General features: G+C 70.1%; 108 protein-coding genes, 4 tRNA genes, 2 pseudogenes and 1 riboswitch (2 of these 115 cut by a window edge). Of the genes and pseudogenes, 50 read left to right on the top strand and 64 right to left on the bottom strand.

Features of this window, described 5'->3' with window-relative positions:
• Both ACFY9S_RS01090 and ACFY9S_RS01085 read left to right on the top strand, forming a co-directional pair.
• Positions 1-102, top strand: the 3' end of a protein-coding gene (locus ACFY9S_RS01090) for a carbohydrate ABC transporter permease (protein WP_102912406.1). 807 nt of this gene lie to the left of the window's left edge; only the last 102 of its 909 coding nucleotides appear in the window; the start codon falls outside the window, past its left edge; the stop codon is at positions 100-102.
• A gap of 97 nt (positions 103-199) precedes the next feature.
• The gene (locus ACFY9S_RS01085) at positions 200-1636 is read left to right on the top strand and encodes a GH1 family beta-glucosidase (RefSeq protein ID WP_102913769.1); all 1437 of its coding nucleotides are present in this window, start codon (positions 200-202) and stop codon (positions 1634-1636) included.
• Between the two features lie 260 nt (positions 1637-1896).
• Here ACFY9S_RS01085 and ACFY9S_RS01080 read toward each other — a convergent pair whose 3' ends face one another.
• From ACFY9S_RS01080 to ACFY9S_RS01060, 5 genes are all read right to left on the bottom strand, one after another.
• Positions 1897-2838, bottom strand: a complete 942-nt coding sequence (locus tag ACFY9S_RS01080; RefSeq protein ID WP_391121112.1) for an ABC transporter permease subunit — start codon at positions 2836-2838, stop codon at positions 1897-1899.
• A complete protein-coding gene (locus ACFY9S_RS01075; protein ID WP_391121109.1) occupies positions 2835-3818 on the bottom strand; it encodes an ABC transporter permease subunit in 984 nt (327 codons plus the stop codon). The genes ACFY9S_RS01080 and ACFY9S_RS01075 overlap by 4 nt, the downstream gene beginning before the upstream one ends.
• Before the next feature lie 41 nt (positions 3819-3859).
• Positions 3860-5173, bottom strand: a complete 1314-nt coding sequence (locus ACFY9S_RS01070; RefSeq protein WP_391121106.1) for an extracellular solute-binding protein — start codon at positions 5171-5173, stop codon at positions 3860-3862.
• Positions 5174-5359: 186 nt separating this feature from the next.
• Positions 5360-6757, bottom strand: a complete 1398-nt coding sequence (locus ACFY9S_RS01065; protein WP_391121103.1) for an ATP-binding protein — start codon at positions 6755-6757, stop codon at positions 5360-5362.
• Positions 6754-7458: a response regulator gene (locus tag ACFY9S_RS01060; RefSeq protein ID WP_391121100.1), complete on the bottom strand. Its 705-nt coding sequence runs from the start codon at positions 7456-7458 to the stop codon at positions 6754-6756. Before ACFY9S_RS01060 ends, ACFY9S_RS01065 begins: the two co-directional genes overlap by 4 nt.
• Positions 7459-7588: 130 nt before the next feature.
• On the opposite strand from ACFY9S_RS01060, the gene ACFY9S_RS01055 reads away from it, so the two are divergent.
• Positions 7589-8107 (top strand): hypothetical protein, encoded by a 519-nt coding sequence (locus ACFY9S_RS01055; protein WP_391121097.1) that lies wholly within the window; start codon positions 7589-7591, stop codon positions 8105-8107.
• A gap of 43 nt (positions 8108-8150) precedes the next feature.
• On the opposite strand, the gene ACFY9S_RS01050 is transcribed toward ACFY9S_RS01055, so the two are convergent.
• Both ACFY9S_RS01050 and ACFY9S_RS01045 read right to left on the bottom strand, forming a co-directional pair.
• Positions 8151-9020: a fused MFS/spermidine synthase gene (locus tag ACFY9S_RS01050; protein ID WP_391121094.1), complete on the bottom strand. Its 870-nt coding sequence runs from the start codon at positions 9018-9020 to the stop codon at positions 8151-8153.
• Positions 9021-9087: 67 nt separating this feature from the next.
• Positions 9088-9483 carry a hypothetical protein gene (locus ACFY9S_RS01045; protein ID WP_391121091.1) on the bottom strand — a complete coding sequence of 132 codons (396 nt, stop codon included), beginning with the start codon at positions 9481-9483 and terminating at the stop codon, positions 9088-9090.
• A gap of 296 nt (positions 9484-9779) precedes the next feature.
• On the opposite strand from ACFY9S_RS01045, the gene ACFY9S_RS01040 reads away from it, so the two are divergent.
• Positions 9780-11231 carry a hypothetical protein gene (locus ACFY9S_RS01040; RefSeq protein WP_391121088.1) on the top strand — a complete coding sequence of 484 codons (1452 nt, stop codon included), beginning with the start codon at positions 9780-9782 and terminating at the stop codon, positions 11229-11231.
• A 16-nt stretch (positions 11232-11247) separates the two neighbouring features.
• Here the strand turns inward: ACFY9S_RS01040 and ACFY9S_RS01035 are convergent, their stop codons facing one another.
• Positions 11248-11868: a histidine phosphatase family protein gene (locus ACFY9S_RS01035; protein ID WP_391121085.1), complete on the bottom strand. Its 621-nt coding sequence runs from the start codon at positions 11866-11868 to the stop codon at positions 11248-11250.
• Between the two features lie 201 nt (positions 11869-12069).
• Between ACFY9S_RS01035 and ACFY9S_RS01030 the strand changes: the two genes are divergently transcribed.
• The 7 genes from ACFY9S_RS01030 (at position 12070) to ACFY9S_RS01000 (ending at position 18704) form a co-directional block, all read left to right on the top strand.
• Complete coding sequence (locus ACFY9S_RS01030; protein WP_391121082.1) at positions 12070-13023, top strand: phosphatase PAP2 family protein; 954 nt, start codon at positions 12070-12072, stop codon at positions 13021-13023.
• Entirely contained in the window at positions 12974-14113 is a 1140-nt protein-coding gene (locus tag ACFY9S_RS01025) for a hypothetical protein (protein ID WP_391121079.1), read from the top strand. Before ACFY9S_RS01030 ends, ACFY9S_RS01025 begins: the two co-directional genes overlap by 50 nt.
• Positions 14104-15696 carry a hypothetical protein gene (locus ACFY9S_RS01020; RefSeq protein WP_391121076.1) on the top strand — a complete coding sequence of 531 codons (1593 nt, stop codon included), beginning with the start codon at positions 14104-14106 and terminating at the stop codon, positions 15694-15696. The genes ACFY9S_RS01025 and ACFY9S_RS01020 overlap by 10 nt, the downstream gene beginning before the upstream one ends.
• Positions 15693-17027 carry an AAA domain-containing protein gene (locus ACFY9S_RS01015; protein ID WP_391121073.1) on the top strand — a complete coding sequence of 445 codons (1335 nt, stop codon included), beginning with the start codon at positions 15693-15695 and terminating at the stop codon, positions 17025-17027. Before ACFY9S_RS01020 ends, ACFY9S_RS01015 begins: the two co-directional genes overlap by 4 nt.
• A 511-nt stretch (positions 17028-17538) precedes the next feature.
• A complete protein-coding gene (locus tag ACFY9S_RS01010) occupies positions 17539-17907 on the top strand; it encodes a hypothetical protein (RefSeq protein ID WP_191845940.1) in 369 nt (122 codons plus the stop codon).
• A 136-nt stretch (positions 17908-18043) separates the two neighbouring features.
• On the top strand, positions 18044-18640 hold the full coding sequence (locus ACFY9S_RS01005; protein ID WP_391121069.1) for a bifunctional DNA primase/polymerase: 597 nt from the start codon (positions 18044-18046) through the stop codon (positions 18638-18640).
• Positions 18631-18704: transfer RNA gene (locus tag ACFY9S_RS01000), tRNA-Lys, on the top strand. The genes ACFY9S_RS01005 and ACFY9S_RS01000 overlap by 10 nt, the downstream gene beginning before the upstream one ends.
• A gap of 134 nt (positions 18705-18838) precedes the next feature.
• Here ACFY9S_RS01000 and ACFY9S_RS00995 read toward each other — a convergent pair.
• Complete coding sequence (locus ACFY9S_RS00995) at positions 18839-20134, bottom strand: M6 family metalloprotease domain-containing protein (RefSeq protein ID WP_391121066.1); 1296 nt, start codon at positions 20132-20134, stop codon at positions 18839-18841.
• Between the two features lie 277 nt (positions 20135-20411).
• Here ACFY9S_RS00995 and ACFY9S_RS00990 point away from each other — a divergent pair, with 277 nt between their 5' ends.
• Positions 20412-22277 (top strand): EAL domain-containing protein, encoded by a 1866-nt coding sequence (locus ACFY9S_RS00990; protein ID WP_391121064.1) that lies wholly within the window; start codon positions 20412-20414, stop codon positions 22275-22277.
• Here the strand turns inward: ACFY9S_RS00990 and ACFY9S_RS00985 are convergent.
• The 4 genes from ACFY9S_RS00985 to ACFY9S_RS00970 all read right to left on the bottom strand — a co-directional run bounded on the left by ACFY9S_RS00985 (position 22247) and on the right by ACFY9S_RS00970 (position 25695).
• Positions 22247-23365: an MsnO8 family LLM class oxidoreductase gene (locus ACFY9S_RS00985; protein ID WP_391121061.1), complete on the bottom strand. Its 1119-nt coding sequence runs from the start codon at positions 23363-23365 to the stop codon at positions 22247-22249. The genes ACFY9S_RS00990 and ACFY9S_RS00985 overlap by 31 nt on opposite strands.
• 117 nt (positions 23366-23482) lie before the next feature.
• Complete coding sequence (locus ACFY9S_RS00980; RefSeq protein ID WP_391121058.1) at positions 23483-23752, bottom strand: hypothetical protein; 270 nt, start codon at positions 23750-23752, stop codon at positions 23483-23485.
• Positions 23753-24148: 396 nt separating this feature from the next.
• Complete coding sequence (locus ACFY9S_RS00975) at positions 24149-24880, bottom strand: aspartate/glutamate racemase family protein (RefSeq protein ID WP_391121055.1); 732 nt, start codon at positions 24878-24880, stop codon at positions 24149-24151.
• Positions 24877-25695, bottom strand: coding sequence for an aspartate/glutamate racemase family protein (locus ACFY9S_RS00970; protein ID WP_102912611.1), 819 nt, complete (start codon positions 25693-25695; stop codon positions 24877-24879). Before ACFY9S_RS00970 ends, ACFY9S_RS00975 begins: the two co-directional genes overlap by 4 nt.
• A 198-nt stretch (positions 25696-25893) precedes the next feature.
• On the opposite strand from ACFY9S_RS00970, the gene ACFY9S_RS00965 reads away from it, so the two are divergent.
• A complete protein-coding gene (locus ACFY9S_RS00965) occupies positions 25894-26841 on the top strand; it encodes an NAD(P)-dependent oxidoreductase (RefSeq protein WP_391121052.1) in 948 nt (315 codons plus the stop codon).
• 17 nt (positions 26842-26858) lie between these two features.
• Entirely contained in the window at positions 26859-28271 is a 1413-nt protein-coding gene (locus ACFY9S_RS00960; RefSeq protein ID WP_391121049.1) for an amidase, read from the top strand.
• Here ACFY9S_RS00960 and ACFY9S_RS00955 read toward each other — a convergent pair.
• Positions 28252-28746 (bottom strand): DUF3830 family protein, encoded by a 495-nt coding sequence (locus tag ACFY9S_RS00955; protein ID WP_180989809.1) that lies wholly within the window; start codon positions 28744-28746, stop codon positions 28252-28254. The two genes, ACFY9S_RS00960 and ACFY9S_RS00955, sit on opposite strands and share 20 nt — an antisense overlap.
• A gap of 106 nt (positions 28747-28852) precedes the next feature.
• Between ACFY9S_RS00955 and ehuB the strand changes: the two genes are divergently transcribed.
• From ehuB to ACFY9S_RS00925, 6 genes are all read left to right on the top strand, one after another.
• Positions 28853-29776: an ectoine/hydroxyectoine ABC transporter substrate-binding protein EhuB gene (ehuB, locus tag ACFY9S_RS00950; RefSeq protein WP_391121046.1), complete on the top strand. Its 924-nt coding sequence runs from the start codon at positions 28853-28855 to the stop codon at positions 29774-29776.
• On the top strand, positions 29773-30483 hold the full coding sequence (ehuC, locus tag ACFY9S_RS00945; RefSeq protein ID WP_062927051.1) for an ectoine/hydroxyectoine ABC transporter permease subunit EhuC: 711 nt from the start codon (positions 29773-29775) through the stop codon (positions 30481-30483). The genes ehuB and ehuC overlap by 4 nt, the downstream gene beginning before the upstream one ends.
• Entirely contained in the window at positions 30480-31130 is a 651-nt protein-coding gene (ehuD, locus tag ACFY9S_RS00940; protein WP_391121042.1) for an ectoine/hydroxyectoine ABC transporter permease subunit EhuD, read from the top strand. Before ehuC ends, ehuD begins: the two co-directional genes overlap by 4 nt.
• On the top strand, positions 31120-31905 hold the full coding sequence (gene ehuA / locus ACFY9S_RS00935) for an ectoine/hydroxyectoine ABC transporter ATP-binding protein EhuA (RefSeq protein ID WP_391121039.1): 786 nt from the start codon (positions 31120-31122) through the stop codon (positions 31903-31905). Before ehuD ends, ehuA begins: the two co-directional genes overlap by 11 nt.
• Before the next feature lie 208 nt (positions 31906-32113).
• The gene (locus ACFY9S_RS00930; RefSeq protein ID WP_391121036.1) at positions 32114-32872 is read left to right on the top strand and encodes an IclR family transcriptional regulator C-terminal domain-containing protein; all 759 of its coding nucleotides are present in this window, start codon (positions 32114-32116) and stop codon (positions 32870-32872) included.
• Between the two features lie 143 nt (positions 32873-33015).
• A tRNA-Lys gene (locus tag ACFY9S_RS00925) sits at positions 33016-33089 on the top strand.
• Between the two features lie 105 nt (positions 33090-33194).
• Here ACFY9S_RS00925 and ACFY9S_RS00920 read toward each other — a convergent pair.
• The 3 genes from ACFY9S_RS00920 to ACFY9S_RS00910 all read right to left on the bottom strand — a co-directional run bounded on the left by ACFY9S_RS00920 (position 33195) and on the right by ACFY9S_RS00910 (position 36457).
• Positions 33195-33800, bottom strand: a complete 606-nt coding sequence (locus ACFY9S_RS00920; RefSeq protein ID WP_391121032.1) for a lytic polysaccharide monooxygenase — start codon at positions 33798-33800, stop codon at positions 33195-33197.
• Positions 33801-33901: 101 nt separating this feature from the next.
• Complete coding sequence (locus ACFY9S_RS00915) at positions 33902-35059, bottom strand: SPFH domain-containing protein (RefSeq protein ID WP_391121028.1); 1158 nt, start codon at positions 35057-35059, stop codon at positions 33902-33904.
• 84 nt (positions 35060-35143) lie between these two features.
• Positions 35144-36457: a peptidoglycan-binding protein gene (locus ACFY9S_RS00910; RefSeq protein ID WP_391121025.1), complete on the bottom strand. Its 1314-nt coding sequence runs from the start codon at positions 36455-36457 to the stop codon at positions 35144-35146.
• Positions 36458-36657: 200 nt separating this feature from the next.
• Here ACFY9S_RS00910 and ACFY9S_RS00905 point away from each other — a divergent pair.
• From ACFY9S_RS00905 to ACFY9S_RS00890, 4 genes are all read left to right on the top strand, one after another.
• Positions 36658-36731, top strand: a tRNA-Lys gene (locus ACFY9S_RS00905).
• A gap of 113 nt (positions 36732-36844) precedes the next feature.
• A complete protein-coding gene (locus tag ACFY9S_RS00900) occupies positions 36845-36979 on the top strand; it encodes a hypothetical protein (protein ID WP_391121022.1) in 135 nt (44 codons plus the stop codon).
• Positions 36980-37508: 529 nt separating this feature from the next.
• Positions 37509-39509, top strand: a complete 2001-nt coding sequence (locus tag ACFY9S_RS00895; RefSeq protein ID WP_391121019.1) for a glycosyltransferase family 2 protein — start codon at positions 37509-37511, stop codon at positions 39507-39509.
• Complete coding sequence (locus tag ACFY9S_RS00890) at positions 39506-41446, top strand: galactose oxidase-like domain-containing protein (protein ID WP_391121016.1); 1941 nt, start codon at positions 39506-39508, stop codon at positions 41444-41446. The genes ACFY9S_RS00895 and ACFY9S_RS00890 overlap by 4 nt, the downstream gene beginning before the upstream one ends.
• Before the next feature lie 64 nt (positions 41447-41510).
• Here the strand turns inward: ACFY9S_RS00890 and ACFY9S_RS00885 are convergent, their stop codons facing one another.
• The 6 genes from ACFY9S_RS00885 to ACFY9S_RS00860 form a co-directional block, all read right to left on the bottom strand.
• Positions 41511-42548, bottom strand: coding sequence for a glycoside hydrolase family 6 protein (locus tag ACFY9S_RS00885; RefSeq protein ID WP_391121013.1), 1038 nt, complete (start codon positions 42546-42548; stop codon positions 41511-41513).
• Positions 42549-42918: 370 nt separating this feature from the next.
• Positions 42919-43596: a class F sortase gene (locus ACFY9S_RS00880; RefSeq protein ID WP_391121010.1), complete on the bottom strand. Its 678-nt coding sequence runs from the start codon at positions 43594-43596 to the stop codon at positions 42919-42921.
• A 2-nt stretch (positions 43597-43598) separates the two neighbouring features.
• On the bottom strand, positions 43599-44252 hold the full coding sequence (locus tag ACFY9S_RS00875; protein ID WP_391121007.1) for a hypothetical protein: 654 nt from the start codon (positions 44250-44252) through the stop codon (positions 43599-43601).
• 121 nt (positions 44253-44373) lie between these two features.
• Complete coding sequence (locus ACFY9S_RS00870; RefSeq protein WP_391121004.1) at positions 44374-45153, bottom strand: HAD-IIA family hydrolase; 780 nt, start codon at positions 45151-45153, stop codon at positions 44374-44376.
• 108 nt (positions 45154-45261) lie between these two features.
• Complete coding sequence (locus ACFY9S_RS00865; protein WP_391121001.1) at positions 45262-46065, bottom strand: LPXTG cell wall anchor domain-containing protein; 804 nt, start codon at positions 46063-46065, stop codon at positions 45262-45264.
• Positions 46066-46161: 96 nt separating this feature from the next.
• Entirely contained in the window at positions 46162-46377 is a 216-nt protein-coding gene (locus ACFY9S_RS00860) for a hypothetical protein (protein WP_391120998.1), read from the bottom strand.
• A gap of 119 nt (positions 46378-46496) precedes the next feature.
• Here ACFY9S_RS00860 and ACFY9S_RS00855 point away from each other — a divergent pair, with 119 nt between their 5' ends.
• Positions 46497-47339, top strand: coding sequence for a TetR family transcriptional regulator C-terminal domain-containing protein (locus ACFY9S_RS00855; protein WP_391120996.1), 843 nt, complete (start codon positions 46497-46499; stop codon positions 47337-47339).
• A 172-nt stretch (positions 47340-47511) separates the two neighbouring features.
• Complete coding sequence (locus ACFY9S_RS00850; RefSeq protein WP_391120993.1) at positions 47512-47652, top strand: hypothetical protein; 141 nt, start codon at positions 47512-47514, stop codon at positions 47650-47652.
• 119 nt (positions 47653-47771) lie between these two features.
• Here ACFY9S_RS00850 and ACFY9S_RS00845 read toward each other — a convergent pair whose 3' ends face one another.
• A complete protein-coding gene (locus tag ACFY9S_RS00845) occupies positions 47772-48569 on the bottom strand; it encodes an RHS repeat-associated core domain-containing protein (RefSeq protein ID WP_391120990.1) in 798 nt (265 codons plus the stop codon).
• A gap of 1012 nt (positions 48570-49581) precedes the next feature.
• The gene (locus tag ACFY9S_RS00840) at positions 49582-50736 is read right to left on the bottom strand and encodes an ROK family protein (protein WP_391122879.1); all 1155 of its coding nucleotides are present in this window, start codon (positions 50734-50736) and stop codon (positions 49582-49584) included.
• A gap of 95 nt (positions 50737-50831) precedes the next feature.
• Between ACFY9S_RS00840 and ACFY9S_RS00835 the strand changes: the two genes are divergently transcribed.
• From ACFY9S_RS00835 to ACFY9S_RS00825, 3 genes are all read left to right on the top strand, one after another.
• Positions 50832-51923, top strand: a complete 1092-nt coding sequence (locus ACFY9S_RS00835) for a Gfo/Idh/MocA family oxidoreductase (RefSeq protein ID WP_391120987.1) — start codon at positions 50832-50834, stop codon at positions 51921-51923.
• Entirely contained in the window at positions 51920-52441 is a 522-nt protein-coding gene (locus ACFY9S_RS00830; protein WP_391120984.1) for a heme-degrading domain-containing protein, read from the top strand. Before ACFY9S_RS00835 ends, ACFY9S_RS00830 begins: the two co-directional genes overlap by 4 nt.
• Positions 52442-52553: 112 nt before the next feature.
• Entirely contained in the window at positions 52554-53420 is an 867-nt protein-coding gene (locus ACFY9S_RS00825; protein WP_391120981.1) for a TIGR03620 family F420-dependent LLM class oxidoreductase, read from the top strand.
• Between the two features lie 36 nt (positions 53421-53456).
• On the opposite strand, the gene ACFY9S_RS00820 is transcribed toward ACFY9S_RS00825, so the two are convergent.
• The 7 genes from ACFY9S_RS00820 to ACFY9S_RS00790 all read right to left on the bottom strand — a co-directional run bounded on the left by ACFY9S_RS00820 (position 53457) and on the right by ACFY9S_RS00790 (position 60158).
• On the bottom strand, positions 53457-54725 hold the full coding sequence (locus ACFY9S_RS00820) for a hypothetical protein (RefSeq protein ID WP_391120978.1): 1269 nt from the start codon (positions 54723-54725) through the stop codon (positions 53457-53459).
• On the bottom strand, positions 54722-55252 hold the full coding sequence (locus tag ACFY9S_RS00815; protein WP_391120975.1) for a hypothetical protein: 531 nt from the start codon (positions 55250-55252) through the stop codon (positions 54722-54724). The genes ACFY9S_RS00820 and ACFY9S_RS00815 overlap by 4 nt, the downstream gene beginning before the upstream one ends.
• A 1-nt stretch (position 55253) precedes the next feature.
• Positions 55254-55847: a hypothetical protein gene (locus ACFY9S_RS00810; RefSeq protein WP_391120972.1), complete on the bottom strand. Its 594-nt coding sequence runs from the start codon at positions 55845-55847 to the stop codon at positions 55254-55256.
• Between the two features lie 63 nt (positions 55848-55910).
• Complete coding sequence (locus tag ACFY9S_RS00805) at positions 55911-57722, bottom strand: protein kinase (protein ID WP_391120969.1); 1812 nt, start codon at positions 57720-57722, stop codon at positions 55911-55913.
• 320 nt (positions 57723-58042) lie between these two features.
• A complete protein-coding gene (locus ACFY9S_RS00800; RefSeq protein WP_391120966.1) occupies positions 58043-58900 on the bottom strand; it encodes a fumarylacetoacetate hydrolase family protein in 858 nt (285 codons plus the stop codon).
• 143 nt (positions 58901-59043) lie between these two features.
• A complete protein-coding gene (locus ACFY9S_RS00795) occupies positions 59044-59754 on the bottom strand; it encodes a membrane protein insertase YidC (protein ID WP_391120963.1) in 711 nt (236 codons plus the stop codon).
• A gap of 92 nt (positions 59755-59846) precedes the next feature.
• The gene (locus ACFY9S_RS00790) at positions 59847-60158 is read right to left on the bottom strand and encodes a DUF6412 domain-containing protein (RefSeq protein ID WP_391120960.1); all 312 of its coding nucleotides are present in this window, start codon (positions 60156-60158) and stop codon (positions 59847-59849) included.
• Between the two features lie 223 nt (positions 60159-60381).
• On the opposite strand from ACFY9S_RS00790, the gene ACFY9S_RS00785 reads away from it, so the two are divergent.
• The 6 genes from ACFY9S_RS00785 (at position 60382) to ACFY9S_RS00760 (ending at position 69352) form a co-directional block, all read left to right on the top strand.
• Positions 60382-61857: a beta-1,6-galactanase gene (locus ACFY9S_RS00785; RefSeq protein WP_391120957.1), complete on the top strand. Its 1476-nt coding sequence runs from the start codon at positions 60382-60384 to the stop codon at positions 61855-61857.
• Positions 61858-61985: 128 nt separating this feature from the next.
• Positions 61986-63002 carry an SEC-C metal-binding domain-containing protein gene (locus ACFY9S_RS00780; RefSeq protein ID WP_391120954.1) on the top strand — a complete coding sequence of 339 codons (1017 nt, stop codon included), beginning with the start codon at positions 61986-61988 and terminating at the stop codon, positions 63000-63002.
• 399 nt (positions 63003-63401) lie between these two features.
• The gene (locus tag ACFY9S_RS00775) at positions 63402-66542 is read left to right on the top strand and encodes a DUF3427 domain-containing protein (RefSeq protein ID WP_391120951.1); all 3141 of its coding nucleotides are present in this window, start codon (positions 63402-63404) and stop codon (positions 66540-66542) included.
• 77 nt (positions 66543-66619) lie between these two features.
• Positions 66620-67267, top strand: a complete 648-nt coding sequence (locus tag ACFY9S_RS00770) for an NUDIX domain-containing protein (protein WP_391120948.1) — start codon at positions 66620-66622, stop codon at positions 67265-67267.
• A 90-nt stretch (positions 67268-67357) separates the two neighbouring features.
• A complete protein-coding gene (locus ACFY9S_RS00765; protein WP_391120945.1) occupies positions 67358-68341 on the top strand; it encodes a hypothetical protein in 984 nt (327 codons plus the stop codon).
• 27 nt (positions 68342-68368) lie between these two features.
• Positions 68369-69352 carry a hypothetical protein gene (locus ACFY9S_RS00760; protein WP_391120942.1) on the top strand — a complete coding sequence of 328 codons (984 nt, stop codon included), beginning with the start codon at positions 68369-68371 and terminating at the stop codon, positions 69350-69352.
• Positions 69353-69448: 96 nt separating this feature from the next.
• Here the strand turns inward: ACFY9S_RS00760 and ACFY9S_RS00755 are convergent, their stop codons facing one another.
• Positions 69449-69910 (bottom strand): hypothetical protein, encoded by a 462-nt coding sequence (locus tag ACFY9S_RS00755; RefSeq protein WP_391120939.1) that lies wholly within the window; start codon positions 69908-69910, stop codon positions 69449-69451.
• 675 nt (positions 69911-70585) lie between these two features.
• On the opposite strand from ACFY9S_RS00755, the gene ACFY9S_RS00750 reads away from it, so the two are divergent.
• From ACFY9S_RS00750 to ACFY9S_RS00740, 3 genes and pseudogenes are all read left to right on the top strand, one after another.
• Positions 70586-71149, top strand: a complete 564-nt coding sequence (locus tag ACFY9S_RS00750) for a DUF5919 domain-containing protein (protein WP_391120936.1) — start codon at positions 70586-70588, stop codon at positions 71147-71149.
• Positions 71142-71609: an NUDIX domain-containing protein gene (locus ACFY9S_RS00745; protein WP_391120933.1), complete on the top strand. Its 468-nt coding sequence runs from the start codon at positions 71142-71144 to the stop codon at positions 71607-71609. Before ACFY9S_RS00750 ends, ACFY9S_RS00745 begins: the two co-directional genes overlap by 8 nt.
• A gap of 11 nt (positions 71610-71620) precedes the next feature.
• A pseudogene (locus ACFY9S_RS00740) lies at positions 71621-72042 on the top strand (hypothetical protein); the annotation flags it as partial.
• Between the two features lie 96 nt (positions 72043-72138).
• Here the strand turns inward: ACFY9S_RS00740 and ACFY9S_RS00735 are convergent.
• The 10 genes from ACFY9S_RS00735 to ACFY9S_RS00690 all read right to left on the bottom strand — a co-directional run bounded on the left by ACFY9S_RS00735 (position 72139) and on the right by ACFY9S_RS00690 (position 83125).
• The gene (locus ACFY9S_RS00735; protein ID WP_391120930.1) at positions 72139-73374 is read right to left on the bottom strand and encodes a Bcr/CflA family efflux MFS transporter; all 1236 of its coding nucleotides are present in this window, start codon (positions 73372-73374) and stop codon (positions 72139-72141) included.
• Entirely contained in the window at positions 73371-73895 is a 525-nt protein-coding gene (locus ACFY9S_RS00730) for a MarR family transcriptional regulator (RefSeq protein ID WP_391120927.1), read from the bottom strand. The genes ACFY9S_RS00735 and ACFY9S_RS00730 overlap by 4 nt, the downstream gene beginning before the upstream one ends.
• 555 nt (positions 73896-74450) lie before the next feature.
• A complete protein-coding gene (locus ACFY9S_RS00725) occupies positions 74451-74816 on the bottom strand; it encodes a VOC family protein (protein WP_391122876.1) in 366 nt (121 codons plus the stop codon).
• A 117-nt stretch (positions 74817-74933) separates the two neighbouring features.
• Positions 74934-77645 carry a beta-galactosidase gene (locus tag ACFY9S_RS00720; RefSeq protein ID WP_391120924.1) on the bottom strand — a complete coding sequence of 904 codons (2712 nt, stop codon included), beginning with the start codon at positions 77643-77645 and terminating at the stop codon, positions 74934-74936.
• Positions 77642-78559 (bottom strand): ABC transporter permease subunit, encoded by a 918-nt coding sequence (locus tag ACFY9S_RS00715; protein WP_391120921.1) that lies wholly within the window; start codon positions 78557-78559, stop codon positions 77642-77644. The genes ACFY9S_RS00720 and ACFY9S_RS00715 overlap by 4 nt, the downstream gene beginning before the upstream one ends.
• Entirely contained in the window at positions 78559-79536 is a 978-nt protein-coding gene (locus ACFY9S_RS00710; protein WP_391120918.1) for an ABC transporter permease subunit, read from the bottom strand. The genes ACFY9S_RS00715 and ACFY9S_RS00710 overlap by 1 nt, the downstream gene beginning before the upstream one ends.
• A 6-nt stretch (positions 79537-79542) precedes the next feature.
• The gene (locus tag ACFY9S_RS00705) at positions 79543-80709 is read right to left on the bottom strand and encodes an extracellular solute-binding protein (protein ID WP_391120915.1); all 1167 of its coding nucleotides are present in this window, start codon (positions 80707-80709) and stop codon (positions 79543-79545) included.
• Positions 80710-81110: 401 nt separating this feature from the next.
• Entirely contained in the window at positions 81111-81914 is an 804-nt protein-coding gene (locus tag ACFY9S_RS00700; RefSeq protein WP_391120912.1) for an alpha/beta fold hydrolase, read from the bottom strand.
• A gap of 87 nt (positions 81915-82001) precedes the next feature.
• Complete coding sequence (locus ACFY9S_RS00695; protein WP_391120909.1) at positions 82002-82460, bottom strand: DUF2267 domain-containing protein; 459 nt, start codon at positions 82458-82460, stop codon at positions 82002-82004.
• 239 nt (positions 82461-82699) lie between these two features.
• Positions 82700-83125 carry an Hsp20 family protein gene (locus ACFY9S_RS00690; protein WP_391120906.1) on the bottom strand — a complete coding sequence of 142 codons (426 nt, stop codon included), beginning with the start codon at positions 83123-83125 and terminating at the stop codon, positions 82700-82702.
• A 170-nt stretch (positions 83126-83295) separates the two neighbouring features.
• Here ACFY9S_RS00690 and ACFY9S_RS00685 point away from each other — a divergent pair, with 170 nt between their 5' ends.
• The gene (locus ACFY9S_RS00685) at positions 83296-83607 is read left to right on the top strand and encodes a hypothetical protein (RefSeq protein WP_386494969.1); all 312 of its coding nucleotides are present in this window, start codon (positions 83296-83298) and stop codon (positions 83605-83607) included.
• A gap of 253 nt (positions 83608-83860) precedes the next feature.
• The gene (locus ACFY9S_RS00680) at positions 83861-85318 is read left to right on the top strand and encodes an alginate lyase family protein (protein ID WP_391120903.1); all 1458 of its coding nucleotides are present in this window, start codon (positions 83861-83863) and stop codon (positions 85316-85318) included.
• Between the two features lie 247 nt (positions 85319-85565).
• Here the strand turns inward: ACFY9S_RS00680 and ACFY9S_RS00675 are convergent, their stop codons facing one another.
• Complete coding sequence (locus ACFY9S_RS00675) at positions 85566-87098, bottom strand: MFS transporter (RefSeq protein ID WP_391120900.1); 1533 nt, start codon at positions 87096-87098, stop codon at positions 85566-85568.
• Between the two features lie 63 nt (positions 87099-87161).
• Positions 87162-88505 carry a DUF445 family protein gene (locus tag ACFY9S_RS00670; protein WP_391120897.1) on the bottom strand — a complete coding sequence of 448 codons (1344 nt, stop codon included), beginning with the start codon at positions 88503-88505 and terminating at the stop codon, positions 87162-87164.
• Positions 88506-88699: 194 nt separating this feature from the next.
• On the opposite strand from ACFY9S_RS00670, the gene ACFY9S_RS00665 reads away from it, so the two are divergent.
• On the top strand, positions 88700-90031 hold the full coding sequence (locus tag ACFY9S_RS00665; protein WP_391120894.1) for a GDSL-type esterase/lipase family protein: 1332 nt from the start codon (positions 88700-88702) through the stop codon (positions 90029-90031).
• A 192-nt stretch (positions 90032-90223) separates the two neighbouring features.
• Here ACFY9S_RS00665 and ACFY9S_RS00660 read toward each other — a convergent pair whose 3' ends face one another.
• The 4 genes from ACFY9S_RS00660 to ACFY9S_RS00645 all read right to left on the bottom strand — a co-directional run bounded on the left by ACFY9S_RS00660 (position 90224) and on the right by ACFY9S_RS00645 (position 93645).
• Complete coding sequence (locus tag ACFY9S_RS00660) at positions 90224-90925, bottom strand: DUF1707 domain-containing protein (RefSeq protein ID WP_102912786.1); 702 nt, start codon at positions 90923-90925, stop codon at positions 90224-90226.
• Between the two features lie 33 nt (positions 90926-90958).
• Complete coding sequence (locus ACFY9S_RS00655) at positions 90959-91963, bottom strand: ATP-binding cassette domain-containing protein (protein WP_391122873.1); 1005 nt, start codon at positions 91961-91963, stop codon at positions 90959-90961.
• Positions 91964-92030: 67 nt separating this feature from the next.
• The gene (locus ACFY9S_RS00650) at positions 92031-92852 is read right to left on the bottom strand and encodes an ABC transporter permease (RefSeq protein ID WP_102912787.1); all 822 of its coding nucleotides are present in this window, start codon (positions 92850-92852) and stop codon (positions 92031-92033) included.
• On the bottom strand, positions 92845-93645 hold the full coding sequence (locus tag ACFY9S_RS00645) for an ABC-2 family transporter protein (RefSeq protein ID WP_391122870.1): 801 nt from the start codon (positions 93643-93645) through the stop codon (positions 92845-92847). Before ACFY9S_RS00645 ends, ACFY9S_RS00650 begins: the two co-directional genes overlap by 8 nt.
• 478 nt (positions 93646-94123) lie before the next feature.
• Between ACFY9S_RS00645 and ACFY9S_RS00640 the strand changes: the two genes are divergently transcribed.
• Complete coding sequence (locus ACFY9S_RS00640) at positions 94124-96541, top strand: transglycosylase domain-containing protein (RefSeq protein ID WP_391120890.1); 2418 nt, start codon at positions 94124-94126, stop codon at positions 96539-96541.
• Between the two features lie 12 nt (positions 96542-96553).
• Here the strand turns inward: ACFY9S_RS00640 and ACFY9S_RS00635 are convergent, their stop codons facing one another.
• The 3 genes from ACFY9S_RS00635 to ACFY9S_RS00625 form a co-directional block, all read right to left on the bottom strand.
• Positions 96554-96874: an SMR family transporter gene (locus tag ACFY9S_RS00635; protein ID WP_391120887.1), complete on the bottom strand. Its 321-nt coding sequence runs from the start codon at positions 96872-96874 to the stop codon at positions 96554-96556.
• Between the two features lie 34 nt (positions 96875-96908).
• Positions 96909-96978: riboswitch (guanidine-III (ykkC-III) riboswitch) on the bottom strand.
• Between the two features lie 64 nt (positions 96979-97042).
• Complete coding sequence (locus tag ACFY9S_RS00630; RefSeq protein ID WP_031140106.1) at positions 97043-97399, bottom strand: co-chaperone GroES; 357 nt, start codon at positions 97397-97399, stop codon at positions 97043-97045.
• A gap of 44 nt (positions 97400-97443) precedes the next feature.
• The gene (locus ACFY9S_RS00625; protein WP_102909800.1) at positions 97444-97773 is read right to left on the bottom strand and encodes a DUF3618 domain-containing protein; all 330 of its coding nucleotides are present in this window, start codon (positions 97771-97773) and stop codon (positions 97444-97446) included.
• Between the two features lie 95 nt (positions 97774-97868).
• Between ACFY9S_RS00625 and bcp the strand changes: the two genes are divergently transcribed.
• From bcp to ACFY9S_RS00605, 4 genes are all read left to right on the top strand, one after another.
• Positions 97869-98336 (top strand): thioredoxin-dependent thiol peroxidase, encoded by a 468-nt coding sequence (gene bcp, locus ACFY9S_RS00620; protein WP_391120882.1) that lies wholly within the window; start codon positions 97869-97871, stop codon positions 98334-98336.
• A gap of 157 nt (positions 98337-98493) precedes the next feature.
• Positions 98494-99114 carry an HNH endonuclease gene (locus ACFY9S_RS00615; RefSeq protein WP_391120879.1) on the top strand — a complete coding sequence of 207 codons (621 nt, stop codon included), beginning with the start codon at positions 98494-98496 and terminating at the stop codon, positions 99112-99114.
• 58 nt (positions 99115-99172) lie between these two features.
• Positions 99173-99979, top strand: a complete 807-nt coding sequence (locus ACFY9S_RS00610) for an HNH endonuclease (RefSeq protein WP_391120876.1) — start codon at positions 99173-99175, stop codon at positions 99977-99979.
• 9 nt (positions 99980-99988) lie between these two features.
• Positions 99989-100064: transfer RNA gene (locus ACFY9S_RS00605), tRNA-Leu, on the top strand.
• Between the two features lie 61 nt (positions 100065-100125).
• On the opposite strand, the gene rdgB is transcribed toward ACFY9S_RS00605, so the two are convergent.
• The 4 genes from rdgB to ACFY9S_RS00585 form a co-directional block, all read right to left on the bottom strand.
• Positions 100126-100728 (bottom strand): RdgB/HAM1 family non-canonical purine NTP pyrophosphatase, encoded by a 603-nt coding sequence (gene rdgB, locus ACFY9S_RS00600; RefSeq protein ID WP_391120873.1) that lies wholly within the window; start codon positions 100726-100728, stop codon positions 100126-100128.
• Positions 100729-100854: 126 nt separating this feature from the next.
• On the bottom strand, positions 100855-101253 hold the full coding sequence (locus tag ACFY9S_RS00595; protein ID WP_391120870.1) for a hypothetical protein: 399 nt from the start codon (positions 101251-101253) through the stop codon (positions 100855-100857).
• 144 nt (positions 101254-101397) lie between these two features.
• Positions 101398-102135 carry a ribonuclease PH gene (gene rph, locus ACFY9S_RS00590; protein ID WP_391120867.1) on the bottom strand — a complete coding sequence of 246 codons (738 nt, stop codon included), beginning with the start codon at positions 102133-102135 and terminating at the stop codon, positions 101398-101400.
• Positions 102136-102241: 106 nt separating this feature from the next.
• Positions 102242-102475, bottom strand: coding sequence for a glucose PTS transporter subunit EIIB (locus ACFY9S_RS00585; RefSeq protein WP_391120864.1), 234 nt, complete (start codon positions 102473-102475; stop codon positions 102242-102244).
• Positions 102476-102683: 208 nt separating this feature from the next.
• On the opposite strand from ACFY9S_RS00585, the pseudogene ACFY9S_RS00580 reads away from it, so the two are divergent.
• Positions 102684-103783, top strand: a pseudogene (locus ACFY9S_RS00580) (PTS transporter subunit EIIC).
• Positions 103784-103959: 176 nt separating this feature from the next.
• Positions 103960-105222: a PTS transporter subunit EIIC gene (locus ACFY9S_RS00575; RefSeq protein ID WP_391120861.1), complete on the top strand. Its 1263-nt coding sequence runs from the start codon at positions 103960-103962 to the stop codon at positions 105220-105222.
• A 58-nt stretch (positions 105223-105280) separates the two neighbouring features.
• On the opposite strand, the gene ACFY9S_RS00570 is transcribed toward ACFY9S_RS00575, so the two are convergent.
• Positions 105281-106033: an MBL fold metallo-hydrolase gene (locus ACFY9S_RS00570; RefSeq protein ID WP_391120858.1), complete on the bottom strand. Its 753-nt coding sequence runs from the start codon at positions 106031-106033 to the stop codon at positions 105281-105283.
• Positions 106034-106246: 213 nt separating this feature from the next.
• On the opposite strand from ACFY9S_RS00570, the gene ACFY9S_RS00565 reads away from it, so the two are divergent.
• The gene (locus tag ACFY9S_RS00565) at positions 106247-106696 is read left to right on the top strand and encodes a type II toxin-antitoxin system PemK/MazF family toxin (RefSeq protein ID WP_391120855.1); all 450 of its coding nucleotides are present in this window, start codon (positions 106247-106249) and stop codon (positions 106694-106696) included.
• A 107-nt stretch (positions 106697-106803) separates the two neighbouring features.
• Here the strand turns inward: ACFY9S_RS00565 and ACFY9S_RS00560 are convergent, their stop codons facing one another.
• The 7 genes from ACFY9S_RS00560 to clpS form a co-directional block, all read right to left on the bottom strand.
• Entirely contained in the window at positions 106804-107754 is a 951-nt protein-coding gene (locus ACFY9S_RS00560; protein ID WP_391120852.1) for a cysteine synthase, read from the bottom strand.
• A 6-nt stretch (positions 107755-107760) separates the two neighbouring features.
• A complete protein-coding gene (locus ACFY9S_RS00555) occupies positions 107761-108039 on the bottom strand; it encodes a MoaD family protein (RefSeq protein ID WP_391120846.1) in 279 nt (92 codons plus the stop codon).
• A 116-nt stretch (positions 108040-108155) separates the two neighbouring features.
• Positions 108156-108251, bottom strand: coding sequence for a putative leader peptide (locus tag ACFY9S_RS00550; protein ID WP_311688247.1), 96 nt, complete (start codon positions 108249-108251; stop codon positions 108156-108158).
• Between the two features lie 99 nt (positions 108252-108350).
• A complete protein-coding gene (locus tag ACFY9S_RS00545) occupies positions 108351-108773 on the bottom strand; it encodes a Mov34/MPN/PAD-1 family protein (RefSeq protein WP_102909811.1) in 423 nt (140 codons plus the stop codon).
• A 267-nt stretch (positions 108774-109040) separates the two neighbouring features.
• Positions 109041-110468, bottom strand: a complete 1428-nt coding sequence (locus tag ACFY9S_RS00540) for an amino acid permease (RefSeq protein ID WP_391120843.1) — start codon at positions 110466-110468, stop codon at positions 109041-109043.
• A 366-nt stretch (positions 110469-110834) separates the two neighbouring features.
• Entirely contained in the window at positions 110835-111443 is a 609-nt protein-coding gene (locus tag ACFY9S_RS00535) for a DUF2017 family protein (protein ID WP_391120840.1), read from the bottom strand.
• A 32-nt stretch (positions 111444-111475) separates the two neighbouring features.
• Complete coding sequence (gene clpS, locus ACFY9S_RS00530; protein ID WP_030837810.1) at positions 111476-111793, bottom strand: ATP-dependent Clp protease adapter ClpS; 318 nt, start codon at positions 111791-111793, stop codon at positions 111476-111478.
• Between the two features lie 107 nt (positions 111794-111900).
• Between clpS and ACFY9S_RS00525 the strand changes: the two genes are divergently transcribed.
• Positions 111901-112043: the start of a nicotinate phosphoribosyltransferase gene (locus tag ACFY9S_RS00525; protein ID WP_391120837.1), read on the top strand. It continues 1204 nt past the right edge of the window; the window shows 143 of its 1347 coding nt (coding positions 1-143); the start codon lies at positions 111901-111903; its stop codon lies off the right edge, out of view.

Below are 112043 nucleotides of genomic sequence, written 5' to 3'. Positions count from 1 at the left end.
ATGGCCGGCGCCCTGCTGGGCACCCTGCCGCTCCTGATCGTCTTCGCGATCTTCGGCAAGCAGATCGTCGGCGGCATCATGCAGGGCGCCGTCAAGGGCTGAGTCCTGCTTTCCCAAGGGGCCGAGCCACAGCCGCCTCGGCCCCTTTCCCCCTCCCCCTCCACTCGTCGGTCCATACGACCCCCTTGGGAGCGCTTCCATGCCTGACTCCGAGAACCCGGCCACCGCGGTGACCTTCCCGCCCGCCTTCCTGTGGGGCGCGGCGACGTCCGCGTACCAGATCGAGGGCGCGGTGCGGGAGGACGGCCGTACGCCGTCGATCTGGGACACCTTCAGCCATACGCCGGGCAAGACGGCCGGTGGTGAGACCGGTGACATCGCTGTCGACCACTATCACCGCTACCGCGACGACGTGGCGCTGATGGCGGAGCTGGGTCTGGGCGCCTACCGCTTCTCCATCTCGTGGTCGCGGGTGCAGCCGACCGGCCGGGGCCCGGCCGTGCAGAAGGGCCTGGACTTCTACCGGCGGCTGGTGGACGAGCTGCTGGCCAAGAACATCAAGCCGGCCGTCACCCTGTACCACTGGGACCTGCCGCAGGAGCTTGAGGACGCGGGCGGCTGGCCCGAGCGCGACACGGCGTACCGGTTCGCGGAGTACGCGCAGATCGTCGGCGAGGCGCTGGGCGACCGGGTGGAGCAGTGGATCACGCTCAACGAGCCGTGGTGCAGCGCGTTCCTGGGTTATGCCTCCGGGGTGCACGCTCCGGGCCGTACGGACCCGGCGGCCTCGCTGCGTGCCGCGCACCACCTGAACCTGGCGCACGGGCTGGGCGCGTCCGCGCTGCGGTCGGTGATGCCGGCCCGCAACATGGTCGCGGTCAGCCTCAACTCCTCGGTGGTGCGGCCGCTTTCGCAGGACCCTGCGGACCTGGCGGCGGCCCGGCGGATCGACGACCTGGCCAACGGCGTGTTCCACGGGCCGATGCTGCACGGCGCCTACCCGGAGTCGCTGTACGTGGCGACGGCGGGCCTCACGGACTGGGACTACGTCCTCGACGGCGACCTGGAGCTGATCAACCAGCCGCTGGACGCGCTGGGCCTCAACTACTACACGCCCGCCCTGGTCTCGGCGGCGGACGCGTCGGCGAAGGCACCGCGCGCCGACGGTCACGGGGCGAGCGACCACTCGCCGTGGCCGGCCGCGGACGACGTCGCCTTCCACCAGACTCCCGGCGACCGCACCGAGATGGGCTGGACGATCGACCCGACCGGCCTGCACGAGCTGATCATGCGCTACACCCAGGAGGCACCGGGCCTGCCGCTGTACATCACGGAGAACGGCGCGGCCTACGACGACAAGATCGACTCCGACGGCCGGGTGCACGACCCGGAGCGGGTGGCCTACCTCCACGGCCATCTGTCGGCGGTCCGCCGGGCGATCGACGACGGCGCGGACGTCCGCGGCTACTACCTGTGGTCCCTGATGGACAACTTCGAGTGGTCGTACGGCTACGGCAAGCGCTTCGGCGCGGTGTACGTGGACTACGCGACGCTGGAACGCACGCCGAAGACCAGCGCCCGGTGGTACGGCCGGGCGGCGCGGACCGGGGCGCTGCCCGAGGTCGAGGCGGTCTGACCGACGGGGGAACGGGGCGCGGCACGATTAGGGGAGTGCCGCGCCCCACTCCGTCCCGGTGGCGGATGTCCGGCAGGAGGCGGCGGGGCGCCCGACCGACGGGGGGATGCGGGGAGGCGTCGCGCCGAGGGCGTAGGCGCCGCTGGGGCTCCAGGACTGCCGGCCCTCCTCGTGGACGAGTGCCCTGCGCCGGTTGACCGGCACGGAGGCGACCGGGGTGAAGGCGTGGTGCGCGGGGGGTTTCTTTCGGGGAGCGGGCGTCAGCCCTTGTTGGCGCCCAGGGTGAGGCCGCTGACGAACTGGCGCTGGAGGGCGAAGTACACGATCAGGGTGGGGATCGCGGTGAGCAGGGCGCCGGCGGCGACCAGGTTGGGGTCGGTGAAGTACTGGCCGGAGAGGTTGTTCAGCGCCGAGGTGATCGGCATGTTCTCGCCGGTGGAGATCAGGACGATGGCCCAGAAGAAGTCGTTGTAGATCCAGATGGACAGCAGGGTCGCGAGCGCGGCCATCGCGGGCTTGCACAGCGGCAGCACGATCTGCCAGTACAGCCGCCAGACCGAGGCGCCGTCGACCAGGGCGGCCTCGGTGAGCTCGTGCGGCAGTGAGCGCATGTAGTTGCTGAGCACGAAGGCGCAGAAGCCGGACTGGAACGCCACGTGGATGAGCACCAGGCCGAGCGCGGAGTCGTACAGCTTGCCGCTCATGGTGATGCCGGGCAGGTCGATCAGCAGGTACAGCCGGTACAGCGGGGTGATGATGACCTGCTGGGGCAGCAGGTTGCCGGCCGTGAACACCAGCAGCAGGAACAGGTTGACGCGGAAGTCGAAGCGGCTGACGTAGAAGGCGACCATCGAGGACAGCAGCAGCGTCAGCAGCACGGCCGGCACGGCGACGATCAGCGTGGTGCCGAAGTAGTGCAGCATGTCCGACTGCGTGAAGGCGTTGGTGAAGTTGTCGAAGGTCAGCTTGTCGGGCCAGGAGACATAGCCCTTGTCGCTGGTCTCGGCGTAGGGCCGCATCGCCGCGAGCAGGGCCCACAGCAGGGGGGCGAGCCATGCCAGCGAGGTGATGACGAGGAAGGTGTGCAGCAGGACCCGGGCGGGGCGGATCGGGGTGCGCTGCTTGCGCGGGGCGCCAGAGTTCAAAGGGGCGGCGCGAAGCGCCACGTTCAGGGTGGTGGTGGGCGACGGGTGGGAGCTCATGCGCGCCGCTCCTTCCGGAAGGTGGCGATCAGGTACGGGATGATCACCGCGAGCGAGATCACCAGCAGGACGACGGCGATGGCGGAGCCGTATCCGATGCGGCTGGACTCGCCGATGATGTTGTTGGTCACCAGGATCGACAACAGCTCGGTGCCCTGGGCGCCCTTGTTGAAGACGAAGACCAGGTCGAAGGCGCGCAGCGCCTCGATGATCGTGACCACCAGGACGACGGTGTTGGTCGGGCGCAGGGTCGGGAAGATGACGTTCTTGAACGTCTGCCACTCACCCGCGCCGTCCAGCGCGGACGCCTCCCGCAGCGAGGGGTCGACGCCCTTCAGGCCGGCCAGGTAGAGGATCATCATGTAGCCGGCGTGCCGCCAGGACGCGGCGATGAGCACGGCCCACAGGTTGAGGTCGGGGTCGCCGATCCAGTCGATGTAGTGACCGGGCTTGTTGGCGCCGATGATGCTGTTGATCAGACCCGTGTCGGGGTTGTAGATCAGCTGCCAGACGAAGCCGATGACCGCCAGCGACATCACGACCGGCAGGAAGAACGCCGTCTGGTAGACGCGGCTGAAGCGGATCTTCTTGTCCAGCTGCACGGCGAGGAACAGGCCGAAGGGCGTGGGCAGCACGATGAGCACCACGAACCAGATCACGTTGTGCTGGACGGCGGGCCAGAACTGCGGGTTGCTGGTGAACAGCTCCCTGAAGTTCTGCAGTCCGACCCACTGGATGGAGTCGAAGCCGATGCCGTCCCAGGTGGTGAAGGCCAGCGCGATCGAGGCCAGGGCCGTCAGCCACACCAGGGTGACGTGCAGGATCGTGGGCACGCCCGCCATCAGGCCGAGCGTGAGGCGGTCGCGGCGGGTGAGCAGACGCCGGTGACCGTGGGGTGCCTTGGCGGGCGGGGGCGTGGAGGCGGGCCCCGGGGCCGGCGGGGCGGCCGGCTCCGGAGCCTTCGCGGGGGTGGCGGTCATGTGGGGATCCGAGTCGTCGAGTCTCCGTTTCCGGTGGGCGGTCAGGAGGAGGCGAAGATCGTCTTCTTCTGGCGTTCGATCGACGAGAGGATGCTGTCGACGTTCTTCGGGTTGCGGACGAAGTTCTGCAGCGCGGGCTGCATCACCGTGGACGTGAAGTCCGGGCGGGAGTCGCGGTCCATGAACTGCGTGAGGCTCTTCGCGCCGGAGATCATCTCGAAGGACTTCTTCTGCAGCGCGGTGTAGGAGGAGGTGTCGGCCTTGGTGGAGGCGGCCACCACGCTGGAGTCGGCCTTGAGGTAGATCTGCTCGGCCTCGGGGGTGCCCAGGTACTCCAGGAGCTTGGCGGCGCCGTCGCGGTTCTTCGGGGCCTTGGAGAGCATGAAGCCGTCGGTCGGCGCCTCGACGGTGTCCTGACCGAACTGCGGGTCGATCTCCGGGAAGGCGAAGAAGTCGAGGTCGTCCAGGTCGGCCTTGTCCGTGAACTGCTGACCGACGAAGGTGCCCAGGAGGTACATGCCGGCCTTCTTGGCCACCAGCGTCTGCGCCGCGTCCTGCCAGGTGCGGCCCACCGCGCCCTCCTGGTGGTAGGGCAGGATCTCCGTCCAGTGGTCGAAGACCTTGCGCACCTTGGCGTCGGTCCAGGAGGCCTTGCCCGCCATCAGCTCGACGTGGAAGTCGTAGCCGTTGGTGCGGAAGTTGATCTGGTCGAAGGTGCCCATCGCGGGCCAGGCGTCCTTGTCGCCGAAGGCGATCGGGACCAGCCCGTCCTTCTGCATCCGCTTGCACAGGGCGACGAAGTCGTCCCAGGTGGTGGGGACCTCGTAGCCGTGCTGGGCGAAGACGCTCTTGCGGTAGAACACCGCCCACGGGTACGTGTACAGCGGCACGAAGTAGTACTTGCCGTCCTCGCCCTTGCTGAGCTTGTGCATCGCCTCGGGGAAGTCGCCGCCGATCTTCTGCCACACGTCGTCGATCGGCGTGGCCAGCTTCTTCGAGGCGAAGAACTGCATGCGGTAGCCGGCGAACCAGGTGAACACGTCGTCGGGCGTGCCCTGCAGATAGGAGTTGATCTGCTCCTGGAACGTGTTGTGGTCCTTGGTGTTCACATCGACCTTGATGCCGGACTTCTTGGTGAAGGCGGCGTAGATCTCCGCGAACGCCTTCTTCGGCACGGCGTCGGACGAGTTGGAGCCGAGACCGACCGTCTTCGGGTCGGCGGACGAGCCGCTGCCGCCGCAGGCGCTCAGCAGGGGTATGCCCGCGCCGAGCAGGGCCGCACCGCCCACTCCGCGCAGCAGGGTGCGACGGCTGGGAGCGGGGAGGGAGACACCGGAGGAAGAGAGGTCGTGCATGGACGGCTCCTGAGGGCAGGGTTCGGCCACGAGGGTGTGGCGTGAAATCCAGTCGCAATCGACCAGAAATCAACTTGACCGAACACGGTGGCGCAATGACAGCCGCATGTCCGGTCATACGTCAAGAGCCGGTCCCTTCATTTGTCGAAACGTGACCGACCCGTGAAGGCGGCGTCGCGGGAGCGCTCAGTGGGACCGGGAACGGCTGTACACGGCAGCGAACCGGCCGGGGCGGCGGCGTCGCAGCTGCCGCTGCCCTCCGCTCGCGGGGGCGCGGCCGTCCAGCTGGATCCAGACGCGCACCTCCGTGCCGCCGAGCACCGAGGAGCCGATCCGTACGTCCCCGCCGGTGGACTCCGCCAGCCGGCGCACGATGTCCAGGCCGAGCCCGGTCGAGCCGTCGCTCCCGGAGCCGCGGCCCCGCGCCATCGCGGCCTCGGGGTCGGGTATGCCGGGGCCAGCGTCGGAGACGAGGACGATCACCGCGTCCTCGCCGTTGTGCACGTCGACGGCGAAGGCGGTGCCCTCCGCGGTGTGCCGGAACACGTTCCCGAGCAGCGCGTCCAGCGCGGCGGCCAGGTCGGGGCGGGCCACGGGTATGCGCACGGGCCGGTCGGCCCCGGCCACCCGCCACTTGCGGCCCTCGTCCTCGGCGAGCGCCGACCAGAACGCCATCCGCTCCCGGACCACCTCGGCCGCGTCGCACCCGGCGCCCGGACCGGCCGCGGCCGTCTGCGGCTTGGCCTCCCGGGCCGTACGGATGATGGTGTCGACCTCGCGCTCCAGCTGCTCGACCGCGGTGCGGGTCTGGTCGGCGGCCGGCCCCTCGCCGAGCGAGGCGGTGTTGAGCCGCAGCACGGTCAGGGGCGTCCGCAGCCGGTGGGACAGGTCCGCCGCCAGCTCCCGCTCGTTCGCCAGGAGCTGGACGACCTGGTCGGCCATGGAGTTGAACGCGACCGCCGCGAGCCGCAGCTCGCTCGGGCCCTCCTCGGGGACGCGGGCCCCCAGCCGGCCCTCCCCCAGGTCGTGCGCCCCCTCGACCAGGCGCTGGGCGGGCCGGACCATGCGGACGCCCAGCCGGTCGGCGACCGCGACCGAGCCGAGGATCAGCGCCACCCCGACCGCGGCGAGCACCGCCCAGGCCGTGCCCACGCCGTTGGTGACGTCGGACTCCGGCACGTACACCTCGACGACCGCGATCTTGCCGGTGCTGAGGGCGACCGGCTGGAGCAGCGTCGAGCCGCCGGGGACACCCGTGGTGGAGGCGCGGCCCAGCTTCCGCACGGCGGCGATGTCGGCTTCGGCGGCGCGCCGGCGCCCGAGTTCGAGGGCTTCCTGGCCGTCGCCCGCCGGGAGGTGCACGGCCATCCCGGCGTCGGAACCGGCGGAGGCGACGACCCGCTCCAGCTGGTCGCGGTCGGTGGTGATGGACAGGGCGGGGGCGACCGCCGCGGCCTCCCGCTCGGCGCTCGAGAAGGCACGGTCGCGGGCCAGCTCGCGGATGACGAGCCCGAGCGGCACCGCGAAGGCGACGACGACCATGGTGGTCACCGCCAGCGACACCTTGACCAGGGCCCACCTCATCGGGGAGCACCCGCTCCCGGTGGTTCGAGCTTCACTCCGACGCCCCGGAGGGTGTGCAGATAGCGCGGGCTGGCCGCCGTCTCGCCCAGCTTCCTGCGCAGCCAGGACAGATGGACGTCGATGGTCTGGTCGTCGCCGTAGGACTGCTGCCACACCTCGGCCAGCAGCTCCTTGCGGGGGACGACGACGCCGGGCCTGCGGGCCAGGAAGGCGAGCAGGTCGAACTCGCGGCGGGTGAGGTCGAGCCGGGCGCCGTCCAGCTCGGCCCGGCGGCGCAGCGGGTCGACGGTCAGGCCGCCGACCCGGATCACGGGGGACGGCTCCCCTTCCGCGGAGCCGGAGCGGGCGCGGCGCAGCACGGCCGCCATGCGGGCCGAGAGGTGCTCGACCGAGAAGGGCTTGGTCAGGTAGTCGTCCGCCCCGGCGTTCAGCAGCCGGACGATCTCCGTCTCGTCGTCCCGGGCTGTGGCGACGATCACGGGTACGTCGGTGATCCCGCGCAGCATCTTCAGTGCCTCGGACCCGTCGAGATCGGGCAGTCCGAGGTCCAGGATCACCACGTCGAAACGGAGATGGGCGACCTCGCGCAGCGCCTCCAGTGCCGTCCCGACGCTGCGCACGGTGTGCGAGGCGTCGGTCAGGTGCCGGATCAGCGCCGAGCGTACGAACTGGTCGTCCTCGACCACGAGCACACGTGCCATGCGCGGCAACCTACGCCATCTCGAACAGCCGGGTGCGGGCCTGTGGACAACTCCCCGGCTGGGGACAACGGACCACCGCACGACCCTGTTTCGGGCCACGCGTGGGACGCGTGAGGCAGTATGGCCCGCGATGCGCAGAGGACTCGTACACGTACTGGCCTGGCTGCTCGCCACGGGCGCGGCGGTCACGCTGTCGTGGTGGGGCGTCCACACCGTGATGGCGGGGACGGCCTACGACCCGCCGCGTGCTCTGCCCGTCAAGGCCGCCGAAGCGCCCACGCGGGAGCCGAAGGCGCCGGCCACGCCGCGGGAGCGCACGCCTCCGCCCGAGCGGCGGGAACCGGGCACGCCCCCGGCGTCCACGGCCGGGCGACCGAGCCCCGCCCCCACGCCGGTGTCCTCGCCCGGCACCGCCCCCGCAGCCTCGGGCCGGGTGAGGAGCTATGACACCGACGGCGGCCGGGCGGTCTTCGATCTCGGGAAGACCTCCGCCTCGCTCGTCTCGGCGACGCCCGGCGCGGGCTGGTCGATGCAGGTGTGGAAGACGGAGTCGTGGATCCGCGTGGAGTTCTCCTCGGGCGCGGACCGGGTGTCGGTGTTCTGCACGTGGCACGACGGGCCGCCGCGGGTGGAGATCGGGACCTACTGAGGGCCGCGGGCGGCCACCGGCGCCTGTAGAGCACCGGAGCCGGTCATCTGAACACCGACGCCGGTGGCGCCGGCGACGCCACCGCCGCGAGGTCCGTGACGGGTGCGGCCCCGCCGGTGAAGTCCGTGAGGGTCCTGCCGTGCTCGACCCGGGCGGGATGCGGGTCGGAGGCGGCGAGGCGGGTCAGTTCGGCTGTCGGCAGTGGCTGGTCGGAGGCGACCAGGACGGCGTTCCCGAAGCGCTTGCCGCGCAGCACCGCCGGATCCGCGACCAGCGCGAGCTGCCCGAAGCGGGCGGCGGCGGTGGCGATCTGGCCGCGCAGGTGGGTGAGCGGAGGCCCGTCGGCGAGGTTGGCGGCGTAGACACCGCCGGGCTTGAGGGCCCTGCGCACGTCGTCGAGGAACTCGGTCGAGGTCAGGTGGGCCGGTGTCCGCGCCCCGCTGAACACGTCGGTGATGACGAGGTCGGCCCAGCCGTCCGGCACTTTGGCGAGGCCTTCGCGGGCGTCGGTGGAGCGCACCCTGATGCGCGCGTTCGGATCCAACGGCAGTTCCCGGCGGACCAGTTGGACGAGGGTGCCGTCCCGTTCGACGACCTGCTGGGTGGAGCGGGGCCGGGTGGCGGCGACGTAGCGGGCGAGGGTGAGGGCGCCGCCGCCGAGGTGCACGGCGTGCAGGGGCCGGCCGGGCGGCGCGACGAGGTCGATCACGTGCCCGAGGCGGCGCTGGTACTCGAATGAGAGGTACGCCGGGTCGTCCAGGTCGACGTGCGACTGCGGGGCCCCGTCGATCACCAAGGTCCAGCCCCGGGCCCGCTCGCGGTCGGGGATCAGCTCGGCGAGCCCGCCGTCGACGCTCTCGACGACGGCCTCCGCACCGGCCTGTCTGCGTCGGCCGCCCCTGGACTTTCCCATGGGGTCATTATCGGGGTGGCCTGCTAAGCAGGATGTACGCTCCCGCCGCCCGGTGTCCGAGGGCGTCTCAGCGGCAGCTGTCCGCCGCCTTGATCATCCGGGCGGCCTCCCCCAGGGCCTCGCGCAGCACAGCGGGGTCGGTCGCGAGGTCGGCCTCACCGGGCGGCAGCAGCCAGTCCGGGCCCGCGCCGGGAGGTTCGGGCGCCAGGGGCAGTCCGCGTCCGTCGGTCTCCGTGCAGGTGCTCCCCGGCACGTCCCACGCGGCGGCCGTCCCCGGCGGCACCAGGAAGCCGAGGGTGTCGCCGCCGTCGTCGTGCAGCACGGGCCCCACGGCGTCCCCCGGTCCGCGCCGCAGGATGTCGACCGCCTCCAGTCCCTGCCGTGCCGGCACCGTCACCACATCGCAGCCGGCCGCCGGTGTGCCCGACGGCGTACGAGAATCGTTGATCCGGCTGGTCTCCATCCGGCCTCCACCACGAAAACCCCTGCTTGGACGAGCGGTCGGGAGTCGGGGGCCTCCCGGTCCGCACAGTTCAACGCGGCAACCCGTCAAGGGCTACGGCGGAAGTCGGCCGCAAAGGATGGCACTTCATGGCAGATCACGGATGAGATATCCGGTTTGTAGCCAAACCCAGCGTGGTGGCTCCATCACAGCAGGTACGTTCTTGCTCGCCGGACACGGGGCAGACGATGCGGCATATCGCAACAAGTCGTCCTGCATCCGGCATGGTTCGACGGTTCGCACGGGAGGACCCGGCCATGGCGTCGTCATCGTTGACCTCGTCTCAACCCCACCTGCCGCCACGGCCGAACCTCGTCTTCCGGCGACTGCGCGGACAGCGCTCGCCGGCCGAGTTCGCCGCGGCGATCCGCCGGGCCGGGCTGGAGATCGGCGAGCGGGTCAGCTGTGACGCGCGGTACATCGGCCGGGTCGAGGCGGGCGAGATCCGCTGCCCCAACTACGCGTACGAACGGGTGTTCTTGCACATGTTCCCAGGCCGCACGCTCACAGACCTGGGGTTCGCGCCCCGCTCATCGGTACGCGGACGCCGGGCGCGCGACACCGAGGACGCGCTCCCGGCGCGCACCGCGAACCCGGCGAACGCCACGAGTGAGACCAGCGGGGCGGGCGAGCCGTATGAAACGCAGAACCCGTACGACCCGCACCACCCGCACGACACCTACGAGGAGAGCGACGTGCTACGTCGCGCGTTCATGACCGGCGGAGGCGCCACGGTGGCCGCCGCCTCACTGGGGCCCGTCGGCCTCGCCCTCGACGCCGGGGCCGCGCAGCGCCCCGTGCACCGCGCCGGGGCGAGCGAGGCGGGCGCCCTGGAAGAAGCCGTCCGCCGGATCCGGCTGCTGGACGACCGGCACGGCGCCGACGGCCTCTACCGTCGCGCGGCCGCCCCGCTGCGTGCCGCCTACGCCCTGCTGGACGCCGGCACGACCCGGCAGACGACGGCGGACCGGCTCTACTCGGGCGCCGGTGAACTGGCCATCTCCGTGGGCTGGCTGGCCCACGACTCGGGGCGCTTCGACGACGCCCGCTCGCACTACGCGGAGGCCCTCGCCACCGCCCGGATGACCGGTGACCCGGGCCTGGAGGCGCACGCCTTCTGCAACACGGCGTTCCTGGCGCGCGATGCGGGCCGGCCGCGCGAGGCGGTCCGGGCGGCACAGGCCGCGCAACGCGTCGCCCGGCCGGTGGGCTCGGCCCGGCTGATGTCGCTGCTCGCGCTGCGCGAGGCGGGCGGCTGGGCGGGGCTCGCGGACCGCGTCGGCTGCGAACAGGCACTGGCCCGGGCGCAGGCCTTCTTCGAACGGGGCCCCTCGGACGCCGACCCCGAGTGGATGAGCTTCTACGGCGAGGCCGAACTGGAGGGCCTGGAGGCGCAGTGCTGGTCCACGCTCGGCGACTGGCCCCGGGCGGCTCGGCACGCGCGCCGGGCCGCCGAACTGCAGGATCCGCACTTCACCCGGAACATCGCCCTCTACACGGCGGAGCTGGCGGACGACCTCGCGCGCGGGGGCCGGCCCGACGAGGCGGCGGTGGCGGGGATGCGGGTGCTGGATCTGCTGGAGGAGGTCCAGTCGTCCCGGGTGCAGACGATGCTGGCGGCGACGGCGCGGGTGCTGCTGCCGCACCGCAGGGCCTCCGGGGTGTCGGCGTTCCTGGAGAGGCACGCCTCGTCGCCGCGCATGCCCTGAGGGGCTGTGGCGAACGTCACGCCTGCCGCGCGACGCCCGGCACGCCCGCCAGGTGTCCCAGGTCGTTCCAGCTCTCGATCGCCGGTTCCCCGTAGGCCCAGCCCAGCACCGACAGCGAGGTGGGGTTCAGCCGGATCCGGGCCGCGAAGTCGATCGGGAGGCCCAGCCACCGCGCCCCGATGGAGCGCAGGATGTGCCCGTGGGCGAAGACCAGGACGTCGCGGTCCTCGGAGCGGGCCCAGGAGACCACGTCGTCGGCCCGGGCCGTGACCTCGGCGAGCGACTCCCCGCCCGGGACGCCGTCGCGCCAGATCAGCCAGCCGGGCCGGACGGCCTGGATGTCCGCGGGGGTCATGCCCTCGTACGTCCCGTAGTCCCACTCCAGCAACGCGTCCCAGGTGCGCGCGCGGTCGCCGAAGCCGGCCAGTTCGCAGGTCTCACGCGCGCGTGCCAGCGGGCTGGTGCGGATCTCGACGCCGGCCAGGCCGTCGTACGGCGCCCGGTGCAGTCGCTCGCCGAGCTGCTCCGCGCCACGCCGGCCTTCCTCCAGGAGCGGCACATCCGTTCGGCCCGTGTGCTTGCCGGACAGGGACCACTCGGTCTGTCCGTGGCGGGCCAGCAGGATGCGCGCGGCCATGGGGCACCTTTCCGGAAGAACAACGCGAGAAGAACGACCTATGGGGAACTCCTCCATCATCGCGCACGCCCCCCGCGGGCAACCCGGGGGGCGATCTACGCGTCTTTGAGGGCCGGAGGCGCCCCCCGGGGCGCGAGCCCACGCCGTAAAGTGGCACGGCCGACCGGGCTACGCGTGATGACGAAGGGGGAGGACGATCGGATGCAGCACACCGAGACACCGGGCACCGAGGCGGCCCCCGCGCCCAGGCTGCGCTGGTGGACCGAGCTGCCGCTGATCCTTCTGGTGTACGCGTTCTACTCGGCCGGCCGGCTCCTCGCCCGCGAGAACGTCTCCGGCGCCGTCGACCACGGCCTGGGGATCCTGCGCTTCGAGAAGGCGCTGTATCTGAACTTCGAGCACCCGCTCAACCGCCTCTTCACGCGCGAGGCCTGGATAGGCATACCCGCCGACTTCTGGTACGCGTCGTTGCACTACCTGGTCACACCGGCGGTTCTGGTGTGGCTCTTCCGCTCCCGGGCCGTGCGCTACCGCGCCGCGCGCACCTGGCTCATGACGTCCACCCTCATCGGCCTGATCGGCTTCACCCTGCTGCCGACCTGCCCGCCCCGGCTCCTCGACGCGAGCCACGGCTTCGTGGACACGATGGCGCAGTACAGCTCGTACGGCTGGTGGGGCGGCGCCGCGAGCGCACCGCGCGGCATGGGGGACATGACCAACCAGTACGCGGCCATGCCGAGTCTGCACGTGGGCTGGGCCCTGTGGTGCGGCGTGATGCTGTGGCGCTTCGGCGGTACGCGCATGACGAGGACGGCCGCCGTCGCCTACCCCCTGATCACGACGATCGTGGTCATGGGCACCGCCAACCACTACTTCCTCGACGCGGTCGCGGGCGCGGCCGTCATGGGCGTCGGGCTGCTGCTGACCCCCGCCGTGCTGCGGACCGCGGACCGGGTCAGGGCACGGTTCGTGCCGCGCGTCGCACCGGTCGCCGCGGACTCCTCCGCCGCGGGTTCCTCGATTGTCAGTGCCGGATGCCAGACTTCCGCGGGTGAGCGAATTCCACGGCAGCGCGAGTCGCGGCACGGAGCGGGAGCCGAGCCGGGTGCCTCCCCCAAGGACGCGGGGGACGGCGCTCCGGCGGCAGCTCGCTGAACTGCGCGGCCCCGACGTACCCGCGAAGGCACTGGACGCGCGTGCCTTGGCGGCGCTGGCCGCCAACCCCGGTTGTGCGCGGCGCGCGATCCTCGACGGCGCCGGGGTGGACAAGACGGCCCTGGCGAGCGCACTGGGAGCGCCCGCGGCGTTCGGGCAGTCGCAGTTCGCGCTCACCAGAGGCAACGCCTTCGAGGCGAAGGTCAAGGCCGACGGCGGCGCGGAGCTGCTGCGGCTGGTGCACGAGAAGCTCGACCGGTCCGCCGAACCGCCCGCCGACGCGCGCGTGCCCGACCTGACGGCGACCGGCCCGCGGGGGCGCACGGCCCGTACGGAGCTGGAGCTGCGGGAGGCCACCGCGCATCCGGGCGTGTGGACGCTGCTCGACCATCCGATGCTCGCGCTGGACGTCGCGGGCTCCCCCGCGTTCCTGGAGCCTGACGCGGTGGTGGTGCATCCGGACGGCGGCTGGACGGTCGTGGAGATCAAGTCCTTCCCCCTGCTGGACGGTTCGGCGGACCCGGCGAAGGTCGGGGCGGCGGCCCGGCAGGCGGCGGTGTACGTGCTGGCCCTGGAGGAGTTCGCGGCCCGTCTCGGCGCGGAACCGGACGCGGCCCCGGCCCCGTACGTACGCCACCGGGTCCTGCTGGTCTGCCCCCGGGACTTCTCCAACCTGCCGACAGCGTCGGCCGTGGACATCCGCAAGCAGCGGGCGGTCACGGCCCGTCAGCTGGCCCGGCTGACCCGCATCGAGGACATCGCCGACGCGCTCCCCGAGGGCATCTGCTTCTCGCCGGAGCGGCCCGCCGAGGAGCTGACGGCGGCCGTGGAGTCGGTCCCGGCGGCGTACGCACCCGAGTGCCTGTCCGCGTGCGAGCTGGCCTTCCACTGCCGGGCCCGGTCCCGCCAGGAGGGCGCGGTGACCACGCTCGGACGTCCGGTCCGGGCGGAGCTGGGCGGTCTGACGACCGTGGAGGAGGTCCTCGCGGCCGCGCGCGGCGAGGCGGGCGATCCCGGCGACCCGGCCGTGGCGGCCCTGCGGCGGGCGGCCGCCCTGCGCTCCGAGGCACTGGAGGCGGCGTGTCGCTGATCTCCACCCTGGCCCGCCTCGAAGCCGTCAGCACGGGCCGTGCCCAGCCCGCCGCCACCGTCCGGCACCGTCATCTCGGTGACCGCCCGCTGGTTTTGGTGCCGCTGATCACCGCCGGTGAGGCCGGCGCCCCGCTCGGCGCGCTGGTGGGCACCGACCGGGACGCGCCGCGTCTGCTGGCCGTCCCGCAGCCTCGCGACCGCGACCTGAGGTTCGCGTTCCTGGCCGAACTGGCCGGCATCGTGCTGCCGTACGTCGACGCGTACGCCGGGACGGTGGAGGCAGCGGAGCGCACCGAGACCGATCCGGAGACCGGCAAGCGCGTCAAGGTCGAGGTCGAGCTGTGCTCGGACGCGCCGCAGCTGATCGTGCCGAGCCGCGCGGGCATCGACCTGGTGCGGCTGCTCGGGCGCTCGACGCGGTTCCGGCGTACGGCGGAACAGGATCCGGAGGCTCCCTATCCGGCGCCGCCCCGGGTGCCGCTGCTCGGGCGGTGGCTGACGCACTTCGGGGAGCGGGCCCGGGTGCCCGGCTCCTCCCTGCTGCTGGCGATGACCGATCTCCTCGGCCGGCACTGGGTGACCGGGCAGTCCACCCTGGAGGACCAGCACCTGGGGGCGCTGCTCGCCTGGATCGACCCGCCGGGGGGCGTCACCGGCGCCGAGGCCGCGCTGCGCGCCGAGCTGGAGCGGGACGAGCAGGGCCAGCTGACGTGCCCGCCGGCCGGTCCGGCCACCGACCCGGCGTTCGACAACAAGCTGCTCGCCCCGGCCATCGAGCGCTACGACCGGGCCCGCACCGCCCTCGCCGCCGCGCAGGACGGCCTGGAGGCGGACGACCGGCTCGGTGCGCTGTCCGCCGCCGAGCGGGAGATCCGTGACCTGGTGCTCAGCCGCGCCCGGCCCACCTGGGACGCGGTCTGGCGGGGCCTGGACCTGCTGCGGGAGCTGCCCGAGGGAGCGCGGGTCGAGGAGCGGTGGACCCGCGACCGCTGGTCGTTCACCGGCCACCGTGACCGGGTACTGGCCGGGGAGCCCCCGCAGCCGCGCCGCGACGACGCGGTCACCGCGGCGAACAAGCTCGCCACGCGCGAGCGCGAGCAGGCCCGGCTGGAGGCGCAGGAGGCCCTGGACGACCCGCTGGTGATGGCGGGCCGGCGGCTGTCCGGGGAGGCGTTCGCGGGTGAGGTCACCGACGTCGTGATGACGTACAGCGACGGCAAGCGGCCCAGCCCCCGCCCGCTGGTCACGGTCCGCACGGACGACCGGCCGCAGCTCGGCGAGCGGACGAAGGTGTACCGGTCGCTGGGCGGGAAGCCGCAGTCGGCGGAGTTCGTGGCGGACGAGGAGGACGGCGCGTACGTCGTGCTGCGGGTCCTCGACAAGATGGGCCGCGGCAAGGAGCCCGAACCGGGTTCGGTGCCGGAGAAGGGCGACCGGGTCTGCTTCACGCTCTTCGAGCACGAGCAGCGGGGTGGCGCGAAGCTGCCCGACCCGGAGGAGACACCGTGGACACACGGCGGCCCGCCCGGTGAGCCGGCCCTGGAGGCAGCCGACCCGGTGACCGAGGAGGATGTGCTGTGACCACGGTGTTCGACCCCTCGGCCGCCGCGGCGCAGGCCACCGACGCGATTCTGAGCGACACCCTGAACGGCACGGCGCGCGGGGTCGTCGTGGACTCCCCGCCGGGCGCGGGCAAGTCCACGCTGGTGGTGCGCGCGGCTCTGGAGCTGGCGGCGGCGGGCCATTCGCTGATGGTGGTCGCGCAGACCAACGCCCAGGTCGACGATCTGGTCCTGCGGCTCGCCGAGAAGAACCCGGAGCTGCCGGTGGGCCGGCTGCACAGCAGCGACTCCGACCCGTACGACAAGGCGCTCGACGACCTGGCGAACGTACGCAAATCGGCCAAGGCGGCCGACCTCGCCGGACTGGCCGTGGTGATCTCGACGGCGGCGAAGTGGGCGCACGTCAAGGTCGACGAGCCGTGGCGGCACGCCATCGTCGACGAGGCCTACCAGATGCGGTCCGACGCGCTGCTCGCGGTGGCCGGGCTGTTCGAGCGGGCGCTGTTCGTGGGCGACCCGGGGCAGCTGGATCCGTTCGCGATCGTGGGCAGCGAGCAGTGGGCGGGCCTGACGTACGACCCGTCGGCCTCGGCGGTGACGACGCTGCTCGCGCACAACCCGGATCTGCCCCAGCACCGCCTGCCGGTCTCCTGGCGGCTTCCGGCCTCGGCGGCGCCCCTGGTCTCGGACGCGTTCTACCCGTACACGCCGTTCCGCAGCGGCACCGGCCCTGGCGACCGGACCCTGGCCTTCGGCGTGCCGTCGGACGGCTCGGGCCCCGACCGGGTGATCGACGAGGCGGCCGCGTCGGGCTGGGGCCTGCTGGAGCTGCCCGCCCGGCACACTCCGCGCACGGACCCGGAGGCGGTCCGGGCGGTGGCCACCGTCGTACGGCGCCTGCTGGACCGGGCGGGCGCGGCGACCTCGGAACGCTCCTCTGCTCCCTCCCCCCTCACCGCCGACCGGATCGCCGTGGGCACGGCCCACCGGGACCAGGCGGCCGCGGTCCGCGCGGCCCTGGCCGGCCTCGGCGTCACCGACGTGGTCGTGGACACGGCCAACCGGCTGCAGGGCCGGGAGTACGACGTCACGGTGGTCCTCCACCCGCTCTCCGGCCGCCCCGACGCCACGGCCTTCCACCTGGAAACGGGCCGCCTCTGCGTCCTGGCCTCCCGCCACCGGCACGCCTGCGTCGTGGTCTGCCGAGCGGGGGTGAGCGACCTGCTGGACGACTACCCGTCGACGGAGCCGGTGCAGCTGGGGACGGTGGTGAAGTTCCCGGACGGCTGGGAGGCCAACCACGCGGTACTGGCGCACCTGGCGGAACACCGGGTGACCTGGCGACCCTGACCGGCACGCCGACTACGGGCCCCGTCCGCTCGACACACCGCCGGCCGGAGGCCGCCGCGCCGCCGACGAATACAGCCCGGACGGCTGGGAGACCAACCACGCGGTGCCGGCGCACCCGGCGGAACACCGGGTGACCTGGCGACCCTGACCGGCACGCCGACTACGGGCCCCGTCCGCTCGACACACCGCCGGCCGGAGGCCGCCGCGCCGCCGACGAATACAGCCCGGACGGCTGGGAGACCAACCACGCGGTGCCGGCGCACCCGGCGGAACACCGGGTGACCTGGCGACCCTGACCGGCACGCCGACTACGCCCCCGCCCGCTCCACCGTGATCTGGCCGGAACACGGCGCCTCACGGAAGCCGTCACGAACACCGGGTGGTGGGGCGGCCGTACCCACTACCGCGATGCCCACTTGCGCGCCCGCGAGACAATGGACGGTGGCCCACTCCACCTGGGAGTCCCCCGCCCACGGGGGAGGGCCAGCGCGACGTACGAGGAGGAGAAGACATGGCGGAGCCCACGCCGCGTCGTAACGAACCGCGGCTACGCCCCGCGCCCCTGCTCTTCGAGCCCGCGGAGGCGGCCTCCGACCCTGAGCACTTCTTCGACCTCGAGTCGATCGACGACCCCCGGGCCCTGCTGGCCCGGGCCACGGAGCTGACGCTGGCGTTCCGGGCCGCGGCGGACCGGGCGGTGGAGTTCCAGGCGATGGCGGCGGCGCAGCTGGCCGATCCGCGCAGGTTCGACCGGCTGACGACGGCGGACATCGCCGAGCGGGCCGAGTGGACCGAGGACTACGCCAAGAAGATGGTCGAGTTCGGGCGGGATCTGATGCGGGGCGGGGCCGAGGGCCGAGGGCCCGGCGAGACCGCGTAGAACAAGCCCTTCCCGATGCCCTTCCCGATCATCTGGCATATGCCAGGCGGGCAAGATACTCCCTCCCACCCCCTCCTGTCCCGGTTTCCCGCAACCCTCGGGAACCGGGCGCTCACGCCGGGTAGACCTGGATGCCATGAGCAGCGCATGGAACGCCTCCGATGTCACCCCGGACGGGGCCGCCTGGCTCGCCTCGGCAGGAACGTATCCGCGAAGCACGCTCGCCCTCTGGGAGGAGCGGCCGGACGCACCGGTCGTGCTGCCCTGCGGGGCGGTCTTCGACGTCGTCAGCGCGCCCTCGACGTTCGGCCGGCGGATGCTCGACCGGCTGTGGGGCGACGGCCCGGGCTCGGGCCCGGTCGCGGAGTTCCGGGGGCGGATCCTGCTGTTCGCCGCCCCGGGGACGGCTCAGCGGCTCCCCGCCCTGCTGGAGTGGGAGGAGTGGGGCGCGCGGGACAGCCGGGGCACCACCCGGACGGACGCGGTGCCGCCGCTGCTCTGCCATGGCACCGGCGACGCCGTGACCGTCCCTGCTCCGTCGGAGAGCACCGCCCCCACCCGCCGCTCCGCGTCCCGCTGGCTCGTCGCCCCCGACACCCGTCAGCCGTGGCTCCCCGGCCCCGAGGTACTGCTCTGGGCGACCGTCCGGGCGGCCCGCTCAGCGGTGCGGATTTCGATTTTTCCTCCCGCCGACCAGGGTGCTAAGGTCTACGACGTCAGCAGGCGCCGCTAGCTCAGTTGGTTAGAGCAGCTGACTCTTAATCAGCGGGTCCGGGGTTCGAGTCCCTGGCGGCGCACGATGCCGGTGGCGGCTTGTGTTCGCAGACAATGCGAACACAAGCCGCCATCGTCGTTTCTGCGCGGCTTCGCCGCGCGCCGTGGGGGCCGCGCCACCCACACCCTCGCCACTCGGCGTTGCACCGCCGCCCTCTCACCGCCCCACCGCGATCTTCACCGTCCACGCCCCCGAGACCGTGCGTCCCTCCACCTTCACCCGGACGTCCTCCCCCGGCACCGTGAAGCTCTCCCCGATACCGATAGGCGCGTCCGCCAGGGGCGGGTAGACGGAGTCCTCCCAGCACGCGTCCGTGCGCGGATGGGCGTCGATCACCTCGATGGGCCCGTTCCCGGACTGCTCCCCGCCCCGCACCCGGTACACGAGCACGCCCTGCCGGCACGCTGCCACGTCGTTGCCCACCGGCCCGCGCGCCTCGAAGGCGAGCGCGCTGTCGGGCCCGGTCCGCACCACGGCCAGCTTGGCGCCCCGCCCGAGACCGAAGGCCGGCGCCCCCGCGGTCCCCGTCGTCGGCACCCCCGGCCCCGCCGCCAGCGGCTCCAGGGTCAGCCGGGTGGGCCCGGCGTCCCGCACGCACCGCACCTGCTGCGGATCCAGCCAGCCCAGCTTCCACTTGTGCCAGGCGAAGAGGTCCGGGGCGAGCCCGAACTGGCTGCCCATCAGGTCCCAGTCGCCGACGTGCGTGTCCCAGTCGCCCTTGCCGTCCACGGGCCGGTGGTACAGGTCGGGCAGGTCGAAGACGTGCCCGGTCTCGTGGGCGAGGACGAGCCGGTCCGGCGGGTGCTGCTCGAACACCGTGACGATCCGGCGCAGGTCGGTGCCGTCGGCCCGCAGCGGGCTCGTCAGGTTCACCACCTTGGTCGCGTCGGAGTCCACACCGGGCGCGTCCGGGTCGGCGACGAAGTACACGACGTCGTAGCGCGAGAAGTCCACCTGGGGGTCGGCCACGGAGAGGGCGTCGCGCAGGTAGGCGGCCCGGCGCCCGGGACTCCAGTCACGCTGTATGTCGTACGCGGTGGACGGCTGCGGCATCTGGATCCAGTGCCGCAGCGAGTGCGGGCGCAGGGTGAAACGGCCGTAGGAAGCACGTTCGAAGAAGCGGGTGGTGGCCGGGAAGTGGTCGGCGGTCAGCTCCTGTGGCGTGGTCAGCGGGTGGGAGTCCGGGAAGGACAGGAAGACCATCACCGCGTCCAGGGACCGGGCCGGGCGCGGATAGGCGGTGTTCCAGGTGTCCAGGCCCTCCGAGTGGTGGGCGTCGGTCCGGGTCAGGGCGCAGGGCGCGGCCGAGTCGGTCTCGGCGGCCGAGGGGCCGGTGCCGAGGGAGGTGGCGGCGAGCGCCGACATGGTGGTGAACACGGCCGCGGTGCTGCGCAGTCGGGCGCGCGGAAGCGGACGCGGCACGGGTACCTCCGGGTACGGATCGCGGGACACCGCACCCAGCCTGTGATGATTTGTCGTACCGCGCCCTGTTTGCCTGCACCGGTCGGGTGAAGGGGGCGAAAAATCGCGGAAGCCGACACCCCCGAAGCACTCACAGAACGTCACAACTGGTCGGCGGCCTGAAGAAGCCGTCCAGGCGCGTGCAGAAACGATCTGGCAGAAGGGCCGGTTGGCCGGGAAGACTGGACACCGGCTGGAAGGCCCCCGGGCCAGCCTCTATGATCGGCACACTTTCCTGACCTTTCCTGCACGGACAGAGATCGAATACATGCGGGAGCGAGCGGTGAGCGGAACCTCCGAAGGGCCGGCGCCCGCGGCAGACCTGGACCGGCCGGTCGTCACAGAGAGTGAGATCGACACGTCTCCCCGTACCGAGCCTCCGTCCCGGCTGCCCTACCGGTCCGTCTTCACGGCCGCCCCGCTCGCCATGGCCGTCGTGGACCGCGAGGGCATGGTCGTCAGCGCCAACGACTCGCTCGCCGCGCTGCTCGGCGGCAGCGCGGACGGGCTGGCCGGGTCGGTAGCCGCCGATCTGGTCGACCTCACCTCCGACGCCCGCAGCTGGCACGCCTACCGCGAGGTGCTGCGCGGACGGCAGTCCCGGCTGCGCTGCACGCGCCGGCTCAAGCACCCCGACGGGCGCTCACTGTGGGTGCAGGTGACGGTCACACCGCTGCCGTCCGACGACAGCGGTGTGCTGCTGTCCGTCGCCGACATCAGTGCCCGCCGGGAACTCCAGGCCCGGCTGCGCCACTTGCAGATGCACGACCCGGTGACCCGGCTGCCCAACCGCACGCTGTTCTTCGAGCGGCTGTCGGCCGCGCTGGAAGCGGAGTCGTACGAACAGAGCGGCACGGGCCGGATCGGGCTGTGCTACCTGGACCTGGACGGCTTCAAGGCCATCAACGACACTCTCGGCCACCGCGTCGGCGACCGGCTGCTGGCCGCCGTCGCCGAGCGCCTCACGCGCTGCGCGGACGAGGCCGGACACTCACGCACCAGCATTCCGCTGGTGGCCCGGCTCGGCGGCGACGAGTTCGCGCTGCTCGTCGAGGACTCCACCGGCACCGAACAGCTGGCCGAGCTGGCCGAGTCGGCGCTGCGGGCGATCCAGGACCCGTTCGACATCTCCGGCCAGCGGCTGTCGGTCTCGGCGTCGATCGGCGTCGTGGAGCGGCACGCGGCCGGCACGACTCCCACCGCGCTGATGCAGGCGGCGGATACCACGCTGTACTGGGCGAAGACCGACGGCAAGGCCCGCTGGACCCTGTTCGACCCGGAGCGCAACGCGCACCGCATGACCCGCCAGGCGCTCGCCTCCACGCTCCGGCCGGCCATCGAGCGGGGCGAGTTCCGGCTGGAGTACCAGCCGCTGGTCGGCATGGAGGACGACCGGCTGCACGGCGTCGAGGCGCTCATCCGCTGGAACCACCCGCAGTTCGGCGTACTGACGCCGAATCGGTTCATCGGACTCGCGGAGGAGGACGGTTCGATCGTCCCGCTGGGCCGCTGGGTGCTGCGCACGGCCTGTGAGCAGGCCCGCCGCTGGCAGCTGGACCACCCCGACGAGCCGCCGATCTTCGTCAGCGTGAACGTGGCGGTACGTCAGGTCTGGGACTCCGACCTGGTGGCGGACGTCGCGGAGACCCTGGCCGGGACGGGCCTCGCTCCGCATCTGCTCCAGCTGGAACTGACCGAGTCGGCGGTGATGGGCTCGGCGGGCCGCCCGTTGCAGACCCTGAAGGCCCTCAGCGACATGGGTGTCCGTATCGCCATCGACGACTTCGGCACCGGCTACTCGAACCTCGCCTACCTGAGCCGGCTGCCGGTGTCGGTGCTGAAGCTGGACGGATCGTTCGTGCGCGGCTTCCAGTACGACGACCGGGAGGCGGCCGCTCGCGCCAACCCGGCCGACGAGGTGGTCGTCGAGGCGATGATCCAGCTCGCGCACCGGCTCGGGCTGACCGTCACGGCCGAGTGTGTGGAGACCTCGGCCCAGGCGACCCGGCTGCGCAGCATCGGCTGCGACACCGGACAGGGCTGGCTCTACTCCCGTCCGGTGCCGCCGGACCGTATCTCCGAACTGCTGGGCACGCCGGACGTTCAGGCGGAGGCGGGCGTCGGCAAGCCGTAGGCGTCGGCGATGAGCTCGTAGGAACGCAGACGGACGTCTCCGCCGTGCGCGTTGGCCGTGATCATCAGCTCGTCGGCGCCGGTGCGCTTGGCGAGGTCGTCCAGGCCGGAGCGGACCTCGTCGGGTGTGCCGTGGACGACGTTGGCGTTCCAGGAGTCGACGAAGTCGCGCTCCATCGGGCTGAACTCGTAGGCCTCCGCCTCCTCCGGGCTGGGCACGAGGCCGGGGCGTCCGGTGCGCAGCCGGACCATGCTGAGGGCCGCGGCCAGCACCTGCCGGCGGGCCTCCTTCTCCTCGTCGGCGGCGAGCGCGGAGACGCCGATGAGGGCGTACGGCTCGTCGAGCACGGCGGACGGCCGGAAGGACTCCCGGTACAGGTCCAGGGCCGGGACGGTGTTCTGCGCGGAGAAGTGGTGGGCGAAGGCGAAGGGCAGCCCGAGGGTGCCGGCGAGGCGGGCGCTGAATCCGGAGGAGCCGAGCAGCCAGACCGGCGGGCGGTGCGGGGACTGGACGCCACCGGGGGACGTGGCCTGGACGGGGCCCGGTACGGCGTGGATGCGGCGGTAGGGGTGCCCGTCGGGGAAGTCGTCGTCGAGGAAGCGGATCAGCTCGGCGAGCTGCTGCGGGAAGTCGTCGGCGCCTTCGTTCAGCCGGTCCGCGCGGCGCAGGGCGGCGGCCGTGGCGCCGTCCGTGCCGGGGGCGCGGCCGAGGCCGAGGTCGATCCGGCCCGGGGCCATGGCCTCCAGCGTCCCGAACTGCTCGGCGATCACGAGCGGGGCGTGGTTGGGCAGCATCACACCGCCCGAGCCGAGCCGGATGCGGTCGGTGTGGGCGGCGAGGTGGGCGAGGATCACGGCCGGGGACGAGGAGGCGACACCCGGCATGGAGTGGTGCTCGGCGACCCAGTAGCGGTGGAAGCCGCGCCTCTCCGCGAGGCGGGCAAGGTCGACGCTGGTGCGCAGGGCGCCGGAGGCGGTGCGGCCGGACCCCACGGTGACCAAATCCAGTACGGAGAGGGGGACGGGGGCGCTGCCCCGGGCCGCGCCGCGTATCTCGTCTGCCGCGCCGCGTGTCTCGTCTGCCGCCACGGTGGGGTGCCTCCTGCTGTGGGCCGGGTGCTGTCGTTCCGGCTGTGGGCCGTGTGCTGTCGTTCCGGCCTTAACAGGGGACTGTCTCCGCTTATTCCTGACGAGGCGGCGGGGTGGTCAGGCGGCCCGTTCCCAGTCGCTGCGCACGCTGTCCTGCGGAGGCGGGCGGTCGGCCTTCTCGCGCGCCCGCAGGACGGACCACGCGAGGACGGCCGCGCAGGCGAGCCACCAGGGCAGCGGCCACATGGTGCCCCACCAGCGGGCCTGGGGGGCGAGGACGGCGTCCACGGCGGCGGAGGCCATGCCTGCGGCCAGGCACCAGCACAGCAGGCGCCCGGACAGCTGGACAGCGCTTGCGGGGAATCTGAACGGGCCCGGTTCGGCCATCGGGGAGTCCTTCACGGCACGACTGGCTGCGGACGTGGCCAGTGTGCACGGGATGGACAGCTGGAGGGGAACGCGCTTTCGGTCAACCCAAGGGCCGCTTGATACCGCGGAGTTGAGCATTCCTCAGCTTTAAGTGGAGTATTGCAGCCGATTTGCACCAGTCTGCCCCGAAGAAGGGGTGGGACCGATTCCGGCCCGCATGGAGGGTGTGCTCGAGGGCACGGCACCCTTTCTCAACCGCTCCGAGGCACTCGGACCGCATGACGACTGGTGCGTACCGGGTGGCGCGAGCGGCCGGTGTCTCAAGGAGAGGGCGTCAACCGCGGGGCGACTCGGGCCGATACCTGCTCGTCCCCTGCGGCAGCTGCCGCAGGGGACGAGGACAGGCCTTCCGCCTCACGCCTGGACGAGCGGCTCCCTCGTGAACAGCGCCCCCAGCTCCGGCGCGTTCACCCGCCGGTCGGCCAGGCGCAGACCCTCCCAGACCGTGACCTGGTTGGCGGTGAGGACCGGCTTGCCGAGTTCCTTCTCCAGGGCCGGGATGTGGGCCGCCGTGTGGAGGGCCGTGTCGGGGAGGAGGAGCGCGTCGGCATCGGGGTGGTCGGAGTTCCTGGCCAGGGCGAGGAGTTCGCTCTCGCCCCACGTGCCGACCTCTGCGGCCGTGATGATGCCGGAACTGCTGACCGACACGACCTCCACACCGGCCGCGCGGAGGAACTCCGCGAACAGCTGCGCCACGTCCTGCGGGTACGTCGCACCGATCGCGACCCTGCGCGCCCCCAGCTCCCGCACCGCGTGCGCGAACGCGAAGGACGTGGACGACGCCGGCATGCCGGCCGTCTGCGCCAGGGAGCGCACCTGCTCCTGCGCGCCGTCCCAGCCGTAGACGAAGCTGCCGCTCGTGCAGGCCCACACCACGGCGTCCGCGCCGGCGTGCCGCAGCTCCTGGACTCCCGCCGCGAGCCGGCCGGCGGAGCCCATCTCCAGCAGCGCGTCCACCCGGTGCGCGTCCTCACCGATGTCGGTGTGCACCAGGTCCACCCGGATGTCGCTGCCCAGCAACTGCTCGATGCGCGGATAGTCGTCCTCGGCGGAGTGGCCCGGGTAGAGAAATCCCAGCGCTGTCATGTCCAGCCTTCCTGCTGCTGCTGCTCTTCTTCCGGCAGTACGGGACCGGGGTGCGCCCCCGGCACTGCGGGACCGGAACGCGCCGCCGGATTGATCAGCGCTTGGTACGGCCCCACCGCACGGGTACCCAGTCGGCGCAGTGCCGCCCACATCGTCACTTGGTTGGCCGAGATCACCGGGATGCGCAGCTCGGCCTCCAGCTGGGGGATCACGTCGTAGGTGGGCAGGTTGGTGCAGCTGATGAACAGCGCGTCGGCGTCGTCGCGGACGGCCTGCCGCGCCATGTCCACCACCTCCCGGTAGGGGACCTTCCAGATGTGCCGGGTCAGCCCCATGAAGGCGCAGCCGGAGATCGTGACACCGGCCTGGGCGACGTAGGCCTCCAGGGACCGCGTCACCGAGACCGTGTACGGCGTCACCAGCGCCACCCGGCGTACGTCCAGCTCGACCAGGGCCTCCAGCAGCGCGCCGGAGGTGGTGATCGCCGGTACGGCACCGGCCCGGCTCATCGCCTCGCACATCGCCCGCTCGCCCATCATGCCGCCGACGAAGCTGCCCGACGTGCAGGCGTAGGCCACGACCTCGGGGGCGATCGCGTTGAGCGTGCGGACCGCCTCGCTGAGCGTCTCGTGCTCGCTGACCAGGCGTGCCAGGTCGAGACTCACCTCGACCGGCACGAACGGTGTGCGGGTCATATGGAGGGAGACCTCGTCCGGCACCCAGCGCCACAGCTCGCGGTCGAGTGCGAAGTCGAAGGGGGCGACGACGCCGACCCCGCGCTGCGGGCTGGGCCCGCCGAGAAATGAGACGTCCATGGCAGGCACCGGCCTCACGCTGGGCAACTAGTGTGCAACGGATCGTGGGAACGCCCGTGTTGACGACGGTAGGTTCGGGTGCGAGCGTGGTCAATCCGCCCGGATCACTCCTTGGTCAACACCGGGTTGAATCGTCGTCACCGGCGGCCGCACGAAGGCCGGCCGGCCCCCGCCGCACGGCTGGAGAAACGGCTGCTCATGCCCACTCCCACCCTTCTCGTCCTGGACGCCGAGCCCCTCCCCCGCCTCGGTGGCCTCACCGGTCGCGCCCGTATCGAACACACCGACGCGGCGGGACTCGCCACGCGCCTCCCGCGCGCGGATGTACTGCTGGTGTGGGACTTCACCTCGCACGCCGTGCGGGACGCCTGGCCGGGCGAGGGCCCGCGGCCGCGCTGGGTGCATACGGCCAGCGCCGGGGTGGACCATCTGATGTGTCCGGAACTCGCCGCTTCGGACACGGTGGTGACGAACGCGCGCGGCGTCTTCGACCAGCCGATCGCCGAGTACGTCGCCGCGCTCGTGCTGGCGATGGCCAAGGATCTGCCGCGGACGCTGGAGCTCCAGCGGGAACGGACCTGGCGGCACCGCGAGTCGCACAAGATCGCCGGAACCCGGGCCGTGGTGGTCGGCTCCGGGCCGATCGGCCGGGCGATCGCGCACACGCTGGGGGCGCTGGGCATCACGACGGCGCTCGTGGGCCGCGCCGCGCGCTCCGGCGTGCACGGCCCGGAGGATCTGGACCGGCTGCTCGCCCGGGCCGACTGGGTGATCGCGGCGGCGCCGCTCACGGACCGGACGCAGGGGATGTTCGACGCCCGCCGCTTCGCCCTCATGCAGCCGTCGGCCCGGTTCGTCAACATCGGCCGCGGCCGGCTGGTCGTCGAGGACGCGCTCGCCGAGGCCCTGGCCAAGCGCTGGATCGCGGGTGCCGCCCTGGACGTCTTCGAGGACGAGCCCCTGCCCGCCGAGAGCCCCTTGTGGCAGGCGCCGGACCTGATCGTGTCCCCGCACATGAGCGGCGACACCATCGGCTGGCGGGACGAGCTCGGCGCCCAGTTCGTGGAGTTGTACGAACGGTGGGCGGCCGGGGAGCCACTGACGAACGTGGTCGACAAGCAGCGTGGGTATGTACCCGGTCACTGACGTTCCCTGGAGGGTGGATGACCGAGCTCACCGAGCTGACCGCCGTACGGCTCCTCGACGGGTACCGCAAGGGCGAGTGGAGTCCCGTGGAGGCGACCCGGGCGGCGCTGGAGCGGGCCGAGGCGATCCAGCCGGAGGTGAACGCCTTCGTCCGGCTGACCGCCGAGGACGCGCTGGAGCGGGCCCGGGAGTCGGAGGAGCGCTGGCGGCGCGGTGAGCCACGCGGGCTGCTCGACGGGGTGCCGGTCACCGTCAAGGACATCCTGCTGCAGCGCGGGGCGCCGACCCTGCGCGGCTCGAAGTCCGTGGACCCGGCGGCCGGGCGCTGGGACGAGGACGCGCCGTCCGTGGCCCGGCTGCGGGAACACGGGGCGGTCTTCCTGGGCAAGACGACGACCCCCGAGTACGGCTGGAAGGGCGTCACGGACTCGCCGCTCAGCGGTGTGACGCGCAACCCGTGGGACCCCTCGCGCACGGCGGGCGGCTCCAGCGGCGGCAGCGCGGCTGCCGTGGCGCTCGGCGCCGGACCGCTGTCGCTGGGCACGGACGGCGGCGGCAGCGTCCGCATCCCGGCGTCGTTCTGCGGGATCTTCGCGCTGAAGCCGACCTACGGGCGGGTGCCGCTCTACCCGGCGAGCGCGTTCGGCACGCTGGCGCACGTGGGTCCGATGACCCGGGACGCGGCGGACGCGGCGCTGCTGATGGACGTCATCGGCCACCCGGACTCGCGCGACTGGTCGGCGCTCGCGGCCCCGGCCGGTCCGTACACGGACGGTCTGGCGGGCGGGGTGCGCGGGCTGCGGGTGGCGTACTCGCCCTCGCTGGGCGGGCAGGTGGCGGTGCGGCCGGCGGTCGCGAGGGCGGTGCGGCGGGCGGTGGAGCGGCTGGCGGAGCTCGGCGCGTACGTCACGGAGACCGACCCGGACCTGACGGACCCGGTGGAGGCCTTCCACACCCTGTGGTTCAGCGGGGCGGCCCGGGTGACCCAGCATCTCGGACCGAAGCAGCGGGAGCTGTTGGACCCCGGCCTGCGCGAGATCTGCGCACGAGGCGCCCGCTACTCGGCGCTGGACTATCTGGCCGCGGTGGACGTCCGGATGGACCTGGGCCGCCGGATGGGCCGCTTCCACGACACCTACGACCTGCTCGTCACGCCGACCCTGCCGCTCACGGCGTTCGAGGCGGGCGCCGAGGTACCGAAAGGATCCGGCCACCGGCGCTGGACGGGCTGGACCCCGTTCACCTACCCGTTCAACATGACGCAGCAGCCCGCGGCGAGCGTGCCGGTCGGCGCCGACGCGGACGGCCTGCCGATCGGTCTGCAGCTCGTGGCCGCCCGGCACCGGGACGATCTGGTGCTGCGGGCGGCCCACGCGCTGTACGAGGCGGGGGCGGGGTCCGCCGGCCGGCCTACGCCCTCCGGAAGCTGAGCGACTCCCCCGCCGCTCCCGACCTCCACAGGTCGTTGCACGCCTCGGCCATGGTCTCCAGGCCGTCGACGACCTGGCCCCAGACGATGCCGGGGACCCAGCCGACGTCGCCGTTCAGCAGCAGGTTGTTGCGTTCGTAGAACAGGGCCAGGTCGACGAGCGTGGTCCCGGCGCGGACCTCGCGGTCGTAGCCGTACGCCTTGGTGCCCAACTCCGCTCCCGCGAAGGTGAAATAGCACAGGTCGCCGGGAATCGGAGTGATGGTCGGGTTTTCCAGGGGTGGTTCGGCTTGGGCGAAAGGCGGGAAGAGGGCGTAGATCTCGTTGCGTGCGTACTTCGCGTGGTAGACGTCACCGGCCAGCGGAAGGGAATCCCAGACGGCCGCGCAGGTGATCGGCGCGCGGTCGTCCAGCAGCCTGGCCGTGCAGGTCACGTCGCGCTTGACCAGCGAGACTTCGATGTAGCGATCAGCCATGCCCTCCATGGGAGTGCCCACGGCCGCCATGGTCAAGGGCGCATCGGCGCGTATCGGTCCTAAAAAGATCGGCATAACTCGAAATGCTTCGGGTAGCCGCGCGCCCATGGCCTCACCACCAGACAGAATTCCGCCCATAGTCAGGCGTGACCGCACATCAGGGCCCACCCGCCGGTCGCTGCTCGCGGGGGTCGCGGCGCTCGGCGCGCTGGGGGCGTCCGGATGCTCGCGCGTGGCCACCGCCTCCGACACGGAGGGGGGTGAGCTCCTGGAGCGGCTCCGCGCTCAGGGCGTGGCGCGGCTCGGCATCGCCGGGGAGATCCCCTTCGGGTACATCGACAAGAACGGCGAACTGACCGGCGAGGCGCCGGAGCTGGCGAAGGTCATCTTCAAGCGGCTCGGGGTCGACCGGGTGCAGGCGGTCCCCACCGAGTTCGGCTCCCTCATCCCCGGCCTGAACTCGCAGCAGTTCGACATCGTGGCCGCCGGCATGTACATCAACCCGGAACGCTGCGAGCAGGTCATCTTCTCCGACCCCGACTACCAGATGCTCGACTCGTTCATCGTGCGCAAGGGAAACCCCCTGGGCCTGAGCGACTACAAGGACGTCGTCGAGAAGAAGGCGAAGTTCGCCACCGGAGCCGGCTACGCGGAGATCGGTTACGCCGTGGAGGCCGGTTACAAGCGGGGAGACATCCTCATCGTTCCGGACCAGGTGGCCGGCCTCAACGCGGTCGAGACCGGGCGCGTCGATGTCTTCGCCGGTACGGCGCTGACCACCCGGGAAGTGGTCAAGAAGTCCGCCAAGGCGGAGGTGACCGAGCCGTTCAAGCCGATCGTCCAGGGTGAACCGCACGTCGACGGCGGCGGCTTCGCGTTCCGACCGAGCGAGACCAACCTGCGGGACGCCTTCAACCGCGAGCTGCACAAGCTCAAGGACAGCGGCGAACTGCTCCGGATTCTCAAGCCGTTCGGGTTCACCGAGAACGAGATGACGGACATGACCGCGAAGGAGCTCTGCGGCGGATGACATCCGGACTCTGGGAACTCGTCGTCAGAGGCATCTGGACGACGGTCCAACTCCTCGTCCTCAGTGCCCTGCTGGGCGCGGCGGTCTCGTTCGTCGTCGGTATCGCCCGCACGCACCGGTCGCGGACGGTCAGGTTCCTCGCGGGCCTGTACACCACGGTGTTCCGCGGGACCTCCGCGCTGATCATGATCTTCTGGATCTACTTCGTCCTGCCGCTGAGCTTCGGCTGGCAGCTCGTGCCCATGTGGGCCGGGACGCTCGCGCTCGGGCTCACGTACGGGGCGTACGGATCGGAGATCGTGCGCGGCGCGATCGCCGCCGTCGATCCGGCCCAGCGGGAGGGTGCCATCGCCCTCAGCTTCACCCCCTGGCAGCGGATACGGCTGGTCCTTCTGCCGCAGGCGGTGCCCGAGATGATCCCACCGTTCTCCAACCTGCTGGTCGAACTGCTCAAGGGCACCGCGCTGGTGTCCCTCATGGGCATGGGCGACCTGGCGTTCAGCGGCAACCTGGTGCGCCTGGCGCTCCAGGAGAGCGCGGAGATCTACACGTACATCCTGTTGATCTACTTCGTCATCGCCTTCCTGCTCACCCGGCTGATGCGGGGCCTGGAGAAGAAGCTGAAGGCAGGCGTGGGGAAGGAGCCTCGGGCCGGTGTCGAAGCCACGCGGCAGCCTGAGGCCACCGGTGTGGGAGGTGTCTCGTGAAGTGGGACTGGAACGCGGTTGCGGACTTCATGCCGCACTTCTGGGACGGCCTGCTGGTCACCCTGCAGATCCTGGTCATCGGGTCGGTGATCTCCTTCGTGCTCGGCCTGGTGTGGGCGCTGCTCATGCGGGTGCCCGCGCGCTGGGTCACCTGGCCGGTCGGCGCGATCACCGAGTTCATCCGGAACACACCGCTGCTGGTGCAGCTCTTCTTCCTGTTCTACGTGATGCCCGAGTGGGGCCTGACCTTCTCCGCCCTGACCACCGGTGTCGTGGGTATCGGCCTGCACTACTCGACCTACACGATGCAGGTGTACCGGGCCGGCATCGAGGCTGTGCCGGTGGGCCAGTGGGAGGCCGCCACGGCGCTGAACCTGCCCCTGCGCCGGACGTGGTCCGCGGTGATCCTTCCGCAGGCGATCCGCCGTGTCGTCCCGGCGCTCGGCAACTACGTCATCGCCATGCTGAAGGACACTCCGATCCTGATGGCGATCACCGTGCTGGAGATGCTGGGCGAGGCGCAACTCTTCGCCCGTGAGCAGTTCCAGTTCACCGAGCCGCTGACGGTGATCGGCGTGGCCTTCATCGTCATTTCCTACCTGGCCTCCCTTGCCCTGCGAGCCCTGGAGCGACGCCTTGCCCACTGACACTCTCCCCAACCCCGAGAAGAACCCCGCCCAGAGCGCCGGCGAGCTGATCCGGCTGGACCAGGTCACCAAGCGGTTCGGCCATAACACGGTCCTCGACCACCTGGACTTCACGGTGGACGCCGGGAAGCACGTCACCCTGATCGGTCCCTCCGGTTCCGGAAAGACCACGATCCTGCGGCTGCTGATGACCCTGCTCAAGCCCGACGAGGGCACGATCACGGTCGACGGACAGCAGCTGTTCCCGGCCTCCGACAAGCAGGTCCGCGAGGTCCGCAAGAAGATCGGGATGGTCTTCCAGCAGTTCAACCTGTTCCCGAACATGACGGTGCTGCGGAACATCACCGAGGCGCCGGTCACCGTCCTCGGCATGTCGAAGGACGAGGCGGTGGAACGGGCCAAGGGCCTGCTGGACCTGGTGGGTCTGGCCGACAAGTGCGACGCGCACCCGGCCCAGCTCTCCGGCGGCCAGCAGCAGCGGGTGGCGATCGCCCGGGCCCTGGCCATGCGGCCGCAGGTGCTGCTCCTGGACGAGGTGACGTCCGCGCTCGACCCGGAGCTGGTCGCGGGCGTGCTCGACGTCCTCAGGGACATCGCCCGCTCCACGGACATCACGATGCTCTGCGTGACCCACGAGATGAACTTCGCCCGGGACATCTCCGACCAGGTGCTGATGTTCGACTCGGGCCGGATCATCGAGTCGGGCCCGCCGGAGAAGATCTTCAGCGACCCGGAGCTCGACCGGACACGGGAGTTCCTCAGCGCAGTGCTCTGACTGCGACCGGTGAACAGGCGGAACGCCCGGCCCCTCGGCCGGTGCCCGGCTGGGGCGTGCTTCTGGCATATGCCAGAGTGTCATTGCCCCAGTCCGGGGCCCCGGGAATCTTGTCAACCCCCGCTCCCCGCAGGCCCATTGCCGGTTAACCTGGAAGAGGTTCACTGACCGGATCACGGCCCAACAGCAAGCGCAGGGGGAGACCACCGTGGCGCTGAAGCACGAGCCGACCACCCCGTACCACTCGGCCCAGGAAGCCCTGCGCGTCCTGGAGACGGTGGCGCGCGGTTCCAGCGGTGTCACCGACGCCGAGATAGCCCGCCACACCGGCATCGCCCCGGAGCGACTGACCGCGCTCCTGCGCATGCTGCGCCGCGAGGGGTACGTCGAGCAGATCGCCGACGGGGCGTACGTCACGGGCGAGACCCTGTCCCGACTCGGCTCCGCCCAGCACCGCGAGCAGACCCTGCGCGACAAGCTCCAGCGCACCCTCGACCGGCTGCGCGACTCGGTCGGCGCCGCCGTCTACATGAGCCGGTACGTCGACGGCGAGATCAGCATCACCCAGTACGCCGACAGCCCGGCCGCGCCCGCGGTCAACGAGTGGGTCGACTTCCGCTCCTCGGCCCACGCCACCGCCATCGGCAAGAGCCTGCTCACCCAGCTCGACCACGCCGGCCGCCGCGACCACCTCGCCCGGCACAAGATGGCCCGCCTCACCTCGCGCACCATCACCAGTGACCGGCTCCTGCTCTCCCGCCTGGAGGCCCAGCCGCCGACCGCGCCCGTCCTGGACCTGCAGGAGTACGCGGTCGGCACGGTCTGCGCGGCCGTCCCGATCACGGCCGGCTCCTCCGTCGGCTGCCTGGCCCTGTCCCTCCCGGTCGAGCACGCCCACCGCCTGCGCCAGGCCGCGGACGCCCTCAACCGCAACGCGGCACCGGTGCTGCTCTCCATGGCGATCTAGACCGGTCGCGGGTGCCCGGACCACCCGGCGTGGGCGGTCGTCCGGGCACCCGGCGCGGGTGGTCCGGAGCACCCCCCGACATTGGGTAGTATTTTCTCCGTCGCCCGCCGCGGAACACACTTCCGGCGGCAGGCGAGAGTCATGCGCCGCTAGCTCAGTTGGTTAGAGCAGCTGACTCTTAATCAGCGGGTCCGGGGTTCGAGTCCCTGGCGGCGCACGGATGAGGGGCCTCTCGTGGGAGCGAGGGGCCCCTCTTCGTCGTAGGCCGGGCGTCAGGGGGAAGAACGGGGCGAGACCCAGGAAACCCCAAGGGTCCTGAGGTTCAGAAGGCGACGTCCGAGCAGGCGTAGAACGCGTTGGCCGTGTCGGCGATCGTCCACACGGCCACGATGACGTGCCGGCCGCTCAGCCCCGACGGCAGCCTGCCGCTGTGGGAGAGCGTGGACGGTGGTCGCTGCCCGTTGTACGGCACCGTGAAGAACGGGGTGAGGTTGAGGTCGGACCGGGCCAGGTTGTGGTTCTGGTTCCAGCCCGGCCTGGTGATGTAGTACTTGAAGTCGGTCGTGGCGTGCATCGCGGTGAACTGCCAGCGGAACGTGTAGTTCTGGCCGCCCGTCACCCTGGTGGCGGGCCAGGCTCCGCCGGACGGTGTGCGCGGTGCGCTGAGTTGGCCGAAGTGGCCGAGGCCGGCGTTGCATATCTGCCCGTCGGCCGGGCCGGAGGCCGGGAAGCCCTTCGGGCCCTCGACACTCTGCGGCTCCCACTGGATCGAGCCGCAGTTGGTCACGGTGCCGTTCTGGCAGAGCTTCTGCCGGCTGATGGGGAGGTCGGTGTAGCCGTGGCCGCTGGCGCCGCCGGAGGAGAGTACGAGGGCTCCGGTCGTGGCCAGTCCCACCGCGGCTGCGGACAACTTGGTCCTTGTGCGCATGCTGCCGCTCCTGGAGAACGTGGGGGAGGTTCAGTGAGCCGTGCATGTAGGTCTAGACCAAGTTCGAGATTATGGCGGCTGGTTGAACATGTCCATACCAATCACGGAGGTGTTTCCCCCCGGCCGGCGCAGAACGCCACCGTCAGGTCCTTCACCAGCGCCTTCCGCTCGTAGTCGTCGAGGTCGACCAGCCCCCGCACGGTCAGCCGGGTCACCGTGTCCTCCACCGAGTCCACGACCGAGGTGAGCACGCTCGCCCGGTGCTGGGCGTCCAGCGCGGCGATCCGGCGGCGGTGCATCGCGGCGGCGACCTCGGGGGCGTACTCCACACGGACCGGCTGCACGGAGAACACCTCCAGACCGACGGGGGCCGCGTCCGTCGCCACCAGCCGGCTCAGCGTCTCGGCCACCGCGTCCCCGGCCCCCCTCGGCCCGCCCGGCATCTCCACCGGCACCCGGGCCAGAGCCGCCTCGACGCACTCGCGCAGATACGCCTCGTGGTCGTCGACGCCGAGCGTGGCCCGGGCGGTGTCCCGCACCCGCCACACCACCAGGACGACCACCCGCAGCGCGACCCCGCCCGCGTCGGCCGCGGGAACGGGTTCGCTGCGCCAGTGCCGCAGCCGTACGTCCACCCGGCGGCGCAGCAGCAGCGGGTTGACCCACAGCAGCCCGGAGCGCCGGACGGTCCCCCGGTAGCGGCCGAACAGGTCCAGCACCCAGGCCCGCCCGGTACGGCCCCGGGCCAGCCCGCCGAGCCCGAACAGCCCGAGCGCCCCGGCCCCCGCGTACGCCGCCCACTGCGCGGGGCCGAGCCCGGCCCCGGCGATCACGGGCAGCCGCAGTGCCTCCACCGCGAGCGGCGGCAGCACCCCGGCCCACCAGGAGGTGGCCACACAGCCCGCCGCACCGCAGGCCCCGGCCAGTACACCGGCCGCGCCGGGCAGCACCCGCGCGGACCGCTCCACCAGGTCGGGATCGACCTGCGGCACCGGGCGTTTCGGGGCGATGGCCGGGCGCCTCAGGCGCGGCTGCTCCCCCGTGCCCTGCCTGCGGCCGACGACCGCCGGTTTCAGCGGCACCGTCGCCGGGGCGGGGTCGTCGCGGAACAGCAGGTGGACGGGGATCTCGGTGGTGGCCTCGTTCTGGATCAGCCGGGCGGGCCGGACCGGTCCGTCGGCAGGTTTGCCGGCCGGTCCGTCGGCAAGTCCGTCGGCCGGTCCGTCGGGCTCGGACGTGTGGGAAGTGGTCGTACTCATGCGTGCCTCCAGCCTCCGCGCCAGATGCGTCACAACAGTGGTCGGATGAGGGACCGCCCGGACAGGCCGAGGGCGGACCGAGGCCTACGAGAAGAGGCGCCGCCAGGTCTCCGGCCCCGGGTAGCCGTCCGCCGCGCCGCCCCGCCAGCCCTGGGTGCGCTGGAAGGCCTCGACGGCACGCCGGTCCGCCTCGGTCCAGCGCGGTCCCGGCCCGACCCGGTAGAACCTGCCGAACCCCTTGCGCACGAGCTGCCTGCCCAGCTGGGTGACGTAGGCGTTGTTCGCGCCCGGGCGGAACAGCGCCCGACCCGGGTAGCCGGGGACGCCGTGCGAGGCGGGCGGCGGGCCGACCGCCCCGCCCTTCACGTCCTTGCCCTCGCCGGTGACCAGCAGCTCCCAGGTGCGCGGGCCGGGCAGCCCGTCGGCGTCCGCGCCCGTCCAGCCCTGCGTCTGCTGGAAGGCCCGGGTCGCCCGGCGGTCGGCGTCGGTCCAGCGCGGCCCCGGGCCCGACGCGTACGAGCCGCCGGCCCCGCGCGTGACGAGCATCCGGCCGAGCAGCGTGACGTACTTGTTGTTCGCGCCGGGGCCGAAATAAGCCGCTCCCGGATACGGCGTGACGGCCGGGGCGCCCGGCTGGCCGCCGTCCTTCCCGGGGACCGACTCCGCCGGGGTGACGCCCTTGTAGCGGTAGGGCACGTACCGGTCGGAGTCGTTCCAGTAGGCGTACGGGGTGGACTGGCGGCGGGTGTGCGGGCGGGTCTGCTCGTAGGCGGTGTAGTGGGTGAGCGAGGCGTCCGTCCAGCCGCCGAAAATGGTGACGTGCGAGCCATTCGCGGGGTCGGACGCATTGTGGAACAGCAGAATGTCGCCCGGCTGGAGTTCTTCCTTGGAAATCCGCTCCCCGTACTGGGCGAGACTGCCCGTCCATTCGTTTCCGGGGAGCTGCCAGGCCATCGAGACATAGCCGGAGCAGTCCTGCCGGTAACCGTCGGACCAGTAGGCGTTCATGCTGTACGGCACCTTCGCGGTGACCCAGGTCCTGGCCCGGTTGATGATCTCCGTGCGGGTGATGGCGGTGGGCTTGGGGGCGACGGACGGCTTCGCCGGACGGCCGCCGGGGCCGTGCAGCGGGGCCGAGCCACCCTGGGGGGTGTCGGGCTCGTCACCTGCGGAGACGCCCGGCCGGTGGGGTGCGTGCGGGGCGGCCGCGGCCGGTACGGCGTGACCGGCGCCGAGTGCGGCGGAGGCCACGGCCGCCAGGGCGAGGGCCCGGTGGGCGGCCGGGTGGGCGCTGGTCCGGCCGGACCAGGAATGCGGCAGGGCGCGACGCCAGTGGACGCATCCGGGGCAGTCGCAGTCGCTCGCGGGGTCGATTTCCTCGAATACCGGAGACTCCATGCGATTCCCCTCACACTTGCGCCGGAAAGTGCGGCGCCCGTGCACCAGAGGGCGCGCGTCGTCAGTTTCGCAACTGTCTTCGGCACGCGCATGCTGACGGTCCGAATGATGTACGCGGGCGCCTGACCGGCCCCCTCCCCGCCCCGGGCCGGGTGGTCCGGAGCACTTCCGCACGTCCTGTAGAGTTACGACGTCAGCAGGCGCCGCTAGCTCAGTTGGTTAGAGCAGCTGACTCTTAATCAGCGGGTCCGGGGTTCGAGTCCCTGGCGGCGCACCGACCGGAAGGCCCTTCGCGGAAGCGAGGGGCCTTTTGCGTGCCTGCGCACAGCCTGCCGCCCGCTGGGCCTGCCCCCAGCCTGCCGCCTTCTGGCCGGATACCCTCTCGCCATGGCAGCGCGCGACCTGCGGGAGCGGATCAAGAGGCTCGCCATCGGCCGCCGGCCGGCCTCCGGGGTCCCGCTGCCGACCGAACCCGAGCAGAGGGAGCCGGCCGGATGCCGGAAGCGGACCTCGTTGAACTGAACACGCTCGTCGACCGTACGGAAGGGCAGGCCGCTCAGGGGGCCGGCCTCGCCGAGACCGGCCGGGCCTTCCACGCCCCCTCTACCGGAGGCTGGAGAACGTGCTGCTGCGCGAGGCGTAAGAGAACACTTCGGCAACAACCGCGCCCGCCTGTCCACAACGGCTCCACAGGGCCCCCACACCCGTCACAATGAACGCGTTTGACCGGTAACCACCGTGTTTCGCATCTTGCGATCATGATGAACGCCGTAGAACTCTGGTCTTCTGCTTTTACAAGATGCTGCGGGTTCGCGGCAGTTGGGGGGCTTTAGGGCCGGTTGCAGGTGGAGCGGGGGTAGGGGCCCGCGTTCATGAACCGATGCCGAGGGGGGCATCATGCAACCGGAAGGTCGCGTTGCCGTGTCTATAGGGTGTGGATGACGTGGTGACTGCGATCCACCACTGATACGTCTGTGAAGGTCGAGGGGGACCTGGAGCAGACGGTAAGAAGCTACGAAACACGCGCTGTCCGCGTGTGGGGGGATGACTCATGACGTCGAGGCCGACGGGTGCCCGGCAGGACCACGACCCGTCCCAGACCACCCAGCTCAGGGTGCCCGGACACCGGATGAGCACGACGGGGACGTTCCGGCGGATCAAGAAGACCCTGCCGAGGTACGACTACGAGCACTACAGCCGGCTCGCGGGTCCCCTCACCCAGCCGGATCCGGGCAAGCCGTACAAGGTGCAGTACCGCTCGCTCATCTCGCAGGAGCCACACCGTATCCGCGTCGCCCTCATGCTGGCCGCGGCGCCGGTGCTGTCCCTGGTGCTGCTGTTCTGGCTGCTCCAGCCCGAGCACTGGACCGAGCGCGACTACCCGGCCTTCGACTGGCTGCCCGCGCTCGACATGGTGATGCTCGTCTCGATCGGCCTGATCGAGTTCTTCCGCTGCATGAACGTGCTGTCGAACGCGCACGCCACCCTGGTGGCCCGCGACCCGATCCCGGTGGTGCCGGAGACCGGCACCAGAGTGGCCTTCCTCACTTCCTTCGTGCCCGGCAAGGAGCCGCTGGAGATGGTGACGAAGACCCTGGAGGCGGCCGTGAAGATCCGCCACCGGGGCCTGATGCACGTCTGGCTGCTCGACGAGGGCGACGACCCCGAGGTGAAGGCGGTCTGCGAGCGCCTCGGCGTGCACCACTTCTCCCGCAAGGGCGTCGCGAAGTGGAACCAGGCCAAGGGCCCGCACCGCGCCAAGACCAAGCACGGCAACTACAACGCCTGGCTGGAAGCGCACGGCGACAACTACGACTTCTTCGCCTCGGTCGACACCGACCACGTGCCGCTGCCCAACTACCTGGAGCGGATGCTCGGCTTCTTCCGCGACCCGGACGTCGGCTTCGTCATCGGCCCGCAGGTCTACGGCAACTACGACAACCCCATCACCAAGGCCGCGGAGTCGCAGCAGTTCCTCTTCCACGCGCTGATCCAGCGCGCCGGCAACCGCTACGGCTCCCCGATGTTCGTCGGCACCTCCAACGCCGTGCGCATCAAGGCGCTCAAGCAGATCGGCGGCCTGTACGACTCGATCACCGAGGACATGGCGACCGGCTTCGAGATGCACCGCCACAAGAACCCGGCGACGGGGAAGAAGTGGCGTTCGGTGTACACGCCGGACGTGCTCGCGGTCGGTGAGGGCCCCAGCGCCTGGACGGACTTCTTCACCCAGCAGATGCGCTGGTCGCGAGGGACGTACGAGACGATCATCGGGCAGTACTGGAAGGGCTGGTACTCGCTGCCGCCGAGCAAGCTCTTCAACTACACGATGATGATCATCTTCTACCCGATGTCGGCCCTCAACTGGATCCTGGCGGCGCTGAGCTGCTGCCTGTTCCTGGGCCTGGGCGCCTCGGGTGTGAACATCGACCCGGCGGTCTGGCTGATGCTCTACGGCAACGCCTCCGCGCTGCAGATCGGCCTGTACGTCTGGAACCGCCGGCACAACGTCTCGCCGCACGAGCCGGAGGGCTCCGGTGGTGTGGCCGGCATGGTGATGTCCGCGCTGTCGGCGCCGCTGTACGCGAAGGCCCTGATCGATTCCGTGCTGCGGCGCAAGAGCAAGTTCGTGGTCACGCCCAAGGGCGACTCGGCGAGCCCGGACCGCTGGTTCGGCACGTTCCGCTACCACTGGTACTTCGTCGCGATCTTCGGTGGCTCGATCGCCGCCGGGTTCGTCTTCGGGCACTCCCACCCCGCGATGATCATCTGGGCGACGTTCGCGCTGCTGATCACCGCCTCGCCGGTGTTCGCCTGGCGCTGGCAGCTGCGGCAGGACGCGAAGAAGCCTCCCGCCCATGCCGCGGGACAGCCGCAGGACCCTGCGGGGCCGAACCGGACGCAGCCGCTGCCCATCCCGCAGCAGCCGTCGGGGCACGTCCCGCAGCAGAAGCCCACGTGGGCCGCCACCCCGGGCGCACACGGGGAGGTCGGGGGAACCGACCAGACCATGCAGATCGCCCTTGGTGGACTTGGGGGACGTAAGGAATGAACGACCGTGCAGGCCGCCGCCGGGCCCGTCGACTCGCGATAGGCACGGCGGTGGTACTCGCGCTGGCCGGGATGAACGGGCCGTGGCTCTACCGCTTCAGCACCGAGAAATACCACCAGTACACAATCAACAAGCCGGAGTACAAGGCCGCGAACGGCAAGTGGGAGATCGTCGATTTCCCCGAGGAGTACCGGCAGAACACCATCCACGCGGCGCTGCTGCGCACCGGCAAGGTGCTGCTCGTCGCGGGCTCGGGCAACAACCAGGACAACTTCGACGCGAAGAGGTTCGACACCCGGATCTGGGACCCGGTCAAGGGCACCATCAAGAAGGTGCCCACACCGGCCGACCTGTTCTGCACCGGCCACACCCAGCTCGCCAACGGCAACCTGCTGATCGCGGGCGGTACCAAGCGCTACGAGAAGCTCAAGGGTGACGTCACCAAGGCCGGCGGCCTGATGATCGTCCACAACGAGAACCCGGACAAGCCGATCACGCTGCCCGCCGGCACGAAGTTCACGGGCAAGGAGAACGGCAAGACCTTCGTCTCGAAGGATCCGGTGCTCGTGCCGCGCGCGAAGAAGGTCTTCGACAAGGCGACCGGCAAGTTCCTGCGCAACGACCCCGGCCTCGGCCGGATCTACGTCGAGGCGCAGAAGCGGGGCAAGAAGCACGAGACGGGCACGCAGGACAACTACCGCGTGCACGGCCTGAAGGGCGCCGACGCCAAGAACACCTACGGCATCGCGCAGAAGCTCGCCCTCGACAAGAAGGACTTCCAGGGCATCCGGGACGCCTTCGAGTTCGATCCCGTAGCCGAGAAGTACATCAAGGTCGACCCGATGAAGGAGGCCCGCTGGTACCCGACGCTCACCACCCTGAGCGACGGGAAGATCCTCAGCGTCTCCGGCCTCGACGACATCGGCCAGCTGGTCCCGGGCAAGAACGAGGTCTTCGACCCGAAGACCAAGAAGTGGACCTACACCGACAAGGTCCGGCAGTTCCCGACCTACCCGGCGCTGTTCCTCATGCAGAACGGCAAGGTCTTCTACTCGGGGTCCAACGCGGGCTACGGACCCGACGACGTGGGCCGCGAGCCGGGCGTGTGGGACGTGGACACCAACAAGTTCACGAAGATCCCGGGCCTGAGCGACCCCACCCTGATGGAGACGTCGGGCACGGTGCTGCTGCCGCCGGCGCAGGACGAGAAGTACATGGTGGTCGGTGGCGGTGGCGTCGGCGAGTCCGAGGAGTCCAGCGAGAAGACCCGGATCGTCGACCTGAAGAAGGCGGACCCGAGGTTCGTGGACGGCCCGTCCCTGGACAAGGGCACCCGCTACCCGAACGCCTCGGTCCTGCCCGACGACAGCGTGCTCATCTCCGGCGGTTCGGAGGACTACCGGGGCCGCGGTGACTCCAACATCTTCGAGGCGCGGCTCTACGACACGGAGAAGAACGAGCTCAAGCGTGTCGCCGACCCGCTCGTGGGCCGCAACTACCACTCCGGGTCGATCCTGCTGCCCGACGGCCGCGTGATGTTCTTCGGCTCCGACTCGCTCTACGCCGACAAGGCCAACACCAAGCCGGGCAAGTTCGAGCAGCGCATCGAGATCTACACGCCGCCCTACCTCTACGGTGACGGCGACCGGCCGTCCCTGTCGGGCGGGCCGCAGACCATCGAACGCGGCGGGACGGGGACGTTCACCTCGTCGGACGCGGCGAAGGTCAAGAACGTCCGGCTGATCCGGCCGAGCGCCGCCACGCACGTCACCGACGTCGACCAGCGGTCGATCGCCCTGGACTTCAAGGCGTCCGGCGACAAGCTGACCGTGACCGTGCCGAAGAACCGGAACCTGGTCCAGGCGGGCTGGTACATGATCTTCGTGACGGACGCCGACGGGACCCCGAGCAAGGCGCAGTGGGTCAAGGTGCCCTGACAGACAACCGGAAAGGGGCGCTCTCCCGCGGGAAGGGCGCCCCCTTTCGCATCTGGGCGGTGCGTCAGCCGGTGGCCTTCGCCAGCTTCAGGGCGTAGTCCGCCCACCACTGGCCCGCCTTGGGTCCGCCCTTGCACTCGCCGTCCGACTCGCCCGGCCGCTTCACCCACAGGTACGCGTCGACCAGCGGGTCCGCCGTCTTCGTCGTCGGGGTCTCGCCCAGGGAGCGGCCCGGCGGGTTGCACCAGCGCTCGTCGGGGTTGCCGCCGGTGTAGGGGCCCTTGCCGTTGCGGCTGGTGTCGATGACGAAGTGCTTGCCTCCGACCTTGGCGGAGAGCTTCTTGCCGTAGGCGATGGAGTCTTCGGTGGAGTAGAAGTTGGAGACGTTGACCGAGAAGCCGTCGGCCTCAGCGATGCCCGCGCGGTTCAGCGGCTCGAAGATCTGGTCGGGGTTCTGCCAGCCGGCGTTGCCCGCGTCGAGGTAGACCTTCGTGTTCTTCAGGGACTTGAGCTTGGTGACGGCGCCCTTGAGGAGGTCGTAGCGCTCCTCGTGGAACTGCTGGGGCGTGCAGCCGTCGACGAGGTGAAGCAGCGCGTCCGGTTCCAGGACGATGGTGGCGGGCCGGTCCCCGATGCCCGAGGCCACGCCGTCGACCCAGTCGCGGTAGGCGTCGCCGTCGGCGGCGCCGCCCTGCGAGTACTGGCCGCAGTCGCGGTGCGGGATGTTGTAGAGGACCAGCAGGGCGGTGCGGCCGGCCTTCTCGGCGGCTTCGGTGAGGCCGCGGGTCTGCTGCTGCGGGTCGTCCGGGCCGACCCACTCGGCGACCGGCTGCTCGGCGATCTTGCGGATCTGTTCGGCTTCCTGCTCCTTGCCCGACTTCTCCAGGTCGGCGACCTGCTGGGCCGCGGTCCCGTCCGGATTGACCCAGAACGGGGCCTTTTCCTTGGGCTGTTGGGTGATCCCCGCGCCCGCGTCGCCGGGATCGTCCGATCCGTCTCCTCCGTCGGAGGAGGAACACCCCGTGATCAGCAGTGCCGCCCCCAGCACCACTGCGGACATCCGCCTCCCGGCGAACACCCCGACCCCCCTGCTGCCGTACATCCAACTCCCCCTTGGGTGCAGCGTCACAAGTCTCAATCCTGACATACGTCTCGCGACACCCACGAGGCGAACCCCACCTGCCCGGATGACGCAGCGCCACCGTGCCGGGACTTGGCGTTATCCGGCCTCTAGGCCGGGGTGGCCCTTTGGTTCTAAAGTCTTCTCAGCACGCACCCGGCCTTCGGCCAGAGATTCACCCACCGTGGCTCCCGTGGCCTCCCGCGCAGCTCGCCGGGTTACTCCCGCGGCCCGTGCGCGCGGTCGAGGACCGGCCCGGTCGGCGGCTTCAGGGGGAGCGGGCCGTCGACCGGGTTGGGTGGCCGCCCCCGGACCCGCCGGGACCTGCCTGCAGAGGCCGGTTCCCGCCGGATCAGAGGCCGGTTCCCGTCAGATACGCCGAGACGACCACGTTCGCCGTGTAGCTGCGGGTCGTACGGTCGAAGCTGCCGCCGCAGGTGACCAGCCGCAGTTCGGCCCGCCCCGACTCGCGGGGCCCGTAGGCCTGGTGGGCGTCGAAGCGGTCCCGCGTGAGGACCTGGACCGACTCGACGGTGAACTCGGCGACCTTGGCGTCGGCCCGCAGCACCCGGATCGTCTGGCCGGGCCGCATGGCACTGACCTTGTAGAAGACGGCGGGCCGGGAGTCGGTGTCGACGTGACCGACCATCAGCGCGGTGCCGGGCGCCCCGGGCGCGACCCCGCCGGCGTACCAGCCGACCACGCCCGGCTGGTCGTACGGCGGCGGGTCGAGCGCCCCTCGGGCGTCGAGGCCGCGTGCCACCACGGGGGCCTGGACACCGAGCCCGGGGATGTCGACACGCTGCGGCAGCGCGTCCCCCAGCGGACGGTGCTCGGGCGGCAGCTTGATGTCCGGGGGCCGTCCGGCCGCCGCCATGTCGCCCGTGGTGGGGGCGGAGATGCCGTGCCGCACCTCGGTGACCTCGCGGCCCCACAGCCACAGCCCGAGCAGCAGCACGACCCAGGCCATACCGGTCAGCAGGCGGCCGGTGCCCGAGAAGCGACTCTGAACCTGATCGTGATCCCGCATCGTCAGTCCTGTCCGCGGCCCCGGCGGACACCGCGCAGCGCCACGAGCAGCGCGGCCACGCCCACGAGCACCAGCCCGGTGACCCCCTGCGCCGTACCGGGAGCGGCGCCGCGCTCCTCGGCGGCGAGGTGAGCGGCGGCACCGCCACCGCCCGCCCGGACGGGGGCGACGGGTGAGGCGTGCACACCGGGCCGGAGGGACGGGAACGCCTCCTCGTCGGCACCGGGCGCGGACGGCTGTCCGCCCTTCCCGGGCGCGGGCGGCTGACCACCCGCCCCGGGCACGAGGACCGGTTCGGGCGCGGCCCCGGGCCGCCCCGCCTCGCCGTCCCGGACGGTGAGCGTGCCGGTCCGCCGCGTGGCACCGCAGCTGACCCGCACGGGATACGAACCCGCCTTGATCGTGGAGCGGACACGGCTCTCACCGGCGAGCTCGCGTGCTCCGGTGACGGTGAGCCGGGCGTCCGCGACGAACGCCGCCGAGGCGGCCACGGCCGTTCGCTGCGCGCAGCCGGTCACGCGGAGGGTGACGTCGCTGCCGGGGGCGGGGGCCGCCGGTGTCACCGAGACGCTCCCCCCGTCCGCCGCGTGTGCCGCCGGGGCGAGGGCGACGGCGGCCAGGACGCTCGTACAGACAGTGACTCTCAGGGAACCCATCGTGAACCTCCAGATGCCTGGAGCCTCCCCCGCCCGGTGGGCCGCCGCATCCTCAGGGACGCGGCGGCTGCTCCGTACGGGTGACGACGGGTTTGAGCCCCTCGTGGGCCGCCGCCCGGGCTCAGACCCGGTCGACGAGGTCCGCGATCGAGTCCACGACCTGCGACGGCCGGTACGGGAAGTCCTCGACCTGTTCCGGCCGTGTCAGGCCGGTGAGCACCAGGAACGTCTGCATCCCGGCTTCCATGCCGGCCAGCACGTCGGTGTCCATGCGGTCGCCGATCATGGCGCTGGTCTCGGAGTGCGCCCCGATCGCGTTCAACCCGGTCCGCATCATCAGCGGGTTCGGCTTGCCCGCGAAGTACGGCTTCTTGCCGGTCGCCTGGGTGATCAGCGCGGCCACCGCGCCGGTCGCGGGCAGCGGGCCCTCGGTGGAGGGGCCCGTCTCGTCCGGGTTGGTGCAGATGAACCGGGCGCCGCCGAGGATGAGCCGCACCGCCTTCGTCATGGCCTCGAAGGAGTACGTGCGGGTCTCGCCGAGGACGACGTAGTCCGGCTCGTGGTCGGTCAGGATGTAGCCGATGTCGTGCAGCGCGGTGGTCAGGCCGGCCTCTCCGATGGCGTACGCCGAGCCGCCCGGCCGCTGGTCGTCCAGGAACTGGGCGGTGGCCAGGGCCGAGGTCCAGATGCTCTCGATCGGCACGTCCAGGCCCATGCGGCGCAGCCGGGCGTGCAGGTCGCGCGGGGTGTACATCGAGTTGTTGGTGAGGACCAGGAAGGGCTTCCCGGACTCGCGGAGCTTCTTCAGGAAGGCGTCGGCACCGGGGATCGGTACGCCCTCGTGGATGAGCACACCGTCCATGTCGGTGAGCCACGACTCGATGGGCTTGCGGTCTGCCATGTGCGGGATCTCCTGCCGTACGCGGTCCAGCCTGCGGCCCAGCCTAGACAGTGGCGGGATCTTGCGGAATGGCCCGTGTGCGGCGTCCCGACTGGCGGGACGCCCTGATCAGCGGCGGCGGCGTGCGACGAGCAATACCCCGCCGCCGGTGAGCAGCACGGCCACCGCGGCGGCGACCTGGGTGCCGGTGCCCGTCCGGGCCAGCTCCTCCGCGAAGGGGAACCGGTCCTCGCGGGGCGGGACGGAGGCGTCGGGGTCGGGATCGGGGTGGGGATCGGAGTCGGGGTGGTCGGGATCGGGCCGTGTTTCGGTGTCCGTGTCGGTGCCGGTCCCCGCGTCACCGCCGGCGATCCCGAACCGGTAGTCGTCCGACTGCCCCACCCAGTCGCCGTCGTCGTCGTGCCGCTGCACCACCGCGGCGTTGGCCGTGACGTCGTTGGGCACGGCGTCCGAGGTGAGCGCGAGCCGCACCTTCACGGTGACGGTCCTGCCCGGCCCGACCGTGAACCCGGCGAACCGGTCCTCCTCGCCGGTGAACGCCCCGACGAGTTCGTCCTCGCCGGTCTTCTCGAACCGCACGGGGTGGGCCCGCGGGCCCTCGAAGAATTCGAGGCGAGGCTGCGACGGTTCCAGGGCCCGCTTGTCGTCGACGAGTACGACGACGGGGTGGATGCCGGTGCAGGTCCGGTCGGTCGTGTTGGTCAGGTCGACGTACCAGGTCCCGAACCCGCCCCCGGCCGTGTAGGTGTCCGGCCCCCCGTGGATGCGGGTGGTGAGCGGGAAGGTGTGGTCGTCGGGCGCGGCACAGGCGGGCGCAGGGGCGTCCGCGTGCGCCGGATGAGCACCGGGGAGCAGGACGGCGGCCGCCGCTGCCGCCGCCAGACAGAGGTGAGCGGGCGTGCAGAGTCGCATGATGATGTGACATTCCGACCGGCAGGCCTCGCGAGACGCTCCCAAGGCGAACCGCCCCCGAACGGCGGCACGGATCCGCCCGGTCGGCGGAGGCGCTCAGCGGCGGCCCAGGGCTTTCGCGCGCGTGTGGGCCCAGCCTGCCAGGCAGGCGCCGACCACGGTGAGGACCGCGTAAGTCAGCAGCAGCGGGACGAAACCTCCAGGCAGCCCTCCCAGCAGGCCACGCTTGTCGTCGATGAGGAGCCGGGCGAGCCCCTGGACGCACACCGCCAGCAGCAGCATGCCGAGAATCTGCAGGACGTCGTGTTTCATGGCTTCCTTTCCTCAGCGAGTGACGTTACGAACGTATCAAGCGAGGGAGGCAGATTGTGCTTCTATCAGGCCCTATCCCCTACTTACGTCACACTTTCTCAACCCGCTAAAGTGCAGAGGTGCGTGACGAAAAGATGCGGACGTGCCCGGTGTGCGGCACCGCCCTCGCCCGTCCGAGCCGAGGCCGTCCGCCCCTCTACTGTTCGCGGAGCTGCCAGGGCCGGGCCTATCGCCGGCGCAGGCAGCCGCTGCCCGAACCGGGCACGCCCCCGGCGTCCCGGCCGACGGACGTCCGGGCGCGGCAGCGGCGCCGGATCGCCGAGGCGGTGTGGCGGATCGCGGCCGGGCAGGGCCTGGACGCGGCGAGCATGCGCAGGATCGCGGCGGAGGCGGGGGTGTCACTGCGGGTCGTGCAGTACCACTTCGACTCCAAGCACGCCCTCCTGGTCGACGCGCTGCGCCTGCTGCACGAGGAGAACGAGCGGCTGGCCCGGGCGCGCATCCCGTACGACATGACGGACCCGCGCGAGTTGCTGCGTGCGCTGCTGGACGAGTTCCTGCCGCTGGACGAGCAGCGGGCCTTCGCGCTGCGCGTGTTCACGGCGTACTACGCGCGCAGCCTGACCGATCCCGAGCTGGCGGCGGTCTTCCTGGCCGCCGAGCAGCCGCTGGAACAACTCGTCGCGAGCATCATCGGGGCCGGCGAGGCGGCGGGGAGCACGGCCCCGGGCATCGACCGGGCACACGAGGCCGACCTGCTGGTGGCGGGAGCCATCGGGCTGGGCCTGGACGTCGTACACGAACGCCGGTCCCTCGCGGGGGTGCGGAGGGTGTTGGATTATCACCTGGGCAGGATCTTCCCGAACGGAGTCGGCCCCGACTCCCGAGACCCCGAGGGCTGCGGGGTCCGCCGGACCGGGCATCAACACCCACCGCCCGAACACCAGCCGAGAACCGGCTGAGCCGCTCCCGGCGCCGGCATCGTGCCCAGGCCGTCGCCGACCGAACAGCGGCCAAGCCCCTGGACCGCCCGCCACCCACCACCCGGCGCTTCAGCCGCCCCCACGACCAAACACGGGCCCCAGCACCAGCAGGCGTGGCGCCGGCCGAAGGCACGTACGGATCGCGGCGACCATGGCCATCGTGCCCGGCACGCTCACCGCGGCCCTGGACATGGCCGACTTCTTTGTCGCTCTCACCCATATGAAGCCGGAGTGGGCTGATCCGTGGACGGCGCTACCGACACGCCGCTCCTTCTTCCCTTACTCACCCTGACCCCGGACACTGCGCGACCGTAGGCGTATCGAACTGGTGAGTGTGGTTGCTGCCTTGGGCGTCATGTGGAGATGTGCCTTCCTCGGGTCTTCTGTCGGCACCTAATGAGGCCGGGCCCGTCAGCGCGGTGATCGCTTGACGGACCCGGCCGTGAGACACGCCTCGGGATCAGCGTGCAGGTGCGTTGGCTGACAGCGTCTTGAGTAGTAGGAGTGTCCGCCCCAGGAGATCGGTCCTACGGCAGTGACCTTGAAGGCGAGTGTGATGCAGCGCTTCTTGCTGTTGGCCTTGGCTGCGGCTTTCTGGAAGAAGCCGGAGCGTGCCGCTCCGACCACGGCGAAGGCGGCTCCGTACGGACCAAGCAGGGCGACAGCCCCCCAGAACGGGCCCCAGTACCAGTGGGCGCTGCGTCCGAGCTTCGCGGTGTGCGAGCGGTTGAACCGCATTTGGACTCTGACGTGGTACTTGGTTTTCCCCCACCAGGTCTTGGTGGTCCAAACCTTGGTGTAGAGGCTGCCCCACTTGTAGTACCTGGTCTTGGTCTTGCTCCAGCGGCCGTCGAGGTCGTGGCGGTTGACCGGGTCTGCGTGGGAGTACTCGTAGGCGTTGCGGTTGCCGCCGTAGACCGGGTCCGTGGACAGGAAGCGGCCGGTTGACGGGTTGTAGAGGCGCACGCCCATGAGGATGGTGTTGGTGGGCGTCTCAGCCGAGCGCTGGTAGGAGCCGAGCCAGCCGTAGCGGCCGCTGCTGCCGCCGCGATGGTTGCCGTATTCGTCCGTGCTGAGGGCCGTGGGTGCCACGGCCGTGTCCAGCGGGAAGATGAGGCTCACATCTCCGTGCAGGTTGCTCAGTTGAAGCAGCACCGAGCCCGAGGAGTTGGTCGTGGCGGCCAGGCCGTCGGTCAGGCTCGTGACCATGCGTGAGACCGAGCCGGAGGCGGTCGGAGATCCAGCGCGGGCTGTCGGTTGAGCCTGCGTAGTGGTTGACGCTGGCTTCCGTCTGGGTCCACGTGCCGGAGGCGTTGGTCTCCCTGACCGTGCTGCGGAACCGCCCGGCGGCGTCCAGCGACCAGGTCTGGCGAGTATCACCGGTGGTCTGCCGGTAGGCGAGGTCGGTGGTGTAGTACTCCAGCGTCGTCCCACCGGGCATGTTGGTGGTGCGGCCGAAGGCGTCGTAGCTGTATCCGCTGTCGACGATCCGGTCGGCGCTGTCGAATGCCGACGTGGCGGTGGTTCCGCCGGTCGTCGGGCAGTCCGCGCCCGGAGCACCATGCGTTGTGGCGAGTGAGGTGCGGTTGGTGCGCTTGTCGAACTTGTAGCCGCGTGTGGTGCAGACCCCGTTGTACCGGTCGTCCACGTGGGTCAGCCGGCCGATGGCGTCGTAGCGGTAACTCTGCTCCTCGGCGGCGCCGACGCCGCCGGAATGGGATGCCCCCCTGGCCGTGCGCGGTAAGGGTGGCCGCGTCCGACATGATGACGGCCTGGTCGGAGTCGCGGGTATAGAGCCGCTGGGTCGGAAGACCGGGCTTGCCAGCGGTCTGGGTCATCGTGTAGCCGCCGGGCAGAGTCTCCTTCACCAGGTCGCCATCGACGTCGTACGACGCCCTGAACGTGCCGGCGACGGAGTCGGTCATCGCGGTGGCCAGACCGCGGGGCTCGGCGGAGTGGTCGTAGGTGTAGGTGACCGTGGAGGGAACCGAGTCAGACACCTTCAGCGGACGGTCGAAGCTGTCGTACTCGGTCTTGGTGACGCCCCCGTCGGCATCCGTGTGTCGACGACGTCGGCGGCCGAGCGCGCAGCGGTCGCGTACGGCTCGGGGGCGGGGTCCGGCGTGTGACCGGCGACCACGGCGTCCTCGGCGTCTTCGACCTGTGGGCCGAGTCGGCGGTCGTTCGAGAGGCCGGCCGAGCCAATCCACCACCCGGCGCTTCAGCCGCCCCCACGCCCGAACACCGGTCCCAGCACCAGCTCGGCCGCGCCCACCGCCACGGCCCCGCCGCCTCCGGCCGCGACGCGCACCGGTACGGCGTCCTGGCCCGTGCGCCGGGCCCAGGCATGCAGCACCGCGCCGACGCCGTCCGTGAAGGCCTCCGGGGCCGCCGCCACCGTCCGGCCACCGAGCAGGACGACGTCGATGTCGAGCAGCCCGACGAGGTTCGCCGCGCCGGCGCCGAGGACCCGTGCCGCCTCCCGCAGATCACCGCGTGCCACGGCACCGAGGCACAGTGCCTCGACACAGCCCCGGTTCCCGCAGGTGCAGGGCGGGCCGTCGAGCTGGATCACCTGGTGGCCGAACTCCCCGGCCCCGGTCCTGGCCCCCCGGTGCACGCCGCCGCCGATGACCAGCCCTGCCCCGAGCCCCGTGCCGAGGTGCAGGTACGCGAAGGAGCCGCCCTCACCCCCGGCGGCGAGGCCCAGCGCCGCCGCGTTGGTGTCCTTGTCGACCACGACCGGCACGCCGAGCCGCTCCGCCAGAGCCTCCCGCAGCGGGAAGCCGTCCCACTCGGGGAATCCGGTCACCCGGTGCAGCACTCCCCGGGCATGATCGAGCGGCCCGGGCAACGCGACGCCCACGCCGAGCAGGGCCGGGTCCGGGTCGGCCGACCCCGGTCGAATTTCGTCGAGCCCGGTCGGCAGCAGCCTCGTCACCGTCTCCCGTACCTCCCCCAGCACGGCCTCCGCCCCCGCCCCCAGGTCCAGGGCGGCACGCCGCTCCCCCACGACTGTGCCCCGCAGGTCCACGAGCACGGCCCGTACCTCGTCCCGGTCCAGGTGGACACCGACCGCATGGCCGGCCTCCGGCACCAGCCGGAGCACCGTGCGCGGCTTGCCCCCGGTCGACGCGCGGCGCCCGGCCTCCGCCGCGAGGCCGTCGTCCCGCAGCCGGGCCGTGATCTTGCTGACCGCCTGGGGGGTGAGCCCGGTGCGCTCGGCGAGTTCGAGCCGGCTGATGCCCTGGTGCCCGGCCGTGCGCAGCAGGTCGAGCACGAGCGCGGCGTTGTGGCTGCGCGGGGCGAGCAGGTTGGCCCCGCCAGCCCCCGGCCCAGCCGACCCGGATGCCCCCGACGCTCCCGCCCCGCGCATGCCGCCCACTCCGCCCGTACGGTCGTCCGCCCTGTTCACGCCCCCATTGTCCCCGGCGCTTGCACTTTGGCAACAGCGTTGCCAAAGTGGACGGCATGACTGGCACACCCCTCGGCACAGCCCCCGGCTCGCCCCTCCGCGTCGGCCTCGTCGGCTACGGCCTCGCCGGCTCCGTCTTCCACGCCCCGCTGATCGCCGCCACGGAGGGCCTCGCCCTCGACACGGTGGTCACCTCGAACCCGGAACGGCAGCAGCAGGCCCGTGCCGAGTTCCCGGACGTACGCCTCGCCGCCTCACCGGACGAGCTGTTCGCCCGGGCCGCCGAGCTGGACCTGATCGTCGTGGCGTCCCCGAACAAGACGCACGTGCCGCTCGCGACGACCGCGCTGCAGGCCGGCCTGCCGGTCGTCGTCGACAAGCCCGTCGCGGGCACCGCGGCCGAGGCCCGCGAGCTGGCCGCCCTGGCAGAGGAGCGCGAGCTGCTCCTCTCCGTCTTCCAGAACCGCCGCTGGGACAACGACTTCCTCACCCTGCGCAAGCTGCTGTCCGAGGGCGAGCTGGGCGACGTATGGCGGTTCGAGTCCCGCTTCGAGCGCTGGCGTCCGAAGCCGAAGGGCGGCTGGCGCGAGTCCGGCGACCCGGCAGAGATCGGAGGTCTGCTCTACGACCTCGGCAGCCATGTCGTGGACCAGGCCCTGGTCCTCTTCGGCCCGGCGGCCTCCGTCTACGCGGAGACGGACATCCGCCGCCCGGGCGCCGAGACGGACGACGACACCTTCATCGCGATCACGCACACCGGCGGCGTCCGCTCCCACCTCCACGTCTCCGCGACGACCGCCCAACTCGGCCCCCGCTTCCGCGTCCTGGGCTCCACCGCCGGTTACGTCAAGTACGGCCTCGACCCCCAGGAGGCGGCGCTCCGGGACGGCCTGCGCCCCGGCCCCGGCTGGGGTGCGGAGCCGGAGTCGCTGTGGGGCCGCGTCGGCTCCGGCGAGTCCCCGGTGACCGGCGGCGGCCGCCCCGAACCCACCCTCCCGGGCGACTACCCGGCTTACTATGCGGCCGTGGCGAAGGCCCTGTTGGAGGGCGCCCCGAATCCGGTGACCGCACGGGAGGCGGCCGCCGCCCTGGACGTACTGGAGGCCGCCCGTCGTTCGGCCCGCGAGAAGGTGACGGTGACGCTGTGACCCACAAGAGCAACCCCTCCCACAGCCAGGGGCTCACCCCGAAGTTCCACCCGGAGCTCACCCCGAGCCTGGAGGAGCTGGAGAAGCAGGAACGCCACCTGGTGTTCCGCCAGTTCACGCACGACGACGCCTGGGCACTCGGCTCGCTCCTCGTCGAGCTGGCCCGGCAGCGGCAGGCCCCGGTCGCCATCGACATCCACCGCTCCGGCCAGCAGCTGTTCCACGCGGCCCTGCCGGGCTCCTCCCCGGACAACGACGCCTGGATCGCCCGCAAGCGCCGGGTGGTCGAGCGCTACGGCTCCGCCTCCTACCTGGTGGGCGCCCGCTTCCGCGCCAAGGGCAGCACGTTCGAGGAGTCCTCGCGGCTCGACCCCGACACCTACGCGGCCCACGGCGGCTCTTTCCCGATCACCGTCGAGGGCGTGGGCGTGATCGGCGCGGTGACGGTGTCCGGGCTGCCCCAACTGCAGGACCATCGGCTGGTGGTGGAGGCGCTGGAGCGGTTCCTGGACCGCTGACTCCCGTTCCCGGAACGAGCCCGGAATGAGCCCGGAATGACCGGGGACCCTCTCCGGTTGGCATCTGCGTACGCGTGATCGACAACGGCGCCCACCGGAGGGACCCCACCCCATGACCACCCCGCTGAAGGAGACCGTCGGCCGGTACGGCATCTGGAGCGCAGGCCTGCGCTCGGAGGACCCGGACCGGCGCGGCGAACTCGCCGAGGCCGCCGCCGAACTGGAGGAACTCGGCTACGGCGCCGTCTGGCTGGGCGGCAACAGCTCCGCCGCCAACGCCGCCCCGCTGATCGAGGCGACCTCGACGCTCACGGTCGGCACCAGCATCCAGAGCATCTGGCAGCACGAGCCGGACGCCGCCGCCACGGCCTTCGCGGACCTGGAGTCGGCCCACCCCGGGCGTTTCCTGCTGGGCCTCGGGGTGAGCCACGCCAAGCGGGTGGAGCAGTACGCCCGCCCGTACTCGGCGCTGGTCGGCCACCTCGACGGCCTGGACGCCGCCGGAGTCCCGTCGGACCGCCGGCTCCTGGCCGCCCTGGGCCCGAAGTCGCTGCGGCTGGCCCGCGACCGGGCGGCGGGCTCGATCCCGTACCTGGTCACCCCGGAGCACACGGCGCACGCCCGCGAGATCCTGGGCGACGCCCCGCTGCTGGCGCCGGAGCTGGGCGTCGTCCCGGAGACGGACCCGGTCCGCGCCCGCGCCCTGGCCCGCGAATTCCTGGAGATCTACCTCCCCCTGCCGAACTACACCAACAACTTCCTCCGGCACGGCTTCACCGAGGACGACCTGTCGGACGGCGGCAGCGACCGCCTGGTCGACGCCCTGTTCGCCTGGGGCGACGACCAGGCGATCCGCACCAGGATCGACGCCTTCTTCGAGGCGGGCGCGGACCACGTCGCCCTCCAGATCCTGACCGGTGAACCCCGCGACACCCTCCCGAGGAAGGCGTGGCGGGAGGTGGCGGCTCTGCTCGCCTGAGCTGCTTCCGTCAGGGGTGGTCCGGCAGGGCCCGGTTCAGATCAGGGCCATGACGGTCAGAACGGTCGAGCACGCCGCGGCGCCGGCCGGCCACAGCAGCCACCTGCGGCGGCCGTCGGCGACAGCGGCGGCGACCAGGATCTGCGCGATGGCGGCCATGGCTGCCGCCGCGCCGAGGTACACGCCGCGGCTGCTGGCCAGCTCCGCGAAGGACACCTGGCGTTTCTGCTCGTCCCGAAGGTCCGACAGGTGCTCGGGATCCTCGGCCAGAGTAGTCACCGTCGCGGCGTCGACGCGGTCGGCGCGGGTGGGAGGACGCCCCATGTACTCGGCGATCTCGCGCACCCGTTCCGCGGCACGCGTCTCGACGGCGGCCACCACTCGCTCGTGCCGTGCCTGGCCGGGTGTGATCCCGGTTTCCAGCGAGGCGCGTTCGCGGGCCATCGCCCGGAGTTCGGTGAGTTCCGCCGTTCGGCGGCTCTCTCCCAGGAATGCCATGCGCTGGCCGAAGGCCAGAGCAGCGGTACCCAGCTGGGTGGCCTTGCGGGCTGCCTCCGCCTGGGCCCGCTGTTCGCCGCCGGCCGCGTAGACGGCCCCGAGGGGAAGCACCATCAGCAGGACGACGATGAGCAGTTGGAGCAGCGCGGCGGTGCGGCTCTCTGCGCTGCGCGTGAGGGCCGGCTGAGGGATGAGCTGCAGATTCCTGATGACGCGCCGACGGTCCGGCCCCGGTGGTCTGCGCAGGGCGCGTGGCCGCACCACGTTCGCGGCGGCCACCCCGGCGATGACGGCCGCCCCGGCGAGCGCCGCGAACCCGAGTCCCCACCTGACCCATGTGTCCCCGGACCGCATCGTCGCCTCTGGCGCGAGGCCGTAGCGTGCGGGTTTGTCCCTTTGCAGGTCGGCGAGTCGGCGGGGCAGGTCGTAGCCGAGTTTCCGGTGCCGGTAGGCGTCGTGCAGGAAGCTCCCGGAATCGGCGGTGCTGCGCAGGGCGAACGCGGTCTGGGCGGCGATCTCGTACTCCGACGCGGCGGTCCTGCCCTCGTGGCGGACCGGTCTCAGCGCGTCGGCGCGCGCCGAGGCCGCGGCCACCTCGAACGCGAGGCGCGCGTCTTCGGTGTAGACCGTGCGCACATCGTCCAGCAGGGTCTCCTGACGCGTGATCTCCTGGCGCACCGCGTCCTGGTACGTCCCGGAGGCCTCGCTGAACGCCCATGCGGACAGAAGCGTCGCCACGGTGATGACGGCGAGCAGGACGATCTGGACCCGGATGCGGGGGGCGAACCGCGAGGTCGACGGGTTCACGGCGACCGCCGCTCGTAGGTGACCCTCAGCCCCTTCCGGTCGGTGAGAGCGAGGACGTCGCCCGTCACCTCCCACGTGTGACGCTGCGGGGTGCGCGCGGCGGGCCTCTTGGAGTAGTCGCCTTCGGGATCGCCCGGGTCCCGACGGGAGGTCTCGGCCTTCCCGGGCGTCATGACGAGCTGTGCCCCTCGGACCCGTGTCGTGCCTTCCGAGGCGTGAGTGACCTGGACGATGCCGTCCGGGGAGTCGTAGGCGAGGACGCCCGTGAAGGTGTAGCCGCCGTCGGCCCGGAAGCGGTACGTGAGGGCGGCGTCGCTGTCCTTCGAGTCGCTCAGCCAGGTCCCCACGAGGCCCTGCGGGAGCGCCTGTCCAGGCGGATCGGCATGCGTGGTGCCCGGCGCCGGGGTGGGCGAGGCCGTACGGGGCGTGGGCCCCGGGCCGGGCGGTTCGCCTCCGGAGGTGCAGGCCGTCACGCCCATGAGCAGGGCCACGAGAAGCAACGGGCGGAGCGCACCGGTGACAGCCATCTCAGCCACCGGCGATCTGGCGCACGTAACTGATCCCGTCCAGCCTGAGATTCTCGAACGTGTACCCGTAGCCGGCGTCGAATTCCTCGATCGACCAGTACGCGTAGGGGATGGGGCCTCCCGGCACGTACAGGGTCATGGAGGTGCCTTCGACCACCGCTGATCCTTCGAGTACGAGACCGTTGTTGTAGATGAGGCTCACGTCGCCACCGCTGGAGAAGCGGATCTTGTCGAACCGCACGGAGGTGCCGTCCCCGTCCCATTCGCCGACCAGTTCACCGGGAACGGATCCCTCCGGCGCGGCGAACGCCGATGACGCGGGGGGCTCCGGCGTCGAGGGTGAGGGCGGTTCGGTGATGTCGTCGGCCGGTGTGGCGGAGGGCGGTTCGGTGATGTCGTCGGCCGGTGGCGCGGAGGGCGGCTCGGAGATGTCGCGGCTAGGTTCGGTGCGGGACGGAGGGCCCGGCGGCTGCCCGGAACCTCCGGATGCCCCCGCGTCCCCGGAACCACCTGAGTCCCCGCAACCCGCGACGACCGCGACCACCAGTACTGCTCCTGCTATGCCGCGCATGCCGCGCGCGCGTAAGAACGTCATGAGCTGAGCCCTGTCTCTCGAGAGAGGGCGGGGACTGCCCGCCCGGCGATGTGCGGGCCGTCTCTACTCGGCGACGACGAACCGGAGACGGCGCCGGGTCCTGGGCTGCCGCGGGCCCGGCTCTCGGCGGCCGCGCAGCTCCTGGACGAGAGCCACGAGTGCGGTCAGAGCCCAGGCGCCGGAGAAGACCGTCAGCTGGGCATCCGCCCCGAAGGCCAGCCAGCCGATCCCCAGTCCGGCCAGCGTGATGCCGGAGGCCGCCAGAAGAGCCGAGTGCCGCCGGGTGCACAGAGTCCTGACCAGGCACAGGACGGCGAGGACGAGGACCGGCACGGCGAGGAAGGACATCGGCTCGTGCCCCGTGTAGTCCATGGAGACCATGGCCGACGCGGGCTCGTATCCTCCGTCGTAATCCTCCTCGAACAGCGTGTGGCCGGAGGGGTCCTCGGGCAGTTCGTAGTAGTCCTTGTAGTAGGGGCCGTAGAAGTGGAGGGGGCCGTCGAAGTCGTCCTCGGAGACGAAGGCGTAGTCGCTCTCCTCGGCCGCCGCCCCGGCGGTGACGCCTGCGGTGACCAGGGCACCGGCGCCCCACCACAGAAGCGTGGAGGTCAGGGGAAACCAGCGGAATGCGGCCAGTCCGAGCACCGCGATCGCCGCCAACGGCACGAGGTAGTCGGCCGACGGGTCGAGGTCCTGGTGGCCGAGGACGACCACGGCCGAGACCAGGAGGCCCAGCAGGGCCGTCACGCGGTTCCCGGCCGGGAGTCGTCGTCGCCATCCGCGCGGGGACCGCTCTGCGGCGGCGTCGGTCGGTTCGGGGCAGGTGGAGGTGGCGGTGGCGGTCGACGCCGAGGAGGCGGCGGTTGTCCGATCGCCGTGGCCGGCCGCCGCCTCGCCAGGGCCGGTGGGAGGCGGCGGAGGTGTGGAAGCGGCCTGCCTCGGCACCGAGGCGGCCTGGGTCGGCTGTTCGGCCAGCATCGTCCGCCCGGGCCCGGCTTCTGACGGCGGCGGGACCGGCGGGGCCGGGGGCACCGTCGGCAGGGCGGGGACTCTGATCCCCGCTCGGGCCAGCGCCTGCTGCATCTCGCCCATGCCGGCGAAGCGCTCCTCCCGGTCCTTCGACAGCGCCCGCAGCACGACCTCATCGACCGCCGACGGGATCTGCGGCCGCAGCTCGGACGGGGTGACGGGCTCCTTGCTGATGTGCTGATGCATCACCGCGAACGGGGAGTCGCCGAGGAAAGGCGGGCGTCCGGTGAGCAGTTCGTACAGCAGGCAGCCCACGGAGTACTGATCGGAGCGCCCGTCGACCGCTCCACCGGTCAGCTGCTCCGGTGACAGGTAGGCCGGGGTCCCGACCGTCATTCCGGTCGCGGTCAGGCGGGTGGTGGTCTCTGCCACCACCTTGGATATCCCGAAGTCCAGGACTTTGACCCCGCCCTCGGAAGTGAGCATCACGTTGGAGGGTTTGATGTCCCGGTGCACCAGGCCCTGACCGTGGCTGTGGGCCAGGGCATCCGCGATTCCCCGGCTGATGTCGAGAGCACGGTCGACCTTGAACGGCCCCTCGGCCAGCGCGTCCGCCACGGTGCGGCCGTCGATGAACTCCATGACCAGGAAAGGGGTCGCCTCGCCCTCCCGCACGTCCTCGCCCACGTCGTGCAGCACGGCGATGTTGCGGTGGCTGAGCGAGGCGATGGTGCGGGCCTCCCTGCGGAACCGGACCCGGAACTCCTCGTGCCTGGTCAGCTCCGGCGGCAGGACCTTCACGGCGACCACACGGCCGAGTTCCCGGTCCGTGGCGCGCCAGACCTGGCCCATGCCGCCACGTCCCGCTTCTTCGATCAGCTCGTACCGCTCCGCAAGTACCCGCACGGTGCCCCCGTTCAGCGTCAGGGTGCGAGACCGGCGCGACAGCCCCCTCCGGAGCGCGCCCTGCTCGGTCCACCCGACGGCCAACCGTACTGGCTGATTTCCGCACATCGAGCGGTATGAGAGTCCGAATAGGAGCGCGCGCTTTTCACGCGCTCCTATCGCGCACAACTGCGCTGGGGGCGCATTTCACCCTGCTGTCCTCACGCCATGCGCCGTCCGGAAGGGGGCAAGCCGAGCTGTCTGAAGCCGCAGTCACCGAATTTGCCTCCGGCGGCTGGTCCGCCGCGAAAGGGCGCCGTCCGCTCGCGCGGGGCCGCCCCTCAGGCGTCCTTGAACTCCTGCCGCTGCCGCCCCAGCCCCTCGATCTCCAGCTCCACGACATCCCCCGCCCGCAGGAACGGCTTGGGCTCGGGCGCGCCCAGTGCCACCCCGGCCGGCGTCCCGGTGTTGATCACATCGCCCGGGTACAGCGTCATGACCTGGCTGAGGTACCGCACGACCTCCCCCACCGGGAAGATCTGCTCGGCCGTCGTCCCGTCCTGCTTCAGCTCCCCGTTGACCCAGAGCTTCAGGGACAGGTTCTGCGGATCGCGCACCTCGTCCGCCGTCACGAGCCACGGCCCCAGCGGATTGAACGTCTCGCAGTTCTTCCCCTTGTCCCAGGTCCCGCCGCGCTCGATCTGGAACTCCCGCTCGGACACGTCATGCGCCACGGCGTACCCGGCGACATGCGCCAGGGCCTCCTCCGTGGACCCGAGATACCTGGCCGTACGCCCGATGACGACGGCCAGCTCGACCTCCCAGTCGGTCTTGAGGGACCGCCGCGGCACGAGGACCGTGTCGTCCGGCCCGACGACCGTGTCCGGCGCCTTCATGAAGACGACCGGCTCTGCGGGCGGCTCGGCGCCGGTCTCACGCGCGTGGTCGTGGTAGTTCAGCCCGATGCAGACGATCTTGCCGATGCGCCCCAGTGGGGGCCCGATCCGCAGCCCGGTGGCGTCCAGAACCGGCAGGTCACCGGCGTCGGCGGCGGACCGGACCCGGCCGAGCGCGTCCTCGTCGGCGAGCAGCGTGCCGTCGATGTCCGCGACGACGCCCGACAGGTCCCGCAGGGCCCCCTCGGCGTCGAGCAGCGCGGGCCGCTCCGCCCCCGCCGTACCGACTCGCAGCAGCTTCATGATCAGTCTCCCTCGATCGCGGGCGCCCGGCCGATGCGCGCGACCCGGATGCGGCGGGACAGCCATCGGAGGACTGGTCGATCCTCCAAGCTGGGAGTGCCCTCCGCAATACCCCGTTCACGTACTGGACCCGGGCCCCCGCGTCACCGGTACAGCGCGGCCCGCTCGACGGCACTCCACGTCGTGCTGGTCACGACGTACAGCGCGGCGGCCAGCGGTACGACGGCCACGGTGACCAGCGTGAAGAACGACATGAACGGCATCACCTTCGTCACCGCCCCCAGCCCGGCCGGCTGCTCGCCACCGCCGGCCCGGGCGGCCGGGTTGGCGGCCAACATGCGCTTGCTGAGCCGGTAGCTGAACGCGGCGACGCAGGCCACGACCAGGAACAGCCCGGCGTAGACGAGTCCCGCCCCGCTGAGGGCACCCCCCTGGAGGGCGTCCGCCCACCGCTCCCCCAGCGGAGCCGCGAACAGCCGGTGGCCGAGCAGCCCGTTGGCCTCGCCGCCGATCGTCTCGCTGGAGAACAGGTGGTAGAGCAGGAAGAACGCGGGGATCTGGAGCATCCCGGGCAGGCAGCCGGCCAGCGGCGACACCTTCTCCTCGGCGTGCAGCTCCAGCACGGCCTTCTGGAGCTTCTCGGGGTTCTTGCCGTGCTTCTTCCGCAGCTCGGCGATCTTCGGCTGGAGCGCGGTCCGGGCCTTCTGGCCGCGCGCGGCGGCGCGGGACAGGGGGTGGACGAGGAGCCGTACGAGCGCGGTGAACAGGACGATCGCCGCGGCGGCGGCCGAGGCGCCGAACAGCGGCTGGAGCAGGTCGGCAAGGTGCTCGACCAGGTTGGCGAAGACGGACATGGGTGAGCCCTCCGGGGGTCTCGTCGTGCCGGAAGTGGGAATGGCGGCATGACGACCCGCGCGGGGTCACCTGATGACGTGTGGATGCGCCCCTACGCGACGGTCGCCCGGAGGGCGTGACCGGGTGCCCGGGGCCGGGTCCGCCCTCGGGCGTCGGGATCGCGCTGGGGCAGGAAGGCCGTACGCCGGTCCCGGTCGCGGATGGCCGTACGCACCCGCGTGCGCGGCACGGCGGGCGCGCAGCGCGAGGCGACGACGGCGCACAGGGCGAGGGCGGCCGAGGCCGCTGTGGTCGCCGCGAGGGCGACGGTGGCGGAGAGGCTGCCGGTGTCGAGCAGCGCCACTTCGACGAGCAGGAAGAGCAGCACGAGGGCGGGACGCAGCGTCGCCAAGATCCGGTACATCGGCTGCCCCTCCTCTCGTACGTGTGTATGCCCTGTTGTTCGTTATATAGGATCACCTCCGCGAGCGGGCCCGCGACTTCGTACACGGGTTTGAGAAAGGTTCGTCGGAACTCTCGACAACCCACCCGCCACCCCCGATGCTTCTCGTCACCCGACCACGGGACACCCCTGCGACGCCGGGCCGGGGACCGGCGTCTGCCCTCATCTCCCTTACGGAGGAGCCGTGATACGACGCAGAACCCTGCTGTCCGCAGCAGGCGGTACGTTCCTCGGCAGCGCCCTGGCGACGGGCACCGCGCACGCGGACGCCACGATCGCCGTCAACCCGTCGACGTCGTACGGCACCTGGGAGGGCTGGGGCACCTCCCTCGCCTGGTGGGCCAACGTCTTCGGCGCCCGGGACGACTTCGCCGACCTGTTCTTCACCACCAAGTCCGTCACGTACAACGGCCGTTCCCTCCCCGGCCTGGGGCTCAACATCGCCCGCTACAACCTCGGCGCGTGCAGCTGGAACAGCGTCGGCGGCGAGACGATGGTGAAGTCGCCCAACATCCCCGGCTTCAAGCAGATCGAGGGCTTCTGGCAGGACTGGCACAACGAGGACCCCACCTCCTCGGCGTGGAAGTGGACGGCGGACGCCAAACAGCGCGCGATGCTGGTGAAGGCGACCCAGCGTGGCGCGATCACCGAGCTCTTCGCCAACTCCCCCATGTGGTGGATGTGCAGCAACCACAACCCCTCGGGCGCGGCGGGCGGCGGCAACAACCTCCAGACCTGGAACTACCGCCAGCACGCGAGCCACTTGGCGGCGACGGCCCTGTACGCGAAGAACAACTGGGGCGTGAACTTCGCGACGGTCGACCCCTTCAACGAGCCGGCCTCCACCTGGTGGACCGCGACCGGCACCCAGGAGGGCTGCCACATGGACCCGGCGGTCCAGGCCGCCGTCCTCCCCCACATGCGCAGCGAGTTGGACAAACGCGGCCTCACGGGCCTCCGCATAGCCGCCTCGGACGAGACGAACTACGACACGGCCCGCTCCACCTGGTCGTCCTTCAACTCGACGGCCAAGGGCCTGGTCTCCCAGGTCAACGTGCACGGCTACCAGGGCTCGGGCGGCCGCCGCGACCTCCTCTACACGGACGTGGTGACCACCTCCCGCAAGAAGCTGTGGAACTCCGAGACGGGCGACAGCGACGGCACCGGCCTGACCATGGCCTCGAACCTCTGCCTCGACTTCCGCTGGCTGCACCCCACGGCATGGTGCTACTGGCAGGTCATGGACCCGTCGTCGGGCTGGGCGATGATCGCCTACGACGCGAACACCCTGCAGCCGACCACCGTCCAGACCAAGCTCTACGTGATGGCCCAGTTCAGCCGCCACATCCGTCCCGGCATGACGATCCTGGACACGGGCGTCGGCTACGCGGTGGCGGCGTACGACGCGACGGCCCGCCGGCTGGTGATCGTGGCGGTCAACACCGCGGCCTCGGCCCAGACCCTCACCTTCGACCTCTCCCGCTTCTCGACGGTCACGGGCGGCTCCGGAGGCCTGGTCCCCCGCTGGAACACGGTCACGACGGGCGGCGGCGACCTCTACACACCCCGCTCGGACATCCGCCTGAACGGCAAATCGGTAAGCGTGCCATTCGCCGCGAAGTCGGTCCAAACCCTGCAAATCGACGGCGTGACGCGGTAGGTCGGCGAGGGCGGCGGTTCGGGGCGAACGGTGAAGCCTGGGTGGCGAGCATGGGAATTCGGGAGGCCTGGGTGGTCTGGCCTGCGCATCTCTCACGCTCGTCACCTCCCGGCAGTACGGTGTCCCCCATGCGCCCCGACACGCCTGCCGAAAACGTCGACCACACCGCCGAGGCGGCACGCCTGGAGCGGACCGCCGGCCTGTATCCGGAGGACGCCGAGGCCCTGCTGCTGCGGGCAGCGGCCCATCTGGAACTCTCCGGCGACCGCCCCACCGCGACCACCCTCTACGACCGCCTGCTGTCCTCCCCCGACGGCCTGGAGAACCTCCACCTGGTTCGGGCGCTCAAGGCCTCGAACCTCTGGGAGTACGGCCACGAGGCCGAGGCCCGCGCGATCATCGAGGGCGTCCGGGTGGCGTCCCCGAAGGACCCGGCGCCCTGGGTGATCGTCGCGGAGTCCCTGGAGTCCCACGACGAACTGGAAGCGGCCCACGAGACGTTCACGGAGGCCGTGCAGCGCCTCCTGACCGATGTCGAGGAGCCTCCCTACGCCACCCACCCCCTCCTCTTCGGCCGCCACCGCGTACGGCGCATGCTGGGCAAGTCCCACGACGAGTGGGACGCCCTGGCGGACACCGTCCACTCCCTCCCGATCACCCTGGACGAACTCCACGACCCCAAGCGCGTCTGGTCCCTGGGCTCGGAGAACCCCGCGGAACTGGAGGCGGAGATCCTCCGCCTCCGAGCAGAACTGGGCGCCTACCGGGAGGCCCTCTCCCGCCCGTTCCCGGTAGCGGTCCTGCACTGGCCGGCGGGCGAACTCTCGGAACTCCTGGAGGCGTACCCGACCCTCACGTCGGAGTACCCGACCCACGAGGAACACCTCGCGACCATAGAGACGGCCCTGCGCGAACTGTCCGCCTCCGGCACCCCGAACCTGGGCATCGTCACGGGCACGGTCCCGTCCTACGAGGCCTTCGCCGCATCGGAACTCTCCTCCCCCGGCGACGCGACCCTGCTACCGCAGTACGCGACGACCCTGGCGGCACGAGGGCGGGCGGTGGCTTGGCCGCCGCAGCGGGGGGCGGCTTGCTGGTGTGGGTCGGGCACGGCGTACGGCCAGTGCCACGGCAGCACTGTCTGAAACTCTGGGGCCGAGCGCGGTGGTGATTCGGCAGCCGACCGCGCCGAGGTACCGCGGCCGACGAGGGGCACCAACACCACGGCAGATCGCCGCTGACTCGACCCGGCGTGCGCGGTACCGCTGACGCGCCCGTCACGCCGGGTACCGGCACAGCGCGCTGCGGCGCTCCCCACCCTGGCCCCCCGCTTCCCGGGGCCGCCGCTCGCTTCTCTCCCGTGCCGGAGCGCCCTTGAGGCGGGGCGCGGAGGGGCGACACTGGCCAGGAAGCGGGCGGCCCAGCAGCAACCGGAGCTCACCTTTCGGTATGCCTCACAGGTGTCAGTAGTTGCTGTTAGAACTGATCTCTACCGCCACGAGTGATCGTGCGCGTAAGGAACGAGGGGCCAAGGGGGAGCAGTCGTGGCAGAAACAGGGGGCCAGGCGAAGCCGATCGCGGGTGTCTACGAAAAGCTGATCACTCACGATGTCCATGACGAACTGGAGCAGTTCAGGGCCGCCGGTTGGAAGGCCATCGACGCAGAGGTCACTCCTGAGTCCAGCCCGCATGTACTGGCTCGCCACATCGGTGAAGCCGTCAACCAAAGGCTGAGCCAGCTTCGCCCCGAAGACCGAGTCTCGGTTGCGAACCGCATACTCGAGACGCTGGCTTCCACCCTCCCCGATCCGAGCGAAGCTGCAAGCGCCATCGTCGAAGGTCCCCGACAACTGCTGGCCCTCGCGGAGCAGGAGGCTCCCGGGGTCTACGCTCTTCGCCCCCTCACACCGTTGTCCGAGACGTCACTGATCACGAACTCCCCCGAAGACCTCAGCCTCGGTGCCGAGCTACGGGCGGAACTGGCTACCGCAGACCGCATCGACCTGCTCTGCGCGTTCGTGAAGTGGTACGGCATCCGCGTCCTCGAAGAGTCACTGCGCGCCGCGAACGAGCGAGGGGTGCCGATCCGGGTCATCACGACCACGTACATCGGCGCGACCGATCGCCACGCACTCGATCGCCTCGTCCGCGACTTCGGCGCGACCGTCAAGGTCAACTACGAGATCCGGTCCACGCGGCTGCACGCCAAGGCCTGGCTGTTCCGACGCCATACAGGTTTCGACACGGCGTACGTCGGCAGCTCCAACCTCTCGAAGGCCGCACTCCTCGACGGCTTGGAGTGGAACGTCCGCCTCTCCTCTGTCGCCACACCGGCCGTGCTGAACAAGTTCGAGGCAACCTTCGACGCCTACTGGAACGACTCCGCGTTCGAAACCTACGACCCTGATCAGCACAGTGAGCGGCTAGACCAAGCGCTGGCCCAGGCAAACGGCACTACCTCCACCACCGACCTGAAGATCAACCTCTCTGGCCTGGAAGTACGTCCCTTCCCCTACCAGCAGGACATGCTGGAGCGCCTACGGGTCGAGCGCGAGCTTCGAGGGCGTAGCCGTAACCTGCTGGTCGCTGCCACCGGCACTGGCAAGACCGTCATGGCAGCCCTGGACTACCGGAGTCTGGCCAGGGGCTTCAGCGACCGCCGCCCCAATGTGCTCTTCGTCGCCCACCGCAAGGAGATCCTCAAGCAGTCCTTGCGCACGTATCGGGAGGTGCTGGACGACGCCTCATTCGGGGAGTTGCTCTACAGGGGTGAGGACCCGCAGACGTGGGACCACGTCTTTGCCAGCGTCCAGTCACTCAACGTCCAGCGGCTCGAAGAGCTGGCTCCTGACCACTTCGACATCATCGTCATCGACGAGTTCCACCACGCCACGGCCACCACATATCGCCGCATCATCGAGCACTTCAAGCCCAAGCAGTTACTCGGCCTCACCGCGACCCCGGAGAGGATGGATGGGCTCAACGTGCAAGATGAGTTCTTCGATGGTCGCATCGCCGCTGAGATGCGCCTCTGGGAGGCTCTTGAGAATGACCTGTTGTGCCCCTTCCACTACTTCGGCATCCCTGATGGCACAGATCTAACGAATCTTGGCTGGCAGAGGGGCGCGTACGCGGAGCAGGACCTCGGCAACCTCTACACGGGCAACGAAGCCAGGGCCCGCATCGTCGTCAAGCAGATCCGCGACAAGGTATCGCGGCCTGGAGCCATGCGCGCGCTGGGTTTCTGTGTAGACAAGAAGCATGCCCGCTTCATGGCGGACTTCTTCCAAAAGGCCGGACTACAGGCCACTGCTCTCACCAGCGACTCACCGCCCGCCGTGCGGTCCCAGGCACTCGTTGATCTGCGAGAGGGGAAGTTGCAAGTCATCTTCTCCGTGGACCTGTTCAACGAAGGGCTCGACATCCCGGATGTCGACACGCTTCTCCTCCTGCGCCCCACCAACAGCGCCACGGTCTTCCTTCAACAGCTGGGGCGTGGACTACGCCGCACGGAGACGAAGCCCGTGCTCACCGTTCTCGACTTCATTGGTCAGCACCGGGCGGAGTTCAGGTTCGAGGAGCAGTTTCGGGCCTTGACCAACTTCTCGCGGAACCGGCTTGTTGATCACATCGAGCACGACTTTCCCCTCCTGCCATCCGGTTGCCAGATCCTCCTGGAAGGCAAGGCCAAGAAGTTGGTGCTGGACAACATCCGCACACAACTGCAGGCGACGGTCAGAACCTTGGTGAGCGAGGTCAAGGCTTACGACACTTCACAGCTGGCCGACTACCTGCGCGAGAGCCGTAGGGAGATCAAGGAGCTGTATAAGAGCGACACCTCTTGGACATCCGTCCTCCGCAGAGCAGGCCGGATCAGTACGGCGGAGCCCGACGGCGAATCGGCTCTCCTCAAGCGCATCCATGCTTTCCTACACGTCGACGACCCCGACCGTGCCGACGCGTACCTGCGCCTCCTCGCTGACGACGTACCGCCCTACAACGACCTTGGCCCCACTGATCAGGCCTATGCCCGCATGCTCTTCTTCAACCTGTGGGACAACGCCGGCGGCTTCACCAGCTTCCAACAGGGCCTGGACGCACTCCGAGCCCAACCCATCTTCCGCGACGAACTTCGCCAGGTCCTGATCTACGTCATCGAGCAAGCGGACCACTTCCCGATCCCTCTGTCGGGCAACCACAAGCATGTACCGCTGAAGGTCCATTGCTCCTATAACCGCTCCGAGATTCTGGCCGCACTCGGAGTGGCGCGCTTCGGCGGCCAGATGCCCAGGTCTTTCGCACAGGGCGTCCAGTGGGTTGAGGACATCCAGACCGACGCCCTACTGATCACTCTGGAGAAGAACGAGAGGGACTTTTCCCCCACCGTCCGGTACAGGGACTACGCGCTGAGCCCGAGCCTCTTCCACTGGGAGTCCCAGAACTCCACTGCTGAGAGCTCCCCCACAGGCCTGCGCTACCAGCACCACGCCCAGCGAGGCAATCATGTGCTGCTCTTCATGCGCCGATACAAGAACACGGACATCGGCAAGCCTCAGCCGTGGATGCTCCTGGGACCCGCCACCTACGAGGACCACACCGGCAGCAAGCCGATGGCGATCACCTGGCGGCTGGAGCACGAGCTGCCAGCGGACGTCTGGACGTACGCGGCCATTGCTTCCAGCTAGGACCAGCTGTAGATCGCCGAGTCGGTGGGCGAGGCCGTTCAACGGCCGGACGGTTACGGTGGGGAGCAGGCGCTGGAGTGGTTGCAGAAGAGCGGGATCAGGTCGTCCGGGCTGGAGTGTCGGGCGTGTCCGTCAGCCCGGACGACGGCGAGGAAGGCGTGGGCGAGCATGGCGAGGGTGACCCACTACTGGCGAACCGGCCATCACATACGGTTTGCGGCATGACATCAGAGAATTCGAAGGCCCCAAAGCCCCGGGTGCAGCTGGTCATTGGCATTATCCGCCAAGGCAACGAGATCCTGCTCGTGCGTGAAAGCCTCGGCGTTGACGGCGAAATTCTCTGGTCCCTCCCCGGCGGTGGAGTCGAGGACGGCGAGCTCATGAACGAAGCTCTCCGGCGCGAACTGCGGGAGGAGACCGGGCTACTGGTTGGCAACCCGGTACGGACTGCATTCCTCATCCACATCGACTCTGAGCAGCACCCATCGGCGTTGGCCGTTGCCTTCGAGATCGACGAGTGGTCGGGGGACCTCGCACCGGAGGACGACGACATCAAACAGGCCGCCTTCTTCCCCCTGTCTGACGCAGTGAAGCTGCTCGGCGAGCTGGACAGCGCAGCACAGCGGGAGCCCATTGTTGGCTATCTGACCGGCGCCATCGCGCCGGGGACCACCTGGCTGTACCGCAACCGGGCTACGGAGGAGACGCTCGTCGCCCGCTGGTGACGCCAGACAGTGCCAACCACATGAAGATCACAACCTACAGCTGGAGTACTCGCCAAGTCCGTTGTCAGAGCGATCAGTTAACGTCGATACATGGACACGACTCCGATCAAACCTGGGCAGCTGACTACCCGCGCCGCCATGCACGAAGCGTTCGGCGGAGGCAGTCAGGGAGGGATCATCACTCCCAAGGACAGCCCAAACATCCTCATCTACGTAGACCATGACAGTGGCAAGAAGTACGGATACGAGGACGGTTGGTTAGAGGAAGCAGACGACCTCGGGCTCATATTTGAGTACACAGGGCAGGGCACCCGTGGCCACCAGACGTTCCTCGGGCGGAATGGCTCGCGCAACGCAGCCGTCTTATGTCATGCAGAGAACGGCAAGTCGCTACGCGTCTTCATGGCAGCAGGAAAGGTCGCCGATCGAGCGTCTTCCGCCAAGCAACAGCGGTACGTGGGAGATTTCGAACTGGACTCAAGACTTCCATACACAGTACGCGAGGCCCATGACGAGAAGGGCCAGCGTCGTCGCATCATCGTCTTCCGACTACGCCCCAAGGGCGCCTTTAAGCGCCTCACTCAGGATGTCATCACTCGCGCGGAAAAAACCGATACTCAGAGGGTTTCCGCCGCGGTAGTTACCTGCAAGATGGTGGAGCCGAAGAGGAAACGAGCGTCAGAGAGTAGGCGCGCCGCCCAACCGAGCCTCATAGCCGATCTGCGCCAATCAACGCTCCGAGAAGAGTACCTCATGGAGCTCACCCGACGCGAGCACGATGTTTTCGCGTATCAAGTCAAGATCTCGGGCACCACCACTACCATCAAAACTGACCTCTATGACGCCACCGAGCATGAGCTCTATGCCATAAGGGGCTCCAGCAGTCGCGAAGAGGTACGCACCGGCATAGGGCAACTGAAGGATCTCGTGCGGCACATAGAGCCCCGTGATCCCAAATTGACCCTCTTACTCCCGGAGAGACCTCAGGACGACTTGTTGAATCTTCTACTCATAGAGGGGATCGACGTCGTCTACGACGGTGTCGACGGCTACACCAGGCACGAAGCTAACTAACAGCCCTCACCCCCCCCTGGAGCGACCATGGCACAGTCAGCCGAGCATCACTTCCTCTCCAACACGGCTCTCGAGATCATTGAGAGCGCGTCAAGATCACAGCTTTTCGGCTACACGGAAGGTCAACGCAAGCGTTTTGACTTCTCTTGCGACCTAAAGAAGGATTGGTCAAAGGTAGTTGCCGGCCAGACGCTTTGGAAGCACGGCGGGGATGGAATCGATAAAGACCTTCGAACGCTCCTCCATGAGGAGGATATCGCCGCAGCCGTATATATAGCCCGTCACGAAAGCCGAAGCCGCGCTCGTTTCGCTGAGGTAACCCAGGACTACCTAAAAACCATGCGAGCCAGCCTGTCTCGCTTGCGGGTCTTCTGGGTGCCGGCGGACTTTGATGCAGACGACGAACAAGCACGTAAAGCGGTCTACAACTCCTTACGAGAGGAGATCACCAAGGACTTACTTCTCCAGGTAGCTCTCGGGGGTCTCACTCAGAGCGATGTGACCCGATTCGCTTCGTCAAGGCGTCCTGGGCTACCCCTTCGGATCCTGTCACATGTAAGAGAGCACGGTTACCGAAGCCATCGAAACACAGCCAAGGAATTAGCCGTAGACCCAAATGCACTACGGCTTGAAACAGAACGGCTATTCGTTATCGGGTTCCTGGCAAGCGACAGTCTACAGGGCGGACTTTACAGCGTGACAGACTGCGGAAATGCGATGCTAGATATAAGCTCCCGCCTTCGCGCTTACCTCAATGGGAGTCTAGGCAAGGACAACAAGAATGCCGACCTCGAGCACATATGCAGGCTCCTGGGCATCGACTACCCATCCATGCCAATAACGACCAGTCTCTTAATCGGCGAAGCTGAGATAGACATACAGGACCCCACAGCACTGCTTCTTCAGCATGTGGCCCAAGCAGAAGCGGACGGCTCGGTCACCTGGCCTGATCCCTACTTTCGCCTGCCTGCAAGCGCCGATGTCGCCACATCGAACGCCTCTGCGCGCTGAACTTCCGGGGGTTCCAGGCCCGTTGGGGGGGGAGACCGACATCAGAGATGCACGATCAGCCCCCAACGACACCTGGCTGGCCGACCTCGATCTATATCAACGCTGCTCGACTCCTGGGTCAGTCATCGTGGCGTTGAAGTACTGGAACGCTGTCAGTTCGTAGCCGCTGTGGTGGGTCAGGCCCGCGTGCGGTTCGTCGTCACCAGCGCCGTCATCCCGGTCGCGATCGCCGTCGTCGTCGTTGTCTGCCAACCGCGGCAACCGGGCCCCTCGACTGTCAGCGATCCGCAAGACATCGCCAAGGCACTGCGTGGCGGCGCGCAGCGCATGGCGTACCGCGAACTCGCCGGACTTCTGGTCGCCCAAGACGGCTTGAGCGCCCTTGAGAACCTGGGCGCCGTCACGCAACTGGTCCGCTTCGATCTCGTCCGCGATGCGCGCCAGGAGGCCCGGAGCGCCATGTGTGGACAGGAAGCACGGCTTACCGGAGTCGGTCTCCCACGGCAGCAGCCGCAGTCCAGGGGCGACCGCAGGAACGCTGTCCCGGTCGTAGCTCATCAGGCTGCCACCTCCAAGCAGTGGGTCCAGCGGGGGGCGATGTCGACTCCGCACGTGGCGACCACGAGCGTTCGCCGCCGAGTTCGTCGTCGCCGTTCCTTTTCACGGCGCTCGTGGGCGACGAGGTACGGGCGGACCAGGCCGATGTCCTCGCCCCGGAGCGCAGGCGTGCGTGAGTGAGGAACGGTCGGTGTGTCCTGCGACTGCGTCGCGGGGCCTGAGCCAGGCGCTCTGTGGCGCCCCGAAGCGGGAAACAAGAACCGCAGCAGCGGTTCGAAGAGGCCGGCGATACCGTGGGCCATGTCATCAACCCTTCTCGTTGGTGGCCACGCCCCCGGACCGTCGCCACGGTCGCGGGGGTCTGCGCGTCATGCGTCCACCACACTTCCGCCCCCGGTAGTGCGTTCCTACTTCGTCCCCTGACCGTTAGACACGAAGTAGGTCCGCCCATGAAAGACGTCCCTAGCGTCCCAGGGGGTACTCGTGAACGAAGCGCTACGCCGTGCCATGCTTCAAGCCCGAATGACAGACCGGCAGTTAGCGGAGAAGTGCGGAGTCGACATCAAGACAGTCGGCCGATGGATCACTGAGGCCGGGCGCATCCCCCATGCCCGGCACCGGTGGGACGTCTGTGAGGCACTCGGGGAGGATGAGGCAGTGTTATGGCCTGCCGCCGTGAAGAGGGCGATCAAGGTCGGTCCGGACCGTGAGGTCGTGTCCGTATACCCGTATCGGTCAAGCTGTCCGGCTTCGCTGTGGCGATCGTTGATCACCAAATCCGAGCGAGAGCTGACGTTCGCCGGTTACACCAACTACTTCCTGTGGCTGGAGCAGGCTCGGCTCGGTGTTGCCCTACGGCGCAAGGCAGCACAGGGGTGTCGAGTGCGCTTCTTGCTGGGCAAGCCCGACAGCGAGCTCACGCGATCCCGGGAGCAAGACGAGGCCGTTGCACTCACACTGTCTACGCGAATCCGCGTGACGCTCTCCGAGTTGGAGAGGATCAGAAGTCAACCGGGCATCGACGCACGGTACAGCGATGGGCACACGCACCTGTCCGTCTTCCGCTTCGATGACGACATGATCGTCACGCCCCTGCTGACGCATAGTGTCGGCCACGATGCTCCTACGCTGCATCTGCGTCGCTACCAGGACGACGGCATGTTCGACCGCTTCGCTTCACACGTTGAAGAACTGTGGACGCGAGGCACTCCGGTATGGGAAGAGGAAGGTAATGGGTAGGCGCGACTACGAGGACGCCCGGGATGCCCCCGCTGCGAACAGCCTGGTTCCGGCCGCTTCCGCCATCGTTGTCGACGACTCCGGGCGCATCCTGCTCCAGCGTCGGCGAGACAACGGCATGTGGGCGCTCCCCGGCGGTGCAATGCACATCGGCGAGTCATTGCCGGACTGCGCGGTTCGTGAGACCCGCGAGGAAACCGGCTTTGATGTCGAGATCATCGGCATCGTCGGGACCTACAGCAACCCCCGCCACGTCTTCGCCTACGACGATGGTGAGGTGCGGCAAGAGTTCTCCATCTGCTTCCTCGCTCGTCCCGTGTCCGGGCGACTGGCAGTGTCCGAGGAATCCACCGATGTTCGCTGGTTCGATCCCACAGAAATCGATGGGCTCCCCATGCTCGCCAGTATCCGCAAGCGCGTGACCGACTGGCGTGATGGCAAGATGCCCGCCGCACGGTGATCGGCCCCCATATGACGCTCTCGGTCTCCGCAGCTCAGACTGCCGATCTACGCATGCGGCCCGTTGAGGATGTCCTTGGTCGCGTCGGCCAATCTCTGCAAGTGCGTCTGCTATCAAAAACCATGGTGCGCAAGCGTCGAACCGTGGAGTGAGAACAGACCGCGCCACATGGGTACGCATCGAGCGATGCTCGCTCGCCAAGATCCCCGATCAGGGCTGGACCGGCACTGAGTGTGCCGCGCGTCTTAAAAGCATCGCCCAGCCCCAACGGCATGGGGGCGTGGTCTGGCGAGACGTGAACGGTCCGGTGATGTGGCGGGCCGACGAGACCGAACTCCTGCCAAGCGCCCCCTGTCGGCACCGCTGTGTTGAGCAGGCCCTCGGACCCACCGGACGAGTGGTGGAGGCACTGAACGCCTCGTTGGACGCGCTAGAGACCTTCAAGGGCTGGCGTTACGGCGGCTGAAGGTCTCTGGCGCAGGACTCTCTGTTGTCCAGGTCGTGATCAGCACCCTTGGGGTAGCAGCTCTCAGGAGGCGTGTGCACGTTTGGTGGCGATGGCGGCCAGGGTTCCCAGGGCGAGACAACTACTCATCACGGCTGCCATGGGCGCCGGGCTCTGGGTACCGAATAGCCCGACCAGGGGGGATGCGGCCGCGCCGAAGAGGAACTGGCTTCCGCCCAGGAGAGCGGAGGTAGCTCCCGGGGCAGCGCGTCCGCGGCTCTGAGCGACGGTGATCACGGCTGGGAAGAAGATGCCGAATGCGCTGATAGTGATCAACAGGCATAGCCAGGTCAGCTGCGTGGTGCTGCCAGCGGTCGCCTGGATGAGGAGTAGTGTTGCCGCCCCCGTTGTCGCCAGCGCCCCGCTGATGATGAGGAGAGCCTCGGGGGTCCGGCGTTTGGTCAGGTGGCCGTAGGCCAGGCTCCCCGCCATGTTGCCGACGGCGTTGACGCCGTAGACGAGGCTGGAAAGAGCCGGGGAGAGACGGTAGATGTCCTGGAAGACGAAGGTAGTTCCGGCGATATAGGCGAAGACGGCGGCCCCACCGCAGGCGAGGGCCAGCACCGGTGCGAGGATGGCGCGCTGTGCGGCGACCTCTGCGATGGCGCGCAGGCTGGCGGTCATCCCGCCGGTGAGGCGGGCGTGGGGCGGGTGGGACTCGGGGATCCAGCGCCATACGCCGAGCGACAGGAGTAAGCCCATGAGGGCGAGGACGGCGAAGACGTAGCGCCAGGACACCGCGAGCAGCAGGGCGCCTCCGGCTAAGGGGGCCAGGACCGGGGCCGTGGCGGTGATCGCTCCCAGGCGGGAGAAGACCAAGGGAAGTTCACGGTCGTCGTAGATGTCGGCCACGACAGCGCGGGAGACGACGATCCCGGCCGCTCCCGCGATGCCCTGTCCGACTCGTGCCGTGTTGAGCACCTCAACCGTGGGCGCCAGAGCACACACGGCGGAGAAGACAGTGAACAGCACGGATCCGCCGATGAGGACGGGCCGGCGGCCGACCGCATCACTGAGGGGGCCCAGAACGAGTTGCCCGACGATGATTCCGGCCAGGAACCCGGTCAGTGACATTTGTGCGCCGGAAGCATCGGTTGCCAAGGAGCGGGCCAGGTCTGGGAGGGCGGGGACGTACATGTCTGTGGCCAGCGGGCTTGCGCCGCTCAGTCCGGCCAGAACCAGCAACAGCGGGAGACGTTTCGGAAGTTCGGGGGACGGACGCTGATGACCGGCTAATGCCTTACTGGTTGAGTGAGTCATAGCGCCGGTGCCGCCCCCTCGACCTGCCCTGACGCCTGCGCCGGCCTCCGGCACTCATCGACGGCCACCTCGGCCTCCGCCACCTGTTCCAGCAGTCCGGCGGCGATCTGCAGCACACCGCGCTCGGCAGGTGACAGCGTCTGACGCAGTGCCGCCGCCAGCCAAGCGTTGCCATCGCGCACGTGCTCCCGCAGCGCCTCCCGCCCCGCTTCCGTGACCTCGATGTTCTGGCGGCGGGCATCCACCTCGCTCTTCGACCGGCGAATTCGCCCCTGTTCTTCCAACTCGTTGAGCACCCGGGTCAGTGACTGGGTCTGCAGCCCTTCGATGGCGGCCAGTTCCGACGGGGTCAGTGGGCCGCTGTACCGAAGGTTGGCGAGCACGGATGCGGCCAGCCGCGTCAAGGAGCGACTGTTCCCCGGCTGCTCGGCGCGTAGCCGGGAAGCCAGGCGGGACACGCCCCAACGCAACGCCTCGGCCAAGACCAGATCCTTCGATGCCTCTTCTGGAACATCAACCATGCTTACCAAGCTAACGCTTACTGTATAGCCCTTCAATCTCCTACACTTTGCCCAATTCAGTAAGTGCGAGCTTCTAACCTGGGCGGTCTGTCGACATGCTGCACCAGATGCATCATCGTGACGTCGGTCACTGCTGGGCGGCACAGAGCATTGGAGGTCGAGCCCGGTCTTGGCTACGAGGCCGTCGAGTGAGACAGGGGCGGTACTGCATGCCTTTGAGCCGGGTCTTCATCAGCTTGGTGAGCTGCTCGAAGCTCCGACTTGGACAGCCGGGACGGCAAGTTGATGACGTTGTTCGTCTGCTCGAAGATTTTCGGACCGTATGCGCACCCGGAGGACCCTCGGCTGGGCCCTGCGCGTCGCATCGCCGAGGAGACCATCCATGAGCCTCAGACAGGCTGAGTGTGCGCTAATGGGAGTGTCACCGCCGACGAGGTTGCTCCGACCGGTGACACGTACCCCTCCTGGTTCAGCCCTGTAGCTTCTGACCGTACGGGCCGCCGCGTTCTGACGTAGCGGGATATCGCTCCGGCCGCCGTACAACCGCGCCTCCGGTCAGCCCAGTTCCCCCCGTTCGATACAGAACTCGTTGCCCTCCGGGTCCGCCATCACGACCCAGCCTCTGCCGTTGGGGAGGGTGCGGTCCGTCAGGATGCGGGCGCCCAGGGAGACCGCGCGTTCGACCTCCTCGGCGCGCGTGCGGCCCGTGGGACCCATGTCGAAGTGGATGCGGTTCTTCGTCGCTTTGGCCTCCTCGACTCTTACGAAGAGGAGGCCGGGCGCGCCGTCCGGGAGTTCCACCAGGACCTCGTCATCCCCCGGCTTGTCGATGTCGGAGATGGGGTGCCCCAGGAACTCGGCCCAGAAGTGGGCCAGTTCGTAGGGCTCGTTCGTGCAGTCGAAGGTGATGTGGCGGATCATGGGGTTGGGGCTGGGGTGCAACGGTCGTCTCCCTCACGTTGTCCGGCGCGCCGGTGGCGCTTCGCAGGATGAGTGGAGAGACCGGGGCCTGTCGAACTATTTGTCGTCCTCGGGCAGTCAGTCGGAGGACTCCAGCCGCAGCGTGCGCAGCTCTGGAGCCTCCGGTCCCGCGGCGCCCCGCACCAGCAGCGTCAGCCCGGACCAGCCCGGCGGGATCCAGAGGACGTCGGCGTCCCCGCCGGAGAAGTCCGGCCGGTCGCCGGCCCAGACCCGGCCCACGCACTCCCCGCCGGCCCATCCGGTGACCCGGATCTGTGTGCCGTCCGGCCGCAGGAGGAGGCCGTCGTGGGTTGTCGGCAGGTCGACGTCGAGCCATGCTTCCTCCCCCGGTGCGAGGGCCAGCGGCAGCAGGACCTCCTGGCCGGGTGCGGCTTCGGTGGCGAAGCCGGTCAGCAGGTCGTCGTCCTGCGCGGAGCACGTCCAGTCCGTCACCGGGTCCAGGGCGAGCAGTTCGGCACGGAGGCCGCCGCCGCTGGGGTGGTGCGGCAGCGTGACGGAGATCCGGTGGGTGCCGGCGGGCAGCGGGACCCACGGATCCTCGGCGTGGACGGTGTGGACGGTGTGCGGCTCGTGGGCGGTGTCGACGGTGTGCGGCTCGTGGGCGGTGTCAACGGTGTGCGGCTCGTGGGTGGTCGTGACGGTGTGCGGCTCGCCGTCGGTCACGGTGACCCGTACCGGCTCCACGACCCCCTTGAGGTGCAGGGCCGCGGCGGTGGCCGACCGGATCACGCGGGTGTAGGTGACGGGGAGTCCGACGCGGGTGCTGCTCCAGCCGCCGAGCTCGCGCAGGGGTGCCGGCCTGCCCGCCCAGTGGCCGTGGACCGACCACAGCGCCGACACGTCCGCCCTCTCCCGGACCGTCCAGAGTGTGCCGAGGCCGCGCAGTGCGCCGAGGCGGAGGGCCGGCAGGCGCGCGTCGTCGAAGTTCGCGTGGCCCCAGATCTCCACGACGGCCTCGACGTCGGCGGAGCCGGTCGCCTCCCGGACGTCGATCCGCCGGGTGGCCCCGAACCCGGCGATCGTCGGCCGCACCCGGCCGGCGACCGACAGGTCGACGATGTCCGCCGCCCCGACGAGCAGCAGTTCGTCGACGGCCGTGAGATCTGTCGTGGTCCGGTAGGTCCCGCGCCCCCGGTACACGCCGAGCGACTCCAGCGTCGGCGGCAGCTCGTGCCGGCCCGCCGCCCGCTCGGGAGCGGTGTCCGCTCGGCGCCGCGCGCGCCGTACCGCGACGGGTTCCGACGCTGCGGGCCGCGCGGGTGCCGGTGTGTCGAGACGCACGGTGCCGTCCCGGTCCGTGGAGCGCAGGCGTACGGCGTCTGCCGGGGCGAGTGCGACGAGGGTCAGCCCTGCGGCCGTTTCCCGCCGGGGCGCTCCGGCCGCCGGTGCCGGTATCTCGACCCGGGTGTCCCCGACGACGACGGTGACCGGCACCTCGGAGGAGAACACCAGCCCGCCCTCACCCGCAGCCACCAGGTCCGCGGACGACAGAGTGAGCGTCCCGTCGTGGCCCCACGGGCTCAAGGGCACGTCCACCAACATCAGCGGGCACGAGTCCGCCGCCACGGCGACCGGCACTCCGTTCACGACCGCCGTTCCCGACCCTGCTCCGGTTCCCGACCCTGTTCCCGACCCCGACCCCGTCCGAGGCCCGAGATGCGGTACGGCCAGGAGCCGGCCGCCTCCGTCGAGTCGCAGGGCCGACGGTGACGAGCTGGTCGGGAAGTCGGTGGTGACCGGCGTGTGCGGGGTGGTCGGGGTGGCGAGCGCCAGGCGTTGTCCCAGGGTGTCGATGACGCGGGCGAGGATCTGGGCCTCGGCGTATTCGGGGCGTTCGGTGCCGGTGGAGGAGACGTAGCCGCCGAAGTCGTAGCCGTGGCTCATGAGGTTGCCCGGCCTGCCCCAGTTCCCCGCGGACGGGGTGTATCCGAAGTTCCAGCCGGAGGACTGGAGGTAGGGGGCGATCAGCGAGGCGCCGCTGGCCAGGAGCCGGCGCAGGGTGCGGTGGCGGCGGTTGGTCTCGGTGATCAGCAGGGGCAGGTCGCGCTCCGCCAGCAGCTCGGCGTAGCGGCGTACTTCGGGTTCGATGTGCGGGGAGTCGTCGTCCGGGTAGAAGTTGCACGCCGGTACGACACCGGGGACGTCGCCGGTGGCGCCGTCGAGGTCGCCCTGTCCGGAGCAGGCGATCAGCGGCACGGTGATGCCGTGCCGGACGGCCTGGTCGCGCAGGGCGGTGAGGTAGCCGGTCCGGTCGTCGCAGTCGAAGAAGTCCAGCTCGTTCTCCAACTGCACCATGATCACAGGGCCGTTGGCCGGGTACTGGCGCTCGGCGAGGAGCGGCAGCGCCTGGTCGAACCAGGCGGTGACCCGGTCGAGGAAGCGTGGCTCGTGCTGACGGACCCGCAGCTGTGGGTCCAGGCCCAGCCAGGCCGGCAGTGCGCCGCCGTCCCACTCGGAGCAGATGTAGGGGCCGGGCCGCGCGATGACGTACAGCCCCTCCTCGTGCGCGAGGTCGAGGAAGGCGGCGACGTCCCGCCGGCCCTCGAAGGACCAGCGGCCGGGGGCCGTCTCGTGGAAGTTCCACGGCAGGTAGACGTCCACGCAGGTGTAGCCGGAGGCCCGGACCTGGGCGAGCCGGGCGCGCCACTGTTCCCGGGGCAGACGGAAGTAGAACAGGGACGCGCACAGCACGAGTTGCGGACCGCCCTCGAAACGGATGCCGCGGGCGTCGAGCGCGATGCCCTGGTCGATGATGGTGGGGTGGTTCACTTGACTCCCGCGCTTCCGCCGCTGATGTCCATTTCGTACAGGTACTTCTGGCCGAGGTAGTAGACGAGGATCATCGGCAGGGCGAGCAGGATCGAGCCGACCATCACCAGGTTCCAGGGCGGTGCCTGGCCCGCCTGCGAGGTGGCGGTGATGTACTGCACGCCGAGGGCGAGCGGCATCTTCGACTCGTCGTTGAGGTAGATCAGGGGGCCCATGAAGTCGCCCCAGGTGTGGGTCAGCGTGAAGATGCCGATGGCGATCAGGACGGGCCTGAGCATGGGGAACATGATCCGCCGGTAGATGCCGAAGAAGCCCAGGCCGTCCATCATGGCCGCCTCGTCGAGCTCGCTGGGCAGCCGGGAGACGAACTGCCGTACCAGGAAGACGTTGAAGGCGTTGGAGAAGAAGTTCGGCACGATCAGCGGCAGGAAGGTGTTCACCCAGCCCAGGTCCCGGAACAGGATGAACTGGGGGATCATCGTGATTTGCGTCGGGATCATCATGGTGGCGATGACGATGAGGAACATCGTGTTCTTGCCCGGCGCCCGCAGCCGGGCGAAGGCGTAGCCGACCAGGCCGCTGGAGAGGACCTGTCCCGCCACCGAGAACAGCGAGATGAGCACCGAGTTGAGCAGGAAGGTGCCCACCGGCAGTTCGGTGCTGAACACCCGGGAGAAATTGTCCCAGTTGAACTCGCGCGGGATGATCGTGAACGCGCCGTTGTTCACGGTGGCGTCACTGGACAGGGCGATCGAACCGACGAAGACCAGCGGGGTGGTCAGGACCGCCGCGACGATCATCAGGGTGCCGTAGGTGAAGGGGGTCGCGTGGAACGCCCGTACGGCGGGGGCCTGCCCCTCAGCGGGCCGGTCCTCGTGCCCGCGCTTGCGCACCGGGGTCGCCAGGGTCGCCATCACTTCACCTCGGTCTCGTAGAACACCCAGCGCCGGGTGGTGCGGAAGGCGATCACCGTGAACACCAGGATCACCAGGAACAGCAGCCAGGAGATCGCCGAGGCGTAGCCCATGCGGTAGTAGCTGAACGCCTGGTCGAACAGGAGCGGCACCATGGTCTGGGCCGCGTCGTAGCCCGCGGGGTTCTTGCCCTTCGGGATGAGGATGTAGAGCTGCGAGAAGATCTGGAACGCGTTGATCAGGCCCATGATCAGGTTGAAGAAGATGATGGGCGTCAGATGCGGCAGCGTGATGCTCCAGAATTGCCGCGTCGCGCTCGCGCCGTCGACCTCGGCCGCCTCGTACAGCTCACGCGGGATGCCCTTCATCGCGGCGAGCAGCAGCACGGTCGCGGCACCCGCGCCCCACGCCGACATCAGGATCAGGGCGGGCTTGACCCAGGGGCCGTCGAGCAGCCAGTTGGGGCCCGACAGTCCGAACAGGCCGAGGAAGTCGTTGATCGGGCCGTTCGGCGCGAGCACCATCCGGAAGATCATCGCCGTGGCGACCAGCGGGATCAGCGTCGGCAGATAGATCAGGGTGCGGAACAACTTGCGGGCCCTGACCTGCTTGTTGAGCAGGTTCGCCAGCCACAGCCCGAGCACCAGGCCCAGCGGGACCGAGATCGCCGCGTAGTAGAAGGTGTTCCACAGGGCCTTCCAGAACACCGGGTCGTCCGTGAGGAGCTTGACGTAGTTGTCGAAGCCGACCCACTTCGGTGGGTTGAAGGAGTCCCAGTCCGTCAGGGAGTAGTAGACCGACGCGATCATCGGCCCGAGCAGGAAGACCAGGAAGCCGATCATCCATGGCGAGATGAACAGGTAGAAGGAGAGCGCCTCACGGCGCCGACGCCGGGAGAGCCTCTGTTTCCCCGGTGGCGCGGGCTTCCGCGCGACCGCCGAGGGCGTCTCGGGGGTGGGGGTCGTCGTGGTCGCCATCGCCGGTCATCCCGCGGACTTGATGAGGGACTCGAGGTCCTTCTGCACGGTGGTCAGCGCCTTCTTGGCGCTGCGCTCCTTGCCGAGCCAGAAGTCGGCGAGGCCGTTGGAGATCACGTCCTGCATCTCGTTCCACTCGGGGATGAACGGCGCCCGGAAGACGAACTCGCTCGACTCGGCGAAGACGCCCATGTCGACGTCCGTCTTCATCCACGCCGGCTTGAGGAACGCCTGGCTCTTCTGCACCTCCAGGTTGGCCGGCACGTCCTGGCCGGAGGCGATGATCTCCGTCTGCGCCTCGGGGGAGGTGAGGAAGTCGATGGCCTTGAAGGCGTTGTCGCGCTGCTTGGAGGTGCGGGAGATCGCAAGTCCGCTGCCGAACGCCGACACGGCCTGCTTCTTGCCGCGCCACATCGGGGCGATGTCCCAGCCGAACGTCACCTTCGTCAGGCCCGACATGACCCAGAAGCCGTTGGCGTGGGTGGCGACCTTCTGGTTGGGGAACGCCTGGTCGCCGCCGATGTCGGGGCCCATGTCGGCGTAGTCCGCCTTGCTCGGCGCCACCTTGTGCTTGAAGACCAGGTCGCCCGCCCACTGGAGTGCCTCGACGACCTCGTCGCTGTCGACCGCGGGCCGGCCCTGGGCGTCGATGATGGTGCCGCCGTTCTGGTAGGCGAGACTCCACCACTGCGGAAACCATTCGGCACCGCTGTATCCCCAGACCTTGCCGGGGACCGTCAGCTCCTTGAACGCGTCGAGGGTGTCGTCCCAGGTCCAGTCCGCGGTGGGGGCCTTGACGCCCTTCTTGTCGAACATGTCCTTGTTGTAGAACACGGTGACCGCGCCGGAGCGGTCCGGGATCGCGTAGAGCTTGTCCTGATACGTGTAGAGCGAGCCGACCGGACCGAAGCGCTGCTCGGGGTCGAGGTTCGCCTTCTTGGCGAGGTCGTCGAGGGGCAGCAACTGGTTCTTGCTGGAGTACGTGTTGACGCTCTCGGCGACCTGCATGATGTCCGGCCCGGTGCCGCCGGCGATCATCGTCTGCACCTTCTGCGGGTAGGCGTCGCCCGGGATCAGCTGCAGCTTGACCTTCAGGTCCGGGTGCTTCTTGACCAGCAGGTCGATGCGGGCCTGATACGTCTTGCGGTCGGGGTCGCCGCCCCAGACCGTCATCAGCAGCGGAGCGTCACTCGAGCCGCTGCCGGACCCGCACGCCGTCAGTGTGACGACTCCTGCTGCGACTCCCAGCCCCAGAAAACCCCGACGAGAAAACCGCGCGCTGTCAAGCGTCATGGCACTGCCCTTCTTTGAGACATGCACACGCCTTGAGGTCGCCCGGATGATCAGACCGGACTTCGAATGGCGGTTAAAATAACCGTCGTTTTAAGCCAGCGACAAGACCTTGTTTCGTGTGGGTTCAGTTGTTACCCGGGACTCAAGGCAGTACAAATGCGGGCATCGGCACAGTTGTTGCAGGTGGACCGGCGCGGGCTGCCGTGGGCCGATTCCGCCCGCGTGGAGCCGACTCCACCCGTAGGTGACGTGCTGCTGCGAGGCCGGCCCGGTGGCCGTTTTCAGCCGGGCAGGAAGGAGGCGATCACCTCGTGGAGGCGATCCGGCTGGTCCAGGTGGACGTCGTGGGCGGCGTCGGGGATGCGGGTGAGGTGCGTGGTGGCCGGGCGGAGGCGGAGCATCTCGGACGGTTCACCGGGGCGCATCGTGCCGTGTTCGCCCTGGATGAGGAGCGTCGGGCAGGCGATGCGTGACCACTCCTCCCAGTAGGCGGTGGTGGACAGTTCGGTGACCGACTCGATGATCGTGGTGCGGTCCCATGTCGGGTACCAGCCGTCTTCCCGCCTGGCCAGGGTCCTCGTCCATGCCTCGTGGCCCAGGAAGGCCTCCGCCTCCTTCAGGGACGTGAACGGGGTCGGCCAGCTGTCCAGCCAGGTCGCGATCTGTGCGGGGAGGTCCGGGGTCGGGCCTGCCGGTCCCGCTTCGATCAGGATCAGGGATGTCACCAGGTGGGGGTGGGACGCGGCCAGCAGCATCGCCGTGTGGCCGCCCAGGGACTGGCCGAGCAAGGTCACGGGAGCCAGGTCCAGTTCCGCGACGAGGGCTACGGCGTCCTGGACGTGGGCCGCGCGGGTCGTGGTCGCCGGTGTGCGGGTGCTGGCGCCGTGGCCTCGGGCGTCGTACGTCACCACGCGGTGGCCGTCCGCCGTCAGCTGCGCCGCGAGGGTGTCCCACTCGCCCTGGTGGCCCGCCAGACCGTGCAGGAGGAGGAACGTGATCTCGGGGTCGCCGGAGGGGCGGTGATCGGCGTGGGCGAGGCGCGTGCCGTCGGGGGTGGTGAGGATTCCGGACGTCGTGTGAGTCAAGGAGCCCTCCGTCGTCGTCGGCCCGGCCGTCCGCGCGATTGCCACCCCGGTCCGTCCAGGGGTGGCCTTCATGCGCGGTTCTGGAGCCTACGACGCCGGGGTCAGGTCCGCCCGGCCGAACAGGAGGGCGTAGCCCGCGGGGAGCTGGGCCAGGATGCGGGTGACCAGGTCGTCGCCGATCAGGGGCGGCAGCGTACTGAGGACCGAGCCGGTGTCCCAGCGGGCCGTGGCGGGCGTGGCTCCTGGGGTGCGTGATGCGACCTCGTCGACGAAGCGCGCGGCCGTGAGCCGGTGCGTGGCCGGGATCTGGGCGGCGATCAGCCGGGCGGCCTCGCCGGGCAGGGCGCGGGCGAGGTCGACCCGTTCGTCGCCGGTGACCTGGGTGCCGAGGGCGGCCAGGACGGTGCGGGTGACCTGTTCCGCCTTCGTCCGGGTGGGGTACAGGCCCGTTTCGCGGACCGCTTCGATCAGCTGGGGCCAGCCGTTGTCGTCGTCGGTGCGGGGGGCACGGCTGGTCGTCACACGGGGCACCGTCGTCGTGCTCATGTGCGGGGTTTTCCTCCGGGTGCGTGAGGGGGCGGGTGGGTGCGGGCCGTGGGGGGGCGCCCCGGGGGGGGGGCGGGGGGCCCGGGGGGGGGGGGGGGGGGGGGGGGGGGGGGGGGGGGGGGGGGGGGGGGGGGGGGGGGGCCGGGGGGGGGGGGGGGGGGGGGGGGGGGGGGGCCCGGGGGCGCGCGGGGGGGGTCGGGGGGGGGCGGCGCGACGTGCCGGTGGGCGGTGCGGTGGGGTCAGCCGCTGAGCTGCTTGGGCGTGTCGCCGCCCGAGATCTGGATACGGCGGGGCTTGGCCTGTTCGGCCACCGGGATGCGCAGGGTCAGGACGCCGGCCTCGTAGGAGGCGTCGATGCGCTCCGTGTCGAGGGTGTCGCCGAGGAACAGCTGGCGCGTGAAGGTGCCGGTGGGGCGCTCGCCGACGAGCGGTTCCGCGCCCTCGGGGGCGGGGGACCTGCGCTCGGCTCGCACGTTGAGGACGTTGCGCTCGACGTCCAGTTCGATCGTCTCGGGGTCGATGCCGGGGAGGTCGAAGTGGACGAGGAAGTCGTCCCCGGAGCGGTAGGCGTCCATCGCCATCGCCGACGGGCGGGCGGTGGCGTTGCCGAAGACCTGCTGGGTGAGTCGGTCGAGTTCACGGAAGGGGTCCGTGCGCATGAGCATCACTGGTCACTCCTCTCTTCAGGTGCAGTGGGTGCGATGCCCTTACGGTCTGCGTCTTCTTATATAGCTCGGAGGAGGAAACTTGACAAGCCTGGGCTCAGGTTCGGGTTTCCGGAGTCTGCGGGCTAGCCTCAAGATCACGAGCAGGGTGTAGGACGCGGGAGGCAGGTATGGCGAAGGTTCCGAGTGCGGTGGTCGCCGCGAGCGGGCTTGTGGGCGGGTACGGCGTGGCCCGCTGGACCAGGCAGCGGCCGCTCGGCGGGGTCGTGCTGGCCGCGGCCGGGGTGGCGGCGGCGCGGCAGTGGCGGCAGCAGGCCGGTGGGGTGGCCGCGGGGGCGTTGTCGGCCGCGTATGTCGCCGCCTTCGCCGGGTCTCATCCGCTGGCGAAGAAGGTGGGCGCCTGGCCCGCCGTGTTCGGGGTGGCGGGAGCCGTGGGGCTGGCGTCGTGGGCGGTCGCGGACCGGCGGCGCCCCAGCGAGTAGCCGACAGCAAAGAACCCGGCCCTGAATCCCAGGGCCGGGTTCTTGTCGGAGCGCCGGGCAGGCCTTGCACCTGCATTTCCCCACAGGAAGTGGGGCGTCTTTCCTTGGACCACCAACGCACTGTCCGCTCACCGGAGTTCCGGCGACTGGACGCAGATCAACTATAACGCAGTTTCTGTTATGCCCGCACCGCCGGGCCGTCTCCTCACCGTCCCCCGCAGGTAAGCGACTTATGACGCCGAGGTACGACGACATGACACGACAGATCAGCCGCCGGAGCATGTTGAAGGCAGCGGGCATCGGTATCGGCATCGGTGCGACTGCGACTGCGTTCGCCCCGTCGGCCGGTGCCGCCGGCGCCCCTCTCGTTCACCCCGGGCTGCTGCACACCGGCGCCGACCTGGACCGTATGGCGGCCAAGGTGAAGGCGGGCGCCAGACCGTACACCGCCGGGTTCGCCAAGCTCACCGCCAACCGGCATGCGCAGAGCGGGTGGCGGCCGAATCCGCAGGCCGTCGTGTACCGGGGGTCGGGTACGCCCGAGAACTACCGGGTCCTCTACAACGACATCCACGCCGCGTACCAGAACGCCCTGCGGTATCACGTCACCGGTGAGGAGGCGCACGCCGACACCGCCGTGGCGATCCTCAACGCCTGGTCGGGGAAGCTGACCGCACTGGAGGGCAGTGCCGACCGGTTCCTGGCGGCGGGGTTGTACGGCTACCAGTTCGCGAACGCCGCCGAACTGGTGCGGGAGCACGGGGACTTCGACCTGGGGCGGGCGCAGGAGCTGATGCGCACCGTCTTCCATCCGCTGAGCGACGACTTCCTGACCAGGCACAACGGCGCCGTCGTCACCAACTACTGGCCCAACTGGGACCTGACGGCCATCGCGTGTGTGCTCGCCACCGGGATCTTCTGCGAGGAACGGGCCGTGGTCGAGCGGGCGGTGGAGTACTTCAAGCACGGGGACGGCATGGGGTCGGTGAAGCACGCCATACCCGTCGTCCACGAGGACGGGCTCGGCGAGTGGGTCGAGGCCGGGCGCGATCAGGGGCATGCGCTGCTCGGGGTCGGGCTGATGGGCACGGTGTGCGAGATGGCGTGGAACCAGGGGATCGATCTGTACGGGTACGACGACAGCCGGTTCCTCAAGGGCGCGCAGTACGTGGCCAAGTGGAGCCTGGGCGGGGATGTGCCGTACACGGCCAACACGCGGAAGAAGGGGGCGATCGGAGGGTGGTCGGGGAGCGAGACCGCGTCCGGTGTCGCGGGCGCGGATCCGTTGATGACCCGGCCCATCTGGGCGATGATCGCCAACCACTACACCAAGCGGCGGGGGCTGCCGGCGTCGTACCTCACGCGGGCGGCAGCCAAGGCCGCGCCCGAGGGCGGGGGCGGGGACTACGGGCCCAACAGTGGGGGGTTCGACCAGTTGGGGTTCGGGACGCTGGCGTTCACCCGGGACCGGGTGGAGGGGGCCGCCGGTGGCTCCACACCGAGTCCGAGTCCGGGTCCGTCGGGTGGGTCGCGGGATGCCGGAGGTGTCCGGCCGCAGGCTTCGGCATCTCCGGTCGCCGTGGGTGATCTCGCCGCGACCGGGTCCGGGGATGTGGCGGGCTGGGCCGCTGCGGCGGGGATCGGCGCTGTGGCCGGCGGGTTGTTGTTGCTGCGCCGGCGTGACCAGGGGCGGCGGGAGGGGGGCGCGTAACGCCTGACCCGCGGCCTCTCCCCCGTCGGCGGACGGCGACAGCGGCGTGGGAGCGCGGGAACCACCCCGCGCTCCCCCGTTCCTCAGCCGGACGCCGCATGTGGTCGCCGGCCCCTGATCCGTCGCCCGGTCGGCTCCCGGCTCGCACGTACCTCATCCGGACGCCACGCCCGGTCGCCGGCCCCTAGTCGTGTCGGCGAGGTCCCGCCCGCCCTCCGGGCTGACGACGGGACGTTGCGGACGCAGCCTAGGCCGTCGCCGGTCGGCTCCCGTCCGTCCCCGAGCCTGACTTGGCGTCGTCGTCCTCGGACACGCTGGTGCCCGCGCTGCCCGCCGCCGTGAGCGGCTTGGCGATGTCCTCCAGGGAGCGTCGTTCCGCCTTCACCGCGAGGAGGGCCGCGACCAGGCCCGCCAGGCACATCAGCGTCGCGCCGATCGAGAAGGCGAGGACCGTGTCGCCGACGACACCGGATTCCGTGAGCTTGGCGAAGAGGAGCGGGCCGCTGATGCCGCCCGCTGCCGTGCCGATGGCGTAGAAGAACGCGATCGACATGGCGCGGGTCTCCATGGGGAAGACCTCGGAGACCGTGAGGTAGGCGCTGGACGCGCCGGCCGAGGCGAAGAACAGGACCGCGCACCAGCACGCCGTCATCGTGGCCGCGCTCAGGGAGCCCTGGTCGAAGAGCCAGGCCGTGCCGAAGAGGAGCAGGCCGGACAGGATGTACGTGCCGGAGATCATGATGCGGCGGCCGACCGTGTCGAAGAGCTTGCCGAGGAGCAGCGGGCCGAAGAAGTTGCCGAGTGCGATGACCGCGAAGTAGTAGCCGGTGCTGCCGCTCGGGACGTCGAAGAACGTCGTCAGGATCGCGCCGAAGCCGAAGGTGATCGCGTTGTAGAGGAAGGCCTGGCCGATGAAGAGGGAGAAGCCCAGGATGGCGCGGCGGCGGTAGTCGGAGAAGACCGTGCGGCCGATCTCGATGAAGGAGACGCTGCGGCGCTGGTGGATGGTGATCTCGCCCTCGGGGCGCGGCAGCGGCTCGCCCCTCTCCTCCTCGATCTTGCCTTCGATGGAGGAGACGACGCGTTCGGCTTCGTCGTCGCGGCCGTGGATCATCAGCCAGCGCGGGCTTTCGGGGACGTGCCGGCGGACGAGGAGGATGACCAGGGCGAGGACCGCGCCGAGGGCGAAGGTGAGACGCCAGCCGACGTTGGCCGCGAAGATGTCCGTGTCCAGCGCGACGATCGACAGCAGGGAGCCGAAGACGGCGCCCAGCCAGAAGCTGCCGTTGATCATCAGGTCGGTGCGGCCGCGGTACTCCTTGGGGATCAGCTCGTCGATCGCGGAGTTGATCGCCGCGTACTCGCCGCCGATGCCGAAGCCGGTGAGGAAGCGGAAGAGGAAGAACCACCAGGTGTCGAAGGAGATCGCGGTGAGGGCCGTGGCTCCCAGGTAGACCGCCAGGGTGATCATGAAGAGCTTTTTGCGACCCCACTTGTCGGTCAGGCGGCCCCAGAAGAGGGCGCCCAGGCAGGCGCCCGCCACGTAGAGGGCGGCCGCCATACCGGTGACCTCGCCGGAGGTGATGGGCAGACCGCTGCCCGGTTCCGACAGGCGGCTGGCGATGTTGCCGACGACGGTGACTTCGAGTCCGTCGAGGATCCACACGGTGCCGAGACCGATGACGATCGTCCAGTGCCAGCGCGACCACGGGAGGCGGTCGAGGCGGGCGGGGATGTCGGTCGTCACGGTTCGGCCGGTCTCGGCCTGCGCGGTGGTCATGGGCTCCCTCCCCATCGAGAACCCGGGTCGAGTGCCCTGAGCGCCTTTTCTCACGCCCCGGATTTACGCCCCCAGCGCGCGGGAGACCGTGTAGATCAGCAGGCCGGCCAGGGAGCCGACGACCGTGCCGTTGATGCGGATGAACTGCAGGTCGCGGCCGATGTTGGCCTCGATCTTCTTCGTGGTGTGCTCGGCGTCCCAGCTCGCCACCGTGTCCGTGATCAGGGAGGTGATCTCCTTGCGGTAGGTGGTGACGACGTAGACGGCCGCGTCCTCCACCCACTTGTCGACCTTGTTCTGCACCTTGCGCTCGGCCGCCATGCGCGAGCCCAGCGACAGCAGCGACGCCCGCACACGCAGCCGCAGTTCGCTGCGCTCGTCCTCCGCGGCAGCGACGATCATGGACCGTACGGCCGTCCAGGCGCTGGCGATGAGGTCCTGGACCTCGCCGCGGCCCAGCACCTCGCCCTTGAGCCGCTCGATGCGGGCCCGGGTGTCGGTGTCGGACTGGAGGTCGGAGGCGAAGTCGGTGAGGAAGCGGTCGAGGGCGCCGCGGGCGGGGTGGCCGGGCATGTCGCGCATCTCGGTGGTGAAACGCAGCAGCTCCCGGTAGACCCGCTCGCCGACCTTGCGGTCGACGAACTTCGGCGTCCAGCCGGGGGCGCCGCCCTCCACGGCGTCCATCACCTCTTCGCGGTGCAGCACCAGCCAGTCGTGCGCGCGGTTGACGACGAGGTCGACGACCCGTTTGTGACCGCCGTCGGCGACGACCTTCTCCAGCATCTTGCCGATGCCGGGCCCGATCTCCTGGGCGTTCGCGCGGCGGGTGATGGCCTCTCCGACCACGGCCTGGACGTCGGAGTCGCGCAGGACCGTCAGGGCGCCGCGCAGGGCGGTGGACAGCTCGGCGGTGACCCGGTCGGCGTGTTCGGGGACCGCGAGCCAGGCGCCGAGGCGGCTGCCGATGCCGACGGCGCGCAGCCGCTGGCGTACGACGTCCTCGGAGAGGAAGTTCTCGCCGACGAACTCGCCCAGGGAGACGCCGAGCTGGTCCTTCTTGGTGGGGATGATCGCGGTGTGCGGGATGGGGATGCCGAGGGGGTGCCGGAAGAGGGCGGTGACGGCGAACCAGTCGGCGAGCGCCCCGACCATGCCCGCCTCGGCGGCCGCGGCGACATAGCCCGCCCAGGGGCCGGCGCCGGAGTTCTGCGCCCACTTGGCGAGGACGTAGACCAGGGCCACGAACACCAGAAGACCGGTGGCGGTGAGCTTCATCTGCCGCACGCCGCGCTGTTTCTCCTGGTCCGCCGGACTGAAGGTCGTCATCGCACGGTTCACCGCGCCGCCGGGCCGGGCATGCTGACCTCCGGCACCGGCGCCCTTTTCTGCTGCTTTCGTCCGTTCCATCCGCTCCACCCGCTTGGTGATCCCGCACACATTGTCCCTTCCTGACCGACTCCTGGAACGGATCAGGAGTTCCCGGCGTCTGTCGGGAGGGGGTATTGCCACAGGGTCGTGTGAACTCCCCCCGGCCCATGCCGCATCATGGGCACATCAGATCGGAGCCTTGGGCTCCCATCGCCCGAGGAGAACTGAACAGCATGACCCGAGGACGTGGCTACGCCCTCCTGGCCCTGGTCGTCGCAGCGATCGTGGGCCTTTCCACCGCCATATACGTCGGCGTGGCGTCCGACGACGGCCTGCGCAACCGGAACGCCCTCGGCGACGGCCGCGCCCCCAACTCCGCCGCCCCCGCCTCCACCGGCACCTGGGTCGGCACCTGGTCCACCTCTCCGTCCGCCGCCGAACCCGGCACCGAGACGACCGGCATGGCGGACCGTTCGGTACGCAACGTCGTCCACACCAGCGTCGGCGGTACGGGTGCCCGCGTGACGCTGTCCAATCTCTACGGCCAGTCGCCGCTGAACATCACGCGGGCGACGATCGCCGTGTCCGCGGGCAGCGGTACGGCGGCGGCACTCGCGGACACCATGCGGCAGCTGACCTTCGGCGGCGGACCCACTGTCGTCATCCCGCCCGGCCGGCAGGTCATGAGCGACGCCGTACGGGTCGTCGTCCCGCACGACGCCGACGTCCTGATCACCACCTACACGCCGACCAGCTCCGGCCCGGTGACCTACCACCGGCACGCCCGGCAGGTCTCCTACATCGCCCAGGGCGACCACACGCAGGACGCGACCGGCACCCCCTACACCGAGCGGACCGGCTCCTGGCGGTACCTGACCGCGCTGGACGTGCTGAGCAACGAGTCCGACGGCACGATCGTCGCCCTCGGCGACTCGCTGACCGACGGCATCACCTCCACGCCGAACACCAACAGCCGCTGGACCGACGTACTCGCCGACCGGCTGCGCGCGGAGATCGCGGCCGGCCGGGACCTGCCCCGCTACAGCGTCGTCAACCAGGGCATCAGCGGCAACCAGGTCCTCGCCGACGGGCTGGGCCGCCCCGCGGACAACCCCAGCGGGCTGAACCGCTTCGGGCGGGACGTCATGGAGCGGACGAACGTCAAGGTCGTCGTCATCGACCTCGGCGTCAACGACATCCTGCGCAACCCACGGCTCGCCGACCCGAACGCGATCCTGAACGGCCTGCGCACGATGGTGGGGCAGGCCCACGCCCGCGGGGTGAAGGTCGTCGGCGCGACCCTGATGCCGTTCTACGGGCACCGCGGATACACGGAGGCCCGGGAGGCGGTACGCCAGACGATCAACGCGGAGATCCGCGCCGGGCGGGTGTTCGACGCCGTGGCCGACTTCGACCAGGCGCTGCGCGATCCGTACGACCCGCGGCGGCTGCGCGCCGACTACGACTCGGGGGACCATCTGCACCCCAGCGACAAGGGATACGCGCGGATGGCGGAGTCCTTCGATCTGGAGACGCTGAAGGGATCGGCGCCGGCGGAGCTGTAACCCGCCCCGCCCGATCCCGTCCGGCCCCGTCCAGCGCCTGTCGCCTGTCCGCGGGCGGCGGGCGGCGGGCACACGGACGGAGCTGTGATCCGTCCCGCCCGATCCCGCCCGTCCGATCCCGCCCGTCCGATCCCGCCCCGTGCCCGTCGCCTGTCCGCAGGCAGCGTGCGGCGGGCACGGGGCTCGCGGCCCTCAGTACTCCCCGTCCAGCTCCCGCCGCCCCGCCCTGCGCTCCAGCTTCTCCTGGCGGCGCTCCTCGCGGATCCGCAGCTTCTCCGCCCGGGTCAGCTTCCGTTGGACACCCACGCCGCCCCACAGAGCGAAGCCCGTGACGACGACCCGCGGGGCGCCCGGCTCACCCGGCACACCCTCCTCACGGTGGTCGAAGCCGCCCATGACGCCGATGCCCCGCACGACGACCTCGACCCCGGGCGGCACGATCACATCCACCCCGCCCATGATCGCGATCGCGTTGACCTCGACCTCGCGGTCCGCGAAGTTCGCCTCGCGCAGGTCGATCTCCCCGCCGCCCCAGAAGGCGAGGCAGGTGAACCGCCGGGGCATCGTCCAGTGCCCCTTGCGCTGGAAGCCCGACATCACGGCCACCGCCCACGAGGAAGACCCCTCGCCGCCGACGATCCGCCCGGACCAGTCGGAGCCGGCCGCCGGTTCCTTCGTCAGGGACACCGCCGGGACCGGCACGCCCGCGGCCGGCAGGTCCCGGGTGATCGGCGCCAGCTCCCCGTACGTCCGCGCCCTGTACGTCGCATCGAGCCGCTCCTCGAACTCCTCCATGTCGAGGCGGCCCTCCGCGAGGGCGTCCCGCAGGATGCCGGCGACCTGCTCACGGTCGGCGTCGGAGGCGCGGAGGTCCGGGACGGCGTCGTCGGTCATACACAGCAGCCTACGAGTTCACCCCGCCGGGGGCTACGAGATCGCCCGCTCCGCCTGATCCGCGTACATCTTCGCGATCACCGCCTCGATGTCCGGCTCCCGCACCGACAGGTCCACCAGCGGGTAGTCGGCCGCGATCCGCGCCACGAGCGGCGCCGCCGACTCCCCCGCCGGGAACGCCAGCCACTGCCGCGGACCGTCCACCCGCACGACCCGTGCCGGCGCCGGCGCCTCGATCGGCGGCAGTTCCCGCTCCAGGTCCACCACCAGGGTCCGCTCGCTCTCCCCCGCCTCGTGCAGCCCGGTGAGCGGGCCGTCGTACATCAGGCGCCCCCGGTCGATGACCATCACCCGCTTGCACAACTGCTCGATGTCCTGCAGATCGTGCGTGGTCAGCAGCACCGTCGTGCCGCGCTCGGCGTTCAGCTCCCGCAGGAACTCCCGCACCCTGGACTTCGACACCACGTCCAGCCCGATGGTCGGCTCGTCGAGGTACAGCACCTCCGGGTCGTGCAGCAGCGCCGCCACGATGTCGCCGCGCATCCGCTGCCCGAGGGAGAGCTGACGCACCGGCACGTCCAGCAGGTCACCGAGATCGAGGAGTTCGACCAGACGGTCGAGGTTCTCCCGGTAACGGACGTCCGGGATCCGGTACATGCGGTGCATCAGCCGGTAGGAGGCGAGCAGCGGCAGGTCCCACCACAACGTCGTGCGCTGCCCGAACACCACGCCGATGCGGTGCGCGAGCCGCGTCCGCTCCCGGGAAGGATCGATGCCGGCCACCCGGAGCCGGCCCGCGCTGGGCGTGAGAATGCCCGTCAGCATCTTGATCGTGGTGGACTTGCCGGCGCCGTTGGGCCCGATGTAGCCGACCATCTCGCCGCGCTCCACGCGGAAGGAGATCGAGTCGACGGCCCGCACCTGCCGCCGCTCCCGCTTCATGAAGCCGGTCTTCCTGCGCACCTCGAAGACCTTCTCCACACCGTCGAGTTCGATGAACCCGCCCTCCGAGGCGACGGGCCCGCCCTCCGAGGCAATGAACCCACCCTCCGCGGCGACGGACCCGCCCTCCGAGGCGATGGACCCGCTTTCCGATCCGGTCAACTCAGCTCCCTGTACTCCGGTACGAACGAAGCCCCGTCCGCCACGCCAACCCGGCCAGCACGCAACAGGCCACCGCCACCAGCGGCGAGGCGAACGGCGCCCACCCGGGCAGCCCGACCGGATACGGCCGCCCCAGCACATGGGCGGCCGACACCCAGTTGACGAAGGCCAACGGCAGCATGAAGGTCACGCCCCGCACCAGGTCCTTGCCGAACACCGTCGGCGGATACTGCAACAACGTCGTCCCGCCGTAGGTGAACGCGTTCTGCACCTCGGCGGCGTCCTGCGCGTAGATCTGGAAGGCCGCCCCCGCCACGAACACCGCCGAGAAGATCGCCGCACCGCTGACCACCATCACCGGCACCAGCAGCACCTTCGGCACGCTCCAGTCGACGTCCACCGACACCAGCGCCCAGCCCAGCACCACCACGCCCTGCGTGATCCGGCCCAGTCGGCGCAGCGCGAACCGGTCCGCCCCGACCTGGGCGAGCACCGGCGCCGGACGCACCAACAGCGTGTCGAACGAGCCGTCACGCATCCGGGCCCCCAGGACGTCCATCGAGCCGAGCGCCAGATCGGCGATCCCGAACGACGTCGCGGACAGCCCGTAGAGGAAGGCGACCTCCGGCAGCGACCAGCCTCCCAGCGAGTCCACGTGCGAGAACATCAGCAGGATCCCCACGAAGTCCAGGCAGGTCACCGTCAGGTTCCCGAGCACCGTGACGACGAAGGAGGTGCGGTAGGTCATGCTCGACCGGATCCACATCCCGGCGATCAGCCGATAGGCCCGCAGCCCCTCGGCCACGGCACCGCGCTCAGCCACCCTGCACCACCACCCTGCGCGTCGCAGCCGACTGCAGCAGCCGCCCCGCCGCCAGCAGCGCCACCGCCCACGCCGCCTGGAAGGCGAACGCCCCGAGCGGATCCGTCTCCCCCATCAGCACATCCGCCGGCATCTGGATCTGCGCCGCCCACGGCAGCACCCGCACCACCTCGCCGAGCACGCCCGGGAAGGCGTTGAGCGGCAGGACCATGCCGGAGAAGAAGACCCCCGTGACCATCAGAACCTGGTTCACGCCCATGCCGTCCATCAGCCAGAACACGCTCAGCGCCGCCAGAAAGCGGATCGCGAAGCTCACGACCGTCGCCAGCAGCAGCGTCACCGCGAAAGCCGCCCACCGGACGACGTCCGCCGGCAGCGCCATCGGGAAGAAGACCGCACCGAAGACGAACGGAACCACCCCCCGCCCCAGCATCTGGAACAACGCCCGCCCCACGTCCCCCGCCAGCCACCACAGCTGCAGATCGGCAGGCCGGTACAGGTCGACGGCGATCTCACCGGTACGGATGCGCTCCATCAGGTCCTTCTCCGCGCCGCCACCCTGGATCGCCAGCGTCGCGTAGAGGCACTGCCCCAGCCAGACATAGGTCACGGCCTGCGCCTGGTCGTACCCCCCGAGGTGCGGCTTCTCGTGCCACAGCGCCAGATACGTGTAGACGAGGATGACGCCGAAGACCGTGTTGGTGAACACCCCGGCCACCGTGGCCGCCCGATACGTCGCGTAGCGCCGGAAGCCCCCCGCCGCGACGGCCGCGTACAACCGTCCCGAGCCCACACCCACCGCCCTCCTCGCCGCCGGCACCGAAGCGCAGGAGCCTAGTGGTCCGGCGAACGGGAGTGCCACGCAATTTCGGGGAGCGACGGGAGCGCCACGAGGCGAGTACGCACCGGCCCAGACGGTACGATCCGTTGCGTCCGCGTGGGCCGAGACGCCCGTGGCCAGGGCGAGCGGCGTGGCGGCGGTGCCGGCCGGGCGGAGCGTGCGAGCCGCCGCGATCCACGGCCGTGTCCCCCTTCGGGCGAATGTCGCGCAGGCGAGATCACGATGCGGGCAGGCGTGCGGAACAGCACGATCAGCCCCGTTCCCGCCCGCGCACCCACCCGCACGCGGCCCGCCTCACCACACGGCACACGACACGGCCCTCGATCAGGGAACTGATCAACGGATGGGACAGTCTTCATCACAGGGGCGCAAGAGCGAGCAGAGACGTACGGGAACGACGTACGACGCGAAACAGGAGTCCGTGCACGACATGAGTGACGAGCCTCAGCCGCAGCAGCCGAATCCGGGCTGGGCAGCGAGCCAGCCGCAGGCACACGCCGACGGCGACCCGGGCACGCCCGAGGCCAAGGCGGCCGGGAAACCGAAGCGCACCGGCTGGCGCCGGGCGATCCCCACCTGGCGCATGACGCTCGGCGGCTTCATCATCGTCGTCCTGCTGCTGGTCGGCGGATTCTTCCTCGGCTACTCCCTCGTGAAGATCCCCCCGGCCAACGCGCTCGCCACCAAACAGGCCAACGTCTACCTCTACGCGGACGGCTCCGTGATCGCGCGCGACGGCGAGGTCAACCGCGAGAACGTCACCCTCCCGCAGATCTCCAAGGACGCCCAGCACGCGATCCTGGCCGCCGAGGACCGCGACTTCTACACCGAGTCCGCCGTCGACCCCAAGGCCATGGTCCGCGCCGCCTGGAACACCGCCCTCGGCAAGGGCAAGCAGTCCGGCTCCACGATCACCCAGCAGTACGTGAAGAACTACTACCTGCGCCAGGACCAGACCGTCACGCGCAAGGCCAAGGAGTTCTTCATCGCGATCAAACTGGACCGCGAGGTCAGCAAGGACCACATCCTCGAGGGCTACCTCAACACCAGCTACTTCGGCCGCAACGCCTACGGCATCCAGGCCGCCGCCCAGGCCTACTACGGCAAGGACGCCAAGGACCTCGACCCGGCCCGCTCCGCCTACCTCGCCGCGCTCGTCAACGCCCCCAGCCAGTACGACGTCGTCGCCCACCCGGAGAACCGCAAGGCCGCCGAATCCCGCTGGAACTACGTCCTGGACGGCATGGTCAAGAAGGGCTGGCTCAGCGAGTCGGAACGCGCCGGCATGAAGTTCCCCGTGCCGAAGGAGTCCACCCTCTCCACCGGCATGTCCGGCCAGCGCGGCTACATCGTCCGGATCGTCAAGGACTACCTCACCCAGAACAAGATCATCGAAGAGGGCAAGCTCGACGCCGGCGGCTACCGCATCACGACCACCCTGCAGAAGAGCAAGCAGGACGCGTTCGTGAAGGCCGTCAACGACAAGCTGATGTCCAAGCTCGACAAGAAGAACAACAAGGTCGACACCTACGTCCGCGCCGGCGGCGCCTCCGTCGACCCCAAGACCGGCAAGGTCGTCGCCATGTACAACGGCATCGACTACGTCAAGCAGTACACCCCCAACGCCACCCGCAGGGACTTCCAGGTCGGCTCCACCTTCAAGCCCTTCGTCTTCACCTCGGCCGTCGAGAACCACTCGGAGACCCAGGACGGCCGCGTCATCACCCCGAACACCATCTACGACGGCACCAACAAGCGCCCCGTCCAGGGCTGGACCGGCGACCCCTACGCCCCCGAGAACGAGGACCAGCGCTCCTACGGCGACATCACCGTCACCGAAGCCACCGACAGCTCCGTGAACTCGGTGTACGCGCAGATGGCCGCCGACGTCGGCCCCCAGAAGGTCAAGCAGACCGCGATCGACCTGGGCGTCCCCGAAACCACCCCCGACCTCGCCGACGGCCCCGCCATCGCCCTCGGCACCGCCACCGCCAGCGTCCTCGACATGGCGGAGGCCTACGCCACCCTCGCCAACCACGGGCGGCACGGCACCTACACGATGGTCGAAAAGGTCACCAAGGGCGGCACGCCCGTCGAACTGCCCGAACGACGCACCCAGCAAGCCGTGAGCCGCGAGGCCGCCGACACCACCACCTCCATGCTGCGCAGCGTCGTCCAGAACGGCACGGCCTCCGCCGCGCAGGCCGCGGGCCGCCCCGTCGCCGGCAAGACCGGCACCGCCGAGGAGGACACGGCGGCCTGGTTCGCGGGCTACACCCCCGACCTCGCCACCGTCGTCTCCGTCATGGGCCAGGACCCGGTCACCGCCGCCCACAAGTCGCTGTACGGCGCCATGGGCCTGGACCGGATCAACGGCGGCGGCGCACCCGCCGAGATCTGGACGCAGTTCACCCAGGACGCCCTCGAGGGCAAGCCCGCCCAGGAGTTCGACCTCCGGCTCCAGCCCGGCGCGAACGTCCCGCAGGCCCCCAGCAGCGACGCCCCCGCCGACCCCACCACCGGCGCCACCACGGACGGCGGCACGACCACCGGCGGCGAGGACACCGGCACCGAGAGCCCCGGCGAGAGCCCCAGCGCCCCCGAGGGGCAGACCGAGGGCCAGACCGACGGCGGCACCGCCGACGGCGGCACCGGCGGCGAGTCCCCCACGAGCGGCGGCACCGCGGACGGCGGCACCACCGACGGCGGCACCTCCACCGACGGCGGCACGACCGACGGCGGCACCACGGAGGGCGGTGGCGGCGGCGACACGAGCGACGGCGGCGCGACGGGCGGCCCGACCGGCCCCGGCTGGGGCGTCGTCCCGCAGACCGCCCGCCGCGAGTAGCGCGACGACGGTTCAGTGACCGCTGGTCGCCTTCAGCCCCACCACGGCGACCAGCAGCAGACACACGAAGAAGATCCGGGCGGCGGTCGCCGGCTCACCCAGCACCACCATGCCGAACACCGCCGCCCCGGCCGCACCGATCCCCACCCACACGCCATAGGCCGTACCGATGGGCAGCGTCTTGGCCGCCTGCGACAGCAACAGCATGCTGACGACGATGCCCGCGCCGGTGAGCACGCTGGGCAGCGGACGCGTGAAACCGTCGGTGTACTTCATGCCGACGGACCACCCCACCTCCAGCAGACCGGCGACGACGAGCAGAACCCAGGCCATGACGGGCACCTCCGGGAGACGGGCTGACGGTGTCGGTGCGTCGTCTTTGCCTTGATCCCGGTACGGCGCGTCTCGTCGGGGTCCCTCCAACGTAGCAAAACCGCACGACACGACGAAGGGGCCGGTGACCACGGTCACCAGCCCCTTCCGCGCTACTGCCGGCCTGCCCTACAGATACAGGCCCGTCGAGTCCTCGGCGCCCTCGAACCGGTCCGCGGCCACCGCGTGCAGATCGCGCTCGCGCATCAGCACGTACGCGATCCCCCGCACCTCGACCTCGGCACGGTCCTCCGGGTCGAACAGCACCCGGTCGCCCGCCTCCACCGTCCGCACGTTCTGCCCCACCGCGACCACCTCGGCCCACGCCAGCCGCCGGCCGACCGCCGCAGTGGCGGGGATCAGGATGCCGCCGCCGGAACGCCGCTCGCCCTCGCTGGTGTCCTGCCGCACGAGTACACGGTCGTGCAGCATCCGGATGGGCAGCTTGTCCGGATGGGTACTGTGCTCGTTTCTCTTGGCGCTCACGCCCTGAAACCTACCTGTCTTCCCCGGATACGTACGCGGTCGGGTCAGCCCTTGCGCCGCCGCGTGCTGAACGCGAGCAGCCCGACCACACCCACGACGACGAGCGCCACGGGCACGACGCGCTCCAGCCGGGGCGCCCCGTCCTCGTCCACGAACCGGGCACGCGCATCGGTGACGGCCCGGTTGACCCCCACGTAAGCCCGCCCGAGGGTGTGATCAATGTTGGAAGCGACCTTGGCCTTGGCATCCCCGACGATCGTCTTGGGGTGCACCCGCACCCCGAGCTCGTCGAGGGTCTCGGCCAGGGTCGCGCGGCGGCGCCTGATGTCCGCCTCGATCTGCGCCGGGGTCCTGGAGTCCGCCGTGTCCGCCACCGTGTCGCCTCCGAAGTCGGTGTGAAGCCTGTGTGGGACAGTCTGTCAGCTCCACGGGTCATCACACTGTCAGCACCCCCGGTTACGCTGGCCAGATGAGCGAGCGACTCCAGCCGGGCGACGTAGCCCCCGCCTTCACCCTGCCCGACGCCGACGGCACCGAGGTGTCCCTGTCGGACCACAAGGGCCGCAAGGTCATCGTGTACTTCTACCCGGCCGCCCTGACGCCCGGCTGCACGAAGCAGGCCTGCGACTTCACGGACAACCTGGAGCTGCTGGCGGGCGCGGGCTACGACGTCATCGGCATCTCCCCCGACAAGCCGGAGAAGCTGGCCAAGTTCCGCGACAAGGAGTCCCTGAAGGTGACCCTGCTCGCCGACCCGGACAAGCAGGTCCTGGAGTCCTACGGCGCCTTCGGCGAGAAGAAGCTGTACGGCAAGACGGTCGTCGGCGTCATCCGCTCCACGATCGTCGTCGACGAGGAGGGCAAGGTCGAACGCGCCCTGTACAACGTCAAGGCCACGGGCCACGTCGCCAAGATCATCAAGGACCTGGCGGTCTGAGACCCGCTGTTCTCCTTCCGCGAGCGGCTCGTACCGGTGATCCTCCGGTGCGAGCCGTTCCGCTTCTCGTGCGCATTCCGGGCGTGACTGTCTGATATGCGGATCGTTACTCCGTACGAGGGCGCGAACGTGTGGTCGAGGACGGAGGAGGAGAGCGATGGGGGCCAGATACACGCGCGAGTTACTCGAAGAAGCGGCGCGGGCGACAACGAACTGGGACGACGCCGTGCGGTGGTGCGGAGGCACACCCACACCTGGCAGCAGACGCTATCTGCGTCAGAAGATGGCCGAGGCGGGAGTGGATGTCTCACACTTCCCGGCGCGGTGGGCACGCCACACCGAGAAGACGCTCCGAGAGGTCGTGGCGGTGTCGACCAACGTCAAGGAGGTGCTTCGCCGCCTGGGCATCAGCCCGGTCGGTGGCAACCACACGCATATCAGCCGCCGCATCTCGACGCTGGGCATCGACACATCCCACTTCGTGACACCACCGCGAAGGTCAAAATCCCGCGGCGATCTGCTGGGCCTCGGGACACCACAGGCCGGCAGGGTCGCAGGAAGCCGACTGCTTCGGCATCTACTCCGCATCGGAGTCCCGGAATGCTGCGCAATGTGTGGCACTGGACCCAGGTGGAACGACAAGCCCCTCCGGCTGGAGGTCGACCACATCAACGGCGACTGGTGGGACAACCGTCCGGGGAACCTTCAGCTGCTCTGCCCCAACTGCCATGCCGTGACGGACACATACCGGGGCCGCAGACGGAGGGCGGCCGCATGAGCAAGCCGAAGTACACACACACGACCTACTGACTCGGGCTGCAGGCAAGGCCACCAGCATGGTCGACCTGATGCACATGCTGGGAACACCGATGGGTAGCGGCCCTCGCCGCTATCTCAGCAAACGGCTACAGCACTACGGCATCGACACATCCCACTTCAGCGAGGTGCCTTTTCCAGAACGCGAACGGCGCAGCTATCGGGAGGAACTGCTCAGAGAAGCCGCTGCTCATTCGAACAGCATCAGGGAGATGCTGGAGTACATGGGGCACCCTCCACACGACAGCCCGTACGGATATATCAGGAAGAAGCTGGACGAGTTCGGGATCGACACCTCGCACTTCACCAGCGGACGCAGATATGGCCCTGGCATCCTTCCCCGCGCTGAACTAGCGGCTGCGGTGGAGGCTGCCACGAGCGTGGCAGGAGTCCTCGCCGCTCTTGGCCGAAGCAACAGCAGTACAGCTCGGGCGCTTGCGAAACGCAGCATCGAAGCGCACGGCCTGTCGACCGCCCACTTCACGGGACAGGGACACTATCGCGGCAGCCGTTCGCCAAACCGCAAATCAGCAGCCGAGATCTTGGTGCGGCTCCCTGTCGGATGCCCCCGCACCAAGACGGTCCTGCTCAGGCGCGCCCTTGACAACCTCGGCGTACCGCATGTCTGCGATGAATGCGGTATCGGGGACACCTGGCAAGGCAGACGACTGGTTCTGGAGATTGATCACGTCAACGGTGACCGCCTGGACAACCGCCGGGAGAACCTGCGCTACTTGTGCCCGTCTTGCCACAGCCAGACAAGCACGTTCTCGAGAGGGTGGCGCCGTCTTTCCGTCCCGCAGCAACCAGTCGCCGAGGACCAGTAAAGTGTACGTGGGGCCGTAGCCCAATTCGGCAGGAGGCGCCACTTTTAGGTAGTGGACAGTGCGAGTTCGAGTCTCGTCGGCCCCACATCAGGGCGCGGCGCCCAGCGAGGCGCCGCGCCCTTCCAAGTTCTTCCACGGCCTGACCCTCAGCCCAACAGCTCCCCCACCACCGGCACCAGCGCCCGGAACGCCTTCCCCCGGTGGCTGATCGCGTTCTTCTCCTGGGGGGTCAACTCCGCGCACGTCCGGGTCTCGCCCTCCGGCTGGAGGATCGGGTCGTAGCCGAAGCCGCCCGTGCCGGCGGGCTCGTGGCGCAGGACGCCCCGTAGCTGCCCCTCGACCACCCGCTCCGTGCCGTCCGGCAGGGCCAGTGCCGCCGCGCAGGCGAAGTGGGCGCCCCGGTGTTCGTCGGCGATGTCGGTGAGCTGGGCGAGGAGGAGGTCCAGGTTGGCTTTGTCGTCGCCGTGGCGGCCGGCCCAGCGGGCGGAGAAGATGCCGGGCGCGCCGTTGAGGACGTCAACGCAGAGGCCCGAGTCGTCGGCGACGGCCGGGAGGCCCGTTGCCCGGGCCAGGGCGTGGGCCTTGAGGAGGGCGTTCTCGGCGAACGTGACCCCGGTTTCCTTGACGTCGGGGATGTCCGGGTAGGCGTCGGCGCCGACGAGTTCGTGGGGCAGCCCGGCTTCGGTGAGGATCGTCCGGAGCTCGGTGATCTTTCCGGCGTTGCGGGTGGCGAGGATCAGGCGACTCATGGCCCCAAGGGTATGGGGCCCCGTCAGGGGCGCGGGGAACTGCGCGATCGGCCACGGTGGCCCCGCGGACGGCTACCCGTGCGACTCGGCACACGGGTAGCCGCAGTGGGCTCAGCTAGCGCAGCGTCACGGCGTGCAGACCTTCGTCAGTTCGCCCGCCGCGTCCGTGACGGGGCTGATGTCGGGGGTCTCGTCGCCGTTCTTGATCGACGTGCGGACGTTGGCGACCGCCTTGTCGAGGTCGTCGACGGCTTTGGCGACATCGGCGTTGTCGGTCTTGTCGCCGATCTCGCCGAGGTTCTTGTCGATGGAGTCGAGGGACTCGTCGAGCTGCGTGGGGTCGTTGGCCGCGCTGTCGACCGCCTGCTGGAGTTCGGTGACGCTGTCGGCGATGGCGTCGGCGGTCTGGACGCAGTCCAGCGCCTTGTCGACGGCGGCGCAGCCGGTGGTGAGTCCGGCGGTCAGCGCGACGGCCGCCAGGGTGGCGGCGACGGCGGCGGTGCGGCGTCGGCGGCTCGCGGCCATGGAGCGGTCCCTCTCGTTCGGTGGGGCCGGTCGGGCCCGCGTGGCTGGCCGGGCGCACAGGGATGAGCCGTGCGCCCGTACTTCTTCAGACGCGAGTGTGCTCGGCTCGGTTGCCCGTGCCGAGCACCTGTCTTGGGGTGCCCTTTACTTTTCGAGGAGGGCGTCGAGTGCGGTGCGCTGGTGGGTGGCGAGTTCGGCGCAGCCGGCGACGGCGAGGTCGAGGAGGGCGTTCAGTTCGTCGCGGGCGAAGGGTTCGGCTTCGGCGGTGCCCTGGACCTCGACGAAGCGGCCGTCGCCGGTGCAGACGACGTTCATGTCGGTGTCGGCCTTGACGTCCTCTTCGTAGCGCAGGTCGAGGAGGGGGACGCCGCCGACGATGCCGACGGAGACGGCGGAGACGGTGCCGGTGAGGGGTTTGCGGCCGGCCTTGATGAGCTTCTTGCGCTGCGCCCAGGCGACGGCGTCGGCCAGTGCGACGTAGGCGCCGGTGATGGCGGCGGTGCGGGTGCCGCCGTCGGCCTGGAGGACGTCGCAGTCGAGGACGATGGTGTTCTCGCCGAGGGCTTTGTAGTCGATGACGGCGCGCAGGGAGCGGCCGATGAGGCGGCTGATCTCGTGGGTGCGTCCGCCGATGCGGCCCTTGACGGATTCGCGGTCGCCGCGGGAGTTGGTGGCGCGGGGCAGCATGGAGTATTCGGCGGTGACCCAGCCTTCGCCGCTGCCTTTGCGCCAGCGGGGGACGCCTTCGGTGACGGAGGCGGTGCAGAAGACCTTGGTGTCGCCGAAGGAGACGAGGACGGAGCCTTCGGCGTGCTTGCTCCAGCCGCGTTCGATGGTGATGGGGCGGAGCTGCTGGGGGGTGCGGCCGTCGATTCGAGACATGCGGCTGAGCCTATCCATACGTGTGGGAGGGGCCCCTCCCGCGGTGGGAGGGGCCCCGGTGGTGTGCTGGGTGTCAGGGGGTGAAGCCCGGGATGATCCCGGCTCTTCACATCATGTCTTCGATATCCGCTGCGATGGGGTCGGCGTCGGTGCCGATGACGACCTGGATCGCGGTGCCCATTTTGACGACGCCGTGGGCGCCGGCGGCTTTCAGGGCGGTCTCGTCGACCTTGGCGGGGTCGATGACCTCGGTGCGGAGGCGGGTGATGCAGCCTTCGACTTCTTCGATGTTGTCGATGCCGCCGAGCCCGGCAACGATCTTTTCAGCCTTGGTGGCCATGTTCGTTCTCCCTGATCCGAACCGCTTTGTCGCAGTAACCCACAGTTGGCCCATCTTCGCGAGCGGCCGTGTCGTGTGTGCCGAAAGGATGGCGTCACGTTGGCGCGTCCGTCGAACGACTGGTCTACACCACGACCCCGCGCTTCGACAAAAGTCTCCCGCCGGAAGTCTCTTGATCGTCAGCAGTCTCTCGTTGGAGGGGACCGGAATGAGTGCCGACAGTCCTGCCGGTGCCGAGGTGTCCGTCAGCCCTGGCCGTGTTCGCTGGAACCGGCTGTTTCAGGGTTTACAGAAGATGGGCCGCAGTCTGCAGTTGCCGATCGCGGTGCTGCCGGCGGCGGGGATCCTCAACCGGTTGGGGCAGCCTGATGTGTTCGGGGACGAGGGGCTGGGCTGGACGAACGTCTCGAAGGTGATGGCGGGGGCGGGCGGGGCGCTGCTGGACGGTTCGCTGGGGTTGCCGCTGTTGTTCTGTGTGGGTGTTGCGATCGGGATGGCGAGGAAGTCGGACGGTTCGACGGCGCTGGCGGCGGTGGTCGGGTTCCTCGTGTATTTCACGGTGTTGCGGCAGTTTCCGGAGGACTGTCCCGGGGGGTCGGTGGCGGTGCCGGACGTCGGGTGTCAGGTGACCGACGGGGATCGGATGGTGACGGCGTTCACGTTCCAGAATCCGGGGGTGTTCGGCGGGATCGTGGTGGGGCTGCTGGCGGCGTTCTTCTGGGCGCGGTTCCACCGGGCGCGGCTGGTGGACTGGCTGGGGTTCTTCAACGGGCGGCGGCTGGTGCCGATCATCATGGCGTTCGTGGCGATCGTCTTCGCGGCGTTGTGTCCAGTCGCTGAAACCCTCCAACGCGTCACCGATCGGCGGCCACACCCACAATGATGTTCGCGCTTCCGGCGGCGGCGCTGGCGATCACGCACTGTGCGCGGCCGGACCGGCGCAAGGAGGTCGGTGGTCTGATGCTGTCGGTGGCGCTGACGTCGTTCGTCACGGGGATCACGGAGCCGATCGAGTACTCGTTCCTGTTCGTCGCGCCGGCGTTGTATGTGGTGCACGCGCTGTTGACGGGGGTGTCGATGGCGGTGACGTGGGGGCTGGGGGTGCACGACGGGTTCAGCTTCTCGGCGGGGCTGATCGACTACGTGATCAACTGGAGTCTGGCGACCAGGCCGTGGCTGATCGTCCCGATCGGGCTGGGTTTCGCGCTCCTCTATTACGTGATCTTCAGGTTCGCGATCACGAGGTTCGACCTGAGGACTCCGGGGCGTGAGCCCGCGGAGGAGGTCGAGGACAGCGCCAAGGGGTGATCGTCACAGGGGGTGGAATTGGCGGGTTCCACTCGTTCGGCCTACCGTGCTACAACTGGTCTACACCACTCAGTGGTGGAGGTCGCGCGGTGATGACCGCGCACCCCTTTCTTTGAGACGCCGCCGGCCCCCTTCGCATGCTTCCTGGGCGGCGCCGTGCCCCCTGGAGGAAGTTCATGTCCACAGACACCGCCGCGCCCGCGAGCCCGAGCAAGGGGTCGGCCGTGATGGCCGTCATGCAGCGGATCGGCCGCAGCCTGATGCTGCCCGTCGCCGTGCTGCCCGCCGCAGCCCTGCTGGTCCGGCTCGGCAACGACGACATGCTGGGCCGCCCGGAGTTCCCCGCCTTCCTGACGAAGATCGCGGGCTTCATGGCCGCGGGTGGCAACGCGATCCTCGACAACATGGCGCTGTTGTTCGCCGTGGGCATCGCGATCGGTTTCGCCAAGAAGTCGGACGGCTCCACCGCCCTGGCGGCCGTGGTCGGTTACCTCGTCTTCAAGAACGTGCTGGCCACGTTCACCGATCCGACCCTGCCTCAGGTGGCGGCGGAGGTCGATGGCAAGGCGGTCATGGTGGACGCCCCCGCCGACGCCAAGGTGCTCGGCGGTGTCGTCATGGGCCTGGTGGTGGCCCTGCTCTACCAGCGGTTCTACCGCACGAAGCTGCCCGACTGGGCGGGCTTCTTCGGCGGCCGCCGCCTGGTTCCGATCCTGTCCGCCTTCGCGGGTCTGGTCATCGGCATCGTCTTCGGTTACATCTGGCCGGTCCTCGGCACGGCGCTGCACAACTTCGGCGAGTGGCTGGTCGGCTCCGGGGCGGTCGGCGCGGGCATCTTCGGTGTCGCCAACCGTGCGCTGATCCCGATCGGCATGCACCATCTGCTGAACTCCTTCCCCTGGCTCCAGGCCGGCACCTACGAGGGCAAGAGCGGCGACATCGCCCGCTTCCTGGCCGGTGACCCGACCGCCGGCCAGTTCATGACCGGCTTCTTCCCGATCATGATGTTCGCCCTGCCGGCCGCGTGCCTGGCGATCGTGCACTGTGCCCGGCCGGAGCGGCGCAAGATCGTCGGCGGCATGATGCTGTCGCTCGCGCTGACCTCGTTCGTCACGGGCGTCACCGAGCCGATCGAGTTCACCTTCATGTTCATCGCGCCGGTGCTGTACGCGATCCACGCCGTGCTCACCGGTGTCTCGATGGCGCTGACCTGGGCCCTGGGGATGAAGGACGGCTTCGGCTTCTCGGCCGGCGCGATCGACTTCGCTCTGAACCTCGGTATCGCGACCAACCCGTGGGGCCTGGCCCTGGTCGGCCTGTGCTTCGCGGCGGTCTACTACGTGGTGTTCCGCTTCGCGATCACCAGGTTCAACCTGCCGACGCCGGGCCGCGAGTCCGACGAGGAACTCGCCGAGCTGCAGAAGGCCGAGGCCAAGTAGGCCCGCGCCACGCAGGAGGCCCCGGAACCCGAGCGGTTCCGGGGCCTCCTGCGTGCAGCTAGACCTCGTACGTCTGGCGGGGTGCGGCGAGGTCCACCGGACCGTCGTACGCCTCGCGGGCGTGGGCGAGGTTGACCTGAGGGTCCGTCCACGGCGGGATGTGGGTGAGGACGAGGCGGCGGGCTCCGGCACGGGCCGCCGTCTCACCCGCCTCGCGGCCGTTGAGGTGCAGGTCGGGGATGTTCTCTTTGCCGTGCGTGAAGGCGGCCTCGCACAGGAACAGGTCGGCGTCCCGGGCGAGTTCGTCCAGGGCGGGGCTCACGCCGGTGTCACCGGAGTACGCCAGGACCTTGCCGCCGTGCTCGATCCGGATGCCGTAGGCCTCCACGGGGTGGGCGACCCGCTCGGTGTGCACCGTGAACGGGCCGACCTCGAAGGTGGACGGCTTGACCGTGTGGAAGTCGAAGACCTCGCTCATGGAGGAGGCGGAGGGGGTGTCCGCGTAGGCGGTGGTCAGCCGGTGTTCCGTTCCTTCGGGGCCGAAGACGGGGAGTGGATCGCAGCGGCCGCCGTCGTGGCGGTAGTAGCGCGCGACGAAGTACGCGCACATGTCGATGCAGTGGTCGGCGTGCAGATGGCTGAGGAAGATCGCGTCGAGGTCGTAGAGACCGCAGTGGCGCTGCAGCTCGCCCAGGGCACCGTTGCCCAGGTCGAGAAGCAGCCGGAAGCCGTCGGCCTCGACGAGGTAGCTCGAGCAGGCCGATTCCGCGGACGGGAACGACCCCGAGCAGCCGACGACGGTGAGCTTCATGAAGCAGAAACCTCCGCTGGCGGGATAAGTCTGAGAGGGGCGTCGGGGGTCGTGCGGTCCGTCGAGCGTAAGGCGCAAAACCTCCGGTAGCTCCTCCGCCAAGGCCTGTTGTGGGCGAACTCACCTGTGGTGTCACCGGTTCGGCTGGCAGGGCCGGCAGGTGATCCTCGTGAGGGGGGCGCGCGGCAGGGGCGGCGCCGGTAACGTCTCAGTATGGACACGTCCTGGTGGCTGGCGCTCGCCGCGGTGGTACTGCTCGCGCTCGTCGCCACGCTCGTCGACGGCTGGGGCCGGGGGCGGCGGCCGTCCGCCCGGCCGGTCCGGACCGCGGCGCCCGCCGCCGCGCCGGAGGGCCGGCCGCAGCCGGCGGAGATCTGGTGGGCGGACGTGCCCTACGAGGACGAGGCCCACACCAAGGACCGCCCCTGTCTGGTGCTGGCGGTGCGCGGGGAGCGGGCGACGGTCGCGAAGATCACCACCCGGTTCCGGGGCGGGCGCGCCGGGGTGATCCCGCTGCCCCCGGGCTCGGTGGACGATGCCCGGGCCCGTGCGAGTTTCCTGGAGACGGACGAGCTGCGGGAGGTTCCGGTGTGGGGGTTCCGGCGGCGGATCGGTGTGGTGGATCCGGCGCTGTGGGACCGGGTGCGGTACCTGGCGGGCTGAGCGACGCGAAAAGGGCTGGAGTCATGGACTCCAGCCCTCCGCGGGTCGGTTCTCGCCCCTCCGCGGGTCGGTCCTCGCCCTCTGTGCGGGTCGGTTCTCGCCGTCGGCTACGCCCAGAGCTGGCCCTGGACCGTGTCGATGGCCTCCTCCGTCGTGGCCGCCGTGTAGACGCCCGTCGAGAGGTACTTCCAGCCGCCGTCGGCGACGACGAAGACGATGTCGGCGGGCTCCCCGGCCTTGACGGCCTTCTTGCCGACGCCGATCGCGGCGTGCAGCGCGGCGCCCGTGGAGACGCCGGCGAAGATGCCCTCCTGCTGGAGCAGCTCGCGGGTGCGGGTGACGGCGTCGGCCGAGCCGACCGAGAAGCGGGTGGTGAGGACGGAGGCGTCGTACAGCTCGGGGACGAAGCCCTCGTCGAGGTTGCGCAGGCCGTAGACCAGGTCGTCGTAGCGCGGTTCGGCCGCGACGATCTGGACGTCCGGCTTGTGCTCGCGCAGGAAGCGGCCCACGCCCATGAGGGTGCCGGTGGTGCCGAGTCCGGCCACGAAGTGCGTGATCGACGGCAGGTCCGTGAGGATCTCGGGGCCGGTCGTGGCGTAGTGGGCGCCGGCGTTGTCCGGGTTGCCGTACTGGTAGAGCATCACCCAGTCCGGGTGCTCGGCCGAGAGCTCCTTGGCGACGCGCACGGCGGTGTTGGAGCCGCCCGCCGCCGGGGAGGAGACGATCTCCGCGCCCCACATGCCCAGCAGGTCCCGGCGTTCCTGCGAGGTGTTCTCCGGCATCACGCAGACGATGCGGTAGCCCTTGAGTTTCGCCGCCATGGCCAGGGAGATGCCGGTGTTGCCCGACGTCGGCTCGAGGATGGTGCAGCCCGGGGTCAGGCGGCCGTCCTTCTCCGCCTGCTCGATCATGTGCAGGGCCGGACGGTCCTTGACCGATCCCGTCGGGTTGCGGTCCTCCAGTTTCGCCCAGATGCGGACGTCGGCGGACGGCGACAGCCGCGGCAGGCGCACCAGGGGGGTGTTGCCGACCGCGGCCAGGGGGGAGTCGTAGCGCATCGGTGATCAGACCATGCCGCCGGCCACGGCCGGCAGGATCGTGACGTTGTCGCCGTCCGACAGCTTGGTGTTGATGCCGTCGAGGAAGCGGACGTCCTCGTCGTTCAGGTAGACGTTGACGAAGCGGCGCAGCTGGTCGCCGTCCACGATGCGGGCGCGGATCCCGGTGTGCCGGGTCTCGAGGTCGGTGAGCAGGTCGGCGAGGGTGTCACCGCTGCCCTCCACCGCCTTCTGACCGTCGGTGTACGTGCGGAGGATGGTCGGGATGCGGACCTCGATGGCCATGGCTTCAGGGCTCCTGTCGGGGAGTAGTCGGTCGGGGCGCGCGGCAGCGCAGGAACAGCGGGGTGGTACGTGTGTGCGGCGCCGCGGCTCACGGCCGTACGGCGGCAGGGACCGCGTCAACAGATGGCGCTGGCCAGCCTGCACAGGTCGACGTGCAGCCGCGCCACGAGCAGATCGCCCGGCGTCTTTTCGCTCACGTCGTGGAAAACCATGGGCTCATCGTATCGATTCCCGGTCCGGGTACTGGAATGTGATCCCACATCGCGGACGGCTGCTGGCCGGAGAGTGAGACCGTACTGCTCAGAACCCGCTCAGTACGCCTCGACGACCGCCACCTCCTCCTCCGTGACCTCGCCCTCGACGATACGGAAGGAGCGGAACTGGAACTCGCCGGCGCCGTCGGTGTCGGCGGTGGAGACGAGGACGTAGTGCGCGCCGGGCTCGTTGGCGTAGGAGATGTCGGTGCGCGAGGGGTAGGCCTCGGTGGCGGTGTGGGAGTGGTAGATGACCACCGGCTCCTCGTCGCGGTCGTCCATCTCGCGGTAGAGCTTGAGCAGGTCGCCGGAGTCGAACTCGTAGAACGTGGGCGACATGGCCGCGTTCAGCATGGGGATGAAGCGCTCGGGGCGGTCCGAGCCCGCCGGGCCGGCGACGACGCCGCACGCCTCGTCGGGGTGGTCCTTGCGCGCGTGGGCGACGATCTGGTCGACGAGGGCCTGGGTGATGGTCAGCATGTTCGTCAGGATAAGCAGAGGGGCCGTTCCGTACCGAGGAATGGTACGGAACGGCCCACATGCCGGACGCCCTGAGCGGCGGCGGCGGGGGGTGCCACGAGTACTCCCCGCCGCCGGGCGTCCTGGGAGAGGCTGCTCGGCAGCGCCACCAGGGGCGCGGGGCTGTGTCGATCTGCGGCTCGGCCGCGGGGTGCGACCAGCCACGACGACGCGGGCAGCCGCCGGTCTTCCACGGCACCCACCTCACCGGCCCTGTCGGCGAAGCGCCTAGCCGACCTTCTCGAAGTCCGCGTCGCCGCGGCGCTCGGCGATCTGCGGGTTGCGGCTCTTGAGGACCGCCCAGCCGACGCCGAGGGCGACGGCCCAGACGGCCGCGACGTACAGGCAGACCCGCGCGTCCTTGTCGTACGCGATCATGCAGGTCACGCCGATGAGGAAGAGGAGCGCGACCCAGCTGAAGAGCGCACCGCCGGGGGCGGGGAAGGACGAGGCGCGCAGCCGGCCCGCGTCGACCGCGGAGCGGTAGCGGATGTGGCTGACGAGGATCATCATCCAGGTCCAGATGCCGGCCGCGGTGGCGACGGAGGTGACGTAGAGGAACGCCTTCTCCGGGACGATGTAGTTCAGGACGACGCCGATGCCCATGAGCGCGACGGAGACCGTGATGCCGACGGCGGGCGTCTTGCGGGAGTTGAGCTTGCCGAACGCCCGGGGCGCCTCGCTGTTGGAGGCCAGGCCGCGCAGCATGCGGCCGGTCGAGTACATGCCCGAGTTGCAGGACGACAGGGCCGCGGTGAGCACCACGAAGTTGACGATGCCCGCGGCGAGCGGGATGCCGATCTCGCCGAAGGCGTGCACGAAGGGGCTCTCGCCGGCGGAGAACTCGGTCCACTTGACCACGGAGAGGATCACCAGCAGGGCGCCGACGTAGAAGACGATGATGCGCCAGGGCAGGGTGTTGATGGCCTTGGGCAGGGTCTTCTCGGGGTTCTCGGACTCGCCCGCGGTGACGCCGACGAGCTCGACGGCGAGGTAGGCGAACATGACGCCCTGGAGCGTCATCAGGCTGGAGCCGATGCCGTTGGGGAAGAAGCCGTCGTGCGACCAGAGGTTGGAGACGGTGGCGGTGTCACCGGCGTCGGAGAAGCCGAGGGTGAGCACGCCGAGGCCGATGACGATCATGCCGATGATGGCCGTGACCTTGATCATCGAGAACCAGAACTCGACCTCGCCGAAGATCTTGACGGAGATCAGGTTGACGCCGAAGAGCACCACCAGGAACACCAGGGCGCTGACCCACTGGGGGATCTCCGGGAACCAGAAGTGGATGTAGATCGCGGCGGCCGTGAGTTCGGCCATGCCGGTGACCACCCACATGAGCCAGTACGTCCAGCCCGTGACGAACCCGAAGAACGGGCCGAGGAATTCGCGGGCGTACTCGGCGAAGGAGCCGGAGACGGGCCGGTAGAGGAGCAGCTCGCCCAGGGCCCGCATGATGAAGAAGATCACGACGCCCGCGAGGGCGTACATGAGGATGATGCTGGGGCCGGCCTTGGCGATGTTCGCTCCGGCGCCCATGAACAGGCCGACGCCGATGGCGCCGCCGATGGCGATCATCTGGACCTGGCGACTGCCGAGGCCGCGCTCGTACCCCTCTTCGGGCACGCTTTCCGTGTCGACCTGCGCAGAGGTCATGTGTGGTGCGCCTTTCTCCATGCCGACCCGGGCCTCGCGTCGGCCTCGGATCGGGTTTCGATCCCCCCGGAATGAATGGAGCTGAGCGGGCCCGGAAGCCCGCTCGTGCCTGGCCGGCGGTTGCCGGCTCGGTGGCGCACCCGGCCGAACATTCGGGTGGTGTTCTGCCGGGCGGTCGTGAAGATTTATCACGGCCGCAACACTGATCACAGGCAGAGGATGTGGCGCACCCCACAGGGAAAAGCGGACAAAACGCTTTCGAAAAGGCCATAGAAGGCGGGTGCGTTGACGGGATCGTTATCCGGATTTGAGTGTCCGTTGAGCGAACACTCTTCGGTCACCCGCCGGTCACAAAACCTGCGCTGATCAGGCCATAAGGGTTCCGACCAGCGTCTCCTGGAGTCCACCCAGCCACAGGTAGGCCATCACCATCGGCTTGCGCGGGTCGTCGTCCGGGAGGCGGTAGAGCAGGTCGGTGTCCTCGTCGTCGGTGATCTCCAGCCGCGAGCCGATCGCGAGCCGCAGGTCGTTCAGGGCGCCCAGCCACTGCCGGGACTCCGCCGGCGACAGCTTCAGCACCGCGCCGCCCTCGCCGGCCGAGGCCGAGGAGAGCGTGTCGAGGGAGCGGATCACCGCGAGGGCGCTGTCCCGCTTGCCGGCCCGCAGGTCGTTCTCGGTGTAGCGCCGGAACTCCGCGGAGTACGCCTTCTGCTCCTCGGCGTCCCGCGGCGAGGCGGGCTGCTCGGGGTCGCTGTAGGCGTCCGGGAAGAGCCGCCTGAGCACCGGGTCGGCGGGCGGCTCGCTGGGGCCGTCGGCGAACAGCTCGGCGAGCGGGTCGCCGGAGGTGTCCTCGGCGGGGCCGGGGCCGATGAGCTCCAGGAGCTGGACGGCCAGCGACCGGATGATGGAGATCTCGACGTCGTCGAGGGCGACGGCCGCGCCGCCGCCGGGGAGCGGTTCGAAGGTTCCGGGCATGAACGCCTTTTCGCTGCTGGGCGGGGTGCTGGCTACTTGCGGTCCTGCTGGAGGGTGGCCCACAGGCCGTAGCCGTGCATGGCCTGCACGTCGCGTTCCATCTCCTCGCGGCTGCCGCTGGAGACGACCGCCCGGCCCTTGTGGTGGACGTCGAGCATGAGCTTGGTGGCCTTGTCCTTGGAGTAGCCGAAGTACGACTGGAAGACGTACGTCACGTAGCTCATGAGGTTGACCGGGTCGTTGTGGACGATCGTGACCCACGGAAGGTCCGGCTCGGGTACGGCGAAGACCTCCTCCGCCGACTCGGTGCGTTCGATCTCCAGGGGCGCGGGTGACGTCACACTGCCCATGCTGCCACCCGAGGGGGGTAGTCGCACAAACGGGCCTGGCCGCAAGGCGATCGCGTGTCCGCGGACCGCAATCGTCAGATTGACGAAATGGGGGTACGATCCCGCTCATGAACACAGCGGACCTTTCGCTGCCGGTGGATGTTCCCTCGACGGCGCTCTTCACGGACCAGTACGAGCTGACGATGCTGCGGGCCGCCCTCGCGGCGGGCACGGCCGAGCGGCGGAGCGTGTTCGAGGTCTTCACCCGGCG

It is taken from the genome of Streptomyces sp. NPDC012474 (genome assembly GCF_042955185.1).
GTDB classification, from domain to species: Bacteria; Actinomycetota; Actinomycetes; order Streptomycetales; family Streptomycetaceae; genus Streptomyces; species Streptomyces cahuitamycinicus.
This window is presented reverse-complemented; position numbering and strand designations above follow the sequence as displayed.

Coding starts and splice junctions, on each gene's coding strand:
- ACFY9S_RS01085 (WP_102913769.1), top strand. CDS start 200: ATGCCTGACTCCGAGAACCCGGCCACCGCGGTGACCTTCCCGCCCGCC.
- ACFY9S_RS01080 (WP_391121112.1), bottom strand. CDS start 2,838: ATGAGCTCCCACCCGTCGCCCACCACCACCCTGAACGTGGCGCTTCGC.
- ACFY9S_RS01075 (WP_391121109.1), bottom strand. CDS start 3,818: ATGACCGCCACCCCCGCGAAGGCTCCGGAGCCGGCCGCCCCGCCGGCC.
- ACFY9S_RS01070 (WP_391121106.1), bottom strand. CDS start 5,173: ATGCACGACCTCTCTTCCTCCGGTGTCTCCCTCCCCGCTCCCAGCCGT.
- ACFY9S_RS01065 (WP_391121103.1), bottom strand. CDS start 6,757: ATGAGGTGGGCCCTGGTCAAGGTGTCGCTGGCGGTGACCACCATGGTC.
- ACFY9S_RS01060 (WP_391121100.1), bottom strand. CDS start 7,458: ATGGCACGTGTGCTCGTGGTCGAGGACGACCAGTTCGTACGCTCGGCG.
- ACFY9S_RS01055 (WP_391121097.1), top strand. CDS start 7,589: ATGCGCAGAGGACTCGTACACGTACTGGCCTGGCTGCTCGCCACGGGC.
- ACFY9S_RS01050 (WP_391121094.1), bottom strand. CDS start 9,020: ATGGGAAAGTCCAGGGGCGGCCGACGCAGACAGGCCGGTGCGGAGGCC.
- ACFY9S_RS01045 (WP_391121091.1), bottom strand. CDS start 9,483: ATGGAGACCAGCCGGATCAACGATTCTCGTACGCCGTCGGGCACACCG.
- ACFY9S_RS01040 (WP_391121088.1), top strand. CDS start 9,780: ATGGCGTCGTCATCGTTGACCTCGTCTCAACCCCACCTGCCGCCACGG.
- ACFY9S_RS01035 (WP_391121085.1), bottom strand. CDS start 11,868: ATGGCCGCGCGCATCCTGCTGGCCCGCCACGGACAGACCGAGTGGTCC.
- ACFY9S_RS01030 (WP_391121082.1), top strand. CDS start 12,070: ATGCAGCACACCGAGACACCGGGCACCGAGGCGGCCCCCGCGCCCAGG.
- ACFY9S_RS01010 (WP_191845940.1), top strand. CDS start 17,539: ATGGCGGAGCCCACGCCGCGTCGTAACGAACCGCGGCTACGCCCCGCG.
- ACFY9S_RS01005 (WP_391121069.1), top strand. CDS start 18,044: ATGAGCAGCGCATGGAACGCCTCCGATGTCACCCCGGACGGGGCCGCC.
- ACFY9S_RS00990 (WP_391121064.1), top strand. CDS start 20,412: ATGCGGGAGCGAGCGGTGAGCGGAACCTCCGAAGGGCCGGCGCCCGCG.
- ACFY9S_RS00980 (WP_391121058.1), bottom strand. CDS start 23,752: ATGGCCGAACCGGGCCCGTTCAGATTCCCCGCAAGCGCTGTCCAGCTG.
- ACFY9S_RS00975 (WP_391121055.1), bottom strand. CDS start 24,880: ATGACAGCGCTGGGATTTCTCTACCCGGGCCACTCCGCCGAGGACGAC.
- ACFY9S_RS00970 (WP_102912611.1), bottom strand. CDS start 25,695: ATGGACGTCTCATTTCTCGGCGGGCCCAGCCCGCAGCGCGGGGTCGGC.
- ACFY9S_RS00965 (WP_391121052.1), top strand. CDS start 25,894: ATGCCCACTCCCACCCTTCTCGTCCTGGACGCCGAGCCCCTCCCCCGC.
- ACFY9S_RS00960 (WP_391121049.1), top strand. CDS start 26,859: ATGACCGAGCTCACCGAGCTGACCGCCGTACGGCTCCTCGACGGGTAC.
- ACFY9S_RS00955 (WP_180989809.1), bottom strand. CDS start 28,746: ATGGCTGATCGCTACATCGAAGTCTCGCTGGTCAAGCGCGACGTGACC.
- ehuB (WP_391121046.1), top strand. CDS start 28,853: ATGGCCTCACCACCAGACAGAATTCCGCCCATAGTCAGGCGTGACCGC.
- ehuC (WP_062927051.1), top strand. CDS start 29,773: ATGACATCCGGACTCTGGGAACTCGTCGTCAGAGGCATCTGGACGACG.
- ACFY9S_RS00920 (WP_391121032.1), bottom strand. CDS start 33,800: ATGCGCACAAGGACCAAGTTGTCCGCAGCCGCGGTGGGACTGGCCACG.
- ACFY9S_RS00915 (WP_391121028.1), bottom strand. CDS start 35,059: ATGAGTACGACCACTTCCCACACGTCCGAGCCCGACGGACCGGCCGAC.
- ACFY9S_RS00910 (WP_391121025.1), bottom strand. CDS start 36,457: ATGGAGTCTCCGGTATTCGAGGAAATCGACCCCGCGAGCGACTGCGAC.
- ACFY9S_RS00900 (WP_391121022.1), top strand. CDS start 36,845: ATGGCAGCGCGCGACCTGCGGGAGCGGATCAAGAGGCTCGCCATCGGC.
- ACFY9S_RS00895 (WP_391121019.1), top strand. CDS start 37,509: ATGACGTCGAGGCCGACGGGTGCCCGGCAGGACCACGACCCGTCCCAG.
- ACFY9S_RS00890 (WP_391121016.1), top strand. CDS start 39,506: ATGAACGACCGTGCAGGCCGCCGCCGGGCCCGTCGACTCGCGATAGGC.
- ACFY9S_RS00885 (WP_391121013.1), bottom strand. CDS start 42,548: ATGTACGGCAGCAGGGGGGTCGGGGTGTTCGCCGGGAGGCGGATGTCC.
- ACFY9S_RS00880 (WP_391121010.1), bottom strand. CDS start 43,596: ATGCGGGATCACGATCAGGTTCAGAGTCGCTTCTCGGGCACCGGCCGC.
- ACFY9S_RS00875 (WP_391121007.1), bottom strand. CDS start 44,252: ATGGGTTCCCTGAGAGTCACTGTCTGTACGAGCGTCCTGGCCGCCGTC.
- ACFY9S_RS00870 (WP_391121004.1), bottom strand. CDS start 45,153: ATGGCAGACCGCAAGCCCATCGAGTCGTGGCTCACCGACATGGACGGT.
- ACFY9S_RS00865 (WP_391121001.1), bottom strand. CDS start 46,065: ATGCGACTCTGCACGCCCGCTCACCTCTGTCTGGCGGCGGCAGCGGCG.
- ACFY9S_RS00860 (WP_391120998.1), bottom strand. CDS start 46,377: ATGAAACACGACGTCCTGCAGATTCTCGGCATGCTGCTGCTGGCGGTG.
- ACFY9S_RS00850 (WP_391120993.1), top strand. CDS start 47,512: ATGGCCATCGTGCCCGGCACGCTCACCGCGGCCCTGGACATGGCCGAC.
- ACFY9S_RS00845 (WP_391120990.1), bottom strand. CDS start 48,569: ATGGTCACGAGCCTGACCGACGGCCTGGCCGCCACGACCAACTCCTCG.
- ACFY9S_RS00840 (WP_391122879.1), bottom strand. CDS start 50,736: ATGCGCGGGGCGGGAGCGTCGGGGGCATCCGGGTCGGCTGGGCCGGGG.
- ACFY9S_RS00835 (WP_391120987.1), top strand. CDS start 50,832: ATGACTGGCACACCCCTCGGCACAGCCCCCGGCTCGCCCCTCCGCGTC.
- ACFY9S_RS00825 (WP_391120981.1), top strand. CDS start 52,554: ATGACCACCCCGCTGAAGGAGACCGTCGGCCGGTACGGCATCTGGAGC.
- ACFY9S_RS00815 (WP_391120975.1), bottom strand. CDS start 55,252: ATGGCTGTCACCGGTGCGCTCCGCCCGTTGCTTCTCGTGGCCCTGCTC.
- ACFY9S_RS00810 (WP_391120972.1), bottom strand. CDS start 55,847: ATGACGTTCTTACGCGCGCGCGGCATGCGCGGCATAGCAGGAGCAGTA.
- ACFY9S_RS00800 (WP_391120966.1), bottom strand. CDS start 58,900: ATGAAGCTGCTGCGAGTCGGTACGGCGGGGGCGGAGCGGCCCGCGCTG.
- ACFY9S_RS00795 (WP_391120963.1), bottom strand. CDS start 59,754: ATGTCCGTCTTCGCCAACCTGGTCGAGCACCTTGCCGACCTGCTCCAG.
- ACFY9S_RS00790 (WP_391120960.1), bottom strand. CDS start 60,158: ATGTACCGGATCTTGGCGACGCTGCGTCCCGCCCTCGTGCTGCTCTTC.
- ACFY9S_RS00780 (WP_391120954.1), top strand. CDS start 61,986: ATGCGCCCCGACACGCCTGCCGAAAACGTCGACCACACCGCCGAGGCG.
- ACFY9S_RS00765 (WP_391120945.1), top strand. CDS start 67,358: ATGGACACGACTCCGATCAAACCTGGGCAGCTGACTACCCGCGCCGCC.
- ACFY9S_RS00760 (WP_391120942.1), top strand. CDS start 68,369: ATGGCACAGTCAGCCGAGCATCACTTCCTCTCCAACACGGCTCTCGAG.
- ACFY9S_RS00755 (WP_391120939.1), bottom strand. CDS start 69,910: ATGAGCTACGACCGGGACAGCGTTCCTGCGGTCGCCCCTGGACTGCGG.
- ACFY9S_RS00745 (WP_391120933.1), top strand. CDS start 71,142: ATGGGTAGGCGCGACTACGAGGACGCCCGGGATGCCCCCGCTGCGAAC.
- ACFY9S_RS00735 (WP_391120930.1), bottom strand. CDS start 73,374: ATGACTCACTCAACCAGTAAGGCATTAGCCGGTCATCAGCGTCCGTCC.
- ACFY9S_RS00730 (WP_391120927.1), bottom strand. CDS start 73,895: ATGGTTGATGTTCCAGAAGAGGCATCGAAGGATCTGGTCTTGGCCGAG.
- ACFY9S_RS00725 (WP_391122876.1), bottom strand. CDS start 74,816: ATGATCCGCCACATCACCTTCGACTGCACGAACGAGCCCTACGAACTG.
- ACFY9S_RS00715 (WP_391120921.1), bottom strand. CDS start 78,559: ATGGCGACCCTGGCGACCCCGGTGCGCAAGCGCGGGCACGAGGACCGG.
- ACFY9S_RS00710 (WP_391120918.1), bottom strand. CDS start 79,536: ATGGCGACCACGACGACCCCCACCCCCGAGACGCCCTCGGCGGTCGCG.
- ACFY9S_RS00705 (WP_391120915.1), bottom strand. CDS start 80,709: ATGACGGTCTGGGGCGGCGACCCCGACCGCAAGACGTATCAGGCCCGC.
- ACFY9S_RS00695 (WP_391120909.1), bottom strand. CDS start 82,460: ATGAGCACGACGACGGTGCCCCGTGTGACGACCAGCCGTGCCCCCCGC.
- ACFY9S_RS00690 (WP_391120906.1), bottom strand. CDS start 83,125: ATGCTCATGCGCACGGACCCCTTCCGTGAACTCGACCGACTCACCCAG.
- ACFY9S_RS00685 (WP_386494969.1), top strand. CDS start 83,296: ATGGCGAAGGTTCCGAGTGCGGTGGTCGCCGCGAGCGGGCTTGTGGGC.
- ACFY9S_RS00680 (WP_391120903.1), top strand. CDS start 83,861: ATGACACGACAGATCAGCCGCCGGAGCATGTTGAAGGCAGCGGGCATC.
- ACFY9S_RS00675 (WP_391120900.1), bottom strand. CDS start 87,098: ATGACCACCGCGCAGGCCGAGACCGGCCGAACCGTGACGACCGACATC.
- ACFY9S_RS00670 (WP_391120897.1), bottom strand. CDS start 88,505: ATGGAACGGACGAAAGCAGCAGAAAAGGGCGCCGGTGCCGGAGGTCAG.
- ACFY9S_RS00665 (WP_391120894.1), top strand. CDS start 88,700: ATGACCCGAGGACGTGGCTACGCCCTCCTGGCCCTGGTCGTCGCAGCG.
- ACFY9S_RS00660 (WP_102912786.1), bottom strand. CDS start 90,925: ATGACCGACGACGCCGTCCCGGACCTCCGCGCCTCCGACGCCGACCGT.
- ACFY9S_RS00640 (WP_391120890.1), top strand. CDS start 94,124: ATGAGTGACGAGCCTCAGCCGCAGCAGCCGAATCCGGGCTGGGCAGCG.
- ACFY9S_RS00635 (WP_391120887.1), bottom strand. CDS start 96,874: ATGGCCTGGGTTCTGCTCGTCGTCGCCGGTCTGCTGGAGGTGGGGTGG.
- bcp (WP_391120882.1), top strand. CDS start 97,869: ATGAGCGAGCGACTCCAGCCGGGCGACGTAGCCCCCGCCTTCACCCTG.
- ACFY9S_RS00615 (WP_391120879.1), top strand. CDS start 98,494: ATGGGGGCCAGATACACGCGCGAGTTACTCGAAGAAGCGGCGCGGGCG.
- ACFY9S_RS00610 (WP_391120876.1), top strand. CDS start 99,173: ATGGTCGACCTGATGCACATGCTGGGAACACCGATGGGTAGCGGCCCT.
- rdgB (WP_391120873.1), bottom strand. CDS start 100,728: ATGAGTCGCCTGATCCTCGCCACCCGCAACGCCGGAAAGATCACCGAG.
- ACFY9S_RS00595 (WP_391120870.1), bottom strand. CDS start 101,253: ATGGCCGCGAGCCGCCGACGCCGCACCGCCGCCGTCGCCGCCACCCTG.
- rph (WP_391120867.1), bottom strand. CDS start 102,135: ATGTCTCGAATCGACGGCCGCACCCCCCAGCAGCTCCGCCCCATCACC.
- ACFY9S_RS00585 (WP_391120864.1), bottom strand. CDS start 102,475: ATGGCCACCAAGGCTGAAAAGATCGTTGCCGGGCTCGGCGGCATCGAC.
- ACFY9S_RS00575 (WP_391120861.1), top strand. CDS start 103,960: ATGTCCACAGACACCGCCGCGCCCGCGAGCCCGAGCAAGGGGTCGGCC.
- ACFY9S_RS00570 (WP_391120858.1), bottom strand. CDS start 106,033: ATGAAGCTCACCGTCGTCGGCTGCTCGGGGTCGTTCCCGTCCGCGGAA.
- ACFY9S_RS00565 (WP_391120855.1), top strand. CDS start 106,247: ATGGACACGTCCTGGTGGCTGGCGCTCGCCGCGGTGGTACTGCTCGCG.
- ACFY9S_RS00560 (WP_391120852.1), bottom strand. CDS start 107,754: ATGCGCTACGACTCCCCCCTGGCCGCGGTCGGCAACACCCCCCTGGTG.
- ACFY9S_RS00555 (WP_391120846.1), bottom strand. CDS start 108,039: ATGGCCATCGAGGTCCGCATCCCGACCATCCTCCGCACGTACACCGAC.
- ACFY9S_RS00550 (WP_311688247.1), bottom strand. CDS start 108,251: ATGGTTTTCCACGACGTGAGCGAAAAGACGCCGGGCGATCTGCTCGTG.
- ACFY9S_RS00545 (WP_102909811.1), bottom strand. CDS start 108,773: ATGCTGACCATCACCCAGGCCCTCGTCGACCAGATCGTCGCCCACGCG.
- ACFY9S_RS00540 (WP_391120843.1), bottom strand. CDS start 110,468: ATGACCTCTGCGCAGGTCGACACGGAAAGCGTGCCCGAAGAGGGGTAC.
- ACFY9S_RS00535 (WP_391120840.1), bottom strand. CDS start 111,443: ATGCCCGGAACCTTCGAACCGCTCCCCGGCGGCGGCGCGGCCGTCGCC.
- clpS (WP_030837810.1), bottom strand. CDS start 111,793: ATGGGCAGTGTGACGTCACCCGCGCCCCTGGAGATCGAACGCACCGAG.